Origin of the sequence: Caballeronia terrestris, from assembly GCF_001544515.1 — a bacterium.
Taxonomy (GTDB): Bacteria; Pseudomonadota; Gammaproteobacteria; order Burkholderiales; family Burkholderiaceae; genus Caballeronia; species Caballeronia terrestris.
Map to the genome: position 1 here is coordinate 1 of NZ_FCOL02000001.1, position 112,096 is coordinate 112,096.

106 protein-coding genes and 4 riboswitches (1 of these 110 cut by a window edge) are annotated in these 112,096 nt (G+C 64.8%); of the genes, 42 read left to right on the forward strand and 64 right to left on the reverse strand.

The features are described 5' to 3' along the window. Window positions 1-71: 71 nt before the first annotated feature. Together AWB67_RS00005 and AWB67_RS00010 are read left to right on the forward strand one after the other, a co-directional pair. Window positions 72-341 carry a hypothetical protein gene (locus tag AWB67_RS00005; protein WP_087654182.1) on the forward strand — a complete coding sequence of 90 codons (270 nt, stop codon included), beginning with the start codon at window positions 72-74 and terminating at the stop codon, window positions 339-341. A 185-nt stretch (window positions 342-526) separates the two neighbouring features. Continuing rightward, window positions 527-745 carry a hypothetical protein gene (locus tag AWB67_RS00010; protein WP_087654183.1) on the forward strand — a complete coding sequence of 73 codons (219 nt, stop codon included), beginning with the start codon at window positions 527-529 and terminating at the stop codon, window positions 743-745. A gap of 348 nt (window positions 746-1,093) precedes the next feature. Here the strand turns inward: AWB67_RS00010 and AWB67_RS00020 are convergent, their stop codons facing one another. After that, window positions 1,094-5,443 (reverse strand): DEAD/DEAH box helicase, encoded by a 4,350-nt coding sequence (locus tag AWB67_RS00020; RefSeq protein WP_087654184.1) that lies wholly within the window; start codon window positions 5,441-5,443, stop codon window positions 1,094-1,096. 228 nt (window positions 5,444-5,671) lie between these two features. On the opposite strand from AWB67_RS00020, the gene AWB67_RS00025 reads away from it, so the two are divergent. After that, a complete protein-coding gene (locus AWB67_RS00025; protein ID WP_087654185.1) occupies window positions 5,672-8,053 on the forward strand; it encodes a phosphoketolase family protein in 2,382 nt (793 codons plus the stop codon). A 30-nt stretch (window positions 8,054-8,083) separates the two neighbouring features. Here AWB67_RS00025 and AWB67_RS00030 read toward each other — a convergent pair whose 3' ends face one another. From AWB67_RS00030 to AWB67_RS00050, 5 genes are all read right to left on the reverse strand, one after another. Further along, window positions 8,084-9,415 carry an MFS transporter gene (locus tag AWB67_RS00030; RefSeq protein ID WP_087654186.1) on the reverse strand — a complete coding sequence of 444 codons (1,332 nt, stop codon included), beginning with the start codon at window positions 9,413-9,415 and terminating at the stop codon, window positions 8,084-8,086. Window positions 9,416-9,483: 68 nt separating this feature from the next. Next, window positions 9,484-10,425 (reverse strand): hydroxymethylglutaryl-CoA lyase, encoded by a 942-nt coding sequence (locus AWB67_RS00035; RefSeq protein ID WP_087654187.1) that lies wholly within the window; start codon window positions 10,423-10,425, stop codon window positions 9,484-9,486. Beyond that, window positions 10,422-11,615: a CaiB/BaiF CoA transferase family protein gene (locus AWB67_RS00040; protein ID WP_087654188.1), complete on the reverse strand. Its 1,194-nt coding sequence runs from the start codon at window positions 11,613-11,615 to the stop codon at window positions 10,422-10,424. The genes AWB67_RS00035 and AWB67_RS00040 overlap by 4 nt, the downstream gene beginning before the upstream one ends. A gap of 117 nt (window positions 11,616-11,732) precedes the next feature. Continuing rightward, window positions 11,733-12,653, reverse strand: a complete 921-nt coding sequence (locus tag AWB67_RS00045) for a LysR family transcriptional regulator (protein ID WP_087654189.1) — start codon at window positions 12,651-12,653, stop codon at window positions 11,733-11,735. A 114-nt stretch (window positions 12,654-12,767) separates the two neighbouring features. After that, on the reverse strand, window positions 12,768-13,157 hold the full coding sequence (locus tag AWB67_RS00050; protein ID WP_087654190.1) for a PaaI family thioesterase: 390 nt from the start codon (window positions 13,155-13,157) through the stop codon (window positions 12,768-12,770). Between the two features lie 182 nt (window positions 13,158-13,339). On the opposite strand from AWB67_RS00050, the gene AWB67_RS00055 reads away from it, so the two are divergent. After that, window positions 13,340-14,056 (forward strand): GDSL-type esterase/lipase family protein, encoded by a 717-nt coding sequence (locus AWB67_RS00055; protein WP_200822140.1) that lies wholly within the window; start codon window positions 13,340-13,342, stop codon window positions 14,054-14,056. 48 nt (window positions 14,057-14,104) lie between these two features. On the opposite strand, the gene AWB67_RS00060 is transcribed toward AWB67_RS00055, so the two are convergent. The 7 genes from AWB67_RS00060 to amaB all read right to left on the reverse strand — a co-directional run bounded on the left by AWB67_RS00060 (window position 14,105) and on the right by amaB (window position 20,309). Then, window positions 14,105-14,407, reverse strand: a complete 303-nt coding sequence (locus AWB67_RS00060) for a DUF4148 domain-containing protein (RefSeq protein WP_087654192.1) — start codon at window positions 14,405-14,407, stop codon at window positions 14,105-14,107. A gap of 208 nt (window positions 14,408-14,615) precedes the next feature. Next, entirely contained in the window at window positions 14,616-15,080 is a 465-nt protein-coding gene (locus tag AWB67_RS00065; protein WP_125477523.1) for a hypothetical protein, read from the reverse strand. Window positions 15,081-15,368: 288 nt separating this feature from the next. Beyond that, window positions 15,369-16,451, reverse strand: a complete 1,083-nt coding sequence (locus tag AWB67_RS00070; protein ID WP_087654194.1) for an extracellular catalytic domain type 1 short-chain-length polyhydroxyalkanoate depolymerase — start codon at window positions 16,449-16,451, stop codon at window positions 15,369-15,371. A gap of 42 nt (window positions 16,452-16,493) precedes the next feature. After that, entirely contained in the window at window positions 16,494-16,916 is a 423-nt protein-coding gene (locus tag AWB67_RS00075; RefSeq protein ID WP_087654195.1) for a ribbon-helix-helix domain-containing protein, read from the reverse strand. A 240-nt stretch (window positions 16,917-17,156) separates the two neighbouring features. Beyond that, window positions 17,157-17,351: a hypothetical protein gene (locus AWB67_RS00080; protein ID WP_087654196.1), complete on the reverse strand. Its 195-nt coding sequence runs from the start codon at window positions 17,349-17,351 to the stop codon at window positions 17,157-17,159. 252 nt (window positions 17,352-17,603) lie between these two features. Further along, window positions 17,604-18,776 carry an NAD(P)/FAD-dependent oxidoreductase gene (locus tag AWB67_RS00085; RefSeq protein WP_087654197.1) on the reverse strand — a complete coding sequence of 391 codons (1,173 nt, stop codon included), beginning with the start codon at window positions 18,774-18,776 and terminating at the stop codon, window positions 17,604-17,606. Window positions 18,777-18,809: 33 nt separating this feature from the next. Then, window positions 18,810-20,309 carry an L-piperidine-6-carboxylate dehydrogenase gene (gene amaB, locus AWB67_RS00090; protein ID WP_087654198.1) on the reverse strand — a complete coding sequence of 500 codons (1,500 nt, stop codon included), beginning with the start codon at window positions 20,307-20,309 and terminating at the stop codon, window positions 18,810-18,812. Between the two features lie 200 nt (window positions 20,310-20,509). Here amaB and AWB67_RS00095 point away from each other — a divergent pair, with 200 nt between their 5' ends. Further along, window positions 20,510-21,124, forward strand: a complete 615-nt coding sequence (locus AWB67_RS00095; protein ID WP_087654199.1) for a helix-turn-helix domain-containing protein — start codon at window positions 20,510-20,512, stop codon at window positions 21,122-21,124. A 3-nt stretch (window positions 21,125-21,127) separates the two neighbouring features. Here the strand turns inward: AWB67_RS00095 and AWB67_RS00100 are convergent, their stop codons facing one another. Further along, window positions 21,128-21,976, reverse strand: a complete 849-nt coding sequence (locus AWB67_RS00100) for an IclR family transcriptional regulator (protein ID WP_087654200.1) — start codon at window positions 21,974-21,976, stop codon at window positions 21,128-21,130. Window positions 21,977-22,139: 163 nt separating this feature from the next. Between AWB67_RS00100 and AWB67_RS00105 the strand changes: the two genes are divergently transcribed. Both AWB67_RS00105 and AWB67_RS00110 read left to right on the forward strand, forming a co-directional pair. Beyond that, complete coding sequence (locus tag AWB67_RS00105; RefSeq protein WP_087654201.1) at window positions 22,140-22,439, forward strand: hypothetical protein; 300 nt, start codon at window positions 22,140-22,142, stop codon at window positions 22,437-22,439. Window positions 22,440-22,730: 291 nt separating this feature from the next. Next, window positions 22,731-24,020, forward strand: a complete 1,290-nt coding sequence (locus tag AWB67_RS00110) for an MFS transporter (RefSeq protein ID WP_087654202.1) — start codon at window positions 22,731-22,733, stop codon at window positions 24,018-24,020. Window positions 24,021-24,035: 15 nt separating this feature from the next. Here AWB67_RS00110 and AWB67_RS00115 read toward each other — a convergent pair whose 3' ends face one another. After that, the gene (locus AWB67_RS00115; protein ID WP_087654203.1) at window positions 24,036-25,031 is read right to left on the reverse strand and encodes a LacI family DNA-binding transcriptional regulator; all 996 of its coding nucleotides are present in this window, start codon (window positions 25,029-25,031) and stop codon (window positions 24,036-24,038) included. 167 nt (window positions 25,032-25,198) lie between these two features. On the opposite strand from AWB67_RS00115, the gene AWB67_RS00120 reads away from it, so the two are divergent. Continuing rightward, a complete protein-coding gene (locus AWB67_RS00120) occupies window positions 25,199-26,032 on the forward strand; it encodes an NAD-dependent epimerase/dehydratase family protein (protein ID WP_087654204.1) in 834 nt (277 codons plus the stop codon). Window positions 26,033-26,048: 16 nt separating this feature from the next. Here the strand turns inward: AWB67_RS00120 and AWB67_RS00125 are convergent, their stop codons facing one another. Beyond that, the gene (locus AWB67_RS00125; protein WP_087654205.1) at window positions 26,049-27,527 is read right to left on the reverse strand and encodes an acyl-CoA-binding protein; all 1,479 of its coding nucleotides are present in this window, start codon (window positions 27,525-27,527) and stop codon (window positions 26,049-26,051) included. After that, window positions 27,520-28,794, reverse strand: a complete 1,275-nt coding sequence (locus tag AWB67_RS00130) for an MASE1 domain-containing protein (RefSeq protein WP_159964756.1) — start codon at window positions 28,792-28,794, stop codon at window positions 27,520-27,522. The genes AWB67_RS00125 and AWB67_RS00130 overlap by 8 nt, the downstream gene beginning before the upstream one ends. Window positions 28,795-29,018: 224 nt before the next feature. Here AWB67_RS00130 and AWB67_RS00135 point away from each other — a divergent pair, with 224 nt between their 5' ends. Then, on the forward strand, window positions 29,019-29,339 hold the full coding sequence (locus AWB67_RS00135; protein ID WP_087654207.1) for a DUF4148 domain-containing protein: 321 nt from the start codon (window positions 29,019-29,021) through the stop codon (window positions 29,337-29,339). A gap of 101 nt (window positions 29,340-29,440) precedes the next feature. Here AWB67_RS00135 and AWB67_RS00140 read toward each other — a convergent pair whose 3' ends face one another. From AWB67_RS00140 to AWB67_RS00155, 4 genes are all read right to left on the reverse strand, one after another. After that, window positions 29,441-30,109 carry a response regulator transcription factor gene (locus AWB67_RS00140; protein WP_087654208.1) on the reverse strand — a complete coding sequence of 223 codons (669 nt, stop codon included), beginning with the start codon at window positions 30,107-30,109 and terminating at the stop codon, window positions 29,441-29,443. After that, on the reverse strand, window positions 30,099-31,601 hold the full coding sequence (locus AWB67_RS00145; protein ID WP_087654209.1) for a sensor histidine kinase: 1,503 nt from the start codon (window positions 31,599-31,601) through the stop codon (window positions 30,099-30,101). Before AWB67_RS00145 ends, AWB67_RS00140 begins: the two co-directional genes overlap by 11 nt. 222 nt (window positions 31,602-31,823) lie before the next feature. Continuing rightward, window positions 31,824-32,186 (reverse strand): response regulator transcription factor, encoded by a 363-nt coding sequence (locus AWB67_RS00150; protein WP_087654210.1) that lies wholly within the window; start codon window positions 32,184-32,186, stop codon window positions 31,824-31,826. Window positions 32,187-32,459: 273 nt separating this feature from the next. Continuing rightward, on the reverse strand, window positions 32,460-34,214 hold the full coding sequence (locus tag AWB67_RS00155) for an FAD-dependent oxidoreductase (protein ID WP_087654211.1): 1,755 nt from the start codon (window positions 34,212-34,214) through the stop codon (window positions 32,460-32,462). A gap of 234 nt (window positions 34,215-34,448) precedes the next feature. Here AWB67_RS00155 and AWB67_RS00160 point away from each other — a divergent pair, with 234 nt between their 5' ends. Both AWB67_RS00160 and AWB67_RS00165 read left to right on the forward strand, forming a co-directional pair. Next, a complete protein-coding gene (locus AWB67_RS00160) occupies window positions 34,449-35,279 on the forward strand; it encodes a shikimate dehydrogenase family protein (protein WP_087654212.1) in 831 nt (276 codons plus the stop codon). Between the two features lie 107 nt (window positions 35,280-35,386). After that, complete coding sequence (locus AWB67_RS00165) at window positions 35,387-35,626, forward strand: hypothetical protein (RefSeq protein ID WP_200822141.1); 240 nt, start codon at window positions 35,387-35,389, stop codon at window positions 35,624-35,626. Window positions 35,627-35,708: 82 nt separating this feature from the next. Here the strand turns inward: AWB67_RS00165 and AWB67_RS00170 are convergent, their stop codons facing one another. Together AWB67_RS00170 and AWB67_RS00175 are read right to left on the reverse strand one after the other, a co-directional pair. Continuing rightward, window positions 35,709-37,118, reverse strand: a complete 1,410-nt coding sequence (locus tag AWB67_RS00170) for an MFS transporter (protein ID WP_087654213.1) — start codon at window positions 37,116-37,118, stop codon at window positions 35,709-35,711. A 283-nt stretch (window positions 37,119-37,401) separates the two neighbouring features. Then, window positions 37,402-38,265 carry a shikimate dehydrogenase family protein gene (locus tag AWB67_RS00175; protein WP_087654214.1) on the reverse strand — a complete coding sequence of 288 codons (864 nt, stop codon included), beginning with the start codon at window positions 38,263-38,265 and terminating at the stop codon, window positions 37,402-37,404. Window positions 38,266-38,407: 142 nt separating this feature from the next. Between AWB67_RS00175 and AWB67_RS00180 the strand changes: the two genes are divergently transcribed. Both AWB67_RS00180 and AWB67_RS00185 read left to right on the forward strand, forming a co-directional pair. Further along, window positions 38,408-39,178 carry an IclR family transcriptional regulator domain-containing protein gene (locus tag AWB67_RS00180; RefSeq protein ID WP_087654215.1) on the forward strand — a complete coding sequence of 257 codons (771 nt, stop codon included), beginning with the start codon at window positions 38,408-38,410 and terminating at the stop codon, window positions 39,176-39,178. Window positions 39,179-39,435: 257 nt separating this feature from the next. After that, window positions 39,436-40,611, forward strand: a complete 1,176-nt coding sequence (locus AWB67_RS00185; RefSeq protein ID WP_087654216.1) for a fumarylacetoacetate hydrolase family protein — start codon at window positions 39,436-39,438, stop codon at window positions 40,609-40,611. 43 nt (window positions 40,612-40,654) lie between these two features. Here AWB67_RS00185 and AWB67_RS00190 read toward each other — a convergent pair whose 3' ends face one another. Beyond that, window positions 40,655-41,740, reverse strand: a complete 1,086-nt coding sequence (locus AWB67_RS00190; RefSeq protein ID WP_087654217.1) for a calcium:cation antiporter — start codon at window positions 41,738-41,740, stop codon at window positions 40,655-40,657. 239 nt (window positions 41,741-41,979) lie between these two features. Here AWB67_RS00190 and AWB67_RS00195 point away from each other — a divergent pair, with 239 nt between their 5' ends. Then, the gene (locus AWB67_RS00195; RefSeq protein WP_087654218.1) at window positions 41,980-42,963 is read left to right on the forward strand and encodes a GGDEF domain-containing protein; all 984 of its coding nucleotides are present in this window, start codon (window positions 41,980-41,982) and stop codon (window positions 42,961-42,963) included. A 9-nt stretch (window positions 42,964-42,972) separates the two neighbouring features. Here AWB67_RS00195 and AWB67_RS00200 read toward each other — a convergent pair whose 3' ends face one another. From AWB67_RS00200 to AWB67_RS00210, 3 genes are all read right to left on the reverse strand, one after another. Then, the gene (locus AWB67_RS00200; RefSeq protein WP_087654219.1) at window positions 42,973-44,298 is read right to left on the reverse strand and encodes an MFS transporter; all 1,326 of its coding nucleotides are present in this window, start codon (window positions 44,296-44,298) and stop codon (window positions 42,973-42,975) included. A 158-nt stretch (window positions 44,299-44,456) separates the two neighbouring features. Continuing rightward, window positions 44,457-45,209, reverse strand: a complete 753-nt coding sequence (locus AWB67_RS00205; protein ID WP_087654220.1) for an SDR family oxidoreductase — start codon at window positions 45,207-45,209, stop codon at window positions 44,457-44,459. A gap of 10 nt (window positions 45,210-45,219) precedes the next feature. Continuing rightward, the gene (locus AWB67_RS00210) at window positions 45,220-46,065 is read right to left on the reverse strand and encodes an ureidoglycolate lyase (RefSeq protein WP_087654221.1); all 846 of its coding nucleotides are present in this window, start codon (window positions 46,063-46,065) and stop codon (window positions 45,220-45,222) included. A 156-nt stretch (window positions 46,066-46,221) separates the two neighbouring features. Here AWB67_RS00210 and AWB67_RS00215 point away from each other — a divergent pair, with 156 nt between their 5' ends. Further along, the gene (locus AWB67_RS00215) at window positions 46,222-47,142 is read left to right on the forward strand and encodes a LysR family transcriptional regulator (protein WP_087654222.1); all 921 of its coding nucleotides are present in this window, start codon (window positions 46,222-46,224) and stop codon (window positions 47,140-47,142) included. Between the two features lie 55 nt (window positions 47,143-47,197). On the opposite strand, the gene AWB67_RS00220 is transcribed toward AWB67_RS00215, so the two are convergent. Beyond that, the gene (locus AWB67_RS00220; protein ID WP_087654223.1) at window positions 47,198-47,629 is read right to left on the reverse strand and encodes an OsmC family protein; all 432 of its coding nucleotides are present in this window, start codon (window positions 47,627-47,629) and stop codon (window positions 47,198-47,200) included. 259 nt (window positions 47,630-47,888) lie between these two features. Between AWB67_RS00220 and AWB67_RS00225 the strand changes: the two genes are divergently transcribed. Together AWB67_RS00225 and AWB67_RS00230 are read left to right on the forward strand one after the other, a co-directional pair. Then, on the forward strand, window positions 47,889-49,229 hold the full coding sequence (locus tag AWB67_RS00225) for an NAD(P)/FAD-dependent oxidoreductase (protein WP_087654224.1): 1,341 nt from the start codon (window positions 47,889-47,891) through the stop codon (window positions 49,227-49,229). 266 nt (window positions 49,230-49,495) lie between these two features. Then, on the forward strand, window positions 49,496-50,143 hold the full coding sequence (locus AWB67_RS00230; protein WP_087654225.1) for a DsbA family oxidoreductase: 648 nt from the start codon (window positions 49,496-49,498) through the stop codon (window positions 50,141-50,143). A 15-nt stretch (window positions 50,144-50,158) separates the two neighbouring features. Here the strand turns inward: AWB67_RS00230 and AWB67_RS00235 are convergent, their stop codons facing one another. From AWB67_RS00235 to ypfJ, 3 genes are all read right to left on the reverse strand, one after another. Continuing rightward, a complete protein-coding gene (locus tag AWB67_RS00235; RefSeq protein ID WP_087654226.1) occupies window positions 50,159-51,067 on the reverse strand; it encodes a flagellar brake protein in 909 nt (302 codons plus the stop codon). Between the two features lie 70 nt (window positions 51,068-51,137). Next, window positions 51,138-52,532 carry an LLM class flavin-dependent oxidoreductase gene (locus AWB67_RS00240; RefSeq protein WP_087654227.1) on the reverse strand — a complete coding sequence of 465 codons (1,395 nt, stop codon included), beginning with the start codon at window positions 52,530-52,532 and terminating at the stop codon, window positions 51,138-51,140. 195 nt (window positions 52,533-52,727) lie between these two features. Then, window positions 52,728-53,600, reverse strand: a complete 873-nt coding sequence (gene ypfJ, locus AWB67_RS00245; protein ID WP_087654228.1) for a KPN_02809 family neutral zinc metallopeptidase — start codon at window positions 53,598-53,600, stop codon at window positions 52,728-52,730. 485 nt (window positions 53,601-54,085) lie between these two features. Here ypfJ and AWB67_RS00250 point away from each other — a divergent pair, with 485 nt between their 5' ends. Genes AWB67_RS00250 through AWB67_RS42955 form a run of 3 tightly spaced genes read left to right on the forward strand, consistent with a single transcriptional unit; the run spans window position 54,086 to window position 56,615 of the window. After that, window positions 54,086-55,498, forward strand: coding sequence for a cytochrome ubiquinol oxidase subunit I (locus tag AWB67_RS00250; protein ID WP_087654229.1), 1,413 nt, complete (start codon window positions 54,086-54,088; stop codon window positions 55,496-55,498). A gap of 3 nt (window positions 55,499-55,501) precedes the next feature. After that, window positions 55,502-56,503: a cytochrome d ubiquinol oxidase subunit II gene (gene cydB / locus AWB67_RS00255; protein WP_087654230.1), complete on the forward strand. Its 1,002-nt coding sequence runs from the start codon at window positions 55,502-55,504 to the stop codon at window positions 56,501-56,503. Continuing rightward, window positions 56,481-56,615 carry a hypothetical protein gene (locus AWB67_RS42955; protein WP_268807956.1) on the forward strand — a complete coding sequence of 45 codons (135 nt, stop codon included), beginning with the start codon at window positions 56,481-56,483 and terminating at the stop codon, window positions 56,613-56,615. The genes cydB and AWB67_RS42955 overlap by 23 nt, the downstream gene beginning before the upstream one ends. Before the next feature lie 48 nt (window positions 56,616-56,663). On the opposite strand, the gene AWB67_RS00260 is transcribed toward AWB67_RS42955, so the two are convergent. Together AWB67_RS00260 and mnmH are read right to left on the reverse strand one after the other, a co-directional pair. Beyond that, entirely contained in the window at window positions 56,664-57,719 is a 1,056-nt protein-coding gene (locus AWB67_RS00260; RefSeq protein WP_087654231.1) for a permease, read from the reverse strand. A 25-nt stretch (window positions 57,720-57,744) separates the two neighbouring features. After that, on the reverse strand, window positions 57,745-58,812 hold the full coding sequence (gene mnmH / locus AWB67_RS00265; RefSeq protein WP_087654232.1) for a tRNA 2-selenouridine(34) synthase MnmH: 1,068 nt from the start codon (window positions 58,810-58,812) through the stop codon (window positions 57,745-57,747). A 217-nt stretch (window positions 58,813-59,029) separates the two neighbouring features. Here mnmH and eat point away from each other — a divergent pair, with 217 nt between their 5' ends. Genes eat through AWB67_RS00285 form a run of 4 tightly spaced genes read left to right on the forward strand, consistent with a single transcriptional unit; the run spans window position 59,030 to window position 63,710 of the window. Continuing rightward, window positions 59,030-60,433 carry an ethanolamine permease gene (gene eat / locus AWB67_RS00270; protein WP_087654233.1) on the forward strand — a complete coding sequence of 468 codons (1,404 nt, stop codon included), beginning with the start codon at window positions 59,030-59,032 and terminating at the stop codon, window positions 60,431-60,433. A gap of 33 nt (window positions 60,434-60,466) precedes the next feature. Beyond that, complete coding sequence (locus AWB67_RS00275; RefSeq protein ID WP_087654234.1) at window positions 60,467-61,843, forward strand: ethanolamine ammonia-lyase subunit EutB; 1,377 nt, start codon at window positions 60,467-60,469, stop codon at window positions 61,841-61,843. Then, window positions 61,843-62,640 (forward strand): ethanolamine ammonia-lyase subunit EutC, encoded by a 798-nt coding sequence (gene eutC / locus AWB67_RS00280; RefSeq protein WP_087654509.1) that lies wholly within the window; start codon window positions 61,843-61,845, stop codon window positions 62,638-62,640. Before AWB67_RS00275 ends, eutC begins: the two co-directional genes overlap by 1 nt. A 56-nt stretch (window positions 62,641-62,696) precedes the next feature. Next, window positions 62,697-63,710 (forward strand): helix-turn-helix domain-containing protein, encoded by a 1,014-nt coding sequence (locus tag AWB67_RS00285; RefSeq protein WP_087654235.1) that lies wholly within the window; start codon window positions 62,697-62,699, stop codon window positions 63,708-63,710. A gap of 4 nt (window positions 63,711-63,714) precedes the next feature. Here the strand turns inward: AWB67_RS00285 and AWB67_RS00290 are convergent, their stop codons facing one another. From AWB67_RS00290 to AWB67_RS00320, 7 genes are all read right to left on the reverse strand, one after another. After that, the gene (locus AWB67_RS00290; RefSeq protein WP_087654236.1) at window positions 63,715-63,888 is read right to left on the reverse strand and encodes a DUF1328 family protein; all 174 of its coding nucleotides are present in this window, start codon (window positions 63,886-63,888) and stop codon (window positions 63,715-63,717) included. Window positions 63,889-63,942: 54 nt separating this feature from the next. Then, a complete protein-coding gene (locus AWB67_RS00295) occupies window positions 63,943-64,911 on the reverse strand; it encodes an alpha/beta hydrolase (protein ID WP_087654237.1) in 969 nt (322 codons plus the stop codon). Window positions 64,912-64,965: 54 nt separating this feature from the next. Further along, window positions 64,966-66,105, reverse strand: coding sequence for an OpgC domain-containing protein (locus tag AWB67_RS00300; protein ID WP_087654238.1), 1,140 nt, complete (start codon window positions 66,103-66,105; stop codon window positions 64,966-64,968). A gap of 147 nt (window positions 66,106-66,252) precedes the next feature. Further along, the gene (locus AWB67_RS00305) at window positions 66,253-67,434 is read right to left on the reverse strand and encodes an osmoprotectant ABC transporter ATP-binding protein OsmV (protein ID WP_087654239.1); all 1,182 of its coding nucleotides are present in this window, start codon (window positions 67,432-67,434) and stop codon (window positions 66,253-66,255) included. Then, window positions 67,431-68,084, reverse strand: a complete 654-nt coding sequence (locus AWB67_RS00310) for an ABC transporter permease (RefSeq protein ID WP_087654240.1) — start codon at window positions 68,082-68,084, stop codon at window positions 67,431-67,433. The genes AWB67_RS00305 and AWB67_RS00310 overlap by 4 nt, the downstream gene beginning before the upstream one ends. A 12-nt stretch (window positions 68,085-68,096) precedes the next feature. Further along, entirely contained in the window at window positions 68,097-68,942 is an 846-nt protein-coding gene (locus AWB67_RS00315) for a glycine betaine ABC transporter substrate-binding protein (protein ID WP_235025001.1), read from the reverse strand. 77 nt (window positions 68,943-69,019) lie between these two features. Beyond that, the gene (locus tag AWB67_RS00320; protein ID WP_087654242.1) at window positions 69,020-69,736 is read right to left on the reverse strand and encodes an ABC transporter permease; all 717 of its coding nucleotides are present in this window, start codon (window positions 69,734-69,736) and stop codon (window positions 69,020-69,022) included. Window positions 69,737-70,415: 679 nt separating this feature from the next. Here AWB67_RS00320 and AWB67_RS00325 point away from each other — a divergent pair. Continuing rightward, window positions 70,416-71,180, forward strand: coding sequence for a TerC family protein (locus AWB67_RS00325; RefSeq protein WP_087654243.1), 765 nt, complete (start codon window positions 70,416-70,418; stop codon window positions 71,178-71,180). A 43-nt stretch (window positions 71,181-71,223) separates the two neighbouring features. Here AWB67_RS00325 and AWB67_RS00330 read toward each other — a convergent pair whose 3' ends face one another. The 5 genes from AWB67_RS00330 to cbiE are packed head-to-tail and all read right to left on the reverse strand — an operon-like array spanning window position 71,224 to window position 75,397. Next, the gene (locus AWB67_RS00330; protein WP_087654244.1) at window positions 71,224-71,625 is read right to left on the reverse strand and encodes a DUF4186 domain-containing protein; all 402 of its coding nucleotides are present in this window, start codon (window positions 71,623-71,625) and stop codon (window positions 71,224-71,226) included. Between the two features lie 4 nt (window positions 71,626-71,629). Then, complete coding sequence (gene cobM / locus AWB67_RS00335; protein WP_087654245.1) at window positions 71,630-72,355, reverse strand: precorrin-4 C(11)-methyltransferase; 726 nt, start codon at window positions 72,353-72,355, stop codon at window positions 71,630-71,632. Further along, window positions 72,352-73,107, reverse strand: a complete 756-nt coding sequence (locus AWB67_RS00340) for a cobalt-precorrin-6A reductase (protein WP_087654246.1) — start codon at window positions 73,105-73,107, stop codon at window positions 72,352-72,354. Before AWB67_RS00340 ends, cobM begins: the two co-directional genes overlap by 4 nt. Further along, window positions 73,104-74,201 (reverse strand): cobalt-precorrin-5B (C(1))-methyltransferase, encoded by a 1,098-nt coding sequence (locus AWB67_RS00345; protein WP_087654510.1) that lies wholly within the window; start codon window positions 74,199-74,201, stop codon window positions 73,104-73,106. Before AWB67_RS00345 ends, AWB67_RS00340 begins: the two co-directional genes overlap by 4 nt. Next, entirely contained in the window at window positions 74,201-75,397 is a 1,197-nt protein-coding gene (gene cbiE / locus AWB67_RS00350; protein WP_087654247.1) for a precorrin-6y C5,15-methyltransferase (decarboxylating) subunit CbiE, read from the reverse strand. The genes AWB67_RS00345 and cbiE overlap by 1 nt, the downstream gene beginning before the upstream one ends. Window positions 75,398-75,493: 96 nt before the next feature. Further along, window positions 75,494-75,671: riboswitch (cobalamin riboswitch) on the forward strand. A 137-nt stretch (window positions 75,672-75,808) separates the two neighbouring features. On the opposite strand from cbiE, the gene cobG reads away from it, so the two are divergent. Genes cobG through cobJ form a run of 4 tightly spaced genes read left to right on the forward strand, consistent with a single transcriptional unit; the run spans window position 75,809 to window position 80,016 of the window. Further along, window positions 75,809-77,026, forward strand: coding sequence for a precorrin-3B synthase (gene cobG / locus AWB67_RS00355; protein WP_327365039.1), 1,218 nt, complete (start codon window positions 75,809-75,811; stop codon window positions 77,024-77,026). Then, window positions 77,019-77,645: a precorrin-8X methylmutase gene (locus tag AWB67_RS00360; protein WP_087654249.1), complete on the forward strand. Its 627-nt coding sequence runs from the start codon at window positions 77,019-77,021 to the stop codon at window positions 77,643-77,645. The genes cobG and AWB67_RS00360 overlap by 8 nt, the downstream gene beginning before the upstream one ends. Then, on the forward strand, window positions 77,642-78,370 hold the full coding sequence (locus tag AWB67_RS00365; protein WP_087654250.1) for a precorrin-2 C(20)-methyltransferase: 729 nt from the start codon (window positions 77,642-77,644) through the stop codon (window positions 78,368-78,370). The genes AWB67_RS00360 and AWB67_RS00365 overlap by 4 nt, the downstream gene beginning before the upstream one ends. Continuing rightward, window positions 78,358-80,016, forward strand: coding sequence for a precorrin-3B C(17)-methyltransferase (cobJ, locus tag AWB67_RS00370; RefSeq protein ID WP_200822142.1), 1,659 nt, complete (start codon window positions 78,358-78,360; stop codon window positions 80,014-80,016). Before AWB67_RS00365 ends, cobJ begins: the two co-directional genes overlap by 13 nt. Here the strand turns inward: cobJ and AWB67_RS00375 are convergent. From AWB67_RS00375 to cobW, 4 genes are all read right to left on the reverse strand, one after another. Further along, window positions 79,992-80,576: a vWA domain-containing protein gene (locus AWB67_RS00375; RefSeq protein WP_087654512.1), complete on the reverse strand. Its 585-nt coding sequence runs from the start codon at window positions 80,574-80,576 to the stop codon at window positions 79,992-79,994. The two genes, cobJ and AWB67_RS00375, sit on opposite strands and share 25 nt — an antisense overlap. 104 nt (window positions 80,577-80,680) lie before the next feature. After that, window positions 80,681-81,685, reverse strand: coding sequence for a magnesium chelatase ATPase subunit I (locus tag AWB67_RS00380; RefSeq protein WP_087654251.1), 1,005 nt, complete (start codon window positions 81,683-81,685; stop codon window positions 80,681-80,683). Next, window positions 81,682-85,449, reverse strand: a complete 3,768-nt coding sequence (gene cobN / locus AWB67_RS00385; RefSeq protein ID WP_087654252.1) for a cobaltochelatase subunit CobN — start codon at window positions 85,447-85,449, stop codon at window positions 81,682-81,684. Before cobN ends, AWB67_RS00380 begins: the two co-directional genes overlap by 4 nt. Before the next feature lie 3 nt (window positions 85,450-85,452). Continuing rightward, window positions 85,453-86,520: a cobalamin biosynthesis protein CobW gene (gene cobW, locus AWB67_RS00390; protein ID WP_087654253.1), complete on the reverse strand. Its 1,068-nt coding sequence runs from the start codon at window positions 86,518-86,520 to the stop codon at window positions 85,453-85,455. A 122-nt stretch (window positions 86,521-86,642) separates the two neighbouring features. Beyond that, window positions 86,643-86,922: riboswitch (cobalamin riboswitch) on the reverse strand. A 55-nt stretch (window positions 86,923-86,977) separates the two neighbouring features. Further along, a riboswitch (cobalamin riboswitch) is annotated at window positions 86,978-87,216 on the forward strand. Between the two features lie 138 nt (window positions 87,217-87,354). Between cobW and cobA the strand changes: the two genes are divergently transcribed. From cobA to AWB67_RS00415, 5 genes are read left to right on the forward strand one after another with little or no spacing between them, the layout of a single operon-like run. Continuing rightward, on the forward strand, window positions 87,355-88,098 hold the full coding sequence (gene cobA / locus AWB67_RS00395) for a uroporphyrinogen-III C-methyltransferase (RefSeq protein WP_087654254.1): 744 nt from the start codon (window positions 87,355-87,357) through the stop codon (window positions 88,096-88,098). Continuing rightward, a complete protein-coding gene (locus AWB67_RS00400; protein WP_087654255.1) occupies window positions 88,095-88,490 on the forward strand; it encodes a cobalamin biosynthesis protein in 396 nt (131 codons plus the stop codon). The genes cobA and AWB67_RS00400 overlap by 4 nt, the downstream gene beginning before the upstream one ends. Further along, complete coding sequence (gene cobO, locus AWB67_RS00405; protein WP_087654256.1) at window positions 88,487-89,089, forward strand: cob(I)yrinic acid a,c-diamide adenosyltransferase; 603 nt, start codon at window positions 88,487-88,489, stop codon at window positions 89,087-89,089. The genes AWB67_RS00400 and cobO overlap by 4 nt, the downstream gene beginning before the upstream one ends. Before the next feature lie 4 nt (window positions 89,090-89,093). Continuing rightward, on the forward strand, window positions 89,094-90,392 hold the full coding sequence (locus AWB67_RS00410; protein ID WP_087654257.1) for a cobyrinic acid a,c-diamide synthase CobB: 1,299 nt from the start codon (window positions 89,094-89,096) through the stop codon (window positions 90,390-90,392). Then, entirely contained in the window at window positions 90,389-90,628 is a 240-nt protein-coding gene (locus AWB67_RS00415; protein WP_087654258.1) for a DUF1289 domain-containing protein, read from the forward strand. The genes AWB67_RS00410 and AWB67_RS00415 overlap by 4 nt, the downstream gene beginning before the upstream one ends. Before the next feature lie 34 nt (window positions 90,629-90,662). Here AWB67_RS00415 and AWB67_RS00420 read toward each other — a convergent pair whose 3' ends face one another. Beyond that, the gene (locus AWB67_RS00420; RefSeq protein WP_087654259.1) at window positions 90,663-91,445 is read right to left on the reverse strand and encodes a CbtA family protein; all 783 of its coding nucleotides are present in this window, start codon (window positions 91,443-91,445) and stop codon (window positions 90,663-90,665) included. A gap of 9 nt (window positions 91,446-91,454) precedes the next feature. Continuing rightward, on the reverse strand, window positions 91,455-91,679 hold the full coding sequence (locus tag AWB67_RS00425) for a CbtB domain-containing protein (RefSeq protein WP_087654260.1): 225 nt from the start codon (window positions 91,677-91,679) through the stop codon (window positions 91,455-91,457). Window positions 91,680-91,718: 39 nt separating this feature from the next. After that, window positions 91,719-91,843: riboswitch (cobalamin riboswitch) on the reverse strand. A gap of 23 nt (window positions 91,844-91,866) precedes the next feature. On the opposite strand from AWB67_RS00425, the gene AWB67_RS00430 reads away from it, so the two are divergent. Next, a complete protein-coding gene (locus tag AWB67_RS00430) occupies window positions 91,867-92,412 on the forward strand; it encodes a histidine phosphatase family protein (RefSeq protein WP_087654261.1) in 546 nt (181 codons plus the stop codon). Between the two features lie 5 nt (window positions 92,413-92,417). Here AWB67_RS00430 and AWB67_RS00435 read toward each other — a convergent pair whose 3' ends face one another. The 3 genes from AWB67_RS00435 to AWB67_RS00445 form a co-directional block, all read right to left on the reverse strand. After that, the gene (locus AWB67_RS00435) at window positions 92,418-92,696 is read right to left on the reverse strand and encodes a hypothetical protein (RefSeq protein ID WP_235024986.1); all 279 of its coding nucleotides are present in this window, start codon (window positions 92,694-92,696) and stop codon (window positions 92,418-92,420) included. A gap of 80 nt (window positions 92,697-92,776) precedes the next feature. Next, window positions 92,777-93,694: a bifunctional Delta(1)-pyrroline-2-carboxylate/Delta(1)-piperideine-2-carboxylate reductase gene (lhpI, locus tag AWB67_RS00440; protein WP_087654262.1), complete on the reverse strand. Its 918-nt coding sequence runs from the start codon at window positions 93,692-93,694 to the stop codon at window positions 92,777-92,779. Between the two features lie 43 nt (window positions 93,695-93,737). Continuing rightward, complete coding sequence (locus AWB67_RS00445) at window positions 93,738-94,508, reverse strand: DUF1223 domain-containing protein (RefSeq protein ID WP_235024987.1); 771 nt, start codon at window positions 94,506-94,508, stop codon at window positions 93,738-93,740. A 180-nt stretch (window positions 94,509-94,688) separates the two neighbouring features. On the opposite strand from AWB67_RS00445, the gene ppk2 reads away from it, so the two are divergent. Further along, complete coding sequence (gene ppk2, locus AWB67_RS00450) at window positions 94,689-95,585, forward strand: polyphosphate kinase 2 (RefSeq protein WP_087654263.1); 897 nt, start codon at window positions 94,689-94,691, stop codon at window positions 95,583-95,585. A 16-nt stretch (window positions 95,586-95,601) separates the two neighbouring features. On the opposite strand, the gene AWB67_RS00455 is transcribed toward ppk2, so the two are convergent. The 5 genes from AWB67_RS00455 to AWB67_RS00475 form a co-directional block, all read right to left on the reverse strand. Beyond that, entirely contained in the window at window positions 95,602-95,814 is a 213-nt protein-coding gene (locus AWB67_RS00455; RefSeq protein WP_200822150.1) for a hypothetical protein, read from the reverse strand. Between the two features lie 114 nt (window positions 95,815-95,928). Then, window positions 95,929-97,440: an efflux transporter outer membrane subunit gene (locus tag AWB67_RS00460; RefSeq protein WP_087654514.1), complete on the reverse strand. Its 1,512-nt coding sequence runs from the start codon at window positions 97,438-97,440 to the stop codon at window positions 95,929-95,931. Between the two features lie 8 nt (window positions 97,441-97,448). Next, window positions 97,449-100,646, reverse strand: a complete 3,198-nt coding sequence (locus AWB67_RS00465) for an efflux RND transporter permease subunit (protein WP_087654265.1) — start codon at window positions 100,644-100,646, stop codon at window positions 97,449-97,451. A gap of 66 nt (window positions 100,647-100,712) precedes the next feature. Next, on the reverse strand, window positions 100,713-101,897 hold the full coding sequence (locus AWB67_RS00470) for an efflux RND transporter periplasmic adaptor subunit (RefSeq protein ID WP_087654266.1): 1,185 nt from the start codon (window positions 101,895-101,897) through the stop codon (window positions 100,713-100,715). Window positions 101,898-101,909: 12 nt separating this feature from the next. Beyond that, on the reverse strand, window positions 101,910-102,764 hold the full coding sequence (locus tag AWB67_RS00475) for an alpha/beta hydrolase (protein WP_087654267.1): 855 nt from the start codon (window positions 102,762-102,764) through the stop codon (window positions 101,910-101,912). Window positions 102,765-102,970: 206 nt separating this feature from the next. On the opposite strand from AWB67_RS00475, the gene AWB67_RS00480 reads away from it, so the two are divergent. The 4 genes from AWB67_RS00480 to AWB67_RS40700 all read left to right on the forward strand — a co-directional run bounded on the left by AWB67_RS00480 (window position 102,971) and on the right by AWB67_RS40700 (window position 104,906). Beyond that, window positions 102,971-103,981, forward strand: a complete 1,011-nt coding sequence (locus tag AWB67_RS00480) for a LysR family transcriptional regulator (protein ID WP_087654268.1) — start codon at window positions 102,971-102,973, stop codon at window positions 103,979-103,981. Between the two features lie 281 nt (window positions 103,982-104,262). After that, on the forward strand, window positions 104,263-104,610 hold the full coding sequence (locus tag AWB67_RS00485) for a DUF4148 domain-containing protein (RefSeq protein WP_087654269.1): 348 nt from the start codon (window positions 104,263-104,265) through the stop codon (window positions 104,608-104,610). A 21-nt stretch (window positions 104,611-104,631) separates the two neighbouring features. Next, window positions 104,632-104,769: a hypothetical protein gene (locus AWB67_RS40695; RefSeq protein ID WP_159907523.1), complete on the forward strand. Its 138-nt coding sequence runs from the start codon at window positions 104,632-104,634 to the stop codon at window positions 104,767-104,769. Then, the gene (locus tag AWB67_RS40700) at window positions 104,757-104,906 is read left to right on the forward strand and encodes a hypothetical protein (protein ID WP_159964758.1); all 150 of its coding nucleotides are present in this window, start codon (window positions 104,757-104,759) and stop codon (window positions 104,904-104,906) included. Before AWB67_RS40695 ends, AWB67_RS40700 begins: the two co-directional genes overlap by 13 nt. Window positions 104,907-104,910: 4 nt before the next feature. On the opposite strand, the gene AWB67_RS00490 is transcribed toward AWB67_RS40700, so the two are convergent. Further along, entirely contained in the window at window positions 104,911-107,433 is a 2,523-nt protein-coding gene (locus AWB67_RS00490; RefSeq protein ID WP_087654270.1) for an adenosylcobalamin-dependent ribonucleoside-diphosphate reductase, read from the reverse strand. A 244-nt stretch (window positions 107,434-107,677) separates the two neighbouring features. Between AWB67_RS00490 and mobB the strand changes: the two genes are divergently transcribed. Then, a complete protein-coding gene (gene mobB / locus AWB67_RS00495; RefSeq protein WP_087654271.1) occupies window positions 107,678-108,187 on the forward strand; it encodes a molybdopterin-guanine dinucleotide biosynthesis protein B in 510 nt (169 codons plus the stop codon). A 98-nt stretch (window positions 108,188-108,285) separates the two neighbouring features. Here mobB and AWB67_RS00500 read toward each other — a convergent pair whose 3' ends face one another. From AWB67_RS00500 to AWB67_RS00515, 4 genes are all read right to left on the reverse strand, one after another. Beyond that, window positions 108,286-108,501 (reverse strand): DUF2783 domain-containing protein, encoded by a 216-nt coding sequence (locus AWB67_RS00500; protein WP_087654272.1) that lies wholly within the window; start codon window positions 108,499-108,501, stop codon window positions 108,286-108,288. A gap of 6 nt (window positions 108,502-108,507) precedes the next feature. Continuing rightward, on the reverse strand, window positions 108,508-110,190 hold the full coding sequence (locus AWB67_RS00505) for an FAD-dependent oxidoreductase (RefSeq protein ID WP_087654273.1): 1,683 nt from the start codon (window positions 110,188-110,190) through the stop codon (window positions 108,508-108,510). Between the two features lie 185 nt (window positions 110,191-110,375). Then, entirely contained in the window at window positions 110,376-111,158 is a 783-nt protein-coding gene (locus tag AWB67_RS00510) for an IclR family transcriptional regulator (protein WP_087654274.1), read from the reverse strand. Window positions 111,159-111,201: 43 nt separating this feature from the next. Further along, on the reverse strand, window positions 111,202-111,702 hold the full coding sequence (locus tag AWB67_RS00515; RefSeq protein ID WP_087654275.1) for a cupin domain-containing protein: 501 nt from the start codon (window positions 111,700-111,702) through the stop codon (window positions 111,202-111,204). 94 nt (window positions 111,703-111,796) lie between these two features. Here AWB67_RS00515 and AWB67_RS00520 point away from each other — a divergent pair, with 94 nt between their 5' ends. Next, on the forward strand, window positions 111,797-112,096 hold the 5' end (the start) of the coding sequence (locus AWB67_RS00520) for an ABC transporter substrate-binding protein (RefSeq protein WP_087654276.1). 441 nt of this gene lie beyond the right edge of the window; only the first 300 of its 741 coding nucleotides appear in the window; its start codon is at window positions 111,797-111,799; its stop codon lies off the right edge, out of view.

Sequence of the window (112,096 nt, forward strand, 5' to 3'; positions counted from 1 at the left end):
CAACTCCAACACGATCAACGTGTTCTGAGCTGACTAAAACCATCCACACCATAAACGCAAGGAGCACCACCATGTCGTCAATCATGATCCAGGACCTCGCCCACAGCAAGGAACTCGACCGTCACGCGATGTCGTCGGTTCACGGCGGCGCATCGCTCGCGCAAGGCGGCTTCGGCCCGTTCGCGAATGTCAACGTCAACGTCAACCAGAACATCCAGCAATTCCAGAATGTTCAGGTCAGCGCGCTGAACAACAGCATCATCGGACCGGGATTCGTCGCGCCGCGATTCGATGTCAGCCCGCAGCAGTTCGCCGATGCGAGCGCCGCCATCCGGCTTTAAGAGCGCCTGAGCGATGGACGCCGCGCGCGTCCATCGCTCCCTCGCATTGTGACCGGACGTGGGGTCGCGCCGGTCACAATCGCGGACGGATTGCCTATACTGGGTGCGTAAAGTGTCGACGTCCGTCCGCTTCGCCGCGTGACGCGCCGTCACGCGTTTCGACTCCGTACCTTCAGGAAAAAGTCATGGCCGTCATCGTCATCAAGGATCTTGCGGACAGTCTGGTCCTCGACAGGGAAGCAATGACCGCAATCGTCGGCGGTTCGAGAACGGGCGCGCATCCGGGATTTCGCGCCCGCCCGCACGCGAGCGGAAACCGGCTGTTCAATTACCCGGGTGTCTCCGTGCCGACAATCCAGACCGAGCGTCCCGGGCCGTTTCGAAAGAAACTGGTTTCGAAGTAATCGTCAGTTAGTCACGCAGGACTGTGGCGGCGGGAGGAGCATCTGAAAGGATGCGCCTTGAGCCGCCTTTTGGTGTTGGGGGTTTGGGCGGCTAGCGGCGACTCTGGCCGCGTTGATGGCTTTGGCGGCTTGCGGCTGTCGACCCGCGACCGCGGCTGGCGGCTGGCGGCTGGCGGCTGGCGGCTGGCGGCTGGCGGCTGGCGGCTGGCGGCTGGCGGCTGGCGGCTGCGACTGCGGCTTGGCGGCTGCGGCTGCGGCTGCGGCTGCGGCTGCGGCTGCGGCTGCGGCTTGGCGGCCCGGGCCGAGTTCGCTGCGTTATCGCCGTTCGCACTTCGCCGCAGGCGCAACTCAACGCGAAACCGACGCCTCCGCCACCCCCGCCAGCCCGCCGATCGACCGCGCGCTGCGCTTCACGAGCTTCGCCCGCACCGCTTCGCGCGCTTCGCTTTCGAGTTCCAGCAGATAGCGCGTCTTCCCCGCGACCACCGCGCCGACGGGCACGCCATCGCGGAACAGCACGCGATTTCCCGGCGGCGCGGGCACCTTCTCCCCCGGCAAAAGCGTGCCGACGAGATTCAGCGGATCGACGGCGCTCACCGCGACGAATGTCCCGTCGAGCGGACGCTTGCGCATCTCGCGCAGGAGCGGGACGGCTTCCGGAAGCGCGAACTGCTCGCCCGCGAGCCCCGCGACGAAGCGTCCGCCACGAATCTCGCCGCGCGCTTCCAGCCGATGAAATACCCGCAGCAAATCGCGCCACGGCGGCAGCCAGCCGGCTTCGCGTTCGAGCAGCCGCCAGAACACGACGCCGTAGCGGCGCAGCAGCACCATCGCCGCGTGTTCGACGGGGTCTGAAGCGGCTTCCGCGCCTTGAGGCTGAACACGCCGCAGCAGCGCCCAGCGCCCCGCATCGTCCATTCCGCCGATGAACATGCCGCCCCTTCGCGGCCGCCGGCTGAACGCGTTGCGCCTCGCCGCCGGCGCGAGCAGCGCGCGCAGGCCCGCGAAGCTGTCCGCGTTGACAAGCCCGAGCGCGACCAGTTCGCCAAGCGCCGTTTCCAGCTCGGTGCGCAAGAGGCGCGCGTCGGCGAGCAGTTGGTCGAAGAACATCGCGCCGTGGGTTTTCAGCGCGTCGTGGACGACTTGCGCCCGCGACGACATCTCCGGCGCCTCGTCCGGCCGCATCAGCGCGCCCCACGCGGCGAGGTTGCGGCGCGGCAAGAGGACGATCGGCGTGCCGCGCACCGGGCCGCCCGCCGCGCGCGAGCGTCCGCCCGGCCGGCTCCAGACAATCTTCCCCGAGCGCGTGGCTTCGTCGAGCCAATAGCCTGAATAATCCGCGACGCGCGCCGGCAGGATTTCCTCCTCCCAAGCGACTGCGGGCGCCTCGAAACCTTCGAGTTGCTCGACGACCGACATCAGCGCGTCGCGACCTTCTGCGCGCGTATCGGCGGCGAGATGCTGCCATTCGAAGAGAAAGCGCATGAAAACCTGCCGCTCGACCGGTTCGATCTCGCGCCGCAGCCGCCGCACGGTGTATCGATGGATGCGCGCGAGCAGATGCCGCTCGCACCATTCGTCGCCGGTGGCGCCGGGTGAGAAGCGGCCGCGCATCACGTAGCCTTCCGCTTCGAGCCGCGTCAGCGCGAGCGCCATGGACGATGCCGGCAGCGCCAGCGCCCGCGCGATCACCGGCACCGTCAGCGGGCCGAACCCCGAAAGCCGCGCGCGGACGATTTCGACCAAGGCGTCGTCCTCGGTCCATGCTTCGGTGAAACCGGCGGGCGGCGTGAGCGGCGGATGCATCGGCGCCTGCGGATAGACGGCGCGCATGCACATCAGGCGCTCGACCGGCACCCACAGCGCGTCGTCTTGCGCGATCGAAAGACGCGTCGCGCGGCCCGACTGCGCGAGCGCGTCGAGCCACGCGGGCCAGCCGTCGTTCGCCTCTGCCTCGGCGGCGCTCACGCACGCGAGGCTCACCAGCGCTTCGTGCATCTCGTCCGGTCCGCGCACGGCGGGCCACGCCTCCTCGCGCACGCCGTCGATGGCGTCGGCGTCGAGCGCGCCGAGATCGTCCGCGGATTCGGGATCGCGGAAGCGCCGCGCGAGCACCGCCTGCGTACGGCGTTCTTCGAGCGGCGCATCGTCGAGAAAAGCGTACGGACGCGCCGACAAAATCTCCGCCGCGAGCGGCGACGGCGCCGGCAGGTCGCGGGTCACGAGCCGCACTTCGCCGCGCTCGATGCGGCGCAGCACCGCGAGCCATTGCTCGCTGTCCATCGCGTCATGCAGACAATCGTCGATGGTTTGCTCGACGAGCGGATGCTGCGGCACCTCGCGCTCGCCCACGACGTTCTCCAGACACGCGACCTGATCCGGAAAGATCGTCGCGAGCAGGTCTTCGCTTTTCATGCGCTGCAACTGCGGCGCGACCTTGCGCCCGCCCGCGTAGCGCGGCAGCGCGAGCGCGTTGGTCGCATTCCAGCGCCAGCGCACGCCGAAGAGCGGCGCGTCGAGCAGCGCCTGGATCAAAACGTGTTCGGCGGTGTTCGAGCGCAGATAGCGCCACACTTCATCGAGTTCGAAGCTGTGCGCGCTCGTCAAGGACAAAACGATCGCGTCCTCGGTCGCCGCCGCCTGCAGTTCGAAGTTGAACGTGCGGCAAAACCGCTTGCGCAGCGCGAGGCCCCACGCGCGATTCACCCGGCTGCCGAACGGCGCGTGGATCACGAGCTGCGTGCCGCCGGATTCATCGAAGAAGCGCTCCATCACGAGCGTGTCCTGCGTCGGGAGCACGGTCAGCGCCGCGCGAGCGCGCGCCAGATAGTCGACGATCTGCCGCGCGGCTTCGTCGTCGATGCCGGTTTCGAGCGCGAGCGCGCGGATTGCCGCGTGCGTGTCGTGCCGCGCGCCAAGCGAGGTGTCGATCTGCGCGCGCATCCGGGCGATCGCGTAGGAAAGCTCGTCGCTGCGGCCCGGCGCCTCGCCGAGCCAGAACGGGATGTTCGGCGGCTGGCCATTCGCGTTCTCCACGCGCACGCGCCCGCCTTCGATCCGCTGAATCCGGTACGACGTATTGCCCAACTGAAAGATGTCTCCCGCGAGGCTTTCGACCGCGAAGTCCTCGTTGACCGTACCGATCTGCAGGCCCTGCGGCTCCAGCAGCACGGCAAAGTCGGCGTTGTCGGGAATCGCGCCGCCCGAGGTGACCGCCGTGAGCTTGCCGCCGCGCCGTCCGCGCAGCGTCCGGCTGACCGCGTCGCGATGCACATACGCGCCGCGCGGACCGTGGCGGCTCGTAAAGCCCTCGGCGAGCGTGCGCACGACGGCATCGAACTTCTCGCGCGCGAGCGTCGCGTACGGAAACGCGCGGCGAAAGCGTTCGTAGAGCGCGTCCTCGCTCCATTCGCGGCACGACACCTCCGCCGTGATCTGCTGCGCGAGCACGTCGAGCGGCGCGCGCGGGACGTGCAGCGCATCGAGTTCGCCGCGCCGCACGCAGTCGAGAAGCGCCGCGCATTCGATCAGATCGTCGCGCGAAGTCGGAAAAAGCCGCCCTTTCGGCATGCCGCCGACGTGATGCCCCGAGCGCCCGACGCGCTGCAAGAATCCGCCGATCGATCCCGGCGAGCCGATCTGGCAGACGAGTTCCACATCGCCGATATCGATGCCGAGTTCCAGCGAAGCCGTCGCGATCAGCACGCGCAGTTCGCCGCGCTTGAGCCGCTGCTCCGCGTCCAGCCGATGCTCGCGCGCGAGACTGCCGTGGTGCGCCGCCACCGCGCTCTTGCCCAGGCGATCGGTCAGATGGCGCGCGGCGCGCTCAGCCATGCGCCGCGTGTTGACGAAGACGAGCGTCGTGCGATGCTGCGCGACGAGGTCGGCGAGGCGGTCGTAGACGCGCTCCCACATGTCGTTCGACATGATCGCTTCGAGCGGCATCGGCGGGAGATCGAGCGCGAGATCGCGCGCGCGGACGTGCCCGACATCGACGATTTCGCACGAATTGCCCACGCCCACGAGAAACTGCGCGACGAGTTCGATCGGCTTCTGCGTCGCGGACAAACCGATGCGCACCGGTGGTGCGGCGCAGAGCGCGTCGAGCCGTTCGAGACTCAGCGAAAGATGCGCGCCGCGCTTGGTGCCGGCCACCGCGTGAATTTCGTCGACGATCACGGTGCGCGTCGTGGACAGCATCGCGCGGCCCGAATCGGAACCCAGCAGCACGTAGAGCGATTCCGGCGTCGTCACGAGAATATGCGGCGCGCGCTTGCGCACGGCGGCGCGCTCCTTTTGCGTGGTGTCGCCAGTGCGCACGGCGGCGCGGATTTCGAGTTCCGGCAGGCCGAGCTGCGCGAGTTCGCCCGAAATGCTCGCGAGCGGCTCCTGCAGGTTCACGCGGATATCGTTCGAGAGCGCCTTCAGAGGCGAAATGTAGAGGATGTGCGTCTCGTCGGGCAGCGCGCCGCCGCGCTCGATGCCTTCGCGCACGAGTTCGTCGATGGCGGCAAGGAACGCGGTCAGCGTCTTGCCGGAGCCGGTCGGCGCCGCGACGAGCGTCGAGCGACGCGCGCGGATCAGCGGCCAGGCGCGCGCCTGCGCGCCGGTCGCGCCGGGAAACGTGCGGCCGAACCAGTTGACGACGGCGGGATGAAAGCCCGCGAGCGCCTCGGCGAGTGGCGGATTGTCGGTCATGACTTATTTTAAGAGGCGGACGGAATTCGCGTGCGGCGGCATGCAGCTGTCTTGCGCGCTGTCATGAAACCGACGCGCCGTTTGAGCGATGCTGATGCGGCAAGGCCGCCGGCCATATCTGCAGAGGTGAGGCCGATGGGCACATAATCAACCGCACATTGAAGCCCAGGCGCCTTCCGTTTCCGAAGGCATGCGCAAGCGGCGATCCTCAACCCACAGGAGAGGCAATTGAACGAAGACGCATCGCAAGGCCCGCTTTCCGCCGACGATTTCCGCAAGCTCGACGCCTACTGGCGCGCGTGCAACTACCTTTCGGTCGGCATGATCTATCTGCGCGCGAATCCGCTACTGCGCGAGCCACTCAAGCCTGAGCACATCAAGCGGCGCCTGCTCGGCCACTGGGGATCGGACCCCGGACAATCGTTCACGTGGGTCCATCTGAACCGCCTGATCATCCGTGACGATCTAAACGTCATGTTCGTCTCCGGCCCCGGTCACGGCGCGCCCGCGACGCTTTCGAATTCGTATCTCGAAGGCTATTACTCCGAGGTCTATCCCGACCGCAGCGACGACGAAGCGGGCATGCTCAGGCTCTTCCGGCTCTTTTCATCGCCGGGCGGGATCGGCTCGCACTGCACGCCCGAAACGCCCGGCTCGATTCACGAAGGCGGCGAGTTGGGCTACAGCCTCTCGCATGCGTTCGGCGCCGCGTTCGACAACCCGGACCTGATCGTCACGACGATGGTCGGCGACGGCGAAGCGGAAACCGGACCGCTCGCCACGTCCTGGCATTCGAACAAGTTCCTGAACCCGGTACAGGACGGCGCCGTGCTGCCGATCCTGCATCTGAACGGCTACAAGATCGCCAATCCGACGATCCTCGCTCGCATCCCGCATGAGGAACTGGAAGCGCTCTTCGTCGGCTACGGATACAAGCCGTATTTCGTCGAAGGGCACGATCCGCAAGAGATGCATCAGAAGATGGCTGCGACGCTGGAACGATGCATCGGCGAGATACGAGCGATCCAGCAGCATGCGCGCGCGAACAACGACACGACGCGTCCGCGCTGGCCGATGATCGTGCTGCGCTCGCCGAAAGGCTGGACGGGGCCGAAGGAAGTCGACGGCCACAAGGTCGAGGACTTCTGGCGCTCGCATCAGGTGCCGGTGCTCGATCCGGCGACCAATCGCAAGAGCCTGCAGATGCTCGAAAGCTGGATGCGCAGCTACAAGCCCGAAGAACTTTTCGATGCCGATGGCCGGTTGATCGGCGAACTTCGCGAGATCGCGCCCAAAGGCGAGCGCCGCATCAGCGCAAATCCGCACGCGAACGGCGGGCGTCTGCGTCGCGCGCTGCATCTGCCGGACATCCGCGACTACGCGTTCGACGTGAAAGGCCCGGCCACGACGTATCAATCGCCGACCGCGGTGCTCGCGACGTTCCTGCGCGACGTGATCCGCAACAACATGACGAACTTCAAGCTCTTCGGCCCCGACGAGACCGCGAGCAACAAGCTCGACGGTGTGTACGAGGCGTCGGGCAAACGCTGGATCGCGGAGACGAAGCCCGAAGACAGTGACGGCGGCGCGCTCGCGCCCGACGGCCGCGTGATGGAGATGCTCTCCGAGCACACGCTGGAGGGCTGGTTCGAAGGCTACGTTTTAACCGGCCGACATGGCCTCTTCGCGACCTACGAAGCGTTCGTGCATGTGATCGATTCGATGTTCAACCAGCATGCGAAGTGGCTCGAAAAAGCGAAGAAGGAACTCGACTGGCGCGCGCCGATTCCATCGATCAACCTGCTGATCACGTCGCTCGTGTGGCGGCAGGATCACAACGGCTTCACGCATCAGGACCCGGGCTTTCTCGATGTCGTGACGAACAAGAGTCCCGAGGTGGTGCGTATTTACTTGCCGCCCGATGCGAACTGCTTGTTGAGCGTGGCCGATCACTGCCTGCGCTCGCAGGACTACGTGAACGTGATCGTCGCGGACAAGCAGCCGCATCTGCAATACCTCAACATGCAGGACGCGATCGTGCATTGCACGAAGGGCATCGGCATCTGGGACTGGGCATCGACCGATGAAGGCCACGAGCCGGATGTCGTGATGGCCTGCGCCGGCGACATCGCGACGATGGAATCGCTCGCCGCCGTCGAGATGCTGAAGCAGCAGTTCCCTGATCTGAAGATCCGCTTCGTGAACGTGGTCGATATCTTCCGTCTGATGCCCGATACCGACCATCCGCACGGTCTTTCAGAGCGCGATTTCGATTCGCTCTTCACGCGCGACAAACCGGTCATCTTCAACTTCCACTCGTATCCGACGCTCGTTCACAAGCTCACGTACAACCGCACGAATCACGAGAACATCCACGTTCACGGCTATCGCGAGCGGGGCAACATCAACACGCCGTTCGAACTCGCGATCATCAACGGCGTGGACCGCTATACGCTCGCCATCGACGTGATCGATCGCGTGCCGCGTCTGCGGGATACCGGCGCGCACGCGAAGAACTGGCTGCACGATCAGGTGATCGAGAGCGTGGGCTATGCGCATGCGGAAGGCATCGATCGCGATGAGATTCGGGATTGGACGTGGAAGGCGTGACGCCCCGCATCTCGCGCGGGGGGTCTTCGATTACTCCGCGCGCTCTTTCTGCCTGAGCGATTCCGGCAAGCCGAACATCAGGATCAGCGCGCACACCACGCTCATGCAACCGATCGCATAGAGCGCGGGTGTCGTGCTGCCCGTGAGGTCGCGGATGCGTCCCACCATCACCGGACTCACGATGCCGCCGAGCTGCCCGAGCGTGTTGATCAACGCGATACCGCCCGCAGCGCCCGCGCCCGTCAGGAGCTTCGGCGGCAACGCCCAGAACGCCGGGATCGCTGCAACGACACCCGCGCCCATCACACCCAGCGCGACGATGAGCAGTGTCGTCTGCTTGTCGAACAGGCCGGCTGCGAAGAATCCAACCGCCGCCATCAGCAACAGACCGCACACGAACTTGCGGCGTTCACCGGAGTTATCCGACATGCGGCCGACCACGACCATGCAAATCGCCCCGCACACGTACGGCACGGCGGTAAGAAGACCGATGATCGTCGGATTGTTCGTGCCTGCGGCGCGGATCAAATGCGGCGCCCAGAAGTTGAGCCCATACGACGCAACCTGAATCAGGAAGTAGATCAATCCGAGCGTCAGAAAGCCAGGCGTCTTGATCGCGCCGAAGAGCGAATGCCCGCCGGGCGCCGGCTTGCTTTGCGAAGCAATCTGGCTCTTCAAAAACGTCTTCTCCGAAGCACTGAGCCAGCCCGCATCCTCGATGCGATCCTTGAGCACCTTCAGCACGAGAATCCCGAGCGCCACGCAAGGCAAGCCGCCGAGGAGAAAGAGCCAGTGCCATCCCGGCATGCCGAGCACACCGTTCATGTGCCCGAGCACGAGACCCGACAGCGGCGCGCCAACCAGCCCCGAGAACGCCGACGCGAGAAACAGGAGCGACGTGATGCGCCCGCGATAGCTCGCCGGGAACCACAGCGTGAGGTAATACAGCACGCCGGGTGCGAAGCCCGCCTCCATCGCGCCGATGATGAAACGCAGCCCGTAGAACTGCCATTCGTTATTGACGAAGACCATCATCGTCGTGGCGAGTCCCCACGAAATCATGATGCGCGCGATCCACTTGCGCGCGCCGACCTTGTAGAGCATCAGGTTGCTTGGAACCTCGAAGAGCACGTAGCCGATCACGAAGAGACTCGCGCCGAGTCCATAGGCGGTATCGCTGAAACCGAGATCGCTTTGCAGCTGGAACTTCGCGAAGCTGATGTTGATGCGGTCGAAGAACGCAAACAGATAGCAAAGCATGATGAGCGGCATCAGCCGCCACGCCACCTTGCGGATGATGTCGGCCGTGTTCTCCTTGGCTGACGGATGACTTGCCGCCGATACTGCGCCCAGATCGCTCATGATCGTCTCCACGCCGGACTGGCCTTGAGCCGTCCGGTCGAATGTGTGTTGATGAGGTTTGAAAAATGTCAGATGGTGCGGACGTAATCCGGTGCCGCATGCAGGTCGCAATTGCGTCCCGCCTTGGCGAGCTGGCCGGGCACGTCGTGCCCGACGAGCGCGGGCAACGCGCGCGAGAGTTCGATCAGCTTCGGCAAATCGATGCCGGTCGGAATGCTCATCTCGTCGCACAGGTTCACGAGGTCTTCGGTGCAGATGTTGCCCGATGCACCGGGCGCGAACGGACATCCACCGAGACCGCCAAGCGCCGCATCGAAGCGTCGCGCGCCGGCATCGTAGGCGGCGAGCACGTTCGCGAGACCCAGGCCGCGCGTGTTGTGAAAGTGCAGCGTGAGCGCGTCGGCACTCACACGTTCGAGCACGCGCGCGACGAGCCGCGCGACCTGTCGCGGATTCGCCATGCCGGTCGTGTCGGCGAGCGTGATGCCCTGCATGCCCATCTCGCGATACGTATCGACGATATCGAGCACGCGCGCCTCGTCGATGCGTCCTTCGAACGGGCAGCCGAACGCCGTCGCGACGGTCGCGTTGAGGCTCACCGTGGCGCCCTTCACGAGGCGCACGATATCGCCGAAGCCCGCGAGCGATGCCTCGCAACTCATGCGCATGTTCGCGCGGTTGTGCGTCTGACTCGCGGACATCACGAGGTTGAGTTCGTCGGCGTGAGCGGCGAGCGCGCGCTCGGCGCCCTTCGCGTTCGGGATCAGCGCGACGTAGATTACGCCCGGACGGCGGCCGATGCGGTTGAAGACTTCGTCGCCGTCGCGCAATGCGGGGATCGCCTTGGGCGACACGAACGAACCCGCTTCGATGCGCGTGAAGCCGCACGCGGAGAGGTTGTCGATCAGCGCGACCTTGTCGTCGGTCTCGACCCACGTCGGCTCGATCTGCAAGCCGTCGCGCGGCGCCACTTCCTGAACGATCAGTCGATGCGAATAGTCACGGCTCATTGCACCGCTCCTTCGGCGCGCAGGCGCTCGACGTCGGTTGCATCGAAGCCGAGCGAAGCCAGCACGTCGCTCGTGTGTTCGCCGAGCGTCGGGCCTTGCCAGTGGACTTCGCCCGGTGTATCGGAGAGCTTCGGCACGATGCCCGGCATCTTCACCGACGCCCCGCCCGGCAGACTCGCGTTCAAGAGCATCTGGCGCGCCTGGTAGTGCGGATCGGCAACGATGTCCGCCACTGAATAGATGCGCCCCGAAGGCACTTCCTCGCGTTCGAGAATGGCGAGCACGTCGTCGATCGAATGATGCGTGGTCCACGCGGTGATCGCCTCGTCGAGCATCGCGCTTTGCAGCGCGCGGCCGTCGTTGCGGGCGAGCGCGGGATCGTCGGCGAGATCGGGGCGGCCGATCACATGCATCAGCCGCTTATAGATCGGATCGCTGTTGCCCGCGATCACGACGAAGCCGCCGTCCTCCGTGCGATACGTGTTCGACGGCGCGATGCCCGGCAGCGCGCCGCCGCTCCTTTCGCGCACATGGCCGAGCAGGTCGTATTCGGGCACGAGGCTTTCCATCAGGTTGAAGACGCTCTCGACGAGCGAGACATCGACCACTTGCCCTTCGCCCTGCCCGGTCTTCACGCGCAGCACCGACATCAGCGCGCCGATCACGCCGTGCAGCGACGCGAGCGAATCGCCGAGACTCACGCCGACGCGCGCCGGCAGGCCTTCTTCGTCGCCCGTCGTATAGCGGATGCCGCCCATCGCCTCGCCGATCGCGCCGAAGCCCGGCCGGTCGCGATACGGACCCGACTGGCCGTAGCCGGAGATGCGTACCATCGTGAGCTTCGGGTTGATCGCGTGCAGCACGTCCCAGCCGATGCCGAGCTTTTCCAGCGCACCCGGCCGCAGGTTTTCGATGACGATGTCGGCATCCGCTGCGAGTTTCTTCACGACATCGATGCCATCGGGCGACTTCAGGTTCACGCACACCGATTTCTTGTTGCGCGACTGGAGATACCACCAGAGCGACGTCCCTTCATGCAGCTTTCGCCATTTGCGAAGGGGATCGCCCGTATTGGGCGCCTCGATCTTGATGACTTCCGCACCGAATTCCGCGAGCATGCGCGCGGCAAATGGCGCGGCGATCAGCGTTCCGATCTCGATGACCTTGATGCCCTGAAGGGGTCCGCTCATGGTGCCTGTCTCCTTTATGTACCGAATTGGTTTGCCATGGGAGCAGACTAAGAGCGGCGCGCGGCGGTGTCCAACCGCATTTCGGCAAGGACCGTTCGCAGATCGCGAACGCTCTTGTCAGGCGGCATTCGCCTCGACGGTGCGCAGGTGGTCGAACAGCAGGCGGCTGACGGGCGAGAGCGCGCTTTCGTCGCGTACGACGATGATGAGACTGCGTTCGGCCCAGTCTTCGTCGAGCGTCACGGCGGTGAGGCCGAGCGGGCGGCCGAGCGCCCGAAATACGTCGAACGGCAGGACGCCCACGCCCATGCCGGCCTGCACCATGCGGCAGACGGCATCGAAGCCGGGCACGTGGATGCGTAGCCGGAGCGCACGGCCCGCCTGCCGCGCGGCGAGATGCGTGCGCATGTTGATCGAGCTTGCCGAGTGCAGGCCGACGTGGTCACTATCGAGCGTTTCCGCGAAGCGAATGCGTTCGCGGTTCGCGAGCGCGTGGTCGCTGCGCATCACGATCACGAGGCGGTCGTGGCGATAGTGGGTCGCCTGGAGGCCGCGCGTGTCGGCATCGCCGGAACAGATGCCGAGGTCCGCGAGACTGTCCGCCACCGCCTCGATGATGCCGCCGCTCGGCCGCTCCTCCAGGTCGATCTTGATCTGATCGTGGACCGAGAGGAACGCGCGCAGGTCTTCCGGCAGGAACTCGACGATTGCGGAGAGGTTTGCCATCATCCGCACGTAGCCGCGCACGCCGGTCGCGTGCTCGGCCAGTTCGATGCCGATGTTCTCGATGTCACGCAACACGCGGCGCGCGTGGTGCAGCAGCGTCTCGCCGGCGGGCGTGAGGTCCATGCCGCGCGCCTTGCGCTCGAAGAGGACAGCGCCGACGGCCTGTTCCAGTTCGAGCAGCCGCTTGCTCGCTGCGGAGACCGCGATCGCCTCGCGCTCCGCTGCGCGTGTCAGGGTGCCTTCCTCGAAAATCGCGAGGAAGAGTTGCAGTGTCGTGAGGTCGAGGCGGCGGAGGAGGTTTTTGGCGGGCATGGGGATATTGTGACTTGAATGCGGCGAGCGGCCGTGTATACGATTTGCGTCGTGTTCACGTTACGTATACACGCGATAAAACCTGAAGAAACGCGCCGACACACACCGCAGGCCCTACCCCCGCGCATACTTGAACGTCCCCTGCGCGCTCGCGATGAGCAGCCTGTCATCGATCCACGCCTCCCCACGGCAAAAGTAGATCGATCGTCCCTGCCGTTCGAGAAACCCCTTCGCGACGACCTTCTCCCCCAATCCGCGATCGAGGTAATTCACCGTCAGCGACAGCGTGAACGCATGCAACGGCGTGTCGCCTTCGGTATGCAGCCCCGCATATCCGCAAGCCGCATCGAGCAGCGTCGCGATCGCGCCGCCTTGCAGCGTGCGCTGCCGGTTCAGATGCGCGGCGAGCACCGGCATCGTGAACTCGGCGTAGCCCGCGCGCCAGCCAGTGAGCGTCGCGCCGAGTGATTCGAGGAACGGGTTGTCGAGATCGAGTTGCGCCATGTCCTTCTCCGATGTTCAAAACCGCCATGCTCCATCAGTTTCCCAATACCCGCCAGAGCGCCCATCGACTGGCGGCGAAACCGGCCGTCGGTCATACTGACGGCGGACTTCGCAGCGGCCGGTGCCTTCACCGCGCTTACAGTCGACACACCGCCTCATGGCGCGCGAAAACGGAGAACAACATGTCGAGGCTACTGCGCCACGCGCTTGCAATGATCCTGCTCGTCGCGAGCGTTGGCGTCACGGCCACCGCGCACGCCGACGAACTGAAACGCGTGCTCGCGTTCGGCGACTCGCTCACGTGGGGCGCGCAGCCAACGAAGCAAGGCAAGCTCAAGCGCCTCCCCACCGCCGAGCGCTGGCCCATCGCGATGCAGACGGCGCTCGGCAAAGGCTACGTCGTGACCGAGGAAGGCCTGAACGGCCGCACGATTGATATTCCCAACGGCCCCACGCAACAGCCGTCGCTCGATGGCAGCGAAGCGCTCCCCGGCATTCTCGCGCGCGGCCAGCCGTTCGACGTCGTCGTGATCATGCTCGGCAGCAACGACGTCAATCCGCAATACGACCGCACGCCCGCTCGCATCGCCGAAGGCATGGGCAAGCTCGTGCGGATGGTGCGGGACATGCACGGCGGCATCAGCACGCTAGGCGAAAGCCCGAAGGTGCTGGTCGTCGCTCCGCCGCCGCTCGCGGAAAATCCGTGGTCCACCGCCGACGACAAATCGAGGGAACTCGCGAGCGCTTACGCCAAGATCGCGGAGGAGCAGCACGTCGAATTTTTCGATGCGGGCACCGTCATCAAGACCGACGGCGTCGACGGCGTGCATCTCAGCGGCGCGACGCAACAGAAGCTTGGCCGCGCGCTCGCTGAAAAGGTGCGATCGATGGCGCAATAAAAAGACCCGCACGCAGCGGGTCTCTTGCACTTCAGCCACGATAAAAACTCAAGGCGCCGATGCCGCCGCGCCCTTCGCCGCCTTCTGCGCATCGACCTTGCGCTGCGCGTCCTGGATATTCTGCGGATAATTTTGCTGATCGCCGCCCGGCTGATAGCCCTGCTTTTCGAGTTCCTTCAGCTCGGCGTTCTTCTTCGCCCGCGCGGCCTTGCGCTGCGCCTTGCGCGCTTCCTTCGACGTGGACGCGGCGACATCGGGCGCCGCGGTTTGCGCCATCGCGACGGGCGCCCATGCCAGACCGACGCCAATCGATAATGCGAAAGCTGCTGTAACGACGCGAATGTGGGACATGACGAACTCTCCAAGGAAGACCGCGTTGTTTTCGATTCGCCGATACCGACGGATACCTAGCGCTGTTCGCATGTCATGCGCTCCGTGGGTTCGGCGTGTTTTGGCCCTCGCGCATCGTTCTTGAACGGAATCGGCGCGTCCGGTACGTGAAGATAACGCGCTTTGGGTTTCGACGCTGCGTAGCCGCCTCAAACGCCACCCGCGAATGTCAGTCGCGTTTCAGTCGCAGATCGAGCGCGAGGAACGCGAACGTCGCGAGCTTGCCGATACATTCGACGCCCGAGAGCATCGCGAGCCACGGCGAATGTCCGTATTCGACGGGAATCTCCGGGGCCATCGCGAGCACGCTCATCAGGCAGATGAAGAGCAGCACGTATTTCGCGGCACGCCGTCCCGTCAGCGCGAGTCCGACGGTGACGAAGAGCAGCGTCTTCGATACGAGCACGGCGGCGATTTCCTCGCCGCTCGTCATCGCGGCGCCGGCGGCGCTGCCGGTGAGATCGATTTCCCACGGCACTTCGATCAGCGACCACGCGACGACAAAACACGCCGATACCGCGACGCAACGCCCGAGCCGCCGCGCATCGAGCGGCAAATCGAACAACGCACGCTTGCGCGCGAACGTACCGACGTGGCCGATGGGCCGATCGTCGTCGGGAGTGAGGGGGTTCATCGTCGGGCCTTGCCGCGGGCGGGCACGGCGGCGGCCCACGTGCATGCGTTGCGTTGATCGAAGCCAATTGTTGTCATGTTTGTCATTTGCGTTCCCCCCGTATTGAACCCAGCGTAGGTGACCAAAAAAGCGAACTCCATCCGGCAAAGCTCGGTTCGCGAGCGATGTATCGCTTCGTGATCCTTGGCGAACGCGCGCGTGTATGGCGCGCGCGTCGCAATAAGAGAAAACGCGTGTCGCACTTAAGCGACACGCGTTTGGTGGACAGAGACTGGACGAGAGACGCGGTCAGTGCGTGCGCGGATGAGCGAGGAAGAAGCGCATCATTTCGGCGCTGGCGTCGGGGCCGGCGGGGTCGGTGTAGGTGCCGCGTGCGCTACCGCCCGCCCATGCGTGCGAGGCGCCGTGGATCGTCCACAGTTCGGCATCGACGCCGCGTTCCGACTTCAACCGCTTGACCGTGCACGAGCGGCGTCCGGCTTGCGACTCAGGCGCGTGGCCCGGCGTCGTATCGGCGTTGAAACCGCGCACGACGTCCATCGCGTTCGACGGATTCACCGTCTGATCCGCATCGCCGTGAAAGACGATCAGCGGACGCTTCGGCGTATCCGGCATCGCGGCGCGACGCGCCTTCGCGCCGCGTCCCTTGCCGCCGCGCATCGCCGCGAGGGCCGACGGCAAGTCGTGCGCGGTGCGATCCGCGAGGCCGGAATGCACGCCGGCCGCCGCGTACAGCTCGGGGTAGGCGCGGATCATGATCGCCGCCATCGCTCCACCCGCCGACAACCCCGCGATATACACGCGATCCGGGTCCACGCGATGGCCCGCCATCACGTCGCGCGTGATACCCGCGATCAACGACGGTTCGCCCTTGCCCGATTCCTGGTCGTCCGGCTTGAACCAGTTCCAGCATTTCGACGGATTCGCGTGCTGCGGCTGAATCGGATACACGACGATGCAGTTGTGCCGCTCGGCGAGCGCGTTCATCTGCGTGCCCGCAGCGAAATCGTTGGCGTCCTGCGTGCAGCCATGCAGCATCACGACGAGCGGCAGCGGTTCGTTCCGATACCCCGCCGGCACATACAGCCGATAGTCGCGCATGCCCGCGGCGTTCGCGTAGGAATGCGTGGTGAAGTGTCCGCGATCTTCTACTTCGGTTTGAGCCGGAGCCGGCGCGCGCTTGAATGCCTTCGCAGCGGGTGCGGGCATGGGCGCCGCATGCACCTCGGCAGCCGCTTCGTTCACGACATCGTCGATTTCCTCGCCGCGCAACGCACGCTGGATCGCGTCCGTTGCTTCGGTGGGGTTGCCGTTGCGCAAGAGTGCCATGACCTTGTGCATCGACTTCATAAAGCCTTCGTTCATATTCATTGTTGTTCCCCGTTGTATGTTTAGGCGGCCAGGCGGCTGGCCTTAGCCGATTCGACCGGCCAGCGCAGCCTTGACCGCGGGCGAAGCGTGAAACGCTCCGAGCACGACGATCGATTCGATCGTCGCCGATGCGAGTTCAGCGGAGACATCTGCGGCGATGCTGGCGAGTCCGAGCACCTGAATGTTCAGGCGCTCGTTCGCCGCGAGTGCCGCTTCGAGATCGCGCTTCGAAAAATGCTGCAGACCGAGTACGAGTTCGCGGCGAACCACCGTCTCGTTGACCACTTGCGCGTGGATCGCAAGCTGATTGCGGATCGCCGTGCGGATCAGGTCGGTCCGGTTCGAGTAAAAGCCCTCTTCCACGAGCAAGTCGATCTGTCCTAAATCGACAGGACCCAGGTTGATCGTGATTTTTTCGCTCTCGCCGCCTTTCGGGCGCGGCGCTTCTAGCAGGGCTTTCGTCATCTCAAACCATCAAATTAACATCCAATGGGATGGTTATAGGCTGGTTTTTGACGTGAGTCAACCGGGGAATATGGGGCGCGTACGCGTGAAAACGCGCGCTTTCAAAGCGGAAATCGGAAGCGGAGAGAGCGGCCGAACGGCCTGAAGAGGACGCTGCGCGGTGCCCGGCAGGCCGTCATGGCTGCCGAATGCACACTGCGAGCGATCCGCTGAAAAGCGGGAGATGGGTCGATCAGTTAATCAGTTGTAGCCGCGCACGACGCAGGTCGTTTGTCCTTCCTCGGCGTTTTCGCCCGCGAAACGTCCGCAAACTTCGGCGACATATTCCGGCTCGGCGCAAACCTGACTCGAATGATGGGAAATCGGTTGTTCGTCGCCGGCGGTGTCGGCGTCGTGCAGCCACGTTGCGATGTGCGCACGCGTGTGGATATCCATTTTTTACTCCTCGTGGAAGTTATGGAAGCTGTTGGCTTTCACCTTTAGAGTGCGCGCAGAAAAGCACGAACGCTCTAGTGGATTTCATCGATGGACGATTTCATAACGCTTGCATTTCGGTCATCTGCCGCTTCCTGTGCGTCGAGTGTTGCCCAAAACAGACACCGCGGATGCCTTTTTAGAACGAAAAAAATGCCCGGACGATGCCGGGCAAACGCTTACCGCCAAAGGGATTGCTTAAGTCGCGGTGCATCAAACGACGTTCTTTTCGACGATAGGCCGGTTCTCCAGCACGCGCTGCCAGCCGAGCGTCGAGAGATCGAGCGTCGTATAGCGGCCGTGCAGGATCAGTTCGCTCACGCCGCGTCCGGTCGCCGGTCCTTGTTGCAGGCCGTGTCCGCTGAAGCCGTTCGCGAAGATGCAGTTATCGACGTCGGGATGCGCGCCGATGATCGCGTTCTGATCGAGCACGTTGTATTCGTAATAGCCCGACCAGCAGTTCTCGACGCGCAGCGCTTCGAATGCCGGCACGCGATGCGCGAGCGCGGGCCAGATGATGTCGTCGAAGAGCGCGTGATCGACCTCGTCGAGCGGGAGGTCGTCGGGATCGTTGTCCGGCGACGGCGACGTCCCGCAGATATACGTGCGCCCTTCCGGCCGAAAGTAGACGCCGCACGGATCGATGACGAGCGGGCACGCCGCAAGCCGCGCGGGCGACGATACATTGAAGATGCTCCGCCGCCGCGCGTACACCGGAATATCGATGCCGAGCATCCGCGCGATATTGCGCGACCACGCGCCAGCGGCGTTCACCAGCATGTCGCACGCGTGTTTTTCGCCGTTCGACGTGAGCACTTCCGTCACGCAAGGCCCGTCGAGCGTCATTCCGACGACTTCCGCCGCCACATACCGTGCCCCAAGCGACTGCGCCTTCTTGCGCAAAGCCTGTACGAGACCGTAGCCGTCGAACCAGCCCTCGCCGGTCTCGCCGAATGCGCCCGCCGATAGATCGCTGGTATTCAGCCACGCGAAACGCTGCTGCAACGACGGCTGATCGAGCAGGCTGATATCGGCGCCGAGTTTCGTCTGCAGCGCGTGGTTCTCGCGCAAGGTCGCGACGCCCGCCGGCGTCGCGAGAAAGAGATAACCGCCTTCGTGCAGATCGATCGACGGCTGTGTGCCGTCCACTTCCAGCCGCTCGCCGATCGAGCGCAGGAATTCGATCCCGTAGAGCGACATCTGCACGGAAAGCGGCGTGGAAAACTGCTGCCGGATCGACGCCGCCGACAGCGCCGACGACGAGCGCGCGTAAGTCGGATCGCGCTCGATCACCGTGACCTGCACGCTCGGATCGGACGCGCGAAGAAAGTAAGCCACCGAACTGCCAATCACCCCGCCGCCGACGATCACCACCTTCGAAGCCACGTTCCAGTCTCCTCGCGCGCAGTGTCGGCCGACTCAGCCGATCGAAAAGTCGATGCCCTGCGCGAGCGGCAGTTCCGACGAATAATTGACCGTGTTCGTCGCGCGGCGCATGTAGCCTTTCCACGCGTCCGAGCCCGATTCGCGCCCGCCGCCGGTTTCCTTCTCGCCGCCGAACGCGCCGCCGATTTCCGCGCCGCTCGGCCCGATGTTCACGTTCGCGATGCCGCAATCGCTGCCCGCCGCCGACAGGAAACGCTCCGCCTCGCGCAGATCGTTGGTGAATGCACACGACGACAACCCGTGCGACGCCGCGTTGTTCGCCGCGATGGCTTGGTCGAAGTCGCTGTAGCGCAGCACGTAAAGGATCGGCGCGAAGGTTTCCGTGAGCACGACCGGCGTCTGCGCCGGCATTTCCACGAGCGCCGGGCGCACGTAGAAGCCCTGCTCGCCGCCCTTCACCTCGACGCGCTCGCCGCCGGTCACCGTGCCTCCTTCGTCCTTCGCCTGCTGCAGCGCTTGCTGCATGCGCGAAAACGCCTGCGCGTCGATCAGCGGCCCCATCAGCACGCCCTTTTCGAGCGGATTGCCGATCGGCACCTTTGCATAGAACGTTTTGAGGCGCGCGACGGTATCGTCGTAGACGCTCTCATGCACGAACAGCCGCCGCAGCGACGTGCAGCGCTGTCCCGCCGTGCCGACCGCAGAGAACAGGATGCCGCGCAGCGCGAGTTCCGGATCGGCGCTTTTCGAGACGATGCCCGCGTTATTGCCGCCGAGTTCCAGGATCGAGCGCCCGAAGCGCCGCGCGACCTCCACGCCGACCGCACGGCCCATCGCCGTGCTGCCCGTCGCGCTGACGATGTCCGAGCGCGGATCGGCGACGAGCTGCGCGCCCACCTCCCGCCCGCCGATGATCACCGACGTGAGCCCCGCCGGCGCCGAGCCGAATTCGGCGAGCGCGTCCTGCATGATGCGGTCGACGGCGAGCGCCGTGAGCGGCGTCTTCTCCGACGGCTTCCACACGACCGCATTGCCGCACACGAGCGCGAGCGCCGCGTTCCACGACCATACGGCAACCGGAAAGTTGAACGCGGAAATCACCGTGCAGACGCCGACCGGATGCCACGATTCCGCCATCCGGTGGCCGGGGCGCTCCGAGGCTATCGTCAGGCCGTAAAGCTGGCGCGACAAACCGACGGCGAAATCGCAGATATCGATCATTTCCTGCACTTCGCCGAGCCCTTCCTGCAGGATCTTCCCGGCTTCGAGCGATACGAGGCGGCCGAGCGCCTCTTTTTTCTCGCGCAGGCGGTTGCCGAGGAGCCGCACGAGTTCACCGCGCCGCGGCGCGGGTACGTCACGCCACTGTGCGTACGCCGTGCGCGCGCGGGCGAGCGCGGCATCGACGTCCTGTTCACCGTGCGTCTTCACCCGGCCGATGACGGCGCCAGTGATCGGCGAGGTCACGTCCATGTCGCCGCCGTCGGCGAGCTTCGCGATGCCGAGTTCGGCGAGAATCGAATTAGCGTCCACAGTGACTCCTTTTATTTCCGATACGAAACTTTAACATTGAGGCGACTATACACGAGCGCATCGAGCGGCCAAATTCAAACTGTCGGCCTAGGTGAAAACCACGACCATCCTTCGTTATAGGACATTCCCGCGCTGCACGCGTTCGCCTGGCCGTCGATGTTACTATCGGAAACAAGGAATCTAGAACAACGCCCGCGCCCATGGCCACGAAGACCACTATTCTCCCAGCCGAAGCGGAAACCTCCGACCTCGGACGCCGCGTCAAGGCCGCCCGGCTCGCGAAAGACATGACGCTCGAAACCGCGAGCCGCCTGTGCGGCGTCTCGCGTTCGGCGCTCTCGAAAATAGAAAACGGCTTGATGTCGCCCACGTTCGACGTGCTGCAAAAGATCGTGCGCGCGCTCGAAATCGACCTCGGCGCGCTGTTCGGTTCGACGCCCGCGCCCGGCGCGAGCGGCCGGCGCTCGCTCACGCGCCGTGACCAGGGCCAGCGCCACGCGTATCGCGGCTATCAGATGGAACTGCTCGCCACCGATCTCGCACACAAGGCGATGCTGCCGTTTCGCATCCGCATTTCGGCGCACACGCTCGACGCCTTCGACGACTGGGGCCGTCACGAAGGCGAGGAATTCTTGTATGTGATCAGCGGCAGCGTGTGCCTGTATTCGGAGCTCTATACGCCGACGCACCTGAACGCGGGCGACAGCCTCTATTTCGACAGCCGCACGGGGCATGCGGCGGTATCGACGAGTGAGGAGGACGCGGAAGTTCTCTGGATGGCGACGGGCGGCGACGTGCCGTCACCGCCCGGCTGAAATTCAGCTCACCTTCTGGCGCTGTTTCTTCGCAGCCGGCAAGCTTGCCACGGGCGCCGCGGCCGCCGGCTTCGCCTTGAAATAGGGCGAGCTCAGCGTCGCTGCGGCCATGTCCGACGCCGCTTCGAGCAGCGCCGGCGCGAGTTCCGCGAGGCGCGACTCGGGCAATCGGCTCGTCGGCCCGGCGAGACTCACCACGCCCACCACGACACCCGTCACCGGATGGTGAATCGGCGCCGCCATCGACGTCATGCCGGGCTCATAGGTCTCGATCGCGATGCCGTAGCCGCGTCGGCGCGCGCCCTCGATGTCCTGCAGGAATTGCTGGATCGTCTTGGGCGCCTTCGGTCCGCTTTGTCCCGCCTTGCCCAGGCCGCCCTGCTTCGAGACGAGTTCGAGCGCTTCCTCATCCGACATCGACGCGAGCCACGCCTGCCCGCTCGCCGTGCAATGCAGCGGCGGCTGGCTGCCCATGTCGGGGTCGTAGCGCAGGCCCGACTTCGCGCCCTGCGCCTTGCCCACGAACGTAATGTGATTGCCCTCCACGACGCCGAGCCGCGCCAGTTCCCCCGACGCCGCCGCGAGCCGGTCGAGCACCGGCTGCGAGACGTCGAGGACGCCGCCGGTCGAGAGGTAAATGAGCGCGAGCGACACCAGCTTGAGCGCGAGCAGATACTCGCCGTGCTCTTCGTCCTGGCGCACGTAGCCTTCGTCGATCAGCATCGACAGCAGCCGATGCGTACCGCTGCGAGGAATATTGAGTGTGTCGGCGATTTGCGCGAGTTGCATGCTTCCGCCGTTTTTCGCCAGCAACTCGATGATGCCCAGCGCGCGTTCCAGATTCCCTGCCATTGTGTTGTTCCGCAGAATGTTTCGATTCTCGATGAGAACACGATTCCAGCGCGGAACTCAATAGCTTAGTGGGAAGGGAACGCTGTTTATTTGGTGCGCGAGCGCCGCCAACGTCTCTTATGATTCAAACCACACGCGTTCGCGCCCCAACGACGAGGTCGCCATGCAACTTCCGACAGGTTCGGTGCCGGCTCTGAGTTCAGCTTCATCGACGGTGTTTTCCATCGGCATCGTGTTTCTCGGGTATTGGGGCGTCCACGAGTCCGCCCGATGGCACGCCGGCGACGTCCTTGTCGCCGTGCTCGCGCTCGCGGGATTCATCTGCCTCGGCGCCGTGCCGTGGCTCGCCACCGCCCCGATCGAGCACGCCGACGACCAGCGCATGCTGCGCCTCGCGCGCCACGCATTTCTCGCGGGCGTCACCGCCATGTGGCTCGCGGTCGTCGTTTCCCTCTTCGCCTGATCCAGAACGCGTCATCGCATTATTTCCCTCGACGCGAACAATTTGGAAAACGATTAACTAAATTCCCGCCAGCATCACTTCGCTCCACAGGTTGTATACGTGGAATCCCCTAAGAATTTGGGATGGAAAAGCCGCTCGGGTTTTATTAAGATAGGAAAACGTTTTCCAAACCAGGTTGATCGTCAGCGCAGCGAAGTTGCCGCGCAGGACGCCAGGCCGCCCCGGCGCTCGTCGCCATCCACGAACAGACAAGCGCAGCGCGACGAGCGAAGCTGTGTATCGGAGACATTCATGCAAACTGCTGTCGTCGGCGTCGTGCGCGCGGCCAGCCGCTACCGCTGGACGGTCTGCGCGCTGCTCTTTTTCGCGACCGTCATCAACTACATGGACCGGCAGATCCTCGGTCTGCTCGCCCCCCTGCTCCAGAAAGACATCGGCTGGAGCCAGATCCAGTACGGCCGTATCGTGATCGCGTTCTCGGCGTTCTACGCCGTCGGCCTGCTCTGCTTCGGCCGCATCGTCGACTGGCTCGGTACCCGCGTGTCCTACGCCCTCGCGATGCTGATCTGGAGTATCGCCGCCATGCTGCACGCGGTGGTCGGCTCGGTGACGGGCTTCGCGATGGTTCGCGCGCTGCTCGGCATCGGCGAAGGCGGCAACTTCCCCGCCGCCATCAAGACGACGGCCGAATGGTTCCCGCGCCGCGAACGCGCGCTCGCAACCGGCATCTTCAACTCCGGCGCGAATATCGGCGCGGTGTTCGCCCCGGCGATCATCCCGCCGCTCGCGATCGCCTTCGGCTGGCGCGCGGCGTTCGTGATCATCGGCGCGATCGGGATCGTGTGGCTGGCGGTGTGGTTCGCGCTCTACAAGTCGCGCGATCCGAAATCGCGTGACGAGGAACTGGAAGACGCGCAGGACGAAGTCGAAGCGATGGACGCCGCGAATGTCAACGCACGCGCACCCGGCTGGGGCGTGCTGATCCGCAAGCGTCAGACGTGGGCGTTCCTGATCGGCAAGTTCCTGACCGATCCGGTGTGGTGGTTCTACCTGTTCTGGCTGCCGAAGTGGCTGAACGAATCGCGCGGCATGGACATGCAGCACATCGGCCTGCCGCTCGTCGTGATCTACGCGATGACGACGGTCGGCAGTATCGGCGGCGGGTGGCTTTCTTCGGCGCTCTTGCGTGCCGGCTGGAGCGTGAACCGCGCGCGCAAGACCGCGATGCTGATCTGCGCCTGCTGCGTGCTGCCGATCGCGTTCGTCTCGCAAGTGGACAACCTGTGGGGCGCAGTGGCGATCGTCGGTCTAGCAGCGGCTGCCCACCAGGGCTGGTCGGCGAACCTCTTCACGACCGCATCGGATCTGTTCCCGAAGCGTGCGCTGGGCGCGGTGGTCGGTATCGGCGGGATGGCGGGTTCGATCGGCGGCGTGCTGTTCTCTGAAGTGATCGGGCAAGTGTTGCAGCGTACCGGTCACTACTGGGTGCTGTTCGCGATCGGCGCGCTGGCTTACCTCGTCGCATTCGGCGTGATGCATCTGCTCTCGCCGCGCATGACGCCCGCGAAGCTCGACGCATAAACAAGCAACTTTGGTTCAGCCGCAGGCCGCCGTCGATTCACGGACGATGAGCCGCGGCTCGAACATCGAATGTTCGGTATCCGGGTGGCCGGCGAGCGCATCGATGAGTTTTTGCATCGCGAGCTCGCCCATCTTTTCGCTCTGGATATCGACGGTGGTCAGCGCCGGCGACGCGAATTCGCCGTACGGAACGTTGTCGATGCCCGTCACCGAGACGTCCTGCGGCAGCTTGAGCCCGAGCGAAGCCGCCTCCTTCATGAAGCCGAGCGCGATCAGGTCGTTGTAGCAGATCACCGCCTGCGGCCGGCGCGGGCCGAGCATCACCCGCGAGCATGCGTGCTCGCCAGCGTGCGAAGTCGGCGCGTGGGCATCGTAGACGTCGAGCGTGAGCCCCGCTTCTTCGAGACACTCGCGCGCCCCGCGGATACGTTCGTCGTTGATGCGCGGCGCCTGGCCGAAGCCGAGGTAGGCGATCTGCCGGTGGCCGAGGTTCAGCAGATGCCGCGCGAGCATGTAAGTGGTGAGCCGGTTGTCGATGCCAACGCTCGGAATCGGCAGCGTTTCGCTACGCCGCAGAAGGACGAGCGGCTTGTTGAGGTCGAGCATCCAGTGCGTTTCTTCGTCGGGCATGCGCGAGCTGACGATCAGGCCGTCGACGCGTTGTGCCAGCGCTTCGATCAGCGGCCGCTCACGCGCCTGGTTTTCGTCGGTATCGACGAGCAGCAGCGTGTAGTCGTGCCGCAGCGCGACGCGGTTCGCGCCCTTCACGACGTTCGTGAAGTGCGGATTGCTGATGTCGAGAATGGTCAGCCCGATGGTGCGCGTGCGGCCGGTGATCATCGAGCGCGCTAGCGGGTTCGAGCGATAGCCGAGCGCTTCGATCGCGACCTTGAGCTTGGCCTCGACCGGCGCCGAGAAGCGCTGCGCGCCGTTGATGTACTTGGACACCGTGGCGACCGACACGCCCGCAGCGGCAGCAACGTCGCGAATCGTCGGGGAATTTTTTTTCATTCGTCAGGTAACGTTTTCTCTTTTGTTAACCGATTGTCGCAGAAAACGCGCTGCGTTGAACATGAGTTATGACAGACGCGCTACGCTCCGCCGCCATTGACGGCGCCCTGCAGGCATCGATATAGTTGGAAAACGTTTACCTCAAAATATTGTTCGAGGAGTTTTAGATGAACCAGCCAACAGCCACGTCGAAGAAACCGTTCCGGCGACTGCTTTTGACCGGCGCGGCCGGCAATCTGGGCCGCCAGTTGCGCGGCGCCCTCGCCGACTGGGCCGACGTCGTGCGCGTCAGCGACATCGCCAAACTGGGCGAGCCGGCGCCGCATGAGGAAACGACCGTCGCCGATCTCGCCGACCGGCAGGCGGTGATGCATCTGGTCGAAGGCGTCGATGCGATCGTGCATCTGGGCGGCATTTCGATCGACGCGCCGTTCGACGACCTGCTCGACGCGAACATCCTCGGCACCTACAACGTGTACGAAGCGGCGCGCAGACACGGCGTGAAGCGCGTCGTGTTCGCGAGCTCGAATCACGCGATCGGTTTTCATCCGGTCACCGACGTGCTCGACACCGACGCGCCGCAGCGCCCGGACAGCCTCTACGGCGTGACGAAGTGCTTCGGCGAGGCGCTGTCGCGCTATTACTACGACCGCTTCGGCATCGAGACGGTGTGTCTGCGGATCGGTTCGTCGTTCGAGGAGCCGAAGAACCCGCGGATGCTCGTCACGTTTCTGAGCTTTCGCGATTTCATCGAACTCGTGCGCTGCTCGCTGTTCACGAACGTGGTCGGCCACGCGGTGGTGTACGGCGCGTCGGACAATCCGGTCAAGTGGTGGGACAACTCGAAGGCGGGCTTCCTCGGCTTCAATCCGCAGGATAGTTCCGTGCAGTTCGCGGACCGCTTCCCGCCGTCCGCGCCGAATGAGAATCGCGACGATCCGGCGCAGCGTTTTCAAGGCGGCGCGTTCGTAATCGGCGAGCCGATGGAAAACAACCGGTGATTTTTGGAGGCGAAGCTCAGGCCGTCTGCTCCTCCGCGGCCTTGAGCTTGTTGACGAGCGCGACGTATTCAGCCATCGCCTGCTCGCGCGGCACGCCGCGTCGCGCAAGCCATGCGTCGTATTTCGCGCGGCCGACCATGTCCATCATGCCGGGCCGCTCGCCCGCGACATCGCCGCTGCTCGCCTGTTTGAACAACGCGTAGAGCGCAAGCAGCGTGTCGTTGTCGGGCGCACGGCGCAAGGTCTTCGACAACGCCGCCGCAGCCTCGAACGCGCGCTCGGCCGGGCTCGGTCCGTCGGCGGCGGGCGCGCCGCCGAAATGCGCGTCCTCGATGCTCACGTCGTCCGGGAACCAGCGCGCTTCCAATAGCCGCCCCTGCCGCAAAGCGAACGCCAGCACGCCTTGCGACGCGAGCGCGCCCGCGCGCAGCGTCGCGGGCACCACCGCCATCCCCGCGTTCAGTACCGGCGCGCCGAACGCCGAAAAAGAAACGCCCTCAGCCGTCCACCTGAGGAGCCGCACGCGGCCCTTCGTCCCGCGAAACGCCCCGCTCGTGCAGTTCGCCCCCGGCTGGAACCACGCGAAATCCGGAATGCCGCGCGCAAAGAGTGCCGCGAAATCGCCGCGTTCGAGATCGGCCTGCGCGCCCGAGAGCAAATCGCGGATCTGCTCGGCGCTCATGCGCGCGTCGTCGCTTGCCATGCCGAGCGACGCGCCCAGACTCACTTCGAAGAACTCAAGCACATTCTTCGCGACGATCTCGCGATCGTTATCGACGCACACCATGTGATAACTGTCTTCGAGCACGATCATGCGCGCCTGTCCCGCACGCTTGCCGCCGCCGATACGCTCGACCAGAAAATTCGCCGAACGCAGACTGGTCAGCTCGTCCTGCCGCGCGTGCACGACGAGCGTCGGGCACGTGATTCGTTCGAGGCCCGTCATCACGAAGCCGCGCAGGCGATCGACTTCGCGGATGCACGCGAGCGGCACCCAGCGGTAATGAAAATTCTCGCCGCGCGCGAACTTCGCCTTCACGATCTCGCGAAGCTGCTCGTTTTTGATGCCGTAAGGCTCCTCCTCTTCCACCTTCATGCGCTCGGGCACGCCGGGTACGCGATACAGGAGCGGGCGCAGGCTGCGATACCACGGCGTCGCCCAGCCGTCGATGTAGACCGGCGGCGCCAGCGCGACGAGGCGCCCCTTCGCGTGCTTCTCGCGCTTGACGGTCTCCACCGCGAGCAGCGCGCCCATGCACATGCCCATAACGTGCAGCACTTCATGCTGGTCGACGACCTCGCGATACTTCACACGTACCGCTTCGAGCCAGTCCTCGGCATGCACGCCCGCGAGGTCTTCGGGCTGCGTGCCGTGGCCCGGCAAGGTCAGCGAATGCGTGACGAAGCCGGCATTCTTCAGGCGCTTGTGCATCGAGCCCAAGTCGTACTGCGTGCCGCCCAGCCCGTGGATGAGGAAGACGCCCGGCTCAGCCATGCGCGCTCTCCCGCGCGGCCGTGCGCAGGAGCGCGGCCACCTGCTCGACCTGCCCGTCGGCACCGCGGATGCCCGCGAGCCGTTCGTGCACACGCACGGCGCGGCCATCGGGCAGACGTACCGCGTAGTCCTGCTCGCTCGTCGGCGCGTCGCCCCGCGCGACGGCGCTCCACGTCGCCTGCACGATGCCGCGCTCGGCCACGTCGATGCGGTCGAGCCACTCGTCGAGACTGTTAACGCCGTGCACCGCCGGACCGAGCACCGCTGCCGCGCCTTCGCCCCACGTCGCGCGGCCGGTGACGGCGTCGTATTCGACGCTCGCGACGCCGACCGCCTCCAGCGTGCGCGCGTAGCGCAGGCGCCAGCCGCGGGCATCGTCGAGCGCCTGGCGACGGCCCTCCGACAGCGCGCGCCCGAAGATCAGCACGACCGCCCACACGATGACGAAACCCTGCACCTCGACCACCGCCTCGCCCGGAAAATCCTCGATGACGTTGAACGGACCGCCGCCCTGCGCGCTGCGATAGATGATGAGCACGCAGCCGAGCAGCGTCGCGAGCGCGCCGCCGCGCGCGCCCCACAGGAGCGCGGTGGCGAGCAGGAACGGCATCGGAACGTAGGCGAGGGTTGCGGCGAGTCCGGCGAAGCGCTCGACGCTGTTGCCGGAGAACACGATCAGCACGGCAGCGATGAACGCAAGGAAAGCGAGCGCGCCGCCAGCGAACTGCGGCATCGTCATGCCGCCGGAGCGCCGGATGCGAAAGCCGCGAAACGCGACGACGAGCGGCGCGACGAGCAACAGGCCCACGGCGGTGGAGAATGTCCAGACGCGCCATTCGATCGCGAGATGCGCGCCCGGACGCAGCCAGCGCCACAGCTCGACCGCCATCAGTCCGCCGAGCACCGAAGCGACGAGCGCGCCCGCGATCAGCAATCCCGCGCCGGCCGGGCCTTGCGGGTCGTGGCGCCCGAGCGTCGCAATCCACGCGCCCACGGCCATGCTGATCACCTCGATGCCGCCAAACACAAGCGCCGCCGGCACGCCGAGCGCGTGCGAAACCATGCCCCAGATCACCGACGCGACACCCGCGCCCGCGAGGATCGCCGGCCACGACCAGCGCGCGCCGACGATGAGCGCCGAGTAAGTGACGCCGCTTGCGAGCCACACGGGAGTCGTCTCGGTCGCGGCATCCGCGAGCGATCGCGAGACGAACGCCGCCACTAACAACAGCATGCCTACCAATACGGCAAGACGAAGTTGTTGCATCGGTTTCCCCTTGGATGTCTCGCGCAGCATAGCGTGCGGTGGTCATCGCAGGCAACGGGCGTCGCGCCATGCGATTGGTGCGATTTGGCGAATTGTGATTCCATCTGATGAGGGTTTATACCGAGCCGCGCGACGCCTAGACTTGCCTTCATCGACGCAGCTACGGAAAACACGCAACACGATCCGACGCCCCGTTTTCACAATCGAATATTCGGAGGTTCATCATGTTCAAGGCACTCATCCCCGCAGTCGTACTCGCTGCCGCACTCGCCGCTCCCACGTTCGCGAACGCACAGGACAACGGTCCCGTGACGCGTGCGCAGGTCAAGGCGGAACTGATCCAACTGGAACGCGCGGGCTATAGCCCGGCAAGCGATCGCGCCACCTATCCCGCGAACCTGCAAGCGGCTCAACGCCGTGTCGATGCGCAGAATGGCGTGGCGGCGGCGTCGTATGGTGCGTCGGTGGAAGGAAGCTCGGCTTCGGGCAACGGATCGGCGCGCGGTTTCGGCGCGGTAAATCCGGTGGACTACAGCCACTCGTAATCGCTTGGGTCAGCAACGCGAAACGCCCCAAACCGTATGACGGTTTGGGGCGTTTTTCCATCCGAGCGAGGATAGGTCGTCGGGTTGATTGATAGCGAAGTTCAAGCCCGCGACGCACGCGGCCCAGAGTCCACCGGCAACCGCACCCCGAGCGCTTCGGCTTTCTTTACGAAATCAGCAAGCGAGCGAGCCCCCATCTTGCGCATCGCCTGCCCGCGATGAATCTTCACGGTGATCTCGCTCAGGTTCAATTCGCCCGCGATCTGCTTGTTCATGAGCCCCGATACAACAAACGCCATGACTTCGCGTTCGCGCGGCGTCAGCGACTCGTAGCAGCGCCGCAAATCGGCCACCGACCGGTTCGCTTCGCGCCGCTCCTCGTCGCTCTTCAGCGCGTGCGCGACGGCATCGAGCATGTCCTGATCGCGAAACGGCTTGGCAAGGAAATCCTTTGCGCCGGCCTTCATCGCCTTCACGGTCATTGCGATGTCGCCGTGCGCCGTCATGAAGACGATCGGCAGGCCAAGCTGGCTCGCCGCGATCTGTTCCTGCACGGCAAGGCCGCTCTGCCCCTTCAGGCGCACGTCGAGGATCAGGCAACTCGGCATGTCCGGCATGTCGAACGCGAGGAACTCCTGCGCCGAGGCGAACGTCTCGACGCTCAGGCCCACGGAACGCAGCAGCGTGCTGACGGCCTGGCGCATCGATTCGTCGTCGTCCACGACGTAGACGATGGCGTTGCCCGCATTGCCCACCAGGTCACTGCTCATGGCTTTCCCCCTCCTCGACGGGCAGGATGAACTGCAGCACCGCGCCGCCCTCTTCCGGCGACTCGGCCCAGATACGGCCGCCGTGCGCCTCCACGATCGAACGGCAGATCGACAATCCCATGCCCATGCCCTCGGCTTTGGTCGTAAAGAATGCGTTGAAGAGGCGGCTCACGTTGTCCTGGCTGATGCCGGCGCCCGAGTCCTGCACCATGACCTGCGCGTTGCCGGCGTCGTAGCGGCGCGTCGCGATCCGCACGCGGCGCGGGCCGGCGACGTCGCCCATCGCCTGCACGCCGTTCATAATAAGGTTGATCAGCACCTGCTGCAGTTGCACGCGATCGCAGCTCACCGTCGGCGACGGCGACGCCAGTTCGATCCGCATGGCCACGCGATGCCGCTCCAGTTCGCGCCGCACGAGTTCGATCGACTCCACCACGATCTCGTTCAAATCGAGTTTAGCCGGAAGCGGGTCGCGCTTTTTCGCCATCGACCGGATCTGCTTGATCACGTCGCTCGCGCGCTTCGCGTCGCGGATCATCTGCGCGATCGACTGCTTCGCCTCCGCGAGATCGGGCGTCGGACGGTTCAGCCAGCGCAGCGACGCATCGCCGCACGTGACGATCGCCGCGATCGGCTGCGTGACTTCGTGCGCGATCGATGCGGCAAGTTCGCCGAGCATCGTGATACGCGTGACGTGCGCGAGTTCGGCGGTCGAGCGGGCGAGCGCTTCCTGCGCGCACTTGGTCTCGGTGACGTCCATCAGCGCGCCGACATATTCGAGCCCGCCCGCTTGCGGCGACGCGAGATGCGCGACGTAATGCACGTTCTTGACGCTGCCGTCCGGCATCAGGAGCCGGTGTTCGACCTCGACGAGCGGTGCGCCGGCAAGCGCCTGTTCATGCGCGCCGCGCACGAGGGCCATATCGTCGGGATGGGCGCGCGCGAGGATCGCATCGATCGACGGCACGACGTCGCGCCCGTAGTCGAAGATGCGATACGCCTCGTCGGACCACCACATCACGCCGCTCGGCAGGCTGGTCGCGATGCTGCCGGTGCGGCTCAGGCGCTGCGCATCGAGCAGGAACGCCTCGCTGCGTTCGAGCGCGTATTCCGCCTGCTTACGCTCCTCGACTTGCTCGTGCAGTGTCGCGGTGGCAGCCAGGTTGCGCAGCGAGAGGATGGCGGTCGTCACGATCGCGAGCAGGCTGACGCCGCAGCGTGCGAGCGCACCGTTCGTGTAGTGCACGTCGTGCGACAACACGAAGCCGATGAGCGTCAGCGCGATGCACCCCCACGCGACGGCGATCGTCGCGCGCCGGCTGCCCGTAGATGCAACCAGCAGCACCACGACGACGTAAAACACCGCGATCGCGATGTCGAGCGTCGGCAGCGAGTCGATCACGAACACCACGAGCGCGATCACGGCGGCGAGCCCGAACAGCACGCGGACGTCACGATGCACGGCGCGGGCGGCGGGCGGGCGATCTTTCATCACGATCGCTTCAGCGAGTCGTCTAGCGGAGAACGATGGCACGATGGGTCGAGGACATAGGCGGTTGGAAGACGTTGGTTAGACGAATACCGGACGCCTGTTCGCCGGAATCGCCGTCATCGCAGACAAGATTCAAGCAGCGGCGGCCGATGCTTTCAAATGCCTGAAACTATGCGCGATCCTGCTTCGCCCGGGTACTGATTTTTCCTGAAACTTCGATCGTTAGCGCAGTTTCTCCAGACATTGGGATACGACGGCGCCATCCACCGGCTTGCTGAGCAGGCACACGGCGCCGCCTTCCAGCGCCTGCCTGCGCACCGATTCCGACGCGAACGCCGTGATGAAGACGATCGGCAGCGCATGGCCCATCTCGCGCAGCCGCTGCTGCATTTGCAGGCCGGTCATGCCGGGCATCTGGATGTCGGAGATGACGCAGGCCACTTCGTCCAGCCGGTTCGATTCCAGAAAGGATTCGGCGGACGCATAAATACAGACGTCCCAGCCGAGCGACCGGAGCAGACTGGAAGTCGCGACGCGAACGGATTCGTCATCATCGACCACGGAAACTAATGAACGGGTATGCAAGCGCGTGTCCTCGACCGTACGTAAATGTGGGCGGGTGTAAAGGGCTGGCTCACCGCTCGGTTAACCCCATGTTAGGGGCAAAGGGCACGCGGGGAAATCATATGTGGGTATAGGTGGGCAACAGGTGGTTGCCGTGGGTGCGGTGCTTGAGGCGGCCTTCGACGGCTGCTGCGTAAGGCGCATTGCAGCCAGTCAATCGCATGCGGGACGCAGCGGACATCAGACCTGACCGCCCGCGCGAAGGGGCGTCAGGCGTGGGTCGTGCAACCCCTGTCACTGCGTCGTTTTGGCGCGGTTCATGGCGGAGACATCCGCGACCGTTTCATCCTCACGCGCCTTGGCAAGCGCGATCCCCGCGAGATAACCGAACGTCATCGCCGGCCCGAGCGTGATGCCGCCACTCGGATAGCAGCCACCCATCATGCTCGCCGCGTCGTTGCCGACTGCGTAGAGGCCGCGAATCGGCGTATGCGCTTCGTCGAGCACGCGCGATTGCGCATCGGTCGAAAGGCCCGCGAAGGTGCCGAGACTCCCGGGCAGCAGCTTGACCGCATAGAACGGCCCATCGACGATCGGTGCAACGCACGGGTTCGGCCCGTGTTGCGCGTCGCCCTGCACGCGGTTGTAGGGCGTCGAACCCTTGTGGAATTGCGGATCGAAGCCGTCCTTCGCGTAACCGTTGTACGCCGCGACCGTTTCCGCGAGCCCTTGCGGATCGATGCCGCATTGCGTCGCGAGTTCGTGCAGCGTGTTCGCCTGCTTCAAATAGCCGGAACGCCGATACGGACCGACGGGAAACGGAAACGGCTTCGAAAACCCGAGTCCGTAGCGCCGCTGAAAGCGATGATCGCAGACGAGCCACGCGCACACCTCCTCGCCCGGCTGTGTCGTGCCGATGAGCGCGCCCATGAAGTCGTGATACGACGACGCCTCGTTGACGAAGCGCTTGCCACCGCGCGTCACGGCGATCACGCCTGGCTTCGCGCGCTCGATCAGATGCGGGAACGCGGCTTCTGGCTGCCCCTTGCCCCTCGGCACGAGCGACACCGGCGCCCACGCGGCGGGCGTGTCGAGCGAGTCGTCGAAATGCGCGCCGATCGCTTCGCCCATGCGGATGCCGTCGCCGGTGTTCGCGCGCGGCGCCGCCGACCAGTGCTCGCGCCCCGTCGGCGTATAAGCGAACGTCTGCGCGCGCCGCGCAGCGTCGTGCGGATAACCGCCGCATGCGAGCACCACGCCCCGCGCCGCACGCACTTCATGCAGCACGCCTTCGATCTCGACGCGCGCACCCGTCGCTCGATCGCCATCGCGCAGGATCTCGACGGCCTTTGCCCGCGTGCGCAAATCGACGCCGCGATCCGCCGCCGATTTCAGCAGCCGCGCGATGAGCGCGTTGCCGTTGACGAGATGCATCGAGCGGCCGTAGCGCAGCTTGTGCCCCGCGAACGCTGCAAGACGCCGCGTCACGTGCCACGCCGAACGCAGCGAACGCGTCGCGTTGAAGAAATGCGCGAGGTCCTGTCCCGAGCCGATCGCCATGCCCTTGATCGTCACTTCGGCAAGCGGTGGGCGCAGCTTGTCGATCAGAGACCCGAGTTCGCGGCCATCGAACGGCATCGCGCACACCGAGCGGCCGCCCTTCGTCGCGCCGTTCGACGTATGGAAGTCGGGAATGCGATTGCCGTCGACGAAACGCATCGACGTGTTGCGCTCGAAGAACTCGATCATCTTCGGACCGTGTTCGAGCAGCGCATCGACCTTTTCGGCGTCGAACTGCGCGCCGAGCTCGTTGCGCAGATAGGTGCGCGGCGCGTCGATCTCCTCGACGATGCCAGCGCGCGTCGCGAGCGGATTGCGCGGAATCCACATCCAGCCGCCCGACCACGCGGTCGTGCCACCGAACACGTCTTCCTTTTCCGCGACCATGACGCGCAGGCCGCGCGTGGCGGCGGTCACGGCCGTCGACAGTCCGCCTGCGCCGGAGCCGAGCACCAGCACATCGCATTCGAGAATCGGTTCGAGCTTCATTGGCTTGTTTGCCCTTCGGTTGATAGCGCCTCAAGGCACTTTCGATGTCTATGGATCTTTGTTTGTTTTTGGAATGCTATTCCACATATCTGGAATTTGCAACGCTAACGCTTGAAAACCGTCTGTTTTTAGATCGTGGTCGAAACGCCAAGAGCGGCGTTAGAATCAAATTGTTGAACACAATTCCAATTTCAACTAGAGTTCGTCTCAATACAAATCCTGGAGGCAAGACACATGACCGAAGACAACGCTTTTAACGCATCGCTCGATGCGGGCCTGAGCGGCGCGACGCGCCTGTATTTCATCGTCGGCGATCCGATCGCGCAGGTGCGCTCGCCCGCCGGCGTGACCGCGGCGTTGCGCGCGGCCGGCCGCGACGCGATCGTCGTTCCCGCGCACGTCGCGCCGGACGACCTGCCCGCGTTCTTCACGGCCGTCACAGCGATGCGCAACGTCGACGGCGTGATCATCACCGTGCCGCACAAATTCAGCGCGGCGCAGTTCTGCGCTTCGTTCACCGATCAGGCCGCGTTCCTCGGCGCGGTCAACACGCTGCGCCGCAACACCGACGGCACCTGGCACGGAACGATGTGCGACGGCACGGGTTTCGTGACCGCACTCGCCGATGCCGGCTGCGAGCTGAAGGGCAAGCGCGCGCTCCTGGTCGGCGCGGGCGGCGCGGGCTCGGCGATCGGCCACGCGCTCGTCAACAAGGGCGTGGCCTCGCTCGCAGTACGCGACAACGACACCGAGCGCACCGACGCGCTCGTCGCGCGGCTGAACGCGCTGAAGCTGGGAAGCGTGAGCATCGCTGATGGCGATGTGCGCGCGGAAACCTACGACGTCGTCGTGAACGCGTCGCCGATGGGCATGCGCGCCGACGATCCGCTGCCGATCGACGTCTCGCGGCTCGCGGCGACGACCTTCGTCGGAGACGTGGTGACCAAGCCGCCGCTCACGCCGTTCATCGAAGCGGCCCGCGCGCGCGGCTGCCCGACCGTCACCGGCACGCAGATGTTCGGGCGCGTGTGCGACCGCATCGTGGAGTTTTTGATCGAGGTGTAAGGCCGACCCATCGCTTGGACTACCTGCGAATGCGGGGTTTCGCACGTTCGTGCGGAAGACTAGATTTGTGACTCCCGAATGTGCCGCACGCGGCAAGGAGACAAGCGATGGACGGAACTCCAGTCGAATACAAGGGATGGGGACTCACTCCCATCGTCTCCCGCACACCAGACGCCTTTCTCGTCGTGCTGCTCGTGGAAAAGCCGAACGGCATCCGGCGCGCGATGGGTCCCCTCGGGAAGTTCGGATCGGCCGCGGCCGCGTGTTCTTTCGCGATCGAATACGGCAAGGCAACCGTCGACGGATTGCCGCCTCCGGGCCCGAGTCAGGAAGCAGCGGGAAAATAGCCACGCGCGACGCGTGGCTCGATACCAAAAGAAAAGGCCACGCATCGAGCGTGGCCTTTGCATTTACAACACTACTTTTCTATCAGGCAGACGCCTTCGCCAGCTTCTCTTCGGCGACCGTCTGTCCGCGCAGCCGGTCGTACTCGGCCTTGTCGAGCGGAACGGCGTCGGGTTCGCCGAGCTGGCTCATCGGCACACGATACGTCTCCCGTGCGCTCCAGGCAGCGAGCGCCGCGATGATCGTGACAGCCAGGGTGATCGAACCGACCGTCAGCGGGATGTTCGTCGATCCGGGCGGTGCCACCAGTGCGAAGAGCGCGGGCAACAAAGCCGTGATCAGCGTGCCGACGTTCTGCGAGATCGCCATCGCCGAGACGCGGGAGCGCGTCGGGAACAGTTCCGGGTAGAAGCTCGGGAAGATCGCGTTATAGCCCTGGTACACGATGCCCCACATCAAGAGCGACATCACGATCGCAAACGGCACGTTGTGGATGCTGATCGCGTAGAGGTAGCCGAACGAGAGCAGCCCCGAGCCGATTGCGCCGAAAATCACCGGAATCCGGCGGCCAATGCGGTCCGACAAGTCGCCGATGTACGGAATCACGAGCACCGCGAGGATGTTGCCGGCGACCGGAATCCACAGGTACACGCTCTTGTGAAAGCCGATGCCGTACGAAGCCTGCACCGCGTAAGCCGCCCCGAAGATCGTCGCGACGACCGGGATCACGTTCATCAGCGCCATGCAGACGACGCGGAACATGTCCTTCGAGCTGTATTTGAACGCTTCCGCGATCGGCGATTTCGGCACTTCCGCTGCAACGGCTTCCTTCGAGAAGGCCGGCGTTTCGTCGACTTCACGGCGGATGATGTAGCCCGCGAACAGCACGCCAGCGGAGAGCAGGAACGGAATGCGCCAGCCCCACGAATTGAACATGTCTTCCGGCATGAAGTACGCGAGCGGCAGGAAGATCGCGGCGGCCAGGATCTGGCCGGCCTGCACGCCCTGCAGCGTAAAGCTTGCGTAGTAGCCGCGTCGGCCGAAAGGCGCGTGTTCGAGAATCATCGAGCTCGCGCCGGAGATTTCGCCGGCGACCGCGAAGCCCTGGGCCAGGCGCAGCACGACGAGCAGCGCCGGAGCGAGCATGCCGATCTGGTGATACGTCGGCAGGAGACCAACCGCCATCGTCGATGCGCCCATCAGGAACATGCAGACCAGCAGTACGGTTTTACGGCCGTGCGTGTCGCCCCAGTGACCGAGGACGAACGCGCCGATCGGACGCGCCACGTAACCTACGCCATACGTCGCGAGCGACGCGACGATCGCGATCTTCGGGTCGCCCGACGGGAAAAACAATTGCGGGAAGATCAGCGCGGCAGCCTGCGCATAGATAAAGAAGTCGTAATACTCGAGCGCCGAGCCGATCCAGCCGCTCGCGGTGGCCTTCTTCGCCTGACGGCCGCCGTGCTCTTCGTGGTCCATGGAACCAGCCATGTTTGTCTCCAGTTTTGATGAATGGGTTGAATCCTGACTTGCTTGATCTGCGGCAGAACGGCGCGCCAGCGACACGGCAAAACGGGCCGGACGGGACTTCGATTGCCTCATCCGGCGACGCTTTCCGGTGCTTCGTTGATGGGTCGCGTCGGGGTGAGTGGAGAATATGAGACGGCGTTGCGGCGCACAATGCTCTTTGTAAAAAATTGCGCGATTATCGAACGCACATGTCCGATTAACGATCGATTTTCGGGTTAGCACTAACCAGGCAGATTGCTTGCGGTCACCGTGCCAGCGCTTCCGGCACGAGCAAATCACGCAGGTACGAATCGTCGGCGCGGACGGACTCCGCCAGCCCCGGGTAGCCGAAGAAGTCGAGATAGAACGGCGTCTGCAGGATCAGCATGTCGAAGCCCGGTTCCGCGACCAGGCCACGGGAGCGCGCGGCGCGCAGGAGTGGCGTCGGCTGGTTCTTCATCAGGATGTCGCAGAGCGCGGCGTGATCCGCGATGCGCGTGACGTCCACCGGCAGAGGATCAGTCGAGCTGAGCCCGAGCGGCGACGCGTTCACGATCACGTCGAAACCGGCCGGATCGTTCGACGGCGCATCGCTCGCGGCGATGCCGAAGTCGCGCCGCAAAAGCGCCGCGAGCTGCCGTGCCTTTTCCCGATCAGGATCGAAGAGCGCGATTTCGCCGACGCCGGCCGCCGCCAGCGCCGTCGTGACCGCCGATGCCGCGCCGCCCGCGCCGATCACGAGCACGCGCCGCCCCGCGTAGGCGATGCCCGCGCGATCGAGCGAGCGCATGAAGCCCAGGCCGTCGAAGAGTTCGCCTTCGAGTTCGCCCGCCGCGTTGCGCCGCACGGCGTTGACCGCGTTCGCCGCGCGCGCCGCCGCCGACGGACGATCGACGATGGCCGTCGCCGCCGCCTTGTGCGGAATCGAAAGCGAGACGCCGCCGACCGTCGGCGATTCGAGCAACGCACGCAGTGTCGCTTCGAGCTGTGCGGCGGGCACGCGCAGCGGCACCATCGCGGCATCGATGCCGTGGCGCGCGAAAATCGAGTTGAAGACTTCGGGCGCGCGCACCTGATCGATCGGATCGGCGATGCAGAAGAAAAGTCGGGTCGTGCCGGTGATGTGCATGATGTCGGGGTCCAGTGGGGTCGGGATCGGATGGAGCGAAGCATAGGAGCCGCACCAACGCCCGGACAACGCGAACCTCAGCAACACGATCGATAATCGCGCATACTGTTTCACTCATCGCACGAAATGAGGGTTACTCCCGATGACCAAGCCACCGCTCGACAAGCGTGACTGGATCGCCGGCCTGGAGAAAGGGCTCGCGATCCTCGAAGCATTCGACGACCAGCACGCCCGCATGACGCCGACGCAAGCCGCGATGCGCACCGGCATGACGCGCACTGCCGCGCGGCGTTATCTGCTGACGCTCGAGCATCTCGGCTACGTGCAGACGGACGGGAAGCTCTTCGGGCTGACGCCGCGCGTGCTGCGCGTCGGCTGGTCGTATTTCGATTCGGCGCGACTGCCGCGTACGGTCCAGCCGTATCTGCAGCAACTAAGCGCGACGCTCAACGAATCGGTCTACGTGAGCGTGCTCGACGAGTGGGAACTGGTCTTCATCGCGCGCAACGGCACCTCGCGCGTGATGACGACGGGCTTCGTGCTCGGCGCGCGCGTGCCGGCGCCGCTGACGTCGCCGGGGGTCGTGCTGCTTGCGTACAAGCCCGATGAGGACGCCGTGCGGCAATGGCTGGAAGGCACTGAACTCAAGCCGTTCACGCCGCACACGATGACCAACAAGACGAAGCTGCACGAGAAGATCCGTCAGGCGCGCGCGGATGGCTTCGCCGTGATCGAGGAACAGTTGCAGATCGGAGTACGGGGTATCGCGGTGCCAATGAAGGACCGGCACGGGCAAGTGGTCGCGGCGCTGAGCACGAACATGGTGATCGGCAAGGAGACGACCGAGGCGGCGCTCGCGCGCGTGTTGCATCCGCTGCAAGAGACCGCGCTCGCGATGCTGAATGTGATTTAGGCGGCTGGATGCTTTAAGGCATCAGCAGATCGCCCGCGCGCGGCGAGCGATGAAGGGGATCGCCTTTGGCGAAACATCCTTCTTCGATACTTGCTGCGAATATCACAAAATGCTTGCACTAGAGAGGCGCTCGCACGGCGCGCCTCTTGGCGAAAAGCCCCGGATGGTAGCGCAAAACGCGATCGCGGAACCGGTTTCATCGATCGCCCGATCAAGGCACAATGCGAGAACCCAAAACATCACGGAGACTTCACCACATGGCTTCGATTGCCCCTTCCGCCTGCCTGCCCCGCGACCTCGACGACGCCCTTCTGATCGGCCGCGTGTGGCGCGCGGCGCCCGTCGACGGCCCTTCGGTCGTGGCCGTGCGCCGGGGCGAAGTGTTCGACATCACGTCGAGCGCGCCCACCACCGCGGACCTCTTCGATCGCGCCGACATGCTCGACATCGCGCGCAATGCGCCGGGCGAATCGCTCGGACGCGTGGAAGCGTTGATCGAGGGCGCGTTGAAGGGTTCGTCTTCGGCGGTGCAATTGCTCGCGCCCTGCGACGTGCAGGCGATCAAGGCGTGCGGCGTCACGTTCGCCGTGAGTTTGCTGGAGCGCGTGATCGAGGAGCAGGCCGGCGGCGACGCCAGCAAGGCCGAGGAAGTGCGCGCGACGATCCACAAGCTGATCGGCGCGGATCTATCGCAGATCAAGCCGGGGTCGGAAGCAGCGGCGGCGCTCAAGGCCGAGCTCGAACGGCGCGGCGCGTGGTCGCAATACATGGAGGTCGGCATCGGGCCGGATGCGGAGGTGTTCACGAAGTCGCAACCGATGTCGTCGGTGGGGTTCGGAGCGAGTGTTGGGCTGCATCCGATGTCGGAGTGGAACAATCCGGAGCCGGAGATCGTGCTGGCGGTGAACGCGCGCGGCGAGATCGTCGGGGCGACGCTGGGTAATGACGTGAACCTGCGCGATATCGAAGGGCGCAGTGCGCTGTTGCTCGGCAAGGCGAAGGACAACAACGGTTCTTGCGCGATTGGCCCGTTCGTGCGGCTCTTCGATGAGCGCTTCACGCTGGATACCGTGCGTGAGTCGCGCGTGAGTCTCGAGATTGCCGGCACCGATGGCTTCGTGCTCGACGGCGTGAGCCACATGCGTGAGATCAGCCGCGATCCGACGGATCTCGTCGGGCAGACGCATGGCGCGCATCATCAATACCCTGATGGCTTCATGCTGTTCCTCGGCACGATGTTCTCGCCGATCAAGGATCGCGATGCGCCCGGAGGTGGGTTCACGCATCACGCGGGCGATGTGGTAACGATCGCTACGCCGGCGATCGGGGCGCTCGTCAATCCGGTCGCGCAGTCGACGGAGATTCCTGCGTGGGATTTTGGCGTGCGCGCGCTTTACGCGAGTCTTGCGCGGCGCGGGCTGTTGAAGGGCTGAGCCTGATTTGATGCGCTTTGGCTCCTAAGCGCATCAAGCCGCCTTAAGGCACCACGGACAAAAACAAAAACGACGCAAAGATCACAAGATGGACGACGCCTTGCAGCACGGTCGAACGGCCGGTGCCAAGCGTGATGACACTGACGATAAGCGTCAAAGCCAGCATGACGATTTCCTTCGGCTCAAGGCCGAGCGAAATCGGCTGCCCGATGGCAATCGATACGATCGCGACTGCAGGAATCGTTAGCCCGATACTGGCCAGCGCCGAACCGAGTGCAAGGTTCAAGCTGGTCTGCAAGCGATTGAGCCGCGCCGCGCGCAACGCAGCAAGCCCTTCAGGCAGCAACACGAGCGCCGCAATCACCACGCCGACGACAGCCTCCGGGGCCCCGGCCTTCGCGACACCCGCCTCGACCGCCGGCGACAGCAGCTTCGCGAGCCCGACCACCGCCACGAGCGACAGCAGCAATAACCCGACCGCCGACCACGCATGTGCCGCAGTCGGCGGCGGCGCATGCACTTCGTCTTCGGCGTTGGGATCGCGCGCCGGCACGAACGGCAGAAAATAATCCCGATGGCGCACGGTCTGCACGAACACGAACACCACGTAAAGCACGAGCGAAATCACGCCGACAAACACCAGTTGCGAAATGGATAACTCCGGCCCGGTCACCGTGCTCGTGAAATTCGGCAACACCATCGTGAGTACGGAAAGCGCGCAAAGAATCGCAAGCGATGCACTCGCGCCCTGTAACTGAAAGTCTTGCACGTGATGCCGCAATCCGCCGACGAGCAGACACAACCCGACGATCCCATTGCATACAATCATGATCGCGGCGAACACGGTATCGCGCGGCAGCGCGGCTTTCTCTGGCCCGCCCGTCAGCATCACCGACACGATCAGCGCGACTTCGATGACCGTCACCGCGACCGCGAGCACCAGTGTGCCGAACGGCTCCCCGACGCGATGCGCGATCACTTCCGCATGGTGGACGGCCGCGAACACGGCGAACGCGAGCGCGACCGCCGCGAGCACCAGCAGAATCCCCCCCGACACGACGAGCGAAAGACCGAGCACCGCAATGGCGACGATCGGCGAGAAAACGGTCCAGTCCAGCTTGAATTTCATCGGCGCTCCCGGGCGTGATTGTTGTCTGTTGATCGCATGGACACCGGGGCATCATAACCAATACGCGCGCATTTCCCGCACGCGACACAGCAACGCGAGCGCGTTCGAAAGAATCGCGGGCACTTTTTGCCCTATCATCGATCCCACTCGATACAGTCTGATGAAATTACTGCTGTATTCCTGCGTTCGGAACAAGAAGGCGCCAAGGCTCGTCGCGAGCCAGACACCCAAGGAAACGCATGCTCGTCCCGCCAAAACTTCAAAACGAGAACGCACGGCTTGCCACGCTGCGTTCGCTGAACATCCTCGATACCGCGCCCGAAGAGCGCTTCGACCGTCTCACGCGTCTCGCGAAGCGCCTCTTCGGCGTGCCGATCGCGGTCGTGAGTCTCGTCGACGAGAACCGCCAGTGGTTCAAGTCGTGCGTCGGGCTGGACGCGACGGAGACGCCGCGCGACGTGTCGTTCTGCGCGCACGCGATCGCGCACGACGACATCCTGATGATCCCCGACGCCCGCGCCGATGAACGCTTTCACGACAACCCGCTCGTCACCCACGAGCCGGGCATCCGCTTCTATGCAGGCTGTCCGCTCACCGTGCCGAACGGCGCGAAGCTCGGCACGCTGTGCCTGATCGACGTGCGCCCGCGCGAACTCGACGACGAAGACCGCGCGCTCCTTCACGATCTCGCGCGCATGGCCGAGCAGGAAATCGCGGCTGTCCATCTCGCAACGATGGACGAGCTCACGATGCTGTCGAACCGGCGCGGTTTCGAGGCGCTCGCGCAGCACGCGCTGAACGTGTGCAAGCGGCTTGACAAGCACGCGTCGCTGCTTTTCTTCGACCTCAACGATTTCAAGCCGATCAACGATACCTACGGCCACGCCGAAGGCGATCGCGCGCTCGCGACCTTCGCCGATGTGCTACGCAATGCGTTGCGCGAGAGCGATGTGATCGGCCGGATCGGCGGGGACGAATTCGTCGCGCTGCTGACCGACGCGCAACCCGCCGAGACGCCGAAGGTGATCGAGCGCCTGCAGCAGGCACTCGACGAGAACAACGCAGAGGCGCAGCGCGGCTACGACATTCGCTTCAGCGTCGGGCATACGGACTTCGATCCGCAGCGCCATGCATCGATCGCCGATCTGCTCGAAGTCAGCGACCGCAGGATGTACGAGCACAAGCAGTCGCAGAAATCCGCGCGCGGCAACGCGCGGCATTGAAAAAGCGCCTCAGTCGCTTGCGCCTTCGCGGAAGTACAGGCGTTTTGGCAAGCCCCACACGATCAGCATGGCGCCCAGCAGGCACGCCACCGCGATTGCGTAGAGACCGGGCGTCGCGCTGCCGGTGATCATCTTGACCTTGCCAACCATGTACGGGCTGATGATCCCGCCGAACTGCCCGACCGAGTTGATCAGCGCGATCCCGCTCGCTGCCGCGATGCCGGACAGGAAGCGCGTCGGCAGGATCCAGAAGAGGCCGAGCGACGTGATGATGCCGGTCGCCGCGATCGTCAGGCCGATTACGAGCATCACTGTATTGCCCGGAAAGAACCCGCACAGCACGTAACCGACCGCGCCCGCGAATGCGCACGCGCCCAGGTGCCAGCGCCGCTCGCCGGTGCGGTCCGAGTGCTTGCCGATCAGGATCATGCCGATGCCCGCCACCGCGTAAGGCAGCATCGAGATCAGGCCGATCGCGAAGGTATCGGTGGTGCCGGCGGTCTTCACGAGCTGCGGCATCCAGAAGACGAGGCCGTAGATGCCCATCGCGAGGAACAGGTAGATCACGGCCATCACGAGCGTGACCGGCTCCTTGAACGCAGCCTTCAGCGAATGCACTTCGCCGACCTTCGGATCGCGTGCGAGCTGCTCGGCGAGCGCGCGTTTCTCGGCGGCATCGAGCCATTTCGCGTCGTCGATCTTGTCGTCGACCATGAACAGCACGATGATCCCGAGCACCACCGACGGGATGCCTTCGAGCAGGAAGAGCCATTGCCAGCCGGCGAGGCCGTTGAGACCGTCGCAGAACTTCATGATCGCGCCCGACAGCGGGCTGCCGATGATCCCGCACAGCGCGATCGATGCCATGAAGAACGAGTTGATGCGTCCGCGCCGCGACGACGGAAACCACTTCGTGAAGAAGTAGAGCGCGCCCGGCACGAAGCCCGCTTCGAGCGCGCCGATCAGAAAGCGCAGCAGGTAGAACCACGTATCGCTTTTCACGAACATCATCGCCGCCGATGCGATGCCCCACGTGATCATGATCCGTGCGATCCAGCGTTTCGCGCCGACGCGATGCAGGATGATGTTGCTCGGCACCTCGAAGAGGAAGTACCCGACGAAGAACACGCTTGCGCCGAAGCCGTAGACGGCATCGCTGAAGCCGAGCTCGCTCTGCATCTGCAGCTTCGCGAAGCTGATGTTGATGCGGTCGAGGTACGAGAACACGAAACAGGCCACGAACAGCGGCACGAAGCGCCAGAACACCTTGCGGTAGAGCTGGGCGTCGTCGTGCGCGATGGCCGCGTGCGGTGCGGTGGGCGATACGGTTTCCACGTTTTTAGTCTCCTGTGTCGACGAGAGTTGGCGCTTTAGCGCCGTACTCTCGTCCCACGCAACTTGTTGCGGTCGACGAGAGTTGGCGCTTTAGCGCTAACTCTGGCCCCATGCAACGAAATTGCTGTTTTATTTTTGCAGCGTGCTAGTTAGATCAATCAGTAGGTAGCCCGCCCTCCGGACAAATCAAACACAGCCCCCGTCGTGAACGAGTTCTCCTCGGAAACGAGCCAGGCCACCATCGACGCAATCTCCTTCACTTCGACAAACCGCCCGCGCGGGATCTTGGAAAGCATGTAGTCGATATGCTGCTGCGCCATCTGATCGAAGATCTTCGTGCGCGCGGCCGCCGGCGTGATCGCATTGACGGCGATATCGAGCGAAGCCGTTTCCTTGCCGAGGCTCTTGGTCAGCGCGATCACGCCCGCCTTCGCCGCGCTGTACGCCGACGCGTTCGGATTCCCCTCCTTCCCCGCGATCGACGCGATATTCACGATTCGTCCATACCCACGCGCGATCATCGTCTTCACAACGGCCTGGTTGACGTGAAAGGTCGCGTTCAGATCGACGTCGATCACGCGCGCCCATTCGTCGGGCGCGTAGTCGGCGAGCGGCGCGTTCGCACCCGCGATGCCCGCGCTGTGCACGAGCATGTCGATCGCGCCGAAGCGCGCGACGGTTGCATCGGCGGCTTGCTGCACGGCCTCGCGCTGCGTGATGTCCACCGCGAACGTCGCTACGTCGCCGAACTGCGCGAGGCTTTGCTTCGCGGCGGCGAGCGCCGCTTCGTCGCGGTCCCACAGCGCGACGCGCGCGCCGCCTTGCAACAGCCGCTCCGCCACCGCATAACCGATGCCCTGCGCGCCGCCCGTCACCACCGCGCCGCGCTTGCTGAAGTCGTATTGGTTCATCGCGTGCTCCTCAAGCGTCGACGGTGCGTTGCTGCTGCTCGCCGAGCCCTTCGATGCCGAGACGCATCGTCTGTCCGGCGCGCAGATAGACCGGCTCCGGCTTGATCCCCATGCCGACGCCCGGTGGCGTGCCGGTCGAGATGACGTCGCCGGGTTGCAGGCTCATGAAGCGGCTGAGATACGACACGATATGCGCGACGTTGAAGATCATCGTGCTCGTGCTGCCGTTCTGATAGCGCTTGCCGTCGACTTCCAGCCACAGGGAAAGACGCTGCGGATCGGGCACTTCGTCCTTCGTGACGAGCCACGGGCCGATCGGGCCGAACGTGTCGCAGCCCTTGCCTTTGTCCCACGTGCCGCCGCGCTCGATCTGGTACTCGCGCTCCGACACGTCGTTGATCACGCAGTAACCCGCGACGTGATCGAGCGCATCGGCTTCGTCGATATAGACGCCTCCCTTGCCGATCACGACGCCCAGTTCCACTTCCCAGTCGGTTTTTTTCGAGCCGCGCGGGATGCGCACGTCGTCGTTCGGGCCGACGACCGCCGAAAGCCACTTGTTGAACACGACCGGTTCGGCTGGCACCGGCAGGCCGGATTCGGCGGCGTGATCCGCGTAATTCAACCCGATGCAGATGAACTTGCCGATGCGTCCGACGCACGGACCGATGCGCGCGCCGGCCGGCACGGCTGGCAGCGTCCTCGGATCGATGCCGCGCAGGCGGTCGAGCGTTTCCGGCAAAAGGGCCGCGCCCGCGACGTCGTCGATCACGCCGGACAGGTCGCGGATCGTGTGGGTCGAATCGAGCAGGCCGGGCTTTTCCTGGCCGGGGGCGCCGTATCGCAGCAGTTTCATCAAGTCTCCTTCGATGCTTTGTCGTCAAATTTTTCGCGAGCCGCAGCCCGCGTCTGCCGCAAATGTAGGGAATTCGCGCCGCCTTGAATAATGAAAGCTGCTGCTCGCGTGATAACTTTCCGTTATCTTCGCGTTATCCCTCCCCTCCTCCGAACCATGCTCCCGAACGTCGATTCGATTGCCGCGCGCCTGCGCTTGAAGCAACTGCGCCTCCTCATCGCGCTCGACGAGCATGGGTCGCTGCATCGCGCCGCCGACGAAATGGCGCTCACGCAGCCCGGCGCCACCAAGGCCCTCCGCGAGATCGAGGCGACCTTCGGCTCGACGCTTTTTACGCGCTCGCCGCAAGGCATCCAGCCGAATGAGCTCGGACGCTGCGTGATCCGCTATGCGCGGCTGATCCACATGGACGTCGCGCATCTGCGCGAGGAAATGGCGGGCATCCTGCAGGGCACTGGCGGACGGCTCGCGGTCGGGTCGATCATGGGCGCGGTGTCGGGCGTGCTCGTCGATGCGCTCACGCGATTGCGGGCAAAGCAGCCGGCGCTGACCGTCGAAGTGGTGGAGGACACGAGCGCGCGCCTCCTGGCGTTGCTCGATCAGGGGCGGCTCGATCTCGCGATCTGCCGCGCGAGCGTCGCGCGGCAACCGGAACATTACGACTACGTGGAGTTGCGCGACGAGCCGCTCGCGATCGTCGCGGGCGTCGCGCATGCGCTCGTCGATGCGCCCGAGGTCACGCTGGCCGATCTCGCGCAGAGCCGCTGGATCGTGTATCCGAGCATCATGCCGCTGCGCAGTCTCTTCGAGCGCGAATTCAAGGAAGCGGGCTTGCCGCTGCCGCTGCATCCGGTGGAGACGTCATCGACGATCACGACCGTCCTCCTGCTCCAACGCGACCCCACACTCGTCTCGCTGATGCCGCTCGACATGGCCGCGTTCCTCACCGAGCACCGGCTGGCGAAGCGCCTGGCGATTGCGGTCCGCTCGCGTACCGAGCCGTATGGCATCGTCACGCGGCGCGGGGCGGCGCTCTCGGCCGCGACAAAGCTGATGATCGACGAGCTCACACGTTAACGAAAAAGCGCGGCCCTAAAAACCGGCCGCGCCCTTCATCCGATCGAACGCAGAATTACGATTCGAGTTCCGCGTTCAGCGTGATCTTGGCGTTGTTGGCGAAGAGCTTCGACACCGGGCAGCCCTCCTTCGCCGCGGCCGCGGCCTTGTCGAACGCCGCCTTGTCGGCGCCCGGAATCTTTGCCTTCAGGTCGAGCTGGCAGGCGGTGATCGTGAACCCGTCGCCGTCCTTGTCCAGCGTGACGGTCGACTTGGTTTCGAGGCTTTCGGCCTTCATGCCGGCCTGTTCGAGTTGCAGCGAGAGCGCCATCGTGAAACAGCCCGCGTGCGCCGCGCCGATCAGTTCTTCCGGGTTCGTGCCCGGGCCGCTTTCGAAGCGCGACTGAAAACCGTAAGGTGCGTCCTTCAGCACGCCGGTCTGAGTCGAGATGAAACCCTTGCCGTCCTTGATGCCGCCGCTCCATTTTGCCGATGCTGTCTTTTGCACGAGTGTTCTCCAGAAAATGTAAGGGGTTATAGCCACGACTGGCTGCCGCGCGGCGCTTTTCAGCTTTCGTCCAGCGCGCGAACGGGAACTAGCCAGCACGCGCGATGCCCGGACGGTCGACGGCCGTTAAATGGACACTTATCATCGGGGGTTTCGCCCCGACGCGATGCACGACCGGCGCCCTCTTCATCCTAGCGGATCGGCGTGCGGTGCGCAGGCACCGGGGTTTCGTGGTCGCGTTGTCGTTTTTGGAGCGTGGATGGGTCCGCAAGTCGAGCAAGTAGCCGAAGACCGGGCGTTGCCGGAACGTGTCGATGTCGTCGTGATCGGCGGCGGGATCATCGGCGTGAGCACCGCGCTCTTTCTGGCGGAGAAGGGGCTCGCGGTGGCGCTCTGCGAGAAAGGCCAGATCGCCGGCGAGCAGTCGAGCCGTAACTGGGGCTGGTGCCGCGCGACGCATCGCGACCTGCGCGAGCTCGAACTGAGCCTGGAAAGCCTGAAGCTGTGGCGCGAGATCGATGCGAAGCTCGGCATCGATACGGGCTTTCGCGAGTGCGGCATCCTCTACGCCGCCGACGATCAGAAAGCCCTCGCCGACCACCAAGACTGGCTTGCGCGGGCGCAGCGGCTGGTCGGGCGCGACGGTACCGATTCGCGCATCGTATCGGGGGACGAGACCGCTGTACTGATGAAGGGCGCCACGCGGCGTTTCGCGGGCGGCATCTACACGCCGAGCGACGGCCGCGCTGAGCCGCAGCGCGCCGCGCCCGCGATCGCGAACGCATTGCGGCGTCGCGGCGTGAACGTGCTGACGCCGTGCGCGGCACGCGGCATCGAAACGACGGGCGGCGCGGTGAGCGGCGTCGTCACGGAATACGGGTTGATCCGCTGCGCGAGCGTCGTCGTCGCGGGCGGCGCGTGGACGCGGCTTTTCGCCGGCAATCTCGGCATCGACGTGCCGCAACTGATGGTGCGCTCGTCGGTGATGCGCACCGAGCCTGTCGACGGCGGGCCGGACGTGAGCGCCTGCAATCACGCGATGGGGTATCGCAAGCGGCTCGACGGCGGCTATACGCTCGCGAACGCGTTTCGCAGCTATAGCGATGTCACGCCGGACAGCTTTCGGCTGTTCTTCAAGTTCCTGCCAGCGTTAAGGAGCCAGTTCGGGTCGATCAAGCTCGGCTTCAACGCGCGGTTCGTCGAGGAATTGCGACGGCCGCGCCGCTGGCCACTGGACCAGCCGACCGTCTTCGAGACCGTGCGCACGCTCGATCCGCCGCCGGTGGCGTCGTTCAACGAAGCGGCGCTCGCGGAGTTCCGCGCGATCTTTCCGGCGCTTGGAGGGGCGAAGGTGGCGCAGTCGTGGGCCGGTTATATCGACGTGACGCCGGATGCCGTGCCGGTGATTTCGGGCGTGGAGCGCCAACGCGGCGTGTTCATCGCCACGGGGTTCTCAGGGCACGGATTCGGCATCGGGCCGGGCGCCGGGAAGCTGATGGCGGATATCGTCGCGAACGATAAGCCGCTCGTCGATCCGCATGCGTTTCGGCTCGGGCGGTTTTTCGATGGGACGAAGATTGTGCTGGATGGGGGGTTTTGAGCGGGGCGCCTATCCCGTGACGTGTTACGTGGGAATTTCTAAGAATATTTCCGACTTCGATCGCAATTTCGTCGGGGCATGCCTAACGAGAGGGAACACGATGAAGACCTTGCACAGCGGATTTGCCCCGTGAAAAAAGGCCCCGAAAGACCGCGAAGCGAAAATCGACGAAAATGACGCCTGACGGAACGTGGCGACATCAGAATCGCGCCGCCTGACCGCACTCCCTCTCTTAAGGAAGCCCCGCGCAGCGGGGTTTTTGCTATATGACAAGCCCCAAGCTCTTTATCGACGTCTGGTCCGACTTTGTGTGCCCCTTCTGCTACCTGCAGACGCCCGTCCTCGACCAGCTCCGCAACGCTTACGGCGATGCCGTCGAGATCCGCTGGCACGCGTTCGAACTGCGTCCCGAGCCGACGCCGCTGCCCGACGTCAACAGCGACGCCCTCATCGAAACCTGGGAAAAATCGGTCTATCCGCTCGCGACCGAGCGCGGCATGACGTTGCGCCTGCCGACCGTCAATCCACGCAGCCGCAAGGCGTTCGAGACCGCGATCTTCGCGCGCGAGTCGAATCGCTACGACCTCGTGCATCGCGCGATCTTCAAGGCGTATTTCGACGACGGCATCGATATCGGCGATACCGACGCGCTGCTCGACATCGCCGCGACCTGCGGTATCGATCCGGAGTTGCTGGAAGAGTCGCTCGCGGAAGGCGAATTCACCGATCTCGTGATCGAGGACGAAGACTTCGCGAAGTCGATCGGTGTGACGGGCGTGCCGTTCGCCGTGCTCTCGCGCGAAGGCGCGCCGGGCGAGGAACCGCCACCGCCCATCGCGTTGCGCGGCGCCGCGCCCGTGCAGCACTTCGAAGCGGCCGTCGAGCGGCTCTTTCCCGACGGCTTCCCGGGCTGAAGGCGAAAACGCCGTTTACCCGTGCTCGGCCATGAACGACTTCAGCGCGATGCGGTGCGACGATTCCAGCGCCTCGAATTCGAGCCCGTACGTCGCGTTCTGATTGTTCTCGCCGGGCTTGCCGACGTGGCGCACGATCGCGTGCGTGTCGATGTGGACGTCGACGTCGTCGGTGTTGAAGTGAAACGACACGCGCAGGCGATCGCCCAGTTGCGCGCAGGCGTCGACCACCGCGAGCGACATGCCGTATGGGCTGATGTCGCACACCCGGCCGACCTGCGTGAGCGCCGCTCCGTCCTCCGGTGAATAGCGCGCGGCGAGGCGCGTCGGCATCCGCGCGAACTTGCGCGTGCGCAGGCGCCGGATACCGCCCGGCTCGGACAGCACGACGTAGTTGAACGGCTCGCGGGCGACGACGTCGACCGTGCAGGCAAAGCGGAACACGCCGCGCCCCGACAGCGCCACCATCTCCACCTGCTCGCCGCGCACGAGTTCGAGCGCGTCGAAGCCCGCCATCACGGGCTGCGTGACGAAGAGCGCGCGCGCGCCGGTGCGTCGCCCCGACGAAAAACCGATCACGCGGCTCGCGTACATCGCCGAGCCTGCACCGACCGCGCCGCGCAATCCGACGCGCGCGCCGATGGCCAAGCCGATGTCGTCGAGCGTCAGCGGCGCGTTGTCGTTCTTGCCTTGTTCCTCGGTGAGTTCCCCGGCGTTCGCGCTCTCGCGCCGCCGGTGCGGCTCGAACTGCCGGAAGATGAACTCGCGCGCGGCCTCATTCGGCACGGTGACACCGGCGTCAAAAAGCAGCGTCCCGTCGGCGGCGACGATCGGCCATTCCAGCGGTATTTGTAAGGGAATGTCGTCCGGCCCCAACCGGACGAGTGCGGGCAGCAATGGCGCGATAACCGGTTCTATTGTCATTGTTCGGACGGTTTAGGACGAATCGTGCAATCGTCCTGTCTACGTCTTGTTCCGTCAAGTGCTGTGCCGGTCAGGCTGTCCGCTTGACTGAAGATTTGTCGTATTCGTGCCGCTTTGCTGCTCCGGCGTGCGCGTCCGGCAAGTACGCGCGGCCCGCGCCGAAGATTTTCTCGCGCAGCGTCCCTTTGGCGTATTCCGTTTTATACGCGCCGCGCGCCTGCAATTCCGGTACGACGAGTTCGACGAAATCGCGGTAGCACTCGGGCGTCACGGTGCGCGCGAGATTGAAGCCGTCGATGCCGGTGTCCTCGATCCACGCGACGAGTTCGTCCGCGACCTGCGACGCGCTGCCGACCAGCGTCGGATAGCGGCCGCCGAGTTGCAGTTCCTGGCTCAGGATATCGGCGACGGTGCGTTCGCGGCCTGCCGCCGTCAGGTTCTTCACGACCGACTGGATCGCGTTGTTCTTCACATAGCGGATCGGCTCGTTCGGCGCGTAGCGCGAGAAGTCGATGCCGCTCGAACTCGCGTAGTGCGCAAGGCCCGCCTCGGGGTTCGCGTAGCGCACATAATCGTCGTATTTTTCGCGGGCTTCGCGCTCGGTCGGCGCGGTCACGATCGACATGCCCATGAAGAACTTGATGTCGTCGCGCTGGCGGCCCTCGCGCTCGACGTCGTCGCGCACGCCGGACACGAGTTTGCGCAGCGCGCCGCGCTCCTGCTGCGACACGAACACGCACTCCGCGTGACGCGCGGCGAACGCCTGCCCGCGCCCAGACGACCCCGCCTGGAACAGCACCGGCGTGCGTTGCGGCGACGGCTCCGAGAGGTGATACCCCTCCACGTCGTAATACTTACCGTGATGTTCGATCCGATGCACGCGCGCCGGATCGGCATAGACACGGTTGGCACGGTCGGCGCGCACGGCGCCCTCTTCCCAGCTTCGCTCCCACAGCGCATACGCGACGTCGAGAAATTCTTCCGCGCGATCGTAGCGTTCGTCGTGTTCGATCTGCTGCGAGAGGCCCATCGCCTTCGCCGCGCTTTCGAGATACCCCGTCACAATGTTCCAGCCGATCCGGCCGTTGCTCAGGTGATCGAGCGTCGAGAAGCGTCGCGCGAGCAGATACGGCGCCTCGTAGGTCAGGTTCACCGTGACGCCGAAGCCGAGGTTGCGCGTCGCGGCGGCCATCGCGGAGATCGTCAGCAAGGGATCGTTGACGGGAAGCTGGATCGATTCCCTGAGCGGCAGATCGACCGATTGCTGATAGACGTCATACACACCGACGATATCGGCGAGAAAAAGTCCATCGAACAAGCCGCGTTCGAGCAGTTGCGCGAGTTCGGTCCAGTATGTGACGTCCTTGTAGCGCGCGGATTGATCGCGTGGATGCGTCCAGAGACCGTGGTTGATGTGGCCGACGCAGTTCATGTTGAACGCGTTCAGCAGGATTTGTTTGGGCATGTCGGGGCATTCGAGCGGTCGAATCGACAGCGTAGCGACGCATCGCGCGGCGCGGAACCGAGCATTTCTGCTTTGCTTATGAAGGACGGTGTTGCGGGCCGCCGCGCTCAGGCTTTATGCGCATAATTTTTGCGGAGTGCGGCAGATAAAGCAAAGGCCGCGCGAGGCGGCCTTCGTGTCACATGATGAAGAACATCAAAGCGTCGATGCCCCGAACGTGTAGCATTGTCGAACGTCGCCGGATTGCAAGCCGCGCTGGAGCCAGCGTTGACGCTGCGCGCTCGTACCGTGCGTGAACGCTTCCGGCACGACGCGTCCTTGCGTCTGCTTCTGCAGCCGGTCGTCGCCGATCGCGCCGGCCGCGTTCAGGCCTTCCGCGAAATCGCCCGGTTCGATCAGCTTCGCGTTGTCGCGCTGCGCGGTCGCGGCCCAGACGCCGGCGTAGCAGTCGGCCTGCAATTCGACCCGCACCGACAACTCGTTCGCCCGCTCGCGTGACATGCGCGAACGCGCCGCATCGACCTTCGACGAAATCCCGAGCACGTTCTGCACGTGGTGCCCGACTTCATGCGCGATCACGTAAGCCTGCGCGAAGTCGCCGCTGGCGCCGAAGCGATCGCGCAATTCGCGATAGAACGACAAGTCGATATACACCTTGCGGTCGGCGGGACAGTAGAACGGGCCCATCGCCGAGTCGCCCATGCCGCAGCCGGTCTGCGTGCCGCCGCTGAAAAGCACGAGCTTCGGCGCCGGGTAGTCCTGGTTGAACTGCGTGCGGAAGATTTCCTGCCACGTACGCTCGGTGTTGCCGAGCACGCGGCGCACGAAGACCGCGCCGGCATCGTTGGCGGGCGGCTGGTTCGACGGCGCCGCTTGCTGCTGCGGCGCCTGCGTCTGCATCTGCTGCGCGCCGTTGATGATCACCATCGGATTGATGCCGAAGAAATACGACGCCGCGAGCGCCACGACGATCGTCCCGATCCCGATGCTGCCGCCGCCCATGCGGAATCCCCCGCCGCCCCGGCGGTCTTCGACATTTCTGCTTTCCGCTTCGTCATCGAGGCGCATGGTTGTTCTCCTTGTATGAAGGCGTGGCGCGTAGCGCGGCAAAAAAGCCGCCATGTTACCGGCGAGGTCGCTGTGCACGTACGCCGCCGTGACGACATTGCACAGTTGCCGTCCTTGAATTATGCGACAAGCATTTCGCGCACCCGGAGTTCTATTTCGAATGGTGCGAATAATTCGCATCGCTTTTATAAGCGCTGAAAACCCGCCTGCGACACGCGAGCGCAGGCCGTGACGCAGTGCGGTCGATTGTCGCGGAAATCGTGCTTGCGGCGCGCTCGCGAAATCACGCACCCTTCTCGAAAATTCAATCGATTCAGTTCGTTATGTGCGCCAAACACTTGAAACTGCGGCATTTGCGCGCAATGCGCAAACCATGACGCGACGCAACACGCGTCTTGGAAGCTCGCTAAGCTTCGTTCGTCACAAGCCCGCAACCCTTTATCCCATAGCGCCGCGGCGTACCGCCGCGACGCGCCCAGACCATCATGCATTCGACTCCGGAAGCGCTGGACCTCGCCCGAATCCAATTCGCATTTACCGTTTCGTTCCACATCATCTTCCCGGCGCTGAGCATCGGACTCGCGAGTTTCATCGCGGTGCTGGAAGGCGCCTGGCTCAAGACCGGCAAACCCGTCTACAAGGAACTGTGTCTCTTCTGGTCGAAGGTTTTCGCGGTCGCGTTCGGCATGGGCGTCGTGTCGGGCGTGGTAATGAGCTACGAATTCGGCACCAACTGGGGCGGCTTCTCCAGCTTCGCCGGGCCGATCACGGGGCCGCTCCTCGCGTATGAAGTGATGACCGCATTCTTCCTCGAAGCAGGCTTCCTCGGCATCATGCTCTTCGGCTGGAACAAGGTCGGCCGGAAGGCGCACTTCGGCGCCACCCTGATGGTCGCGATCGGCACGCTGATCTCGACGTTCTGGATCCTCGCGTCCAATAGCTGGATGCAGACCCCGCAGGGCTTTCGCATCGAAGGCGATCACGTCGTGCCCGTCGACTGGTTCGCGATCATCTTCAACCCGTCGTTTCCTTATCGGCTCGCGCACATGGCGATCGCGGCGTTCATCGTCGCGGGCCTCGTCGTGGCCGCGACCGGCGCGTGGCATCTGCTGAAGGGCCGCCGCGACCCCGCGATCAAAAAGATGTTCTCGATGGCGCTTTGGCTCCTGCTCGTGCTGACACCGGTGCAGGCGATCGTCGGCGATGCGCACGGCATCAACACGCGTGAACATCAGCCGGCGAAAATCGCCGCGATCGAGGGCCTGTGGGAGACCGAGAAAGGCGGCACGGCGCTGAACCTGTTCGGCATCCCCGACATGGAGGCCGAGACGACGAAATACGCCGTATCGGTTCCGCATCTCGGCAGCCTGATCCTCACACATAGCTGGGACGGCGAGATTCGCGGACTGAAGTCGTTTGCTAAGGAAGATCGCCCGAACTCGACGGTGGTTTTCTGGAGTTTTCGCATCATGGCGGGGCTGGGCGTGCTGATGATCGTGCTGTCGGTAGCAGCGTGGTTCCTGCGCCGCAAGGGCCGCCTCTACGACTCGCGCTGGTTTCAGCGCTTCGCCCTCGCGATGGGTCCGACCGGCTTCATCACGCTGCTCGCCGGATGGGTGACGACGGAGGTCGGCCGCCAGCCGTGGGTCGTGTACGGCGTGATGCGCACCGCCGATGCCGTGTCGCCCGTGACCGCGCAGCAGGTTGGCGTGTCGCTCTTCGTGTTCGTGATCGTGTACACGGTTGTGTTCGGCACCGGCATCTACTACCTGCTCAAGCTGCTGAAGCACGGACCGGCGCTGCCCGGCTCCACAACGCCCGCGCCCGTGCTCGACGACGCCAATCACACCGCGCGGCGCCCGTTGAGCGCTGTCACACAATCGATCGAAGGAGCGTAATTCATGGATCTCACTCTGGCCTGGGCCGCGATCATCGCGTTGGGCGTGCTGTTATATGTCGTGCTGGACGGCTTCGACCTCGGCATCGGCATCCTGTTTCCGCTCTTCCCCGACGAACACGACCGCGACGTCATGATGAACACCGTCGCGCCCGTCTGGGACGGCAACGAGACGTGGCTCGTCCTCGGCGGCGCGGGGTTGTTCGCAGCGTTCCCGATGCTCTATTCGACGGTGCTGTCGGCGCTTTATCTGCCGCTCGTGCTGATGCTTGTCTGCCTGATCTTTCGCGGCGTGTCGTTCGAGATTCGTGCGAAGGCGTCGCGCACGAAGCATCTTTGGGACCTCGCGTTCATCGGCGGATCGGCGGGGGCGACGTTCTTTCAGGGCGTGGCATTGGGCGCGTTCCTCGACGGCATCCAGACGACCGACGGCCGCTTCTCCGGCGATGCCTTCAGCTGGTTCACGCCGTTCAGCATCTTCACGGGGGGCGCGCTCGTCGTGACTTATGCGTTGCTTGGTTGCTGCTGGCTGATCGCGAAGACCGAGGGCGATTTGCAGCGGCGATTTTACCGCATCGTGTGGCCGCTCACGGTACTGCAGCTTGCGACGATCGCCGTCGTCAGCGTCTGGACGCCGTTTCAGGATCAGGGCATCGCGGTGCGCTGGTTCGATTCGCCGCTGTTTTATCGGCTGCTGCCGGTGCCTGTGCTGGTCGTTGCCTGCGCGTGGATCATGCGGCGCTCGATTCGATCGAAGCACGAGACGCGGCCGTTCGTGATGGCGCTCGGATTCGTGCTGCTGGGATTCGTCGGGCTCGTGGTGAGCATTTCACCGCATGAAGTTCTGCCCGGCGTGTCGCTGTGGGATGCGGCGGCGCCGCGATCGAGTCAGTTGTTCACTATCGTCGGGGCGGCGGTGATTTTGCCTGTGATCGTGGCTTACACCACGCTGGGATATTGGGTATTCAGAGGGAAGGTGCGACATGGCGAACATCACTATCATTAAGCGAGCACGCTTCGCGCAGGTGTTCTGGTTCGTGGCGCTCTGGGTCGGCGGAGTCGGCGGGGCGATGCTGCTGGCCCTGCCGTTCAAGTTGCTCATCCGAGCGGGCACTTAGCTTTCGACACCGTTTGATGCGCCTCAGCGCATCAAACGGTGTGATTCTCTAAAAGCCCAAGGACACGGCAAGCACCCCGGCCAAAACCCCGAACCCAACAACGGCCACCGAAACGAACGCCAGCACGCGCCTCGGAAACGACTTCCCCAACATAACCAGCGACGGCACACTGATCGGCGGCAATGTCATCAAGAGCGCCCCGGCGGGGCCTGCGGCCATGCCGAGCGAGAGCATCGCCTGAATGATTGGGACTTCGCCAGCGGTGGGGATCACAAAAAGCATCCCCGCCACCGCAAACGCGACGATCCACAACAGGCTGTTATCGACGTCCGGCCCGATATGCGGAAACAGCCAGGCGCGCGCAGCGCCGAGCAACAGCACGAGCACGATGTACTCCGGCACGAGCCGCAACGTCATACGCCCGAGAATCTTCAGCCAGCGCGAAAACGCATTGCCCGGCGCTTCTTCGTCGATCATCTCCCGCAGCGCATCGCGCGATGCCTCCGCTTCCTTCGCCGTCACCATCCGGTTCACGGCGTAGCCGAGCCCGAACACCATCAGCACGCCAAGCACGAGCCGCAGACCCATCCAGTGCCAGCCGAGCACGAAGCCCATAAAAATCAGCGCAGCCGGATTCAAAACCGTATTACCCAGCCAGAACGCGATCGCCGCACCCGGCGCCGCCTGGCGCGCGCGCAGCCCCGCGACGACCGGCGCCGCGCAGCACGTACACATCATCCCCGGCAGCGACATCAGCCCGCCGTTCACGACGCTGCCGAAATCACTGCGTCCGAGCGCGCGCGCCACCCACTGCGGCGGAATCAGCGCCTGCACGGCCGAGCCGAGCAACAGGCCGAGCACCATCGCCTGCCAGATCGCCTTGCCGTACGCGAGCGCGTAGTCGAGCGCCGCCTGCAACGACGGCGCAGGCGCGCTGGCGGCGGTGCCCATCAGGATCGACTTGCCGATCGAATGCTGGCTCGCCGCGACGAACGCGCGGTTGTAGTACGGGAACCACTTCACGTAGAAGAGGCCGATCACGGCGATCAGCACGAACGTGACGATGCCCAGTGCGAAACGCGGTTGTCGAATGGTGCTCATGATTTTCAGGTGGTGATGTTGCGGAAAGTCAGCCGATCACGGCGACCGTTTCATTCAGTTGCGCGAGAAGCGAGCGCGCCTGCTCGACGCTGTCGGCATCGTTCGGACGAAACAGCATGTGCGTCGCGCGGGCGAGTTCGCTGAAATGCGCCCCGCTGCTGCGCGCATAAGCGGGATCGTAGTGCAAGTCGATCAATTCTGCGAACAGTTCAGCGCGCGCGCCTTCGTCGATCAGCCGATGCCAGCGCGTCACGCGCTCGCGGCTATGCAACCCGATCAGCTTCGACAACTGCTCCTTGAAGAACGCGGGTTCGTCGAAGAGATGGCCGTAGTCCTGCAGCAGGAACGCGATGCGGTCGTCGTGGCTCGCTTCGACCTCGACGCACGCAGCTTGATGGAACGTGGTCAATAGCGACTCGGGCAGCGTGATCGCACCGATGCGCCGGCTCTCCGCCTCGACGAATACGGGCCGCGTCACGTCGAAGCCGCGCAACGCCTGGGCAAGCGCGGAATCGAAGCCCTTCTGCGACGGCTGCGGCTCGCCCGGCAACGCGCCGAGCAGCGACCCGCGATGCGCGACGAGCGCTTCGAGATCGAGCACCTGGGCGCCCGCCTCAGACAATGCCTGCAACAGCCGCGTCTTGCCGCTGCCGGTGTGCCCGACGAGCGCGACATAGCGAAAGCGCCGCGGCAACGTTTCAAGCAATTCGAGCGTCGCGCGCCGATAGGTCTTGTAGCCGCCTTCGAGCTGTCGCGCCTGCCAGCCGATCAGGTTGAACCACGTCGTCATCGAGCCGGAACGCTTGCCGCCGCGCCAGCAATAGATCATCGGCTTCCAGTTCCGTGGACGATCCGCGAAGGTCGTATCGAGATGATGTGCGATGTTGCGCGCGACCATCGCCGCGCCGACGCGCGTCGCTTCGAACGGCGACACCTGCTTGTACATCGTGCCGATGATCACGCGTTCCTCGTTGGAAAGGACGGGCGCGTTGAGCGCGCCAGGAATGTGGTCTTCGGCAAATTCGAGCGGCGTGCGGACATCGACGATCTCGTCGAAGTCGGTGATGCGGCTCAGGTTTGCAAGCAGGTTTTTCAAGGTGGCGGCGCGTCGTACAGCAATGGATCGGGACCCGAATTATCGCATGCGAGCATTTTGCCGACCGGGCCGCGCCGCCGTCGAATATTACAGATTGCCGACGAAAATCCCGCAAATTCGTGCCGATTTTCGATAACGCCTCGCCTTTTTGGCTCACTACAGTGGATTTCCGCGTCGCCAGCGGCGCACTCCACTCACCTTTCACGGGAGCCTTCCCATGAGCACGCAATCGACGAATCAGCATGCGGGCGTCGTCAGCCATCACGAATTGAGGCAAACGCTCGGCACCTGGCAGCTTTGGGGCATTGCCGTGGGCCTCGTGATCTCCGGCGAATACTTCGGCTGGAGTTACGGCTGGGCGGGTGCGGGCACACTCGGCTTCGTCGTGACCGCGCTTTTCATCGCGGCGATGTACACGACGTTCATCTTCAGCTTCACCGAACTCACGACCTCGATTCCCCACGCGGGCGGCCCGTTCGCCTACGCGCGGCAGGCGTTCGGGCCGGTCGGCGGCTATATCGCGGGGGCGGCGACGCTCGTCGAATTCGTGTTCGCGCCGCCCGCGATCTCGCTCGCGATCGGTGCATATCTGCACGTGCAATTCCCCGGCCTCGATCCGAAGCACGCGGCGATGGGCGCGTATCTCGTGTTCATGGCGCTCAATATCGTCGGCGTGCAGATCGCGGCGACGTTCGAACTCGTCGTCACGCTGCTCGCGATTTTCGAGCTGCTCGTGTTCATGGGCGTCGTGGCGCCGGGGTTCCAGTGGGCGAATTTCGTCAAGGGAGGCTGGTCCGGCTCCGACACCTTCTCGGTCGGCTCGTTCACCGGCATGTTCGCGGCTATTCCGTTCGCTATCTGGTTCTTTCTCGCGATCGAAGGCGTCGCGATGGCGGCCGAGGAAGCTAAAAATCCGAAGCGCTCGATTCCGATCGCCTACGTCGCGGGCATCATCACGCTCGTGCTGCTCGCGATCGGCGTGATGGTGTTCGCGGGCGCGGCCGGCGACTGGACCAAGCTCGCGAACATCAACGACCCGCTGCCGCAAGCGATGAAGTTCATCGTCGGCGATAACAGTGGCTGGCTGCACATGCTCGTGTGGCTGGGGCTCTTCGGGCTCGTCGCGTCGTTTCACGGCATCATCCTCGGTTATTCGCGGCAGATTTTCGCGCTGGCCCGCGCGGGCTATCTGCCGGAGTTCCTCGCGAAGGTGCATCCGCGCTTCAAGACGCCGCATCGCGCGATCATCGCGGGCGGCGTGGTCGGCATCGCGGCGATCTACAGCGACAACCTGATCCAGTTCGGCGGCCAGACGCTCACGGCGAACATCGTGACGATGTCGGTGTTCGGCGCGATCGTCATGTACATCATCAGCATGATGTCGCTCTTCAAGCTGCGCAAAACGCAGCCCAACATGGAGCGGCCGTTCAAGGCGCCGCTCTTTCCGGTGTTTCCGGCGTTCGCGCTGGGCGCGGCCGTCGTGTGCCTCGCGACGATGATCTACTTCAACTTGCTCGTCGCGTTCGTGTTCGCCGCGTTCCTCGCGCTCGGCTATGTGTATTTCCTCGCGACGCGGCATCAGCGCGACATCGCGCCCGCCGATGCGCTGCTCGAAGACTGAGCGCAAAATCGTCGTGAAGAGCAAGGAGGCGCGATGACCTATCACGAGACCATCGGTGCGCGAACGTACCGCTTCGACGACTTGAAGACGCTGCTGGCGAAGGCGAGTCCGCTGCGTTCCGGCGATCAGCTCGCGGGCGTGACCGCGGCGACGGAGGAGGAACGCGTCGCCGCGAAAATGGCGCTTGCGGACGTGCCGCTGCGCACGTTCCTGAACGAAGCGGTGATACCGTACGAGGACGACGAAGTCACGCGCCTCATCGTCGACGATCATTCTCCTGAGGCTTTCGCGCCGATCTCGCATCTGACGGTTGGCGATTTCCGCAACTGGCTGCTCGCCGACAGCACCGGCACCGACGCGCTCGTCGGCGTCACGGCGGGCCTCACGCCGGAGCTGGTCGCGGCGGTATCGAAGCTGATGCGCAATCAAGACCTGATTCTCGCGGCGAAGAAGCGGCCGGTCGTCACGCGCTTTCGCAACACGATCGGGCTACCGGGACGCATGTCGGTGCGCCTGCAGCCGAACCACCCGACCGACGACGCCAAGGGCATCGCCGCCTCGATGTTCGACGGCCTGATGTACGGCTGCGGCGACGCCGTGATCGGCATCAATCCGGCCTCCGACTCGCTCGCGGCGATCACGCGCCTGCTCGTGATGATCGACGAATTCCGCCAGCGCTACGACGTGCCGACGCAATCCTGCGTGCTCACGCACGTCACCAACACGATCGCCGCGATCGAAAAAGGCGCGCCGGTCGATCTCGTGTTCCAGTCGATCGCCGGCACGGAGAAGGCGAACGCGAGTTTCGGCGTGTCGCTCGCGCTTTTGCGGGAGGCGCACTTGGCGGGGTTGTCGATGAAGCGCGGGACCGTCGGCGACAACCTGATGTATTTCGAGACAGGCCAGGGCAGCGCGCTCTCGGCGAACGCGCACCACGGCGTCGACCAGCAGACGTGCGAGGTGCGCGCCTACGCGGTCGCGCGCAAGTTCGAGCCGCTTCTGACGAACACGGTGGTCGGTTTCATCGGTCCGGAATATCTGTACGACGGGCGGCAGATCATCCGCGCGGGTCTGGAGGATCACTTCTGCGGCAAGCTGCTCGGCGTGCCGATGGGCTGCGACATCTGCTACACGAACCACGCCGAAGCCGACCAGGACGACATGGACACGCTGCTCACGCTGCTCGGCGTGGCGAACGTCAACTTCATCATGGGCATCCCCGGCGCCGACGACGTGATGCTCAACTATCAGAGCACGTCGTTCCATGACGCGCTCTACGTGCGCCGCGTGCTCGACCTGAAGCGCGCGCCGGAATTCGAGGCGTGGCTCGAATCGATGCGGATCACCGACACGCGCGGCTCGCTCGTCACCCAGGCGACGCAACCGCTGATCGAATGGATGAACGCGTGATGAACGACCAGCCCGCGCATCCCGTCGATGAAAACCCGTGGGATGCGCTGCGCCGTTTCACGAACGCGCGCATCGCGCTGGGGCGCGCGGGCAGCAGTCTGCCGACCGCGCCGCTCCTCGCGTTCAATCTGTCGCATGCGCAGGCGCGCGACGCCGTCCACCAGCCGCTCGATACCGCCGCCCTGCACGACGCGTTGCGCGCGGCCGGTTTCGAGACGCTCGATGCCGCGAGCGCCGCGCCGGATCGCGATCACTATCTGCGCCGGCCCGATCTGGGCCGCAAGCTGTGCGACGCGAGCGCGGCGTCGATCGCCGGTCACGCCGAAGCGGTAAGTGAGCCGCCGGAAATCGTGTTCGTCGTCGCGGACGGACTGTCCGCGTTCGCCGCCGCGCGCCACGCCGTGCCGTTCCTCACGACGCTGCGCCCAAAGCTCGACGGCTGGCGCATCGGCCCGGTCGTCGTCGCGACGCAGGCGCGCGTCGCACTCGGAGACGGCATCGGTGAGCTTTTACGGGCGAGGATCGTCGTCGTGCTGATCGGCGAGCGGCCGGGGCTCAGTTCGCCGGACAGCCTCGGCATCTACCTGACCTACGAGCCGCGCACCGGCCGCAGCGACGCCGAGCGCAACTGCATCTCGAACGTGCGTCCGGAGGGGTTGGCGTATGAACCGGCCGCGTTCAAGTTGCACTACCTGCTGAACGAAGCGCGCCGGCTGAAACTGACCGGCGTCGGGCTGAAGGACGAAAGCGACTCACTGCTCGCGACGTCCCCGAAACCGGACGCGCTCGAAAATTGACCGATATTTTGGCGGGCTATAGTCGGCGCATTGCGCATCCACGATCCGCACCCGCCATGACCTCTCCCGCCGATCCCGACGCGCAGGACACCGCATGGCGCGGCCCGTTCTGTGTCGAGAGCCGCGTCGTCCACGATGCGAACGACCAGGCGCGCGCCATCGCCGGCTGGACGCAGGAGTACGACCAGTTGACGCCCGGCGCCTTCGAAGGCGCGCTCACCGAACTCTGCCTCGATCACGTGCATCTCTTCGCCGAGAGCACGAGCCACGCGCTGCGTCAGACCTGCGAAGTGCGGCCCGACGCGTACTGGTTCGGCATCCCGGCGGGCGATACCGACTGCGGCCGGATCGGCGCGCGCGCGATCGCCGCCGACGCGCTCGCGTTCAAGCCCGGCAGCGTCGAGTTCGAACTCGTGACGCCAGCGCGCTATCGCATCTTCGGGATCGTGGTGAAGCGTTCGGTGCTGCTGCGGCATGCGTCGGAAGTCGAGCACATCGCGTCGGGCGAACTGCTCTTCGCCGATGAGAGCATGTCAATCGGCAGTGCGCGCAAGGCGCGGCTCTGCGCGGCACTGAACGCGATCCTCGCCGATACCCCGCATGCGTCGATGCCGCTTTCCCCCGCCGCGCGCGACAACCTTCAGTCACAAATTCTCGCGTCGCTCTTCGACTTGTGCGTGACCGATCGCGCGCATCCGGCGCCGCTCGCGCCGAAACCGCATCGCAAGTGGATCGTCGGGGAGGCGCGCGCTTATGTGCTTGCGCATCGTGACCGGCCCGTCGCCGTGCCCGAGCTGTGCGCGCAATTGCGCGTGAGCCGCCGGATGCTGCAGTACTGCTTCCAGGAGTTTTACGGGATGACGCCGGTCGCGTACCTGCGCGCGATTCGGCTGAACGGCGTGCGGCGGGCATTGCGGGAAGGAGCTAGGGTCAAGGCCGTCAGCGTGCAGGACGTCGCCGCGGCGTGGGGATTCTGGCATCTGAGCCAGTTTTCGGCGGATTACCGGAAGCTATTCGGCGAAAGGCCGTCGGACACGCTGCGCGACGCCATCGGCGTGCGCGCAGCGTAGGACGTCACAACACGAGCGACCCGGCCGAAATCGCGACGATCAGGAAGATCACGAACAGCACCAGGAAGATGAAGAAGAAAATCTTCGCGATGCCAGCAGCGCCAGACGACACTCGTCCGAAGCCGAAGAAACCAGCGATCACCGAGATGATCGCGAAAAGAATAGCGAGCTTGAGCATGACGAATCCATTTTTTTGATTGAAGTCGATGGTTCAAGCAAGGCATGTGCCCGTTCAGCGCGTGCAGGCCAGCGTGTATTTGAGCGCTTCCGCTAACACAGCGCTCCACACGGCCCATGTATGGCCGCCATCGATGATGCGCAATTCCGCCGGCTGATGCGCCTCGCGCAGGTGTGTGTACAGCTGCGAGGCTTCGGCCTGGATGCGCAGGTCGTCGTCGCCGGCGGCGATGAACATCGGCACGCGATATCCGCCGCCGATGAATCCCTGCCATTGCGCCGGATAGTTGAGCGAGCGCCAGATGCGCGGATCGAATTGACGCTCACCGAACACGTGCACGTAGCGCGCCGCCGAGCCGACCGGCGGATCGCCCGAATAGATTGCCGGGCCGAGCAGCAGCGCGCCGCAAAAGAGCTGCGGACGCGACATCGCGTAGCGCAGCGCGCCGAAGCCGCCCATCGATACCCCGCCGATCACCCTGCCCTCGCGCTGCGTCTCGACGGCGTACTGCGTTTCGATCTCCGGCAGCAGTTCCTCGAAGAACGCGGTTTCGATCGGCTCTTTGCGGTCGACGTACCAGTCGGTTCCGCCCTGCGGCATCACGATCAGGAGCGGCGGAATCTCGCGCCGCGCGATCAAGCCGTCGACGATGCTTTGCAGGCGACCCTGCGTGATCCAGTCGTAGGCGTCGCCGTTGTTCCCGTGCAGCAGATACAGCACGGGATAGCGCTCGCCGTTCGCCGTGTAGCCGGGCGGCAGGTAGAGGACGTAGGGCCAGTCGCGATCGAGGGCTTCGGAGTGCATCGTCCGCGCGACGATCTTGCTGCCTGCCGCCGACGTGATGACGGGCGGGATCGGCTTTGCCTGCTTCGCTGGTGCAATGCCGCTTTTTACGATCGTCCCGCTCGCCCCTGCCGACGAAACCTGCGGCGCCGCGTAAGCGGCGACCGTCACGCCGGTGACGGCGAAACTGACCGTTAGTAGCTTTTTAACGCGTGGCGCGAGACGTTGGGCGAAGGGCATGGAGCGTCGAGTAGTAAAAAGCCGCGCTTTGTACAACGCGGCTTTAATGAATATTCAACGCACGCTACGGGCGCGATTGCCGCCTTCGAGCGCCGGTTTCGGCGCAATCGCGGGCTTCGGCTTGATCGCGTGCAGGACCGGGCGGCGCAGTTGCGGCACGGCGAGCAAGAGCGAAATCGCGACGGCATCGGCGGCGAGGCCGAGTGGCACGTCGATCAGACCGCCCGTCAGCGTGAAGAGTACCGAATCGACGACGAGCGAAATTACCGTCCCCGCGACGAAACACACCATCCCGTCGCGGCCGACCGCGCCGATCCACGGCAGGCGCGCCGCGATCTTTGCCACGACGCCATAGCGCACGAAATTAGCCGCGATCCACGCGACGGCCAGAAAGTTCGCGAGACGCGCGCCAGCAAGATTGCGCTTGAAGTCGCTATCGAAGACCGGCGGCAGCACGAGCAGCTTGTAGTAAGCCATCCCCGCGACGACCGCGACCGCCGCTACGCTGACCACCCAACCAAACCGGTTCGACGAAACCCGCTGGTAGATCGGCTGGCAGCGCGCGAGCACGCCGAGAACGAACATCAGTTGCCAGGCGGCGGGGTTGAAGTCCCAGAGATTGTCGTCGACGGAAGGGAGATATTCGCCCAGTTGCGGCGCGAGCGCCCACAGCACGACGCTCCCGCCCAGCAGCAGCCACGGCTTCGAGCGCGCGAGCGGCACGATCAGCGGGACGGCGAGCGCGAAGAACGCGTACATCGGCAGCACGGCCGAGAGATACGGCTGGCGCTGGACCAGCAGGATCTCAGAGATGGTGGCGACCGGCGCGCTCAGGAGGCTGTCGAGGTCGTGGAGCGCGAGATTCGGCGCGTGGCCGTAAAAGGGCCGCAGCACGAAGCTGGCCAGCAGCATCAGCGCCGCCGTTACGACGAACGCGCGGTAAATTTCGAACGAACGCTTGAAGAAACGCCCGCGCGCGACGCTTTCCGACTGGCGCGCGGCAAGCGCCGCGTAGGCGGTCGCTGTCGCGAAACCGCCGAGGAACACGAAGACTTCGGCGGCGTCGTTGAGCGCGAACGCGTGCAGCGTGAAGCGCGACAGCATGCTGCCGCCAATGTGATCGACGACGATGACCAGCAGAACCAGACCGCGAAAGAAGTCGAGTTCGGCGAAGCGTTGAGATTTTCCCTGCATGCGGCGGCTTTCTCGTGGCGCCTGCTCAAAAAACAGGCGCGGAATCAAGGCGAAGCCGCGTGCGACAGGCGGCTCTGAAGAGGGTGGAGTTTACCCTAATTGCCGCATTGCAACATACAGAACGCCGCACGAAGGTGTTTCACGCTTTTACACACTTGCCGCCGCCTCGGCCGCCGCCACCGCTGGCGAAACGATCGCCGCCTGCCCCGTCTGGCGGCGCGAGCGGCCCGAACTGAGGTAATCGGCGATCGAATCCTGGGTCACTTCTCCCACATATTGACCATCCGCATCAATGACGGGCATCCACGATGAATTGAATTGATACATTTTGGAGAGCACGATCCGCAGATTGTCCTCGACGGACACCGTGCTCGCGAACGGCCGCAACTGCTCGGCGCACGCGCCCTGTCCGTTGCGCGCCACGCGCCGCTGCACGTAGCCGAGCGCGCGACGATCGTCGCCGAGGACGGTCAGATAGCGGTTGTCGCTCTCTTCCATCATCTGGTACGCGGCCGCGAGCGGCGTCTCCGCGCGCGCCGTTTCGGGCTGTGTCGCGGCGTCGCCAGCCTTGATCAGCAACAGGCGCTTGAGCGTGCTGTCCGCGCCGACGAATGCGCCGACGAATTCGTCCTTCGGATGCGCGAGCAGCGTGTCCGGATGGTCGTACTGCACGAGCTTGCCGCGCTTGAACACGGCGACGCGGTCGCCGAGCTTGATCGCCTCGTCGATGTCGTGGCTCACCATGATCACGGTCTTCTTCAGTTGCCGCTGCATCTGGAAGAACTCGTTCTGGATCGACTCGCGGTTGATCGGATCAACGGCGCCGAACGGCTCGTCCATCAGCAGCACGGGCGCATCCGCCGCCAGCGCGCGAATCACGCCGATGCGCTGCTGCTGCCCGCCCGACAATTCCTTCGGATAGCGCTTCAGGTACAGCTTCGGATCGAGCGCGACCATCGACATCAGCTCGGTCGCGCGCTCGCGGCAGCGCTTCTTGTCCCAGCCCATCAGGCGCGGCACGATCGTGATGTTTTCCTCGATCGTCATGTTCGGGAAAAGGCCGATCTGCTGGATCACGTAGCCGATGTGCCGGCGCAGTTCGACTTCGTTCAGCGACATCGTGTCTTCGCCGTTGATCAGCACGCGGCCGGAACTCGGCGCGATCAGGCGGTTGATCATCTTGAGCGTCGTCGTCTTGCCGCAGCCCGACGGCCCGAGGAATACGCAGATTTCGCCTTCGCCGACGGAGAGGCTCACGGAATCGACGGCGGTCACTTTCTGGCCGTCCTTTTGCGTGAAAGTCTTGGTGAGTTGGTCGAGTTCGATCATGCTTTTTGCACTCCCTTGGGGGTCAGAAGGCGCTGCAGCGCCTGCAGGGCCATATCGGCGACGATCGCGAGCAGGCTCACGAGCACCGCGCCGACAACGAGTTTCATCATGCTGCTCTGGCCGATCGCGCGAATGATCAGGCTGCCGAGCCCGCCCGCGCCGATCACGGCCGCAATCGTCATCACGCCGATGTTCATCACGACCGCCGTGCGCACGCCGCCGAGGATCACCGGCACGGCGAGCGGCAAATCGACGAGGCGCAGCCGCTGCCAGTAGGTCATGCCGATGCCCACGCCGGCTTCCTTGATGCCCGGATCGACGTTGCGCAGCGCCAGATACGTGTTGCGGATGATCGGCAGGAGCGAGTACAGGAACACGGCGACGATCGCCGGCACCGCGCCGATGCCCTGTCCGAAGCGCGAAAAGATCGGAATCATCAGGCCGAAGAGCGCGATCGACGGCAGCGTGAGGATCACGGTGGCGACGCCGAGCATCGGCGCGGCCAGCCATTCGTGACGGCTGATGAAGATGCCGAGCGGCACGCCGACGAGAATCGCGCAGCCCACTGCGATTCCCACCAGAAAGACGTGCTGCACGGTGAGTTGAACCAGTTCCGGCCAGTTGGCCGACAAATAGTCGAATACGTTCATGGTTCCGTCCCTTTAAGGCAGCTTGTGCGTGCGCAGGAACTCGGCGGCGACGGCGGGCACCGGCTTGCCGTCGATATCGATCTGCTTGTTCATATCCAGCACGACGTCGTTGTTCAGCGCCGCCGACAGCGCGTTGAGCTGTGCCGCAAGCTGCGGGTTCTGATCGAGGATCGGCTTGCGGACGACGGGCGTCGCGTTGTAGGCCGGGAAATAGTGGCGGTCGTCCTCGAGCGGAACGATGTCGAAGCCCTTCACGCGACCATCGGTCGTGTAGATCAGGCCGATCGCGACCTGATCGTTATGCAGCGCCGTGTAGACAAGGCCCGGGTCCATCTGGCGCACTTCGGGGCGGCTGAAATCCATGCCGTAGGCGGCTTCGAGCGGCTTCAGACCGTCCGGACGATTCGCGAATTCGGCGTCCATCGCGAAAACGTGCTTCTTGCCCGGCTCGGCCTTGATCTTCGCGGCGAGCTGGGAAATCGTGCGGATGCCCGTCTTTTCCGCGACCTGCTGCGGCAAACCGAGCGCATACGTGTTATTCAGCGGCGAGGCGTTCAGCCACACGAGATCGCGTTTGGCATCGAGTTCCTTGACGCGTTCATACATAGTCTTCGGATCGAGCTTTTCCGTGATCTTGTTGTAGACGAGCGCCGCCGTGCCCGTGTATTCCCACGTCACGTCGATCTGGCCGTTTTCCTGCGCGCTGCGCAGAAGCACGCTGCCGAGGCCGGTGCGCGCGTCAATCGTGTAGCCCTTCGCGCGCAGGTATTGCGTCGTGATTTCGGCGAGCACGTACTGCTCGGTAAAGTTCTTCGCGCCGATCACGAGATTGGCCGCATAGGCCGAACTAGCCTGCATCGCCGCGCCGAGCAAGACTGCGAGCGCAAGACAGCGCCTGAATCTGGAAGTTTTCATCATCTTGGTATCTCCAGGCGTCATGCTGCGAGCCCGCGGCGCGCGAGCGCACGGCGGCTCCCCGCTGCGACGATCGCGTCGAGCGCGAGCGCGAGGACAGCCGTGCCGGCGGCGCCGAGCAGCATTTGCTGCTGGTTGTTCAGGTAGATGCCGGGGAAGATCAGCGTGCCGAGGCTGTCGGCGCCGATCAGGTACGCGAGCGGCGCGCTACCGACATTGATCGCGAGCGCCGTGCGGATTCCGCCGACCATGATCGGCAGCGCATTGGGCAATTCCACGCGCGTGAGCGACTGCCACGGCGTCATGCCGATGCCGCGCGCCGCCTCGCGCAGCGCGGGCGACACGCCTTTCATGCCTTCATACGTGTTGCGCGTGATCGGCAGCAGCGAGGCGAGGAAGAGCGCCGTGATCGCGGGACGGTCGCCGATACCGAAGATGCCGAGCGCGATCGCGAGCACCGCGAGCGACGGAATCGTGTTGCCGATGTTGAAGATCTGCATGAAGCGCTCGGCGTGCCGCGAAAACGACGGCCGCGAGAGCAGCACGCCCGCCGGCACGCCGACGACGAGCGCGAGCGCCATCGAATAGCCGACGAGGGCCAGATGCCGCGCGGTGTAGTAGACGAGGTCGTCGCGATACTGATGGAACGCGTCGGCGCCGACCGCACGCGCAAGCAGCACGACGACGATGCCGATCGCGGCCACGGCGGCGGCGATCCTGATGGGTCGATGATTCATGAAGCGTGAGTCTCCTTGTTCGATGCATCGCCTGAACGGCATGACGATGCGACGCGGCGGCCTGTCGCGAAAATGCGCGAAACCGCTGCGGAAAAGTTCGACTGAACCGCGGCTGCCGGGGGCAGCGCGACTGAACCGATGGAATCGGCGCGAACGTGGGGCGCAGGCATCCGGCGATGCATCACATGCCAGAAGCTGAAAACCCGTTCCCGCCCGGCGTTGGCTCGATGCTGAATGCCAAATTTGCCGGGATGGGCAGGACACCGTCACGCGGACGGCGATGAGTGAGACCGCAGCCGGTCTTACGGCGCGCTCTGCAAGGAACGGACCAGGCGCCGTGAGGCTTATGCGCCGGTCGTATGAGCACGGGTTCTGGATGCGTCCGGGCACATGTGTGCGCTTTTTGACGCGAACCCCGCGCAACTATCTTCAAACTGCAGCGATTCTGTTGGCGAGGCGGCAGTATATAAAATTGAGACGGCCGCGTCCACCTTTTGAAATAACAACCTTTGCGACGGCAGGAGTTTTCAAGCGTCGAGAACTTTTTTCAACGCCATCTCTCTTATCTTTTCATTAACCTTACAATCGTCGCGTGTCGTCAAGTATCATCGGCGGCCCTCGACAGCGCTGCCCGCATCGCTGAACATACCGCAACTCAACGTCACTTCGAACGCACCACATGGACTATTTCCTTGCACTGGCAAGCGATCCCGCCGCCTGGGCCGCCCTCGCAACCCTCGTCGTGATGGAGGTCGTGCTCGGCATCGACAACCTGATCTTCATCTCGATTCTCACGAACAAACTGCCGCCCGAGCATCGCGCGCGCACGCAGAAAATCGGCATCGGGCTCGCTCTGATCATGCGGCTCGGGTTGCTCGGCACGATCGCGCTGATCGTGCGCCTCACGACGCCGATCTTCGAAGCATTCGGACACGGTTTCTCGTGGCGCGACTTGATCCTGATCGCGGGCGGTGTGTTTCTCGTGTGGAAGGCGACGAAGGAAATTCATCATCACGTCGCGCATGATGACGACGTGGGCGGTTCCGATGCTAAATCTGCGGGTCTTTCGCCGATGTCGGCGATCGGGCAGATTCTGGTGCTCGACCTAGTGTTTTCGATCGACAGCATCGTGACGGCGGTCGGCATGACCGAACACATTCCGATCATGTTTATCGCTGTGATCGCAGCGGTGACGGTGATGCTGTTCGCGGCGGGGCCGCTGTCGCGGTTCATCGAGCGTAATCCGACGATCGTGATGCTGGCGCTCGGGTTCCTGCTGGTGATCGGGATGACGCTGATCGCGGAAGGGTTTGGATCGCACGTGCCCAAAGGCTACATCTACGCGGCGATGGCGTTCTCGGCGCTGGTTGAAGGGTTGAATATGCTGTCGCGGAGGGCGAAGACGAAGCGGGCGCGCCTCGAGAGCGCTTCGCGCGACGCGTGATGTGAAGGGCGCTGTCGATGCACCCGAATCGCCAGCGCCCTCATCAAAACTGCAACTCCCCCTGCCGCGCCGCCTTGCGCTGCTCGCCCTCCCGCTTCGCCTCTTCCCGCAACCATCGCCCGATCGCGCCGACGACGTGTTGGCGCTCTGCCTCATCCAGCGCCTTTCCCGCTCCGATCCCGTGCCATTTCGCAAGACAGGTCCGGCAGCACGTCGCCGTCGCGTGTTGCGCGATGAAAACCGGGTGGCCGCGAAACGGCGTCTGCTTGCCGTCGTTCGGCGGCGCTTCGGGCGCGAGCCGCTTGTCGATCAAGTCGCGTGCATGGGCCGTCACCTCCGGAAGCCCCTTCTCGTGTAAATAAGCCAACTCGCGCGCCCCCAGCCGGAAGCGCCTGCGAAACGCCGACTTCTTCAGGGCCTCGAACAGCGAATCGAGATCGCGCATCGCGCTACGCCTTCCGATACAACGACGAATCCGCAAACCCCTCCGCATCCAGCACCCGCCCGACGACGATCAACGCCGTCCGCTCGATCCCCTTGGATAGCACCTTCCCCCCGATATCCCCGAGCATACCGATCACCTTCTCCTCATCCGGCCAGCTCGCGCGAAACACCACCGCCACCGGACAATCCACCCCGTAATACGGAATCAGATCAGCAACAATCCGCTCGATATGCCGCACGCCGAGGTGAATCGCCATCGTCGCGCGGTGTCGGGCGAGGTCGGCGAGCGCTTCGCCTTCGGGCATCGACGTCTTCGTGGCATAGCGCGTGAGGATCACCGTCTGCGAGATGCCGGGAAGCGTGAGTTCGCACCCGAGCGTCGCAGCGGTCGCCGCCGTCGCCGTCACTCCCGGCACGATTTCATACGGAATCGCAAGCGCATTCAGCCGACGAATCTGCTCGCCGATCGCGCCATAGAGCGACGGATCGCCCGAATGCACGCGCGCCACATCCTGTCCTTTCGCGTGCGCGTCCCGAAGCAGCGCGACGATCGCGTCGAGATCGAGTTCGGCCGTGTTGACCACCGTTTCCGCGCGATGCCCCGCCAAAACCGCTTCCGGCACTAGCGAACCGGCGAACAGGATCACCGGGCACGAGCGGATCAGCCGCTGCCCTTTGACGGTGATGAGTTCGGGATCGCCCGGCCCGGCGCCGATGAAATAGACCGTCATACAGAGGCTTTCGTGAGAGGTTGATCGGGATCGAGCCATTGCGCGAGCGCTTGCAACGAGGCGGACGTACCGTCGAATTCGCGGGTCGCGGGCGGCAAGACCGGCCGCTGCAACATCACGACCGGCACGCGCAATTCGCGCGCCACCGCGAGCTTCGCCTCGGTCGCGCCGCCGCCGCTGTTCTTGCTGACCACGACATCGATTCGATGGGCATCGAACAGCGCCCGCTCGCCCTCGATCGAAAATGGCCCGCGCGCGCCGATGACCGTCGCGCGCGCGTTGCCCGGATGCGCGTCTAGACAGCGGATCGTCCAGTGCTGCGACGGCGGAATCTCGTCGAGATGCGCGAGCGGCTCGCGCCCGAGCGTCCAGAGCACTCGTCGATACAGCGCGATTCGCTCGATCACATCGCTCCAGCGGGCGGCGTCGCGCCAGTCGTCGCCGGGTTGCGGCTGCCACGCGGCCCGCCGGATCGCCCAGCACGGCACGCCGGTCAGCGCGCTCGCCTCGCACGCGTTGCGGCTCATCTGCGCGGCGTAGGGATGCGTCGCGTCGATCATCAAGCCGATGCCCTGCTCCCGAACGAACGCGGCAAGGCCCGAAGCACCGCCAAATCCGCCGACGCGCACGCCGCACATCAAATCGCCCGGCACGCGCCCGAGTCCCGCGAGACTGTAGACGTGCGCGGGCCCGAGCCGCCGCGCGATGATGAGCGCGTCGCCGGTGCCCCCGATCAGCAGGACGCGCTTCAAGGCGCGGCCCCGACGATGCGCCCTTGCCGGTCGATCGCGAACGTCTCCACGTCGATGCCTCCGGGCACCACGTCGAGCGCGACTCCGCGCGCCCGCGCACAAACGATGTCGCCGAGCGCGATGCCGTTCGCGCGAGCGAGCAAAAGCGCCTCCTGGCTCGTGTTCGCCGCACGGATCGACGCCTGCAATGCGCCGCTCGCGCCTGCATCGGCGGCCCAGACAGCGAGTTGCGGCAGATCGATGCTCGACGTGCGGCTGTGCAGATCCATGTGACCCGACGCGAGCTTGCTCATCTTCCCGAAGCCGCCGCAGATGCTGAGCTTCTCGACCGGCGCGCGCCGCAAATGCTTGAGCACCGCGCCCACGAAATCGCCCATCTCGACGAGCGCGATGTCCGGCATCGCGTAGCGCGCGCGCATCGCGTCCTCGCTCTGGTTGCCGGTGCACGCGGCGATGTGCGTGTGGCCGTTGGCCCGCGCGACGTCGATGCCCTGATGGATCGACGCGATATACGCCGAGCACGAAAACGGCCGGACGATGCCGGTCGTGCCGAGTATCGACAAGCCGCCGACGATCCCGAGCCGCGGGTTCATCGTTTTCTGCGCGAGCGCCTCGCCGTCCTCGACGCCGATCGTCACGTCGAAGCCGCCGGTGAAGCCGAATTCGCGCGCGATCGCTTCGAGATGACCGGTCATCATCGTGCGCGGCACGGGGTTGATCGCCGGTTCGCCGATCGCGAGTGCCAGCCCCGCGCGTGTCACCGTGCCGACGCCCTGCCCCGCGAAAAACCGCACGCCCGGTTTCGTCGCGAGCCGCACGCGCGCGAATACGATCGCCCCGTGCGTGACGTCGGGGTCGTCGCCGGCGTCCTTGACGGTGGCTGCTTCCGCGAGCTCGCTGTCGCCCGTCGAAAGCCGGCAGTACACGAGCGCCATCTCGACCACTTGTCCCTTCGGCAGCGTGATCTCCGCCCGCTCGCTCGCCTCGCCGCACAAAAGGAGCCGCGCGGCCGCGAGGCTCGTCGCGGTTGCGCAACTGCCGGTGGTGTAGCCGCTCCTCAGCGTCGCGGGCTGTTCGGGCGTCTCGTCACGCATCATGGCTTGCGCGCGTGCAGCAGGGTGATCGGCAGGGCCTGGCGCCACGTATCGAACGCGCCGAGCGGCTCGGCCTGCGCGACGCCGATGCGCGTCAGTTCGCCGCCGTGCTGCTCGCGCCACGCGAACAGCACGGCTTCGCTCTGGATCGTGACCGCGTTGGCGATCAACCGCCCGCCTTCGCGCAGGCGCGACCAGCAGGCATCGAGCACGCCCGGCACCGTCACGCCCCCGCCGATGAAGATCGCGTCGGGCGCGGGGAGGCCGTCCAGCGCGGCGGGCGCTTCGCCCTCGACGAGCTGCAGCCCCGGCACGCCGAGCGCATCGCGATTGTGTTCGATCAGGCGCTGCCGGCCGTGGTTCGCTTCGATCGCGATCGCGCGGCACGACGGATGCGCGCGCATCCACTCGATGCCGATCGAGCCGCAGCCCGCGCCGACGTCCCACAGCAATTCTCGCGGCGCGGGAGCCAGGCGCGCGAGCGTAATCGCGCGGACGTCGCGCTTGGTGAGCTGGCCGTCGTGGCGATAGGCGTCGTCGGGGAGGCCGGGCGTGAGCGACAGGCCCGCGTGCTCGCCCCGGCATTCGATCGCGACGAGGTTCAAGGCCGCGACCGACGGATGCGTCCAGTCGTCGGCGCGCGCGTCGATGCGGCGTTCGTCCGCGCCGCCGAGATGCTCGAACACGCTGATCCGGCTCGCGCCGAAGCCGCGCGCGGTAAGCAGCGCGGCGATCGCGGCGGGCGTCGCGCCGTCGCTGCTGAGCACGATGAGGCGCGCGCCGCGATGAAGCTGGGCGTTGAGCGACGCGAGCGGCCGCCCGACGAGCGAAACATTCACCACGTCCTGCAACGCCCATTGCAGGCGCGCGGCCGCGAGCGAGATCGACGAAGGCGCGGGAAGCACGCGAAGGTCGCGGACGGTCAGATGCCGCGCGAGCGTCGCGCCGACGCCGAACAGCATCGGATCGCCGCTCGCAAGCACGCAGACGGTGCGGCCACGCTCACGCAGCACGGGCTCGATCGAAAACGGCTTCGGCCACGCGACGCGACGCGCGCGAATGCGCGGCGGCAAAAGCGCGAGATGACGCTCGCCGCCATAGACGGCGTCGGCTGCGAGCAGCGCGCGGCGCGCATCGCGTGAGATGCCCGCCCAGCCATCCTCTCCGATTCCGACCACGGTCAGCCAGGGTGACATCCGTCGATCCTCGATTTCGATTTGTCCACGACTGAGAGCCGCATCCCGTGCCTCGCCGCGAGACGCCGAAGGGGTCTGACAGGCGCTAAAAGCGGGCATAATACCTCGTTCGTCGGTGCCCGATTCGGGCCTAACAGGGAACACAGCAAAACTGTGGCTGCCCCCGCAATTGTACGCAGCGAGTCCGCGCTCCACTGCCACTGGTTTATACCGGGAAGGCCGGCACGGATGGCGACCTGCCAGCCAAGAGACCTGCCGACGAGAGTGCTTGCGCATGCCGATCGGGCGGGGTGTACCGATACCGCAATTACCGCGCGAGCCCACACGGGTCACGCTTTGAGCACTCATTCATCCGCTTCGCATGCGCTATTAGCACCCCGGGCTTCCGCGTGTCCGGGGCTCGCGCGTATCGTGCCCGCGCGCGATGGCGGACTCTGCCGCATTCGTCTGATGGGCGGCGAGCTGAGTGCCGCCGCCGCGCATGCCGTCGCCGATGCCGCCGCGCGTCACGCGTCCGGCGTGATCGAGGTGACCAATCGCGCGAACCTGCAGTTGCGCGGCGTGCGCGATGACGGCATCGTCGCGTTGCTGCTCGATGCCGGCCTCGGCCCCGCGACGCCTAGCGCCGACGATATCCGCAACGTCATGCTGAGCCCGATCGCTTCGGACGAGACGCGGGCGCTTGCTGCGCAAATCGTCGATGGCATGCAGCGCGATACGCGGCTGCATGCGCTGTCGCCGAAATTCGCGCTGCTCGTCGATGGCGGCGAGCGGCTTGCGATGCTCGATCATCCGCACGACATCTGGTTCGCGTCGATGGACGACGGCGAGCGCTTCGCGTTCGGGCTCGCGGGATGTCCGGTCGATATGCCGATCGGTGCGGTCGGGCGCGCGCAGGTCGTGGCGCTCGCCGCTGCGTTGCTGCATGCGTTTATCGATTTCGCCGCGCCGGAGCAGGCGCGCATGCGCGATCTGCTCGACACTTTGCCGCTCGATCAACTGCTCGGTGCGCTCGACGTACCTTTCACGCGTGACGTTCGAACATGGCGCCACGCTGCCGCAGATCCGTCGCTGCGTCTTGGCGCGCACTTTCAGGCGGGCGACGCTTCAATGTATGTAGGCGCGCAGCCGCCGCTCGGGCGTCTCACGGTGTCGAATCTGCATGCGCTGGCACATCTCGCGGCATCGAAAGGCTCGGGAATTTTGCAAATGACGCCGTGGCAAAGCGTACTTTTGCCCGGCATCGCGCACGACGATGCCCCGGCTGTCCTCGACACGCTTCAGTCGCTCGGTCTCGCCACCGACGCAAGCGATCCGCTCGCGCGCCTGATCGCGTGCGCGGGGTCGCCGGGCTGCGGGCGCAGTCAGGCCGATACCAAAGCCGACGCGCTGCAACTCGCGCAACGCCTCCCTGCGCATGCCGGCGAAGTCCACCTGAGCGGCTGCACGCGTTCGTGCGCGGCGGCGCATCGCGTGGAGAACACGCTTCTCGCCGTCGCGCCCGGCCGCTACGACCTTTACCAGCACGCCATGCAGCCGGATGCGTCGCACTTCGGCCGCTGCGTCGCCCATAACATCACGATCGAAGAGGCAGCCGACTGGCTCGCCCGGAGCACAACCGATGCTTGACTACATCCGCGATGGACAGGAGATCTATCGCCAGTCGTTCGCGACGATCCGCGCCGAAGCGAATCTCGCCGCGATCCCCGACGACCTCGAAAAGCTGGCGGTACGCGTGATCCACGCGTGCGGCATGGTCGATGCAATCGATGACCTGCGCTTCTCGCCGGGCGCGGGCGCCGCGGGCCGCAAGGCGCTCGCGAACGGCGCGCCGATTCTCTGCGACGCGCGCATGGTCGCCGAAGGCATCACGCGCGCGCGGCTGCCGGCGGACAACCGCGTGATCTGCACGCTCGCCGATGCGTCGGTGCCGGAACGCGCCCGCGCGCTCTGCAACACGCGCTCGGCGGCGGCGGTCGAGCTGTGGCTACCGCATCTGGAAGGCAGCGTCGTCGCGATCGGCAATGCGCCGACCGCCCTCTTCCACCTGCTCGACCTGCTCGATGCCGGCGCGCCGAAGCCCGCGCTGATCCTGGGCTTTCCGGTCGGTTTCATCGGCGCGGCGGAATCGAAGGCGATGCTCGCCGCCGACAGCCGCGGCGTGCCGTTCGTCGCGCTGCGAGGGCGGCGCGGGGGCAGCGCGATGGCCGCCGCCGCCGTCAACGCGCTCGCCACGGAGGCCGAATGATGAGCGGACGTCTCTACGGTCTCGGCGTCGGTCCGGGCGATCCGGAACTGATTACGGTGAAAGCCCTGCGCCTGCTGAAATCGGCGCCGGTGATCGCGTACTTCGTCGCGAAGGGGAAGAAGGGCAACGCGTTCGGCATCATCGAAACGCATCTCGGCGACGCGCAGACGCGCCTGCCGCTCGTCTATCCGGTGACGACCGAAGCGCTCGAACCACCGCTTTGCTACGAGACGATCATCAGCGCGTTCTACGACGAATCGGCGCTCGCGATCGCGGATCATCTCGAAGCGGGCCGCGACGTCGCCGTGATCTGCGAAGGCGATCCGTTCTTCTACGGCTCGTACATGTACCTGCACGACCGGCTTGCGGCGCGCTTCGATGCCGAAGTCGTGCCGGGTGTGTGCTCGATGCTCGGCGGGGTCGCCGTGCTCGGCGCGCCGCTCGTGTATCGCAACCAGAGTCTATCGGTGCTGTCGGGCGTATTGCCGGAGGATGAATTGCGGCGGCGACTGGAAGCGTCGGATGCGGCTGTCGTGATGAAGCTCGGGCGCAACTTCGCGAAGGTGCGGCGCGTGCTCGCCGAACTTGGGCTGGCCAAGCGCGCGCTGTACGTCGAGCGAGCGACGATGGCGAACCAGCGCATCGTTCCGCTCGATGAAGTCGATCCGATGGCGTCGCCGTATTTTTCGCTGCTCGTAGTGCCGGGGGAAAAATGGCGGGCGTGAACGCAGAAGTCGCGATCGTCGTGCTCGGGACGGGTGCGCTCGATACGGCGCGGCGGATTCAGGCGGTGTTTTCAGGTTCGAAGGTGCATGGGCTCGCGGGCCGCGTTCAGGCCGATATCGCGTTCAGCGAACTCGGCGAGCATCTGCGCGAACTGTACGCGCGGAACACGCCGATCGTCGTGCTGTGCTCGGCGGGCATCGTGATTCGTGCAATCGCGCCGTGTCTTGCCGATAAGGGCGCGGAACCGCCGGTGCTCGCCGTGGCCGCTGATGGCAGCGCGGTCGTACCGCTCGTCGGCGGGCTTGGCGGCGTCAACGCGATGGCCCGAGAAATCGCGACGGCGCTCGGCATAGCGCCCGCGATCACGACGAGCGGCGAGTTGCGCTTCGGCACGTGCCTGCTGAATCCGCCGACGGGTTACGCGCTGGCGGATATCGAAGAAGGCAAGCGCTTCGTCTCCGACTTGCTGGCGGGCGAAACGACGCGCATCGAAGGCGAGGCGCCGTGGCTCGACGCGATCGATCTGCCGCGTAACGATGACGCGCGCCTTGCGATTCGCGTGAGTCCGCGTGCGAGCGGCTCTGAGGGCGATTTGTTGATTCATCCGCGCAGTGTGGTCGCGTGGGTCGGCGATGTTGCGCGCGATGGCATTGCGGAACGCGTGCGCGTCGCGTTGCGCGAGCATGGGATCGCGCAGCAATCGCTTGCGGTTCTGCTTGCGCCGTCGCGCGATATGGCCTCGCAACCGCTCGCCCAAGCCGCGCGCTCGCTCGACGTGCCGCTGCGTTTCGGCGATGCGTCGGGCGTTGTCGATGCGACGGAAACGCTCGAATCGCAGGACATCGTGCTGCTGGTCGCCACGAAGCCCGTCGATGCGTCGAGCATCGGCCGCGCGCGCGGCAAGCTCACCGTGATCGGCCTCGGCCCAGGCTGCGCGGAACTCATGGTGCCCGCGGCCAAGCAAGCGCTCGCCGAAGCCGACGACATCCTCGGCTACGACACCTACGTGCGCATGGCCGGCCCGTTTCGCGCGGAGCAACGCGTGCACGGCACCGACAATCGCGAGGAGATGCAGCGCGCGCGCCACGCGTTCGAACTCGCGCGCGAGGGGCGCAAGGTCGTGTTGGTTTCGTCGGGCGATCCGGGCGTGTTCGCGATGGCCGCCGCCGTGCTCGAAGCGCTCGACCATGAGCGCGCGTGGACGAGCGTCGAACTCGCGATCGTGCCGGGCGTGTCGGCCGCGCTCGCGACGGCGGCACGCGCGGGCGCGCCGCTCGGCCACGACTTCTGCATGCTGTCGCTCTCGGATAATTTGAAGCCTTGGTCGATCATCGAAACGCGTCTGCGGCACGCAGCGCAGGCCGATCTCGTGATGGCGTTCTACAACCCGGTGTCGCGCGCGCGGCCGTGGCAGCTAGACCGCGCGCTCGAGATCGTGCGCGAGTATCGTGCAAACGGGACGCGGGTCGTGCTCGGACGCGATGTCGGCCGGCCGGGCGAAGCGCTCACCACGACGACGCTCGAAGCGCTTCGCTCCGATCAGGTCGATATGCGCACGATGGTAATCGTCGGATCATCGACGACTCGCGGTGTTCCTCGCGATGAACATAGCGAGTGGATTTATACGCCGCGCTGGTACGAGTAGGCGATCTCCCCCGCACTGCCGTACTCCGCATCCCAAGCAATCGCCAGCAACTGACACCGCCCGAGCCGCACCGCTTCGTTCTCGAAATCGACGATGACGATGCGGTGCGCATCACCAGGACGCTCCGGCGTATCGCGCGTGCGGCCATCGGTTAGCAACCACAGCCAACGCTCCTGCGCCGGCTTGCGCCGCGCCGCGCGCGCGAGCACGTTGCCCGCCGCGCGCACGCCCAGCGTGAGCGGTGTGCCACCTCCGCCGCCGATCGGCGCGACCCAGTGCTCGTTCCACCAATGCGACGCGCCCGGCTGACGACGCACTTCGGCCTGCCCACCGCCGAAACACACCAGCGCGACCTCCGCGCGTTCGCGATACGCGCGATCGAAGAGCGCGACGAGCAGGCCCTTCGCGAGCGCGAGGCGTTTGCCCGCCAGCATCGACCCCGAGCAATCGAGCACGAAGCAATGCAGCGCGGCGGCGTCGCCACGTTTGCGGCGAAAGCGCAGATGCTCTGTGTCGAGGCGCGCGTTGCGCTTCGCGTGCAGCGTGCGCGTCCAATCGATCGAACGGCTTTCGAAGCCTTCGTTCGAAGTGGAACGTCCACGCGCTCGCGGTTCGAGCCATCGAAGGCGCCCTGCTTCGGCGCTGGAATCCGGCCTCCGATGGCTCAGAATTTTTTTGGCTGAAGCGGTCTCACGTTCTTGACCGTCGATGTCTCGACGGGTTCGGGCGGCAGATAGCCCCAGTCGGAATCGTTGGCTTGCTGTTGCGATGAACGAGGTGCGTCGTGCGTTGCGTGAGGCGGTGCACCGTGCGCGCGCCGCCGATGCGTCAGCACCGATTCCGCCACCTGCTCGACATGCTCGACACCAACCGCACTCGCGCCATCGAAGGCGGCAAGCGCGCGCGCCGCACGCAACATCACGAGATCGGCGCGCAAGCCATCGACGTGCGCTGCGATGCAAAGCTCGCTCACGTGCGCGTGAACGGCATCGTCGAAATCGAGGTTCACCAGCGCCGCGCGCGCTTCATGGATGCGCTTCGCAAGCGCCGCCTGCGCGTTCGAATGCTGCTCGCGAAACGCGTGCGGCGCGGCGTCGAACGCGAGCCGCGCCTTGACGATCCGCTGACGCATCGAAGCATCGAAGCAATTGCCGAGTTCCACCGCGAGCCCGAAGCGGTCGAGCAATTGCGGACGCAGCTCGCCCTCTTCCGGATTCATCGTGCCGATCAGGACGAAGCGCGCTTCATGCCGATGCGAAATGCCATCGCGCTCGACCGTATTCACTCCGCTCGCCGCAACATCGAGCAACTGGTCGACGAGCGGATTCGGCAGCAAGTTCACTTCATCGACATAGAGCACGCCCTGATGCGCCTTCGCGATCAGCCCCGGCGAAAACTTCACGCCGCCGTCGCGCAACGCGCTTTCGATATCGAGCGTGCCGATCAGTTGCTCCTCGCTCGCGCCAAGCGGCAGCGTGACGAGCCTTCCCTCGGGCAACAGTTCGGCAAGGGCGCGCGCCGCTGTCGATTTAGCCGTGCCGCGCGGACCGGTGACGAGCACGCCACCAAGCGCAGGATCGACGGCCGCAAGCAGCAGCGCCTGCTGCAACGGTTCCTGCCCGACGAGCGCGGCGAACGGAAATACGGGGGAAAGAGCAGTGTCGTTCAAGTTCGTTGGCCTTCGAGTTGCTGTTCGGCATCGAGCAAATGTTGCTCGATTTGCGCTTGATAATCGCCCGGGTTTTGCCACAAGCCGCGCTGCATCGCTTCGGTCAGACGCTCGCAGATCGAATGCAGCGCATGCGGGTTGTGGCGTTGCATGAATTCGCGCGTATCGGCGTCGTTCACGTAGGCATCAGTCACGAGCGCGTACTGGTGATCCGACACCACGCGCGCGGTCGCATCGTAGCCAAACAGGTAATCGACCGTCGCCGCGAGTTCGGACGCGCCCTTGTAGCCGTGGCGCTTCACGCCGTCAATCCATTTCGGGTTCACCACGCGCGAGCGGATCACGCGCGAAATCTCCTCGTTTAACGTGCGGATACGCGGCGCGGCCGGGTTGCTGTGATCGGCGTTGTACGCCTGCGGTTGCGCGCCGGAAAGATGCCGCACCGCCGCGACCATGCCACCCTGGAATTGGTGATAGTCGTTCGAATCGAGCAGGTCGTGTTCACGGTTGTCCTGATTCTGCACGACGACATCGATGCTCGCGAGCCGCGCGCCGAATGTCTCGCGCGCGTCGACACCATCGCCACTTTGCGCGTACGCGTAGCCGCCCGTGCTTTGATAAGCGCGCGAGAGGTCGGTGTCGTCCTGCCATTGCTTCGCGTCGATCAGTTCCTGCAAGCCCGCGCCGTACGCGCCCGGCTTCGTGCTGAACACGCGCCATCCCGCGCGCAGACGCGCTTCCTTCGCATCGAGCCCGCGCGCGATGTGCGCATCACGCTCGCGCATGATGCGAGCGCGGATCGGGTTCAAGTCTTCCGGTTCGTCGTCGAGTTCGGCGATCGCCTGCACGGCGGCATCGAAGAGATGCATGAGGTTCGCGAACGCATCGCGGAAAAAACCCGACACGCGCAACGTCACGTCGATGCGTGGTCGATTGAAAATCGTGATAGGCAAAATCTCGAAGTCGGTCACGCGATGGCTGCCCGCCGCCCACTTCGGGCGCACGCCCATCAGCGCGAGCGCCTGCGCGATGTCGTCGCCGCCGGTGCGCATCGTGGCCGTGCCCCACACCGACAAACCCACCGCCCGCGGATAGTCGCCGTGATCCTGCAAATGCCGCTCGATCAGCAGATTCGCCGACTTCAAGCCGATCGACCATGCGGCCTGCGTCGGCAAGGCGCGTGTGTCGACGGAGTAGAAATTGCGGCCGGTGGGCAACACGTCGGGACGCCCGCGCGATGGCGAACCGCTCGGGCCCGGCGGCACGAAGCGGCCTTCGAGGCCGCGTCGAAGCTGCTCCAGCTCTTGCGGTCCGCACGCGTCGAGCCGTGCGAGCAAGTCGCCTTTCAGGCGATTCAGCACGGGCGATGTGATCGGCCACGCGTGCGCGTCGATGTCCTGTGATTCGAGCAGCTTCGTCGCCAGCAGTTCGAGGCGTTCGCGCGTGTCGCCGTGATGACGCCATGTGGCATCGGTCACGTCGCGCAATGCGGCGGGACGCGCGCCGGTCCACGATGCAGCCCAGTCGGCATCGAGCGGATCGAACGCATCGCCGAGTTGCAGGTCGCGGGCGAGCGCGCTCAGCAGGCTCGCGTTCGCGCCCTGTGCGTCGCCACTCGGAAAGCGGCCCAGCGCGAGCAGCGTATCGCGTCGCTGAACGCCCTGCGGCGACGCGCCGAACGTATGCAAACCATCGCGAATCTGCGCTTCCTTCAGTTCGCAAAGGTAGGCGTCGGCGCGTGTGAGCAAGGCGTCGTCATCATTCGTATCGACGCCCAGTTCCTCATGCAGTCGATGCGCGACGATGCCTTCAAGAATCGTCTTGCGCAGCAGCTTCGCGCGGCGCGGATCGACCATCAGCGCCTCGTAGTACTCGTCGACCTGCCGCTCCAAGTCCTGCAACGGCCCGTAGTTTTCAGCGCGCGTGAGCGGCGGCATCAGATGATCGATGATCACAGCCTGTGCGCGGCGCTTCGCCTGGCTGCCCTCACCCGGATCGTTGACGATGAACGGATACAAGTGCGGCATGGGCCCGAGCGTGAGGTCCGGCCAGCACGAACCGGAGAGCGCCATGCTCTTGCCTGGCAGCCATTCGAGATTGCCATGCTTGCCGACGTGCACGATCGCATCGGCGGCGAAGCGCCACCGCAGCCAGAAGTAAAACGCGAGATAAGAATGCGGCGGCACGAGCTCCGCATCGTGGTAGCTCGCGTAATCGCCGCGTTCGCGCGAGCGCGCTGGCTGAATGCCGACGAACACTTCGCCGCTGCGCCAGCCCGCGATCATGAAGCGGCAACGGCGCACCGACGGGTCCGCTTCAGGCGGGCCCCAGCGCGCGTTCAGTTCCTGCTGCACATTGGGCGGCAGCTTGTGGAAGGCGTCAAGGTAGTCGTCGAGCGCGAGGCTTTGCAACGCGGGACGCATGTCACGCACGACCGGATCGTTCGTCACGCCTTCGGTCAGCAATCGCATGAGCGCGTCGCCATCGGCGGGGAAGGGGCCGACGCGATAGCCCGCTTCGTCGAGCATCGAAAGTATATTCACCACCGATGCCGGCGTATCCAGACCGACGCCATTGCCGATGCGTCCTTCACTCAGCGGATAGTTCGCCAGGATCAGCGCGACGCGTTTCTGCGCATTGCCGATCGAGCGCAGGCGGCACCAGCGGCGGCTCAGCTCCGCGACGAAACGCACGCGCTCGTGATCGGGCTGATAGCGCACGACATCCACTTGCGTGTGCTTGCATCGATAAGCGAGGCCCTTGAAGCTGATCGCGCGCGTAATGATGCGGCCGTCGACTTCGGGCAGCGCCACGTGCATCGCGACGTCGCGCGAGTTGAGGCCGTGGTTGTCCTTAAGCCAATCGTCACGATTGCCGCCGCTCAGGATCACTTGCAGCACGGGCGCATCGCCCGCGAGCTCGAACGGCGAGGGATCGTCTATGACGCCCGCTGCGAAGGCCGTCGTGTTCAGCACAAGCGATGCGCCATGATCCGCGCACAACTGCTGCACGACTTCGCGGCTCACTGCGTCCTTCAACGAAGACATCGCGATTGGCAACGGGTTCATGCCTTCGGCTTCGAGCGCGTCGATGAGCGCGTCGAACACGGCCGTGTTACCCGATTGCAGATGCGCGCGATAAAAGAGGATTGCGACGACCGGCTCGCCTTCGGTCCAGCGCGTCTGCCAGTCTTCGATGGTGGCGACTTCGCGCGCCGGGTGATACAACGCGACGGCCGGCAGCGCACTCGGCGCGCGCGCCTCGCGTCCCCAACCGAACGCGCGATGTCCGATGCAACGCAAAAACTCCTCGGCGTTTTGAGCGCCGCCTTCGCGCAGATAGCGCCATAGCTCGTGGCACAACGCGGGATCGGCGGTGCTCCTAGCGATGAGGTTCACGTCCTCCTGCAGGTCGCCGGAGAACATCACGAGCGTCTGCTTCTCGCGCTTCGCCAGCGCGACGATGCGCTCGATGCCGTAGGGCCAGTAAGCTTCGCCACCGAGATGATCGACGATCACGACACGCGCGTGGCGCAGCACGTCGTCGACGTAGAAATCCACCGATGCCGGTTGCCGCAGAAACGATTGGTTCGCAAGCCGCACCGCTGGAAAACCCGCCTCCAGCCGCGGAAAAACGCTGGCGAGCAAGGATAGCGTGGTATCGGCGGAACTCAGCACGACGATCGGCGCGGGCGTCTGCTCGATGCGCATGACGCCCGCTGCGTCATCGACGAAACCGCCCGGCGTCGTGCGCAGCAGATGCATGGCTTACGCCCCGGCCAGCGCGTTCGAAAGCGCTCGCTGCAGCGCGCCCTGATCCAGGTCCTCGCCGATCAGCACGAAGCGGCTCTTGGCCTCGTTCGCTTCCCAACGACGATCGAAGTAGCTGTCGAAGCGCCGTCCGACACCCTGCACGACGAGCCGCATAGGCGCGCCGGGCAACGCGACGAAACCCTTCACGCGATAAATCGTGTTGCTCTCAACGAGCGTTTGCAAGGCGGCGACGATCTGCTCGCGCGACTCGACCTGCGCATGAACGACGACCGAATCGAAGTCGTCGTGATGATGATCGGCATGGCCTTCGGCATCGACGGAACCGTGGTGATCTTGCCGCAGATGAATCGTGTTCTCCGATGCCGATTCCAGTCCGAGCAACGCATGCAGATCGAGCTGGCCCATGTGCGCGGGAACGATCTTCACCTCGGCGGGAATCTCACCGCGAATCAGCGCTTCGACATGCGCCCGCTGAGTTTCATCGATGAGATCGGTCTTGTTCAGAATGACCAGATCGGCGGAGGCAAGCTGATCCTCGAACAATTCGTGCAGCGGCGATTCATGATCCAGATTCGGATCGGCGCGACGCTGGGCATCGACGGCTTGCGGGCTCGCCGCGAACTGGCCGCTCGCGGCAGCGGGTCCGTCGACCACGGTGACGACCGCATCGACCGTGAACGCGTTCTTGATCGACGGCCAGTTGAACGCCTGCACGAGGGGCTTCGGCAACGCGAGCCCGGACGTTTCTATCAGCACGTGATCGATTTGCCCGCGCCGCTCGACAAGCTGCTCCATCACCGGATAGAACTCCTCCTGCACCGTGCAGCAGAGGCAACCGTTGGCAAGTTCATAAAGATTGCGCTCGCCCGACGACGCTTCGTCTTCGCAACCGATGCCACAGCCCTTGAGGATCTCGCCATCGATGCCGAGTTCGCCGAACTCGTTGACGATCACCGCAATGCGCAGACCATTCGCGTTTGACAAGATGTGCCGCAACAGCGTGGTTTTGCCGCTGCCGAGAAAGCCGGTAACGACCGTCACCGGGATTTTGCGCGTTTGCATCCGTTGCTCCGTGTGTCTGGTGCTAGCGCTTTCACTCGTGCGGAACCAGCATGCCCGCAAGCCGGAAAGCGTGATGAGAGGAGAAATCGCGCGCCGCATCCCCGCGACGACGATTCGTTCGATAGTGTCCGATTTTTCTGGCCGGTATCCGGGCTGACGAAAACGCCGCTTCACCTTCCCGCGCGTGACACGTTGCGCAGTGGAGCCATGCAAGTGCTGAATGAAGCACATGCACCGAAGCCGGCTTTGCCGCGCATGAATCGAAGCGCGCGGCTTTCGCTTACCGTTGCGGGGGCAGCGCAGGTTGGCGGACGCTCCGTGAAGGACCGGCCGCTTCCTGCTTCCCGTTTAACCGCGCGCGAGAGACCCACGCGCGCGAGCACCAGAATTGCGAGCAAGTCTAGGCTGCAAGCGCACGAGCGTCAAGAAACGCGGGGCATGCGGCTCCATTCCTGTGATATCTTTGGCCCGCGTCTGGTGCTCATGCGTGCGCTTCGAAGCAGGCATAGTCAAACGGGAAACAGGGAGCAAAATAGAGCCAACCTGTGCTGTCCCCGCAACGGTACGCGACCGGCGGCGCTTCTCAAGCTTGGAGCGCCGCGCATTCCTTTCACGGCCACTGCGCGGCAGCATGCGCGGGAAGGCGAACGGCATGAGGTCGCAAGCCCGGATACCGGCCGGCGCAAGTGGCGAAAACGCGTGCTTCTTAGCGGCGCGGCTCGCCGAAACGCCGCATCCGCGAGGGACGGATGTGCGGCGTCGTATTGATTTCAACCCGCATCACATGAATCCAGCTATCGATTTCCATCGCTTGCAGCCTCGCGGAGCAGCGGCATGACCGCACGCCCAGGCAGCGTCCACCTGATCGGCGCCGGCCCCGGCGACGTCGAGCTGATGACGCTCAAGGCCGTGCGCGCGCTCTCGGAAGCGGACGTCGTGCTCGTCGACGATCTCGTCAATCCCGACGTCCTCAAGTTCGCACGCGACGACGCGCTCATCACGTACGTCGGCAAGCGCGGTGGACAGCCGTCGACGCCGCAGGCAGTCATCTTCGAGCTGATGCTCACGCACGTCCATGCGGGACGCCGCGTCGCGCGCCTGAAGGGCGGCGATCCGTTCGTGTTCGGGCGCGGCGGCGAGGAAGTGCAGGCGCTCGCCGACGAAGGCGTACACGTCGAAGTGATCAGCGGCATTACGGCGGGGATCGCGGCGCCCGCGTCGGTGGGCATTCCGGTCACGCATCGCGATCATGCGATGGGCGTCGTGTTCGTCACGGGCCACGGCGCAAGCGGCGACACCGGCAATCGCGAGCCCGACTGGAGCGCGCTCGTCGCGACAAAGATGACGCTCGTCATCTATATGGGCATGCGGCGGCTTGGCGAGATCGTCGCGGCGTTGCTTGCCGCGGGCCTCGATCCGCAGACGCCCAGCGCCGCCATCGCCGCCGCGACACGTCCCGAACAGCGGCATCTGCGCGCGCCGCTCGAACGGTTGCCCGATGCCGTGAAGGCCGCGTCGCTCGGGGCACCAGCGATCGTCGTGATCGGCTCGGTCGCGGCGCTCGGGGACCAGGCGTGAGGACGATCACCGTCGGCATCGGATGCAGGCGTGGCGTGAGCGTCGCGCAGATCGAAGCGGCTGTGCACGCCGCGCTCGGCGCGCTTTCGCTCGACGATGTGCGCGCGATCGCGAGCATCGAGAGCAAGGCCGGCGAAGCCGCGTTGCTCGACTTCTGCACGCGTCACGCGCTGCCGCTTAGGCTGTTCACCGCCGCGCAAATCTCCAGCGTCGAAACTTCGGCGTCCGCGCACGTTCAAAAACATCTCGACGTCGGCGGCGTATGCGAACCCTGCGCGCTGCTCGCCTCGCACGACGGGCGCCTCGTCGTCACGAAGACGATTGCGGACGGCGTGACCGTCGCCATCGCCGCCGACCGCATCACTCTCCCCTCATCGAAGAGCCACGCATGAAGACCGATCCCGATTCCCACCTGCGCATGGCGCAGCGTCGCAAGGAAGGCCACGAGAAGAAGCAGGCCGCCGCCGATCACGAGAAGGGCCTCCTGATCGTCAACACCGGCAACGGCAAAGGCAAGACGACGGCCGCGTTCGGCATGGCCGTGCGGGTCCTCGGACACGGCATGAAGCTCGGCGTCGTGCAGTTCATCAAGGGCGCGCTGCATACGTCGGAGCGCGATTTCCTCGCGGCGATCGCCAATTGCGACTTCATCACGATGGGCGACGGCTACACCTGGAACACACAGAACCGCGACGCCGATATCGCGACCGCGCGCAAGGGCTGGGACGCGGCGCGCGGAATGATCGAGAGCGGCGAGTACCAGATGGTCGTGCTCGACGAGCTCAACGCCGTGCTCAAGTACGAATACCTCCCGCTCGACGAAGTGCTTGCCGTGCTCAACGCACGGCCCGCTACGCTGCATGTCGTCGTCACTGGTCGCCACGCGCCCGATGCGCTGATCGAAGCCGCCGATCTCGTCACCGAGATGCGGCTCGTGAAGCACCCGTATCGCGAGCAGGGCGTGAAGGCGCAACGCGGCGTCGAGTACTGAGCCGATGCGCGCCTGCCCCGCTCTCTTCATCAGCGCCCCGGCCTCGCATCAGGGGAAGACCACCGTCACCGCCGCGCTCGCGCGCCATCACGCGCGGCTCGGGCGACGCGTGCGCGTCTTCAAGACCGGGCCGGATTTTCTCGACCCGATGATTCTCGAACGCGCGTCGGGGTCGCCGGTGTATTCGCTGCATCTGTGGATGGTGGGCGTGGACGCCTGCCGCGCCTTGCTCGCCGATGCCGCGCGCGACGCCGACCTGATCCTGATCGAAGGCGTGATGGGCCTTTTCGACGGCACGCCGAGCAGCGCCGATCTCGCGACCGCGTTCGGCGTGCCGGTGCTCGCCGTGATCGGCGCGCACGGCATGGCGCAGACCTTCGGCGCGCTCGCGTTCGGGCTCGCACGCTATCGTCCCGGCTTGCCGTTTCATGGCGTACTGGCGAATCGTGTGGCTTCCGCACGGCATGCGCAGATGCTGGGCGAAGCGATTCCCGAGGGCCTGCGCTTTTGCGGGCATCTGTCGAACGCGGACGATATCGCGCTGCCCGATCGTCATCTCGGTCTAACGCAGGCGGCTGAAATCTCGGATCTCGATGCGCGTCTCGATCGCGCGGCGGATGCCATCGGCAAGACTGCGCTAGCCGATCTGCCGCCCGTTGTGCAGTTCGAGGATCAGGCGCTGCCCGAAGCGCCGCTTCTGCTCGAAGGCGTGCATATCGCAATGGCGCGCGATGCCGCGTTTTCGTTCGTCTATCCGGCGAACGTCGACTTGCTGCGGGCGATGGGCGCGCGCGTCAGCACCTTCTCTCCGCTCGCGAATGAACCCGTTCCCGATGGCGCCGATGCGCTTTATCTCCCCGGCGGCTATCCCGAACTGCACGCCGCGACGCTTGCGCAAAACGCGCGCACGGCGGCATCGATCAGGACGCATGTGCGGCGCGAAAGGCCCGTGGTCGCCGAATGCGGCGGCATGCTGTATCTGCTCGATTCGCTGCAGACCATCGACGGCGCGCAGCACGCGATGCTCGGCCTCCTTCCCGGCGATGCCGCCATGCAAAAGCGCCTCGCACGCCTTGCGATGCAGCGCATCGATACCGCGCATGGCATGGCAACGGGTCACACGTTCCACTATTCGTCGATGACCACGCCGCTTCAGCCGCACCTCATCGCGACGCACGCAACGACGGGCGCCGAGGGCGAGGTGTTGTATCGGCATGGACCGATCACCGCGACTTATATGCACTCTTACTGGCCGTCGAATCCGGCTGCCACCGCTGCGCTCTTCCGCGGCGAACCGCTATGAACACGACGACAACGACAATATTCGAACTCGCCTTCACGATCGAGCGCGCGAGGGCGCAGCAACCGGTCGGCTCGCCGTGCACGAACGTGTGCCGCCTCGACCAGACAACGGGCCTTTGCGAAGGCTGCTTCAGGGATCGCGCAGAGATCAAGGCATGGAAGACGATGGACGATGCCGGCAAGCTCGCGCTCTTTCCCGCGCTCATCGAGCGGAAAGGAAAAAGGCGGCTGGGTTAGCAGCCGCCTTCGTCTTGCGTCCTTCGCTGATACTTCAGGCGTGCGCCACGCGGCGTATCGGTGCGCGTTCGAGTTCACGCGCGGCGAGCGCGCCGAAAACCAGCCCGAGCGTCGTCCACAGCAACGCCTGAATTCCAACCGACGCGATCCGGAAATTCCACAGCAGTGAAGCCGGAAACCCGGCGGGCACTTCGTCGATGGAAGGCAGCACGAACTGCGCGAGCGCGATCAGCACGGCATACGCGGCGCCTGCGATGAGCGTCGCGTTCCACCCGCCGTGCTGCTTGTCGAGGCGCCGTTGCAGCCACACGGCGAGCACGGCAGCCACGATCGAAATCGCGATCATGCTGAAGAAGAGCGTGGTGCGCGGCCCGATCGTTTCGGGATTTCCGACGGCCGGTGGATTCGGCGGGTACTTGAGAAACGGCACGATGGCCACGCTGACAAAGCCGAAAAGCGCAAGCGTCGCGGACGTCCCGCGTGCACGCAACGGGCCGAGCCGCCCATAAGCGAACGCGAACACGAGCGAGAACAAACCGCCCAGCGCCGTGCCGAACACCGCGACGCCCGTCAGCAGACCAAGCCCCGACTGCGTATCGCGGCTGACGATTTCCTCATTGTCACCGTGATCGTGCGAGGGCGCAGCTTGCGTCGCATCGGCGCTGGCTTGCGCATGATCGTGCGAATGTTCGTGCTGCTCCTCGAACGCGATCGCGCGCGCCACCGACGGCTCGCCGAACGTCTTCGCGAAGCCGAAGCCGACGAGGCCCGCGACCAGTCCCGCGAGCATGCCGCGTATCAATAGATTGCGAATCATCGTGCTTCCTCAGTGGCAGGGGAAGCCGAGCAGATGGCGTCCGTCGTGCACGAATTCGTGGATGTAGGTGCCCGAGAAGATCGCGGTCGCGCCCTGCTCCGCGCCGACGAAATAGATCGCGATCAAAAGGATGAGGCCGAGAAAAATGGCCCACGGCAGCACTTCACGCACCGGAATGGGTACGGGTGCATCGATTACGGGCGAAACTGGGGCAGCGAAATGAGAAGCGGACATGGTGTTCTCCAGGGAAAGACGCGTCCCAAAGATGAAGCGAAGACGAAGGAGGATGCAGCGGGGGTCTGACTCGCGGGCACGCCTCGATCGGCGCATCCGCTCACAGTGGCGCGACCGTGCCGGGTTTTCACCGACTTCCTCGCACTGCAAGCTTGCCATTCTAAGATGATCGACGGCAAAGTAAAGCATGAAGACCGAACTCACCTTGATATGCCACGCCGCGACGCACGCGATGAAGACGGGCAGGTTCCCGACGTCTGACGACCCGATCGAGGCGGTCGATCTCGTGGCGGCGAAACGGCAAGTGGTGACGAGTCCGGCGCGGGCCGCGCGCGAAACGGCGGCGCTATTCGATGACGAAGCGCAAATCGATCATTCGTTCGATGACCTCGACTACGGCCGCTGGCACGGCCGTTCGATTCGCGACGTGCACGACGAAGACGCCGCAGGACTCGAAGCGTGGCTGTCCGATCCCACGAGCGCGCCGCATGGCGGGGAAAGCCTCGAAGCGCTGGCCGGACGCATCGTAAGGGGCCTCGAGCGATACGCGCACGGCGGCCCGCACCTGATCGTCACGCACGCGATTGCGCTCAAGGTCGCGCTCGCGCGGGTGCTCGATGCACCGCTCGAATCGGTCTATGCGATGGATTTCGAACCGCTGGCGACGCTCGTGCTCACACGTTACGGCGCTAAATGGCGCGTGCGTGTGCCTGCGATTCTTACCAGCGTATGAAGAAACTATGCCTTGGCGCCACGCGCCATGCGCTGGAGCGTCGACGAGTCGATGGCGCCCGCGCAAATGCGCACCGCCTCCGACAGCGTGCGCGGACGGCCCGCGCCGAACTGCGCTTCGAGCATCGCGACGGCGCGCAGACGTTCGTCGTTGCCGAGCTTTTCGCCGGTGGCGAGCTCAAGCACGGAGATGAAATAGGCGGCTGGCGGTGTCGCCCGGTCGGCGGGCGCTGCGTCCCAGGGAGCTGCGGGTGATGCCCACTGCGTGTCTTGTCGACGGTTCATTGTTTAGTCCGGATTGAAGCAACAAAGAACTCGATGCGAGCAAGGACCATTCCAGGCGACGAATGAATCCGCGTACGCCCCTATTCTTCCGATAAAACGTCGCGCGCCACGCGGCACGCCGCGAGATCCCACGCCGCGCATCCCACGGTCTTGAAGACAACGGGCCGCGTGATTCTCGCAGTTTTCTTCAGCACGTTCGAAAGCGGCTGCACGTCGTCCCAGCCAATGCCCGCCCGGATCAGATCGCCCGCTTCGTGGCGCGCGCCAGCGGCATCGTCGACGAATACATCGCTCGCGAGAATCGTCGATGCCGCGATTTCCGCCGCATCCGGCGTGAACGCACCGACGCCGATCACGAGCCGCCCGGGCTTCGGCGCGAGCGTGTAGACGGGCGTCTTGCTGGTGGTGGCCGTGATGACGACGTCGATCGAATCAGGGATATCGGCGTTGCCAAGGGGCGCGAGATTCGCCGACAGCGCCCGGTGCGCCGCGCAAAACGCTTCGGCGCGCGCGGGCTGCGAGCCGAGAATCAGGATGCGCGCCGCCGGATAGAGGGTCGCCAGCGCCTCGACGTGGTGCAGCGCCTGCTTGCCCGTGCCGATGACGAGCACCTTGCCCGGCGCGCGCTCCATCAGGCGTTTGATGCCCAGCATCGTCACGGCGGCGGTGCGGCGGCCGGTCACCGTCGGGCCGTCGAGCATGAATTGCGGCACGCCCGTCGAGGCATCGAAGGCCGTCACCTGCCCGTGGATCGTCGGCAAGCCGAGCGCGCGGTTGCGCGGGCACACGTTGACGAGTTTGTGCATCGCGAGATCGGCGGCGCTCGCGGGCATCGAAAGCATCACGGCGCCGTCCGCGAGCGGCACCACCATGCGCTCGGGGCTCACGATGCGGCCGCCGGCGTAATCGAGCATCGTGGCTTCGAGCGTCGCCACGAGGCGGTCGTAGGGCAGGAGGCGCGCGGTGTCGTATTCGTCGAAACTCTGGATGGCGGTCATCTTGTGGTCGCGTGATGGATCAGCGGCTCATTCTACCGATGACTCAACCACCGCAAGCCGCTTCCGCCACCTGCAGGACTTCGCCCGTCGCCGCGTTCTCGACGAAGGCCACCACGCTGTACTTCGTCTTTGGTTCGCCCGCGTAGTCGCCGGCCAGTCTGGCACGGCCGTCGGCGATGCGCACAGGACCAATCCAGCGCCGCACCACGCGATCGTGATGGAGTAGCACGCCCTGGTTCTCGCCCGCCTGCACCTGGCTATGCAATCCGCTCTCGATAATGGCCGCGTACGCGACGGCATCGGCGGGAAGATTCGGGCGCGCGCTGAACGCGGCATCGAATGCGAGCTTGCCCGCGGCGGCCGTGCTCGTTTCGATGCGGATATCGGCAAGCGGCGCTTCGGCATTCATCTGCCTGATGCGTGCATCGACGCTCGAACCATCCGACCAATTGCGCCATTCGCGGCCCGCGACGAACACCTCCGGCGTATAGACGACGCGCTGCCCGCCCTGCGTCGACAGGCGCTGCTGCCTGCCCGTAAACGACGCTTGAGCGAAGCGGTCCATCCAGCCGAGGCTGTCCCAGTAGTCGACGTGCAGCGCGATAGGCACGGCAGCATCGCTTTTGCGCGCACGGTCGAACTGGCTTAACCAGCGGTCGGCGGGCGGGCAACTGCTGCAGCCCTCGCTTGTATAAAGCTCGACGAGCGCCACGCGATGCGCCGGGCTCGTCGCCGTACAGACGCCGGCAATCGCGGGCCACGCGGTGACGGCGGCGAGCGTGCCCGCCATAAGACGAATGAGGAAAGCCTGCATGCGATGCTCCTGCGTTCAAAGTGGGATACTGCTTTGTCGCGCGAGCCAAGCCGAAATTACAATCATCGCACTGGGGCAAGCCGCAGAGTCACGCGAATGTCACACGCCTGACACCGTCGACCCGGACAATCGGCCGACCGCCGCACCCCCGCGTGCGCCCAAACGTCAACGGAGCTCACCATGATTTCGCAAGACCGGCAGCGCCGCTTCGAAGCGGACCTGATCGACAGTTACGACGAAGAACTGGAGATGGAAGTCGACGATCGCCTGCTCGATGGCGAAAGCGCGCTCTCCGAGGAAGCGCGCGAATTGCGCAAGGTCTATTTCCGCGAGTTGTTCCGCCTGCAGGGCGAACTCGTGAAATTGCAGGACTGGGTGGTGAATACGGGGCATCGGCTCGTCGTGATCTTCGAAGGCCGCGACGCCGCCGGCAAGGGCGGCGCGATCAAGCGCATCACGCAGCGGCTCAATCCGCGCGTGTGCCGCGTCGCTGCGCTCCCCGCGCCGAACAATCGCGAGCGAACGCAGTGGTACTTCCAGCGCTACGTGTCGCATTTGCCGGCGGGCGGCGAGATCGTGCTGTTCGATCGAAGCTGGTACAACCGCGCGGGCGTCGAGCGCGTGATGAATTTCTGCAGCGACGACGAGTACGAAGAGTTTTTCCGCTCGGTGCCGGAGTTCGAAAAGATGCTGGTACGAAGCGGCGTCCAGATCCTGAAGTACTGGTTCTCGATCACCGACGACGAACAGGAAGTGCGCTTTCAGGCGCGCATCGAAGATCCGCTGAAGCAGTGGAAGCTGAGTCCGATGGATCTGGAGAGCCGGCGACGCTGGGAAGCATACACGGTGGCGAAAGAAGTGATGCTGCAGCGCTCGCATATTCCCGAGGCGCCGTGGTGGGTCGTGCAGGCGGTGGACAAGAAGCGCGCGCGGCTCAATTGCATCCACCACTTGCTCGCTCAGGTGCCGTATCACGACATCGAGCATGCCCCGATCGATCTGCCAGCGCGCGTCTACAACGATGATTATTTGCGGCAGCCCGTGCCTGAGACCATGATCGTGCCGGAGATCTATTGAAGGATTAAAGCGTGCTTCAGCAGTGGCATTGGCGGCACGCACCGCGCGATTCTGCGCGCGGCGCACGCTGCCTGAATACCGCCTTGAAGACGTACTGCGATCCCTTCGCGAACACGACCAGCGTCACTTGCGCCAGATTGAAATCGAGCGTCACCATCAGGCGCATCAGCACCAGCATCGGCAAGACGATGGCCGGTTGATAAAGTTGTCTTTCGATTAGTGCTCTCATAGCAGGCTCCCATTCCATGATTCAAATTCTACGGAGCGGGAGCCTCCCGATAAAGACGCGCATCACGAAGACATATGTTCGTGTTTCAGAACAATGGCGCCAAACTGACGCTGCTTAACGTTGTGCCAGGCTCGGCTCGACAACAGGCGTCGGCATCGCATCGCCCCAACCGCCGCCGAGCGCGCGAATCAGGTTCACCGTCGCCACCGCCTGCGTACCCGCGAGTTGCACCGCCACGCGCTGCGACTGCAGCACCGTACGCTCCGCATCGATCACGTCGAGATAATTGACCGCGCCCTTGTTGTACTGCGTGCGCGACAACTGCGCCGCGCGCCCCGACGACTTCACTGCGTCCGCCTGTGTCTGCGTCTGCCCTTCGAGGATGCGCAGGTCCGAGAGGTTGTCCTCCACCTCCTGGAACGCGACCAGCACCTGTTGCCGGTAGTTCGCCACATCCTCTTCGTAGACGGCCCGCGCATTCGCGAGATTGCCCTTGCGTCGGCCGCCGTCGAAGATCGGCATCGAGAGCGCCGTGCCGACGAGCGGCCCGAGCAGGAACGTGCGGCTCGACCACTGGAACAGGTCGCCGAGCGTGCCCGATTCGAAACCGCCCGCGCCCGTCAGCGTGAGTGACGGGAAGAAAGCCGCCTTCGCCACGCCGATGCGCGCGTTCGCCGCCGCCATCGCGCGTTCGGCCGCGGCGATGTCGGGCCGGCGCTCCAGCAAGGATGAAGGCAGGCCCGGCGGCAAGCGAATCTCGACCGGCTTCAACGGATTCGCCGCCATCGAAAACTGCGCGGGCGCCTTGCCGAGCAGCACCGCCAGACCATGCTCCGATGCCGCGCGCAGGCGCTGCACCGTCATCGCATCGGAGCGCGCGGTCGCGAGTTCGGACTTCGCGCGCGCCACGTCGAGCTCGCTGATATCGCCTTCGGTGAAGCGCCGCTGCACGAGCTTAAGCGCCTCTTCACGCAACGTCACGGTGCGCGTGAACACATCCATCTCGGCATCGAGTTCGCGCAGGTTGAAGTAGTTCTGCGCAACGTCCGCCTGCAACGCGAGCTGCACCGAGCGGAACAGCGCCTCGCTCTGCTGCGTGTCGGCCTTCGCGGCATCGACGGTCGATGCGACGCGGCCGAACAGATCCACTTCGTAGGAAACGCTCGCCTGCGCGCGCCACAACGTCTGCGCCGGGACGTTCGTGCCCTGCGGCTGAAGCTGCGATGCCGCCGACAGCTTCTCGCGCGTCGGACCGAAGCCCGCATCGATCGTCGGGAAGAGGCCCGCGCGCGCCGTCTGGTTGATCGCCCGCGCTTCTTTCACGCGCGCGGCCGCGGCTCTCAGGTTCTGGTTCGCGTCGGCGGCCTGGCGTTCGAGATCGTTGAGCGTACTGTCGGCGAAGATCGTCCACCATTCGCCGCGCATCACCTCTTCGGACGGCTGTGCCGTCTTCCACGTACCGGCTTCGGCCGGAGAAATGGTTTCGACCGGCGTTTCCTTGAACGCGGCCGGCGCGTTGACATCGGCGCGCTCGTAGGTCGGGGCGAGCGAGCAGCCCGCGACGACCAGCATCGCGGCCACGAGGCTCGACAACCCCAGCCATCGTTTCGATAACGACTTGTTCATCATTGTCCTCACTGCGCTTCGTACGAAGGTTTGATTCCGCGCATCTGCGGATGCGTGCCGTGCTTGTCCGTGATGTGTTCCGTGTGCGTGAGCTTGCGCAGCAGCACGTAGAAGACCGGCGTGAGCATCAGCCCGAAAAGCGTGACGCCGAGCATGCCGAAGAACACGGCGATACCCATCGCGTGGCGCATTTCCGACCCCGCGCCCGTCGACATCACGAGCGGCACCACGCCCATGATGAAAGCGATCGACGTCATCAGGATCGGGCGCAGACGCAGTCGGCTCGCCTCGATCGCGGCCTCCATGATCGAGCGTCCCTGCATCTCCAGCTCACGCGCGAACTCCACGATCAGGATCGCGTTCTTCGCCGAGAGCCCCACGAGCACCATCAGGCCGATCTGCGTAAAGATGTTGTTGTCGCCGTCGGTGAGCCACACGCCGAGCAACGCCGACAGGATGCTCATCGGCACGATCATGATGATCGCGAACGGCAGCGTCAGGCTTTCGTACATCGCGGCAAGCACGAGGAACACGAGCAGTACGCTGATCGGGAAAATAAACAGCGCCGCGTTGCCAGCGAGAATCTGCTGATACGTGAGATCGGTCCATTCGAACTTGATCCCGCGCGGCAGCGTTTCGGCGGCGATGCGTTCGGCCGCGGCCTGCGCCTGACCCGACGAGTAGCCCGGCGCCGGGCCGCCGTTGATGTCGGCGGCGGTGTAGCCGTTGTAGCGCACGACCATTTCCGGGCCATACGTCGGCGTGACCTTCACGAGCGATGACAGCGGCACCATATCTCCGTTCGCGTTGCGCGTCTTGAGCAGACCGATGTCCTCGGCGCTCGCACGGAACGGCGCATCCGCTTGCACACGAACCTGATACACGCGGCCGAACTTGTTGAAGTCGTTCACGTAGAGCGAGCCGAGATAGACCTGCATCGTGTTGAACACATCGGTGACGGACACGCCAAGCTGCTTCGCTTTCACGCGATCCAGATCGACGTTCAATTGGGGCACGTTGATCTGATAGCTCGAGAACGTCGGGCCGAGTTCCGGCGTCTGCGAGGCACGCTTGATGAACGCCTGCGTCGCGTCGTTGAGCGCTTCGTAGCCGAGCGCGCCGCGGTCCTCCAGTTGCATCTTGAAGCCACCGAGCGTGCCCAGGCCGAGCACCGGCGGCGGCGGGAACACGGCGATGAACGAACCCTTGATCGCCGCGTACTTCTGGTTCAGCGCACCCGCGATCGCTCCCGCCGACAGTTCCTTCGTCTTGCGGTCATGGAACGGCTTCAATGTCACGAACACGATGCCCGCGCTCGACGAATTCGTGAAGCCATTCACCGACAAGCCTGGAAACTCCACCGCGCTTTCCACGCCCGGTTGCTTGCGCGCAATATCCGTCATCTGGCGGACCACCTGCTCGGTGCGATCGAGCGAGGCGCCATTGGGCAACTGCGCGAAGCTGATCAGATACTCCTTGTCCTGCGCGGGCACGAAGCCGCCCGGCACGACCTTGCCCATCAGCACCGCGCCGCCGAGCAGCACGGCATAAAGGCCCATCATGATCGCCTTGCGGTTGATCACCTTGGTCACGCCCTTGCCATACGCTTCCGAGCCGCGATGAAACACCTTGTTGAACTGCTTGAAGAAGCCGCCGAACACGCGGTCCATCGCACGCGTGAGCCAATCCTTCGGCTCGTCGTGGCCCTTGAGCAGCATCGCGGCGAGCGCGGGCGAAAGGGTCAGCGAGTTGAACGCGGAAATCACCGTCGAGATGGCGATGGTCATCGCGAACTGCTTGTAAAACTGGCCCGTCAAGCCCGACATGAACGCGAGCGGCACGAACACGGCAACCAGCGTCAACGCGATCGCGATAATCGGCCCGCTCACTTCGCGCATCGCCTGATAGGTCGCTTCACGCGCCGACAGCCCCGACTCGATGTTCCGCTCGACGTTCTCCACGACGACAATCGCATCGTCCACCACGATCCCGATCGCGAGCACCATCCCGAAGAGCGAGAGTGCGTTGATCGAGAAGCCGAACGCGAGCAGCAGCGAGAAGGTCCCGATGATCGACACCGGCACCGCGAGCAGCGGAATGATCGACGCGCGCCACGTCTGCAGGAACACGATCACGACGAGCACGACGAGCGCAATCGCTTCGAGCAGCGTGTGGATCACGGCCTCGATACTGGAGCGCACGAACTGCGTCGGGTCATAGACGATCTGGTACTCGACGCCCGCCGGCATGTCGGCCTTGAGCTCCTTCATCGTCTGACGGACCTGGTCGGAGATCTGCAGCGAGTTCGCGCCCGGCTGCTGGTTGATCGCGATCGCAACCGCCGACTTGTTGTCGAGCAGCGAACGCAAGCCATATTCCGATGCCGCGAGTTCGACACGCGCCACGTCGTGCAGGCGCGTGACCGCGCCATCGGGCGAGGTCTTGAGCACGATGTCCTTGAACTCGGACTCGTTCTGCAAGCGGCCCTGCGCGTTCACGTTCAGTTGCACGGGCACGTTCGGCAGCGTCGGCGACGCACCGATCACACCGGCCGCGACCTGCACGTTCTGCTCGCGGATCGCGTTGACGACATCGGTCGCCGTCATCCCGCGCTGCGCGACCTTCTGCGGATCGAGCCAGATGCGCATCGAATAATCGCCCGAGCCCCAGAGCTGCACCTGCCCCACGCCGCCGATCCGCTCGAGCCGGTCCTTCACGTTGATCAGCGCGTAGTTGCGCAGATACGTCATGTCGTAGCGGCCGTTCGGCGAGTTCAGGTGGACCACCATCGTCAGCGTCGGCGACGACTTGATCGTCGTGACGCCGAGGAGCTGCACATCCTGCGGAAGGCGCGGCAAGGCCTGCGACACGCGGTTCTGCACGAGCTGCTGCGCCTTGTCCGGATCGGTGCCGAGCTTGAACGTGACGGTGAGGTTCAGGTTTCCGTCGCTGTTCGCCTGCGACTGCATGTAGAGCATGTTCTCGACGCCGTTGATCTGCTCTTCCAGCGGCGAGGCCACGGTTTCGGCGATGACCTTCGGGTTCGCGCCCGGATACTGCGCGTGCACGACGACCGACGGCGGCACGACTTCCGGATACTCGGAAATCGGCAGCTTGAACATCGCGATCACGCCCGCGAGCAGCACCACCACCGATAGCACGCCCGCGAAGATCGGGCGGTCGATGAAGAATTTGGATATGTTCATGACAGTTGTTTTTGCCTTAGAGCAGCGCTCGTGACGCCGCTTGTTTGACGTTCCTGTTGACGTCCCTTAGGAAGCCGCCTTGGGAGCGGGCGCGTTGTTCGCCATCGAGACGCCGTTCGCCTTCACGACATCGTTCGGACGCACGCGCTGCAAGCCGTTCACGACGATGCGCTCGCCCGGAGCAAGACCCTTCGTGATGACGCGCAGGCCTTCCTGCTGCGTGCCGAGCGTGACTTCGCGGTACTGCACGCGGTTGTCCTTGTCGACGACCATCACGTACTTCTTGTCCTGATCGGTGCCGATGGCGGCGTCGTCGACGAGCACGGCCGGATGCGGCGTGCCGCCGCCTACCTTGACGCGCGCGTAGAGGCCCGGCAAGAGCGCGCCGTCAGCGTTGTCGAAGCGTGCGCGCACGCGGATCGTGCCCGAGTTCGTATCGATCCTGTTGTCGACCGAGGCCACCGTGCCTTCGCGCGAATAGCCGTCTTCGTTGGCGAGGCCGAGCGAGACCGGCACCGTGGCCTTCGTATCGCGGCTCAGATAACGCAGGTACGTTTGCTCGTCCATGTCGAACGAGGCGTAGATCGGCGAGACCGAGACGAGCGTCGTGAGGAGCGGCGCGTTCGCACCCGTCGAGACGATGTTGCCCACCGTCATCTCCGCGCGCGACACGCGGCCCGACACGGGCGCGACGATGTTCGTATAGGTCAGGTTGATCTTCGCGGTTTCGAGCGCCGCCTGCGCGGCCTTCAGGCCCGCGATCGCCTCACGCGATGCGTTCTGCTTCTCGTCGTAATCGCGCTTGGCGATGGCGTTGTCGGCGAGCAGTCGCTCGGCGCGCGCCGCATCGGTCGACGTATAGCCGTTACGCGCTTGCGCCGATGCCACTTGCGCCGCCGCGCGATCGACTTCGGCGACGTACGGACGCGGATCGATCGTGAAGAGCGGATCGCCCTTCTTGACGAGCGCACCGTCCTTGAAATGCACCGCGACGATCGTCCCCGGCACGAGCGGCCGGATATCGACCTTGTCGACCGCTTCGAGGCGGCCCGAGTAGTTCTGCCAGTCGGTGATCGTCTTCGAGACGACGGTCGCGACGTCCACTTCGGTCGCCGTCGCGCTGTGGGCCGCGGCCTCGGCGCTGTTCACGGGCACATCGCCGTGACCGCGCCATGCGGTATAGCCGCCGACTGCCGCCACGACGAGCGCGGCTCCAAGCGATGCGTAAATGCGTTTGCGAGTGAAGAACATGTCGAACTCCGATTAGTCGTTGAGATTTTTATTGCCGCGCGCGCCGGACGGCTTGGCGAGCGCGAGACGTTTTCTGAAAAAGGTGACGACATCCGCGAGCGCGCCCGGGTGCGTCGCGAGGCCCTTGTGCGAGGCCTTGCAGTGACGCGTCACTTCTGTGGGGACGCCTGCGGCGATCAGCTCGCCCGCGTATTTTTCCGCCTCGATATGCAGCAAGTCGTGCTCGGCGCTCGCGATGAGCGCGGGCGGCAAGCCAGCCAGGCGCCGTGATTCGAGCGGCGCCGCATACGGGTGCAGCCTTTGCGATGCGTTCGGCAGATACGCGCGGTACGAACGCGCGCATTCGCACATGCCCATGTCAGAGCCGGTGACCTTCCGTTCGTCGGCGAGGCGCGTCATGCTGGGGTCGAGCAGCGGTGCAAGCAAGGCCTGCGCCGAAATCTCGATATCGCCCCGATCGCGAGCAATGGCGGCAAGGCAGGTCGCGAGATTTCCGCCTGCGTCGTGCCCGGCCACACCAATTCGGTGCGGATCCGCGCGCTGTGCCCGTGCATTTGCGACCGCCCACTGTGCCGCGCGGTACGCGTCTTCGGGCGCAGCGGGAAACGGAAACGCCGGTGCGAGCGAATAATCGACCGAAATGACCCACGCCTGCGTATCGCGGGCGATGGTCGCGGCGGCGATCTCGGCGTCGTCGAGCGTGCCGTGCGTAAAGCCGCCGCCGTGAAAATAAAGGACAATCGGCAGGACGGTGCCGTCCGGCGCGGGGCGATAGCTGCGCAGCACGATCGGCTGCGCGTGTCCCGCGATGCGGACTTCTTCGATGCAAAGCCTCGGAGCGAGCCCCTGATCCAGCGTTGTTGCCATGGTTATTGCGGCGTGTTCGCGCCATCCCACCTGAGTTGCGATGGAACGAATTCTGGTGCCCGCAGGTTTTTAGATAAATGCCTATAATCCGGCAACACAATTCGGTCGCACTGAACAATCGCGGCTCGTCATCCTTATTCACTTCTTAGCAGCGCGCTTAATTTTCCTTTATTCCGCGCGCCAATAAGCATTTGACGGTGAGAGAAATGGATCGGCTACAGGCAATGCAGGTCTTTACACGAGTTGTCGACACCAATAGTTTTTCGCGCGCAGCGGACACGCTCAACCTGCCGCGCGCATCGGTGACGACGATCATTCAAAATCTCGAGGCGTTTCTCAACGTGCGGCTCCTGCAACGCACGACACGGCGCCTCAATCTCACGCCCGACGGCGCCGCGTATTACGAGCGGTGCGTGCGCATCCTCGCGGACATCGAGGAAACGGAGAGCTCGTTCGCGAGCAGCGCGAAAGGTCCGCGCGGCAAGCTGCGCGTCGATATGCCAGGCGCGATCGGACGCATGATCGTGATGCCCGCGATGTGCGAATTCCACTCGCGCTATCCGGATATCGAGCTGATGGTCGGCTTCGGCGACAAGCCGGTCGATCTGATCCAGGAAGGCGTCGATTGCGTGATTCGCGTGGGCACGCTGCAGGATTCGAGTCTCGTCGCGCGGCGCATCGGCGTGTTTCAGGGCCTGACCGCCGCGAGCCCGGGCTACATCGAACGCAACGGCGCGCCGCAGACCATCGAAGATCTGGAGCAGCACACGGCCGTGAATTATTTTTCGAGCCGCACGGGCCGCGTGATCGACATGGACTTCGTTGTCGACGACAAAACGGTCGAAGTGAAGATGCGGGGCGCGATCGCCGTGAACGATGCCGAGGCGTATCTGAGCTGCGGCGTGAAAGGCGCGGGCCTGATTCAGCCGCCGCGTTTCATGGCGCTTCCGTATCTGCAATCGGGCGAACTCGTCGAGGTGCTGCCGCAGTGGAAGCCTTTGCCCATGCCGATTTCGGCGGTTTATCCGCATAACCGGCATCTTTCGCAGAAGGTGCGCGTGTTCGTCGACTGGGCGGCGGAGTTGTTCGAGCGCTGCCCGCTGCTGTCGGGTCAGGAAGACTCGGAAGGCCGTTGCCTGCCGACCAGCACGCCTGCTTCGATGGTGGTCAAGCGCGGTGTGCCGGAAGTCGCGGGCACCGTCGATGTGGTTGCATAGCTAAACGTTTCGCATGTTTAAGCGGGCGCTCTTTCGGGCGCCCGCTTCGTTTTAAATCCCTTCGTAATCCAAGCCTATTCGCTTTTATTCGGCGCGAATTGCCTTGCGATGTTCCCCGAATCGCCCGCTCCATAAGGCGTGCCGCGATTGTTCGTCTAAATCGATTAATCTTTTCGCCTCTCGCGCATTTATCCGCGGCCCTCGCTTGACTACATTTCGTCCTGTCGCAGCGTTCTCGATGACGCTGCTCTCAAACAAGTTGCACCGACAGGAGCGTCATCATGAAAAGCCGACTGATCGCAGGTCTCTCGTTCGTCGCCATCGCCGCAGTCATTTCGACCGCAGCGTTCGCCGACGGCGGCATCGGGCGTGCCGGAACGTATCAAGCGGACACGAACACCGTGCAAACCACGAAGACGCGTGCGGAAGTGAAAGCGGAAATCGCCACCGCATATTCGAATGGGACATTGCCCGCGCTGAATCGCAATTCGTATCCGGAAAAGAGCCTGACGGGTGTTGCGATTGCCGAGCAGTCCGCACACCGCGCCGCGCTGGCTGAACAGCGCAATCGCGAGATCGTCGAGTATGCGAACGGGTCAGCTACGCAAAGCGGCGTTGCTGCACACTGAAGTTATATGAGGGAAAGCATCATGAACGACAACACACCACTCGAGCAGTTCTCGGCACTCGATGACTGGGCGCCCGCGCAACCGGTATGGCGTCCGTATGTGCCCAAAGCGGAAAGCACGACAGATAGCCAGGCAGGAGAAGCCGCGTGGGTGCGGTGATAGTCGCCGCGGTCTTCGTGATCGCGACGATTGCAGGGCCGCAAGTCGTTTCCGATGCAGCCCGCTCGCAGGTCGAGCGGGTCGTGTCGCAAACGGCTACGCCCGCGACGAATACGGTCGCGAGCGCGTCCGACTAATCGATCACCCGCAAGCGCCGATTTCCCCGCACGCCGTGCAGAAATCGCAGCCGTCCTTGCGGATTACCGCGTTGGCGCCGCACGTCGAGCATTTGCGGCCATGCATGCGCATCAGCGAATGACCGTCGCCGGACGATGGATCGAGTTGCGTGAGGTCCTCTTCACCGGCAGTCTCGAGCACCGGCTGCGCCAACGCGGCATGACTGCGTTTTTGCGCCAACGTGCGCGACGGAACCTGATCGCCCTCGGCATCGAGGAAGCCGCGTCGGAAGAGAATCTGCTGGATCGCATACGCGAGCGCCGCGACTTCCGAATCGTGCCAGCGCGGACTGCGATGACCGTCGAGCCGCTCGACGTCGCCCAGCCGCACCTGTCCGCGATCCCACGAGACCTTGCGCATATCCTGCAGATTCCGCGCGACGAACCCGCCGCGCGCCGCGAGCGAAAGCGAACGCATCGTCGCCGTGATCCACTGCTGCGATTCGTCGCGCTGCCCAGTCGGGATGAAAAACTCGATCGGCCGCTCGATCGTCACGTCCTCGCCGCCGAGCCTTCCTGTCACTTCGATGAACGACACTGCCACATAAAGCGACTTCTTGCCGGCCTGCGTCAAATATTCGACCTTCTCGATGATCGCGGGCAACTCGCCGCGCGGCCGATGGTCGATCGCGATACGCAGCGGGTCCTGCTCGAGATCGGGATCGGGCGAATCGGCGGGCGTGGTTTCGGGCGTCACCGAAAGCACCGCGCCGAGCGTCTCGTTCGGCCGATACGTCGCGAGCCCTTTTAGCCCGCGCCGCCACGCTTCGAAATAAAGGTCCTGGAACGCGTCGAACGGATAATCTGCGGGGACGTTGACCGTCTTCGAGATCGACGTATCCACGAATGGCTGCACCGCCGCCATCATCTCGAGGTGATCGTGCGCGGACATTCCGAGCGCGCTCACGAAGTAATCGGGCAGCGACTTCACATCGCCGCCGAGTTCACGATACAGCCGGTACGCGTGATCCTCCACCGCGAACGACTGACGCCCCCCATCGGCCATGCGTTTCGTGCGCGTGTAGGTCCACGAGAACGCGGGCTCGATGCCGTTCGATGCGTTGTCCGCGAACGCGAGGCTCACGGTACCCGTCGGCGCGATGGATAGCAGATGGCTGTTGCGGATGCCGCTCTTGCGGATGTCTTCCTTGATGTCCTCGGGCAAGCGCGATGCAAACGTGCCGTCCTCCAGATACTGCTTCGCGTTGAAGAGCGGAAACGCGCCGCGCTCGCGCGCCAGTTCCACCGACGCGCGATACGCCTCGTCGCGCATCGTGCGCGCGACGCGCGTCGCGAACTCGCGGCCTTCGGGCGCGTCGTAGCGAATGCCGAGCATCACGAGCGTATCGCCGAGACCGGTGAAGCCCACGCCGATGCGCCGCTTCGCCTCCGCTTCACGCGCCTGTTCAGGCAGCGGCCAGAGCGTGACGTCGAGCACGTCGTCGAGGAAGCGCACCTGGATGCGCGTGGTTTTCGCGAGCGCGTCCCAGTCGAACGCCGGCGTGCCGCCGTGACGTTGCGCGAACGGATCACGCACGAAACGCGTGAGATTGAGCGGCCCGAGATTGCAGCAGCCGTATGCAGGCAACGGCTGCTCGCCACAGGGATTCGTCGCGCGGATCGTTTCGATCGCTCGCAGGTTGTTGTCGTCGTTCATGCGCGACATGAACACGACGCCCGGCTCGGCCACGTCGTAAGTCGAACGCATGATCACGTCCCACACTTCACGCGCCCGCACCTCGCGATAGACCCACAGGCCGTCGTCGCGCCGGCGCAGATCGGCCGATGCACGCAGCGCGGGCGACGGCTCCGCGCGATGGACGAGTTCCCACGAGGCATCGTCGGCGACGGCCTGCATGAATTCGTCCGATACCGCCACCGACACGTTGAAGTTGTTCCAGCGCCCCTTCGTGTGCTTCGCCGAAATGAACTCGAGCAGGTCAGGATGCGTGCAATCGAGGATGCCCATCTGCGCGCCGCGCCGCGAACCCGCGCTTTCGACGGTGCGGCACGACGCATCGAACACGTCCATGTAGCTGCATGGTCCCGACGCCGACGAACCCGTCGAATGCACGCGCGCACCCTTTGGCCGGATCGCGGAGAAGTTGTAGCCGACGCCGCCGCCGCGCCGCATCGTCTCGGCCGCCTGCAACAGCGCCACGTAAATGCCCGGCAAGTTCGTTTCATCGACGCCTTGAATCGCATCGCCGACCGGCTGTACGAAGCAGTTGATGAGCGTCGCCTCGATGCCCGTTCCCGCCGCGCTCATGATGCGGCCGGCTCCCAGCGCACCGCGCTTGAAGTTGTCGACGAAATCGTTTTCGACCTTCTTTCTGAGCGCCTCCGGCTCGGCGAGCGACACGCCGCGCGCGACGCGCCGGTAGATGTCCTCGATGCGGCTCTCGTCGCCCTTCGCGTATTTCTCAAGCATCACGTCGATGGAAAACTGCTGCGGTGCAACGGGGGTGCTGAGATTGTCTTCTGCCATGTCCGATCCTTTTGAAACTCGCAGGCGCTTCAGCAAATGGGAAGCGCCGGTCCGAAAAGACGATCCCAGACGATAGCGCGATTGAGCGGGGCACGCCACGCGTCGACTTGATTTTTGGAAGGGGATGCGGCCCCGGCATTGGTCAGAGCGTTCGGCAGGCAGCGGCGCGCTTTGCCGCTAAACTGCTGAAGTTTCATCCAGGCCCGCGCACCAGCACGGATTGCCCAATAAAACTCGAAACCGCATGAATTCATCGACGCCGATCTTCGGCATCTCGGGCCGCTCGGGGCAGGGAAAGACCACGCTGATCGAAGCGTTGCTGCCGTGGTTTCGCTCGCGTGGTCTGATCGTAAACGTCGTCAAGCACAGCCATCATTCGATCCAGCTCGAACCGCCGCAGAAGGACAGCGCGCGCTTTCGCGAGGCCGGTGCGGGCGAGGTGCTGATTGCATCGCCGTATCGCTATGCGATCATGCGCGAATTGCATGACGAGGGAGAACCGCCTTTGGCCGAGCTCGTGAGCAGGATGTCGCCGGCGGATATCACGATCGTCGAAGGCTTTTCGCGAGAGAGGCTGCCGCGCCTCGAAGTCGTGCGCACGGCATTGTCCACCGAGCCGCTCTACGAGACCGATGCGGCAATCCTCGCGATCGCCTCCGACGACCCCGCATCGATCTCAACGACCTTGCCCGTTTTGCAACTCAACGACATCGACAGTATCGGCGCGTTCATCTGCAAGACGCTCGGCATGTAAGCTGGCCTTTGTCGGGCATTGCACCGGATCAAGGAGTTGTTGGGTGCTCTTCCCTTGATTAATTCCGCAACACCTTTCGCCGGATCGGTGAAATTTGCCTACTGCCCTGCGATGGCCTCGCCCGCGACGCCCTTGCGCGCCAGCGAAAGCGCTTCGTCGAGCACCTCGCTATCGCCGATGTGGTTCGCGAGCAGCAGCACGAGCTTGGCGTTCATCATCTGGCTCTGTTCGTCGGTGAGGCCGTTGTGGGCATCGATCAGACGCTCATAGAAGCCGTCGTAGTCCGCGATATTCGTTTCGATAGTCAGTTTCATGGCCGTTCACCCGTTGCAGGTCGCGCGATTGATGGCTGCCGCGACCGCCGCGGCATCGAAAGCGCGCCAGCGCGCGCACACATGCTGGTCCGGACGCAGCAGATAGAACGTCCCGGGCCGCGCATCGAAGCGTTGCGCGACGATGCTTTCCACGTCTTCGATTATTCGGACGCCCAGCAGCGGCCCGATCGCGGCGCCGCCTGGCACGACGATCAGGGCGCGCATCGGGATCGAAGAACACGTGCTTGGATTCAGGCGCTCTGCAAATCGCGCGGCTTCGTCGGCGGAGGCACAGAAATAGACGCCAGTGAACACGCCGCCGCCCGTCTGCGCGAGAAACCACGCCGCCTCGCCCGCCACACGCACCGGCGCATCCGTGCTCACCGCGCCCGGCACCATCGCGCAGGAGAAGGCGTCACCCGGACGATCGGCGGTGTTGAGCGGCGAATCGCGCAGCACCGCCGGCACCGAGAGGCGCCCGCTGTTTGCCATCCGCCGCGCGAATGGGCAATCCTTCGCGAGCTTGAGCGTCGCGTCGCGGAACAAGCGCGAGACCGCGCTCTTCGGCGTGATGAAATCGGTCGCGCGGGTCGAGTTGCGGATGTTTTCGTCGGCTGCGAATTCGCGCTCGGACGCGTAGGTGTCGAGCAAGGTCTGCGGCGCTTCACCGTTCAGCACGAGGCGCAGCTTCCACGCGAGGTTGTCGGCGTCCTGCACGCCGCTGTTCGCGCCGCGCGCGCCGAACGGCGACACGCCGTGCGCCGAATCGCCCGCGAACAGCACGCGCCCGTGGCGGAACTTGTCCATCCGCAGGCACGAGAACGTGTAGACGCTCACCCACTCCAGCTCGAATTCGACGTCCTCGCCGAGCAGCGCCTTCACGCGCGGAATCACGCGCTCGGGCGCTTTTTCCGCGACCGGATCGGCGTCCCAGCCGAGCTGGAAATCGATGCGCCACACGTCGTCCGGCTGGCGGTGCAGCAGCACCGACTGGTTGCGGTGAAACGGCGGATCGAACCAGAACCAGCGCTCGGCGGGAAACGGCGCCTTCATCTTGACGTCGGCGATCAGGAAACGATCCTTGAACGTGCGGCCGTGGCTGTCGAGGCCGAGCGCCTTTCGCATCGGCGAGCGCGAGCCGTCGGCGGCAACGACGTATTGCGCGCGCAGCGGATACGTGCCGTCGGGCGTCTCGACCTGCAATTCGACGTAATCGTCGTGCTGCGTCACGCCGGTGACGTTGCTTTTCCAGCGCATCTGCAGGTTGTCCGTGCGGCGCGCGCGTTCGGCCAGATAGCCCTCGACGTAATACTGCTGCAAGTTGATGAACGCGGGCCGCGCGTGGCCGGTTTCGGGCAGCAGGTCGAATGTGTAGACGAGTTCGTCCTGCAAAAACACCTTGCCGACGTTCCAGCTCACGCCCTTCTCTACCATCGGCTCGCCGCAGCCCAGGCGATCGAAAATTTCCAGCGTGCGCTTCGCGAAACAGATCGCGCGCGAGCCGTCGGAGAGCTTGTCGTCGTTGTCGACGAGCACCGTGCGCACGCCCTGCTGCGCCAGGTCGATCGCGGTCGCGAGCCCGACCGGCCCCGCGCCGACGACCACCACCGGGTAAAGCGCCGGCGTCGCGGCGTCGTGTTCGGCGGCTCGCTCGTAGTCGAACCGCAGCGTTTGAAAGTCGATCTGCATGGCGTCTCCATCCTCATGTCCGATCAGGCGCGGTCAACGAATGCGTTAATCGATACCTGTTAATTACGCATTGTACAAAGCATTCTGTATTGTTGAATCTGAGTTTACCCTAAGCGCGTGGACGACCGACGTGCGAAAGCGCCGCGAAGCGGATTCGCGGAAAACGCAGGCATCTAAAGGAAAGATTAGGCCGCTGAGAAGCCGAGGCGCGCGGAAACCCGTGCGGCGCACGCGCGCAACGTGGCGGCGAGCGGGCCGTCCCAGGCGCCGTCGAAGGAACCGCTCGGGCCGATCGCCGTGATCGCGAGCACGATGGTGCGGGTGTGATCGAAGACCGGCGCGCTCATCGCGCTGATGCCGGCGACCGGTTCGTCGATGGTCCGCGCGATGCCGTGCTCGCGCACTTCGGCGAGCAGCGCGTCGATCTGCGCTCGGGTGAACTTGCGCCGCGCGGCGCCGATCTGCATGCCGCCCGCTTCCTCGACGGCGACGAGCGCATCGACGGTCAGCGGCGGCAGATACGCCGCGAACGCGCGTCCGGTGGCGGTTTGCAGCAGCGACATCACGGTGCCGGTGCGCATCGTGACGTGGATCGGCACGGTCGCCTCGTTGATGTGGACGATGGTCGGGCCGTAGGTGCCGGCGGTCGCGAGCGCGACGGTGTGCTGAATCTGCCCCGAGATTTCGCTGATTTCGGGAATTGCGAGCCGAACGGGATCGACGCGTTGCAGGCTGATCAACCCCATTTGCAGCGCGAACGGGCCGAGTTCGTAGCGGCCGGTGGCGCCGTCCTGCTGGATCAGCCCGAGGTTGCCGTAGCTCACGAGATACGGATGCGCCTTCGCCGACGACATTCCCGCCTTCTTCGCGAGATCGCCGAGCAGCAGCGGGCCGCCGTGGTCCACAAGCGCGCGCAGCAGCGCGCCGCCCACTTCGATCGACTGAATACCGCGCCGCGCTCCGGTCATCCGTGGCCTTTTTTTCGTTTTGAGAATGGGCGGGATGATAACGCTAAGCCAGCCGTTCGATCAGCGCGCGATGCTGCGGATGCGCCGTCGCGAGCGCATCGGCATCGGCCATCTCGAATTCGCCGAATTCGAAGCCGGGCGCGACCGTGCAGCCGACGAGCGCTACGCCAGCAGGCGCCGCGCACTCGGCCGCGAACCAGTCGCCTGCCGTGACCACCGCCTGGAACACGGCGTCCGGATGCGTCAGCGCATTGCCGAGCCTAAGCGTGACGAGCGCGCCGTGCGCATCGATGACGTGGACGTCGATCGGCTCGCCCGCGTAGAAATGCCAGACTTCGTCGGACTGGATGCGGTGCCACGCGGAATGCGCGCCGTCGCAGAGCAGGAAGTAGATTGCCGTCGATGCCGAGCGCGTTTCTTCTGCGCCGTCACGCGTCACGCGCGCCGTCGAGCGGTACGTCTCGCGGAAATACCCGCCCTCCGGATGCGGCTGCAAGCCGAAGCGGCGAATCAGTTCGTCTTTGTCGATGTAAGGCATTGGCATAAAAAGGGACAAGGAAGCCGCTATTCTGCATCGCGGTCACGCGGGGCGCATTTCTGTTAAATAATGTCCATCCTCCACCGACCGCGACTTCCTCATGACCCTCGATCCCTCCTTGCTGAACGCCTTCGCGCCCACGGGCAAGCTGCGCGCTTCGATCAATCTCGGCAATCCGCTGCTCTCCAACCGAAACGCCGCGACCGGAGAAGTGGGCGGCATTTCCGTCGATCTCGCGCGGGAGTTCGCGGGGCGCCTCGGCGTGGAAGCGGAGTTCGTCGTGTTCGATACGGCGTCGAAATCGGTCGATGCCGTCACGACCGAAGCCGCCGACATCGGCTTTTTCGCGATCGATCCGGCGCGCGGCGCGGGGATCGCGTTCACGGCGCCTTACGTGCTG

What these genes read in the sequence shown, in the direction of transcription:
- AWB67_RS00005 (WP_087654182.1), top strand. Translation starts at nt 72, where the DNA reads ATGTCGTCAATCATGATCCAGGACCTCGCCCACAGCAAGGAACTCGAC.
- AWB67_RS00010 (WP_087654183.1), top strand. Translation starts at nt 527, where the DNA reads ATGGCCGTCATCGTCATCAAGGATCTTGCGGACAGTCTGGTCCTCGAC.
- AWB67_RS00020 (WP_087654184.1), bottom strand. Translation starts at nt 5,443, where the DNA reads ATGACCGACAATCCGCCACTCGCCGAGGCGCTCGCGGGCTTTCATCCC.
- AWB67_RS00030 (WP_087654186.1), bottom strand. Translation starts at nt 9,415, where the DNA reads ATGAGCGATCTGGGCGCAGTATCGGCGGCAAGTCATCCGTCAGCCAAG.
- AWB67_RS00035 (WP_087654187.1), bottom strand. Translation starts at nt 10,425, where the DNA reads ATGAGCCGTGACTATTCGCATCGACTGATCGTTCAGGAAGTGGCGCCG.
- AWB67_RS00040 (WP_087654188.1), bottom strand. Translation starts at nt 11,615, where the DNA reads ATGAGCGGACCCCTTCAGGGCATCAAGGTCATCGAGATCGGAACGCTG.
- AWB67_RS00045 (WP_087654189.1), bottom strand. Translation starts at nt 12,653, where the DNA reads ATGCCCGCCAAAAACCTCCTCCGCCGCCTCGACCTCACGACACTGCAA.
- AWB67_RS00050 (WP_087654190.1), bottom strand. Translation starts at nt 13,157, where the DNA reads ATGGCGCAACTCGATCTCGACAACCCGTTCCTCGAATCACTCGGCGCG.
- AWB67_RS00055 (WP_200822140.1), top strand. Translation starts at nt 13,340, where the DNA reads ATGTCGAGGCTACTGCGCCACGCGCTTGCAATGATCCTGCTCGTCGCG.
- AWB67_RS00060 (WP_087654192.1), bottom strand. Translation starts at nt 14,407, where the DNA reads ATGTCCCACATTCGCGTCGTTACAGCAGCTTTCGCATTATCGATTGGC.
- AWB67_RS00065 (WP_125477523.1), bottom strand. Translation starts at nt 15,080, where the DNA reads ATGAACCCCCTCACTCCCGACGACGATCGGCCCATCGGCCACGTCGGT.
- AWB67_RS00070 (WP_087654194.1), bottom strand. Translation starts at nt 16,451, where the DNA reads ATGAATATGAACGAAGGCTTTATGAAGTCGATGCACAAGGTCATGGCA.
- AWB67_RS00075 (WP_087654195.1), bottom strand. Translation starts at nt 16,916, where the DNA reads ATGACGAAAGCCCTGCTAGAAGCGCCGCGCCCGAAAGGCGGCGAGAGC.
- AWB67_RS00080 (WP_087654196.1), bottom strand. Translation starts at nt 17,351, where the DNA reads ATGGATATCCACACGCGTGCGCACATCGCAACGTGGCTGCACGACGCC.
- AWB67_RS00095 (WP_087654199.1), top strand. Translation starts at nt 20,510, where the DNA reads ATGGCCACGAAGACCACTATTCTCCCAGCCGAAGCGGAAACCTCCGAC.
- AWB67_RS00100 (WP_087654200.1), bottom strand. Translation starts at nt 21,976, where the DNA reads ATGGCAGGGAATCTGGAACGCGCGCTGGGCATCATCGAGTTGCTGGCG.
- AWB67_RS00105 (WP_087654201.1), top strand. Translation starts at nt 22,140, where the DNA reads ATGCAACTTCCGACAGGTTCGGTGCCGGCTCTGAGTTCAGCTTCATCG.
- AWB67_RS00110 (WP_087654202.1), top strand. Translation starts at nt 22,731, where the DNA reads ATGCAAACTGCTGTCGTCGGCGTCGTGCGCGCGGCCAGCCGCTACCGC.
- AWB67_RS00115 (WP_087654203.1), bottom strand. Translation starts at nt 25,031, where the DNA reads ATGAAAAAAAATTCCCCGACGATTCGCGACGTTGCTGCCGCTGCGGGC.
- AWB67_RS00120 (WP_087654204.1), top strand. Translation starts at nt 25,199, where the DNA reads ATGAACCAGCCAACAGCCACGTCGAAGAAACCGTTCCGGCGACTGCTT.
- AWB67_RS00125 (WP_087654205.1), bottom strand. Translation starts at nt 27,527, where the DNA reads ATGGCTGAGCCGGGCGTCTTCCTCATCCACGGGCTGGGCGGCACGCAG.
- AWB67_RS00130 (WP_159964756.1), bottom strand. Translation starts at nt 28,794, where the DNA reads ATGCAACAACTTCGTCTTGCCGTATTGGTAGGCATGCTGTTGTTAGTG.
- AWB67_RS00135 (WP_087654207.1), top strand. Translation starts at nt 29,019, where the DNA reads ATGTTCAAGGCACTCATCCCCGCAGTCGTACTCGCTGCCGCACTCGCC.
- AWB67_RS00140 (WP_087654208.1), bottom strand. Translation starts at nt 30,109, where the DNA reads ATGAGCAGTGACCTGGTGGGCAATGCGGGCAACGCCATCGTCTACGTC.
- AWB67_RS00145 (WP_087654209.1), bottom strand. Translation starts at nt 31,601, where the DNA reads ATGAAAGATCGCCCGCCCGCCGCCCGCGCCGTGCATCGTGACGTCCGC.
- AWB67_RS00155 (WP_087654211.1), bottom strand. Translation starts at nt 34,214, where the DNA reads ATGAAGCTCGAACCGATTCTCGAATGCGATGTGCTGGTGCTCGGCTCC.
- AWB67_RS00160 (WP_087654212.1), top strand. Translation starts at nt 34,449, where the DNA reads ATGACCGAAGACAACGCTTTTAACGCATCGCTCGATGCGGGCCTGAGC.
- AWB67_RS00165 (WP_200822141.1), top strand. Translation starts at nt 35,387, where the DNA reads ATGGACGGAACTCCAGTCGAATACAAGGGATGGGGACTCACTCCCATC.
- AWB67_RS00170 (WP_087654213.1), bottom strand. Translation starts at nt 37,118, where the DNA reads ATGGCTGGTTCCATGGACCACGAAGAGCACGGCGGCCGTCAGGCGAAG.
- AWB67_RS00175 (WP_087654214.1), bottom strand. Translation starts at nt 38,265, where the DNA reads ATGCACATCACCGGCACGACCCGACTTTTCTTCTGCATCGCCGATCCG.
- AWB67_RS00180 (WP_087654215.1), top strand. Translation starts at nt 38,408, where the DNA reads ATGACCAAGCCACCGCTCGACAAGCGTGACTGGATCGCCGGCCTGGAG.
- AWB67_RS00185 (WP_087654216.1), top strand. Translation starts at nt 39,436, where the DNA reads ATGGCTTCGATTGCCCCTTCCGCCTGCCTGCCCCGCGACCTCGACGAC.
- AWB67_RS00190 (WP_087654217.1), bottom strand. Translation starts at nt 41,740, where the DNA reads ATGAAATTCAAGCTGGACTGGACCGTTTTCTCGCCGATCGTCGCCATT.
- AWB67_RS00195 (WP_087654218.1), top strand. Translation starts at nt 41,980, where the DNA reads ATGCTCGTCCCGCCAAAACTTCAAAACGAGAACGCACGGCTTGCCACG.
- AWB67_RS00205 (WP_087654220.1), bottom strand. Translation starts at nt 45,209, where the DNA reads ATGAACCAATACGACTTCAGCAAGCGCGGCGCGGTGGTGACGGGCGGC.
- AWB67_RS00210 (WP_087654221.1), bottom strand. Translation starts at nt 46,065, where the DNA reads ATGAAACTGCTGCGATACGGCGCCCCCGGCCAGGAAAAGCCCGGCCTG.
- AWB67_RS00215 (WP_087654222.1), top strand. Translation starts at nt 46,222, where the DNA reads ATGCTCCCGAACGTCGATTCGATTGCCGCGCGCCTGCGCTTGAAGCAA.
- AWB67_RS00225 (WP_087654224.1), top strand. Translation starts at nt 47,889, where the DNA reads ATGGGTCCGCAAGTCGAGCAAGTAGCCGAAGACCGGGCGTTGCCGGAA.
- AWB67_RS00230 (WP_087654225.1), top strand. Translation starts at nt 49,496, where the DNA reads ATGACAAGCCCCAAGCTCTTTATCGACGTCTGGTCCGACTTTGTGTGC.
- AWB67_RS00235 (WP_087654226.1), bottom strand. Translation starts at nt 51,067, where the DNA reads ATGACAATAGAACCGGTTATCGCGCCATTGCTGCCCGCACTCGTCCGG.
- AWB67_RS00240 (WP_087654227.1), bottom strand. Translation starts at nt 52,532, where the DNA reads ATGCCCAAACAAATCCTGCTGAACGCGTTCAACATGAACTGCGTCGGC.
- ypfJ (WP_087654228.1), bottom strand. Translation starts at nt 53,600, where the DNA reads ATGCGCCTCGATGACGAAGCGGAAAGCAGAAATGTCGAAGACCGCCGG.
- AWB67_RS00250 (WP_087654229.1), top strand. Translation starts at nt 54,086, where the DNA reads ATGCATTCGACTCCGGAAGCGCTGGACCTCGCCCGAATCCAATTCGCA.
- cydB (WP_087654230.1), top strand. Translation starts at nt 55,502, where the DNA reads ATGGATCTCACTCTGGCCTGGGCCGCGATCATCGCGTTGGGCGTGCTG.
- AWB67_RS42955 (WP_268807956.1), top strand. Translation starts at nt 56,481, where the DNA reads ATGGCGAACATCACTATCATTAAGCGAGCACGCTTCGCGCAGGTGTTC.
- eat (WP_087654233.1), top strand. Translation starts at nt 59,030, where the DNA reads ATGAGCACGCAATCGACGAATCAGCATGCGGGCGTCGTCAGCCATCAC.
- AWB67_RS00275 (WP_087654234.1), top strand. Translation starts at nt 60,467, where the DNA reads ATGACCTATCACGAGACCATCGGTGCGCGAACGTACCGCTTCGACGAC.
- eutC (WP_087654509.1), top strand. Translation starts at nt 61,843, where the DNA reads ATGAACGACCAGCCCGCGCATCCCGTCGATGAAAACCCGTGGGATGCG.
- AWB67_RS00285 (WP_087654235.1), top strand. Translation starts at nt 62,697, where the DNA reads ATGACCTCTCCCGCCGATCCCGACGCGCAGGACACCGCATGGCGCGGC.
- AWB67_RS00290 (WP_087654236.1), bottom strand. Translation starts at nt 63,888, where the DNA reads ATGCTCAAGCTCGCTATTCTTTTCGCGATCATCTCGGTGATCGCTGGT.
- AWB67_RS00295 (WP_087654237.1), bottom strand. Translation starts at nt 64,911, where the DNA reads ATGCCCTTCGCCCAACGTCTCGCGCCACGCGTTAAAAAGCTACTAACG.
- AWB67_RS00300 (WP_087654238.1), bottom strand. Translation starts at nt 66,105, where the DNA reads ATGCAGGGAAAATCTCAACGCTTCGCCGAACTCGACTTCTTTCGCGGT.
- AWB67_RS00305 (WP_087654239.1), bottom strand. Translation starts at nt 67,434, where the DNA reads ATGATCGAACTCGACCAACTCACCAAGACTTTCACGCAAAAGGACGGC.
- AWB67_RS00310 (WP_087654240.1), bottom strand. Translation starts at nt 68,084, where the DNA reads ATGAACGTATTCGACTATTTGTCGGCCAACTGGCCGGAACTGGTTCAA.
- AWB67_RS00315 (WP_235025001.1), bottom strand. Translation starts at nt 68,942, where the DNA reads ATGCAGGCTAGTTCGGCCTATGCGGCCAATCTCGTGATCGGCGCGAAG.
- AWB67_RS00320 (WP_087654242.1), bottom strand. Translation starts at nt 69,736, where the DNA reads ATGAATCATCGACCCATCAGGATCGCCGCCGCCGTGGCCGCGATCGGC.
- AWB67_RS00325 (WP_087654243.1), top strand. Translation starts at nt 70,416, where the DNA reads ATGGACTATTTCCTTGCACTGGCAAGCGATCCCGCCGCCTGGGCCGCC.
- AWB67_RS00330 (WP_087654244.1), bottom strand. Translation starts at nt 71,625, where the DNA reads ATGCGCGATCTCGATTCGCTGTTCGAGGCCCTGAAGAAGTCGGCGTTT.
- cobM (WP_087654245.1), bottom strand. Translation starts at nt 72,355, where the DNA reads ATGACGGTCTATTTCATCGGCGCCGGGCCGGGCGATCCCGAACTCATC.
- AWB67_RS00345 (WP_087654510.1), bottom strand. Translation starts at nt 74,201, where the DNA reads ATGCGTGACGAGACGCCCGAACAGCCCGCGACGCTGAGGAGCGGCTAC.
- cbiE (WP_087654247.1), bottom strand. Translation starts at nt 75,397, where the DNA reads ATGTCACCCTGGCTGACCGTGGTCGGAATCGGAGAGGATGGCTGGGCG.
- AWB67_RS00360 (WP_087654249.1), top strand. Translation starts at nt 77,019, where the DNA reads ATGCTTGACTACATCCGCGATGGACAGGAGATCTATCGCCAGTCGTTC.
- AWB67_RS00365 (WP_087654250.1), top strand. Translation starts at nt 77,642, where the DNA reads ATGATGAGCGGACGTCTCTACGGTCTCGGCGTCGGTCCGGGCGATCCG.
- cobJ (WP_200822142.1), top strand. Translation starts at nt 78,358, where the DNA reads ATGGCGGGCGTGAACGCAGAAGTCGCGATCGTCGTGCTCGGGACGGGT.
- cobN (WP_087654252.1), bottom strand. Translation starts at nt 85,449, where the DNA reads ATGCATCTGCTGCGCACGACGCCGGGCGGTTTCGTCGATGACGCAGCG.
- cobW (WP_087654253.1), bottom strand. Translation starts at nt 86,520, where the DNA reads ATGCAAACGCGCAAAATCCCGGTGACGGTCGTTACCGGCTTTCTCGGC.
- cobA (WP_087654254.1), top strand. Translation starts at nt 87,355, where the DNA reads ATGACCGCACGCCCAGGCAGCGTCCACCTGATCGGCGCCGGCCCCGGC.
- cobO (WP_087654256.1), top strand. Translation starts at nt 88,487, where the DNA reads ATGAAGACCGATCCCGATTCCCACCTGCGCATGGCGCAGCGTCGCAAG.
- AWB67_RS00410 (WP_087654257.1), top strand. Translation starts at nt 89,094, where the DNA reads ATGCGCGCCTGCCCCGCTCTCTTCATCAGCGCCCCGGCCTCGCATCAG.
- AWB67_RS00415 (WP_087654258.1), top strand. Translation starts at nt 90,389, where the DNA reads ATGAACACGACGACAACGACAATATTCGAACTCGCCTTCACGATCGAG.
- AWB67_RS00420 (WP_087654259.1), bottom strand. Translation starts at nt 91,445, where the DNA reads ATGATTCGCAATCTATTGATACGCGGCATGCTCGCGGGACTGGTCGCG.
- AWB67_RS00425 (WP_087654260.1), bottom strand. Translation starts at nt 91,679, where the DNA reads ATGTCCGCTTCTCATTTCGCTGCCCCAGTTTCGCCCGTAATCGATGCA.
- AWB67_RS00430 (WP_087654261.1), top strand. Translation starts at nt 91,867, where the DNA reads ATGAAGACCGAACTCACCTTGATATGCCACGCCGCGACGCACGCGATG.
- AWB67_RS00435 (WP_235024986.1), bottom strand. Translation starts at nt 92,696, where the DNA reads ATGAACCGTCGACAAGACACGCAGTGGGCATCACCCGCAGCTCCCTGG.
- lhpI (WP_087654262.1), bottom strand. Translation starts at nt 93,694, where the DNA reads ATGACCGCCATCCAGAGTTTCGACGAATACGACACCGCGCGCCTCCTG.
- AWB67_RS00445 (WP_235024987.1), bottom strand. Translation starts at nt 94,508, where the DNA reads ATGCAGGCTTTCCTCATTCGTCTTATGGCGGGCACGCTCGCCGCCGTC.
- ppk2 (WP_087654263.1), top strand. Translation starts at nt 94,689, where the DNA reads ATGATTTCGCAAGACCGGCAGCGCCGCTTCGAAGCGGACCTGATCGAC.
- AWB67_RS00455 (WP_200822150.1), bottom strand. Translation starts at nt 95,814, where the DNA reads ATGAGAGCACTAATCGAAAGACAACTTTATCAACCGGCCATCGTCTTG.
- AWB67_RS00460 (WP_087654514.1), bottom strand. Translation starts at nt 97,440, where the DNA reads ATGAACAAGTCGTTATCGAAACGATGGCTGGGGTTGTCGAGCCTCGTG.
- AWB67_RS00465 (WP_087654265.1), bottom strand. Translation starts at nt 100,646, where the DNA reads ATGAACATATCCAAATTCTTCATCGACCGCCCGATCTTCGCGGGCGTG.
- AWB67_RS00470 (WP_087654266.1), bottom strand. Translation starts at nt 101,897, where the DNA reads ATGTTCTTCACTCGCAAACGCATTTACGCATCGCTTGGAGCCGCGCTC.
- AWB67_RS00475 (WP_087654267.1), bottom strand. Translation starts at nt 102,764, where the DNA reads ATGGCAACAACGCTGGATCAGGGGCTCGCTCCGAGGCTTTGCATCGAA.
- AWB67_RS00480 (WP_087654268.1), top strand. Translation starts at nt 102,971, where the DNA reads ATGGATCGGCTACAGGCAATGCAGGTCTTTACACGAGTTGTCGACACC.
- AWB67_RS00485 (WP_087654269.1), top strand. Translation starts at nt 104,263, where the DNA reads ATGAAAAGCCGACTGATCGCAGGTCTCTCGTTCGTCGCCATCGCCGCA.
- AWB67_RS40695 (WP_159907523.1), top strand. Translation starts at nt 104,632, where the DNA reads ATGAACGACAACACACCACTCGAGCAGTTCTCGGCACTCGATGACTGG.
- AWB67_RS00490 (WP_087654270.1), bottom strand. Translation starts at nt 107,433, where the DNA reads ATGGCAGAAGACAATCTCAGCACCCCCGTTGCACCGCAGCAGTTTTCC.
- mobB (WP_087654271.1), top strand. Translation starts at nt 107,678, where the DNA reads ATGAATTCATCGACGCCGATCTTCGGCATCTCGGGCCGCTCGGGGCAG.
- AWB67_RS00500 (WP_087654272.1), bottom strand. Translation starts at nt 108,501, where the DNA reads ATGAAACTGACTATCGAAACGAATATCGCGGACTACGACGGCTTCTAT.
- AWB67_RS00505 (WP_087654273.1), bottom strand. Translation starts at nt 110,190, where the DNA reads ATGCAGATCGACTTTCAAACGCTGCGGTTCGACTACGAGCGAGCCGCC.
- AWB67_RS00510 (WP_087654274.1), bottom strand. Translation starts at nt 111,158, where the DNA reads ATGACCGGAGCGCGGCGCGGTATTCAGTCGATCGAAGTGGGCGGCGCG.
- AWB67_RS00515 (WP_087654275.1), bottom strand. Translation starts at nt 111,702, where the DNA reads ATGCCAATGCCTTACATCGACAAAGACGAACTGATTCGCCGCTTCGGC.